This window comes from Flavobacterium sp. DSR3-2, from assembly GCF_049896525.1.
Taxonomy (GTDB): Bacteria; Bacteroidota; Bacteroidia; order Flavobacteriales; family Flavobacteriaceae; genus Flavobacterium.
On record NZ_JAFCUM010000002.1, the window covers coordinates 57,672 to 173,014 of the forward strand.

Sequence of the window (115,343 nt, forward strand, 5' to 3'; positions counted from 1 at the left end):
CCGTGAGATCCCATAACAATTAAGTCAATCTTGTTTTTCTTGTTGAACGATAAAATTCCGTCAAATGCTCTTTCAAATTGAATAGTAGTATTTATAGAGAGTCCGTTTAAAAAGGGTTGTTCGGTTATTTTTTGCAGGGTTTCATTCGCTTTTTTAATGAATAACATTACTTCAGGAATACTGCCGCCATTTTTCATGGCGTCACTCATTTGGTTTGGTAGTTCTAATAAATGTAGTAAAAAGATCTCGCATTTGTTCTTTTTTGCGATTATGGCAGCTGCTTTTAGAGCGTTTTCAGCATGTTCGGAAAAATCGATTGGGACTAAAATGCGTTTCATAATTAAGAAGTGTTAAATTATGTTAATAACTGCTATTTTGTTACGCTAATAAAGGTAAGAAATTATTTTACAGCAATCGATTATTTTAGTTTACAAAAAAAACACTATATTTGCACCATTATTTATTAAAATCTAGATAATGAGGGGACTAAATGTCCCCTCTTTTTATAAAAATATGACATTTAAAGAAAAAGTAAATTCGTTATTGGCGGAATGCCTTTTAGAAAAGCCATCAATTTTTTTGATAGACCTTATTATTACTGATGCTTTCAAGGTTATTGTGACTTTAGATGGGGATAATGGAGTATCACTTCAGGACTGTATCGATGTAAGCCGTTTTATAGATAATGAATTGGATCGCGAAGAGCAGGATTACTCTTTAGAAGTAGCGTCGGTAGGAGTAGGTTCACCATTGAAATTAATAAGACAATACAAGAAAAATATAGGACGCACATTGATTTTGAAGACTGGGGCAGAATTAATTGAAGCAGAATTAGTGGAAGCTAATGATGATTTTGTAGTTTTGTCATGGAAAGCAAGAGAGCCGAAAAAAATAGGTAAAGGAAAGGAAACAGTTCAAAAAGAACTACAACTTCATTACGGAGACATTAAAGAAGCAATTGTTACAGTAACATTTTAATTAAAGAATTCGCATGGAAAATTTAGCATTAATCGATTCATTCTCAGAGTTTAAAGATGATAAACTTATTGATCGTGTAACGCTTATGGCAATTTTAGAAGATGTATTTAGAAATGCATTGAAGAAAAAATACGGTTCAGATGATAATTTCGATATCATTATAAATCCTGATAAGGGAGATATGGAGATATGGCAGAGAAGAGTAATCGTTGCGGATGAAGACTTAGATTTTGACCATCTTGAGATTACTTTAACTGAAGCTAGAAAAATTGAGCCTGATTTTGAAATTGGTGAAGAAGTTTCCGAAGAAGTAAAATTAATTGATTTAGGGAGAAGAGCAATTTTAGCTTTACGTCAGAATTTGATTTCTAAAATTCATGAACATGATAATACAAATCTTTACAAACAATTTAAAGATTTAATAGGCGATATTTATACTGCTGAAGTGCACCACGTGCGCCCAAGAGTTGTGATTTTGGTTGATGATGAAGGAAATGAAATCATTTTACCTAAAGAAAAACAAATACCTTCTGACTTTTTCCGCAAAGGAGATAATGTTAGAGGAATAATAGAAAGCGTTGAATTAAAAGGAAATAAGCCTCAAATTATTATGTCTAGAACTTCTGAGAAGTTTTTGGAAAAATTGTTTGAACAAGAAATTCCTGAGGTATTTGACGGTTTAATTATGGTTAAAAAAGTGGTAAGGATACCTGGTGAGAAAGCAAAAGTAGCCGTAGATTCTTATGACGACAGAATTGATCCTGTTGGAGCTTGTGTAGGTATGAAAGGGTCTCGTATTCACGGAATTGTTCGGGAATTAGGAAACGAAAATATCGATGTTATCAATTATACCAGCAACATACAGTTGTTTATTACAAGGGCATTAAGTCCTGCAAAAGTGTCTTCTATTAAAATTAATGAAGATACAAAAAGAGCAGAAGTTTTCTTGAAACTGGAAGAGGTTTCAAAAGCTATTGGTCGTGGTGGGCATAACATTAAATTAGCAGGTTTATTAACTGGCTATGAGTTAGATGTTATTCGTGAAGGAGATGTTGCAGGTGCTACAGCTGATGAGGATGATGTTGAATTAACAGAGTTTTCGGATGAAATTGAAGACTGGGTTATTGAAGAGTTTGCAAAAATTGGTTTAGATACAGCAAAGAGTATCTTAAAACAAGATGTAGAAGATTTAGTAAGAAGAACAGATCTGGAAGAGGAAACAATTCTGGATGTAATGAGAATATTGAAAGAAGAATTTGACAGTTAGTCAATGCGTCTTCAACGATAAACATGCCACTTTACAATTAATTCTTGCTCGGTAGGTATCGAGTTGGGAGTAAAGTGAGGAATAACAAAAAAGGTAATAATAAAAAGGTTTTATGTCTGAAGAGAGAATTATTAGAATAAACAAAGTTTTAAGGGAATTGAATATTTCTTTAGAAAGAGCTGTGGATTATCTAAAAGATAAGGGGATTGCTATTGAAGCAAATCCAAACGCAAAAATTTCTGATGATGTATACAATGTCTTGTGCGGTCAGTTTGCTGGTGACAAGGGGAATAAAGAAGCTTCAAAAGAAGTTGGCGAAGAGAAAAGAAAAGAAAAAGAAGCTTTGCGTTTAGAACGAGAAAAAGAAATTGAAGACAAACGTAAGCTAGAGGAAGATCGTCTGAAGCAACAAGAGGTTATAAAAGCGAGAGCGGTAATAGCTGCTCCTGTTCAAGTTGGTAAGATTGATCTTAATCGTAAGAAACCTTCAATAGTACCGCCTGTAAAAGCTGTTGAAAAAGTGGAGGCTCCGGTTGTTAAGATCGCTGAGGTAAAAGCTGTTCAAAAAGAAGTTTCAGCTGAAAAACCTTCAGCAGAAAAACCTTTGGAAGAAAAAGTTGTTACAGACAAAAAAGAGGTGAAACCTGTTGTTGGAATTAAAGAGGTGAAAACAGAGGCCGTAAAAGAAGTCGCTGCGGAACCAAAAGTTGTTGCGAAAACCGAAGCAGTTAAAGTTGATGAAGCTCCTGTTGATGAAACCATCACAACGCAATATCAAAAACTATCGGGAACTACTTTAACTGGTCAAATAATTGATTTATCGCAATTCAATAAACCAAAAAAGAAAAAAGAAGAACCAAAAATCACTCCGAATAAACCGGGTGCTCTAGGTTCAGCTGCAGCCAATGCAAATAAAAACAAGCGTAAAAGGATTGCTCCCAAACCAGGTGCTCCAAGACCGCCTGCAGTACCAGGAGTTCCTGGTGCGCCAAATCCTAACAAGATTACACCCAATGTAGGTGGCGGTGGATTCAACGCAAACAGAAGTGCAAGACCTGGTTTTGTAAAAGGAAACAGACCTGCAATTGTTGCAAAAGTTGAGCCTACTGAGGAAGAAGTTAAAAATCAAATTAGAGAGACTTTAGAGAAACTACAAGGTAAAGGTGGTAAATCTAAAGCGGCTAAATATAGAAGAGACAAAAGAGATACGCACCGTCAGAAGTCTGATGATGAACAAAGAGCGATTGACGAAGGAAGTAAAACTATAAAGGTTACTGAATTTGTTACAGTTGGTGAAATTGCCATCATGATGGATGTGCCAATTACTAAAGTTATTGGTACGTGTATGTCACTTGGAATCATGGTTACCATGAACCAACGTCTTGATGCAGAAACCTTGACTATCGTTGCTGATGAATTTGGTTATGAAGTTGAATTTATCACTGTAGACATCGAAGAAGCAATTCAGGTTGTTGAAGACAGAGAAGAAGATTTAGTTTTCAGAGCTCCAATTGTAACCGTAATGGGTCACGTCGATCACGGTAAAACATCGTTACTGGATTACATTCGTAAAGAAAATGTCATTGCAGGTGAGTCTGGAGGAATCACACAGCATATTGGTGCCTACGGAGTAACTTTGGATAACGGACAAAAAATCGCATTCTTAGATACACCGGGTCACGAAGCGTTTACTGCGATGCGTGCGCGTGGTGCTCAAGTCACAGATATTGCTATTATTGTGATTGCTGCTGATGATGACATTATGCCGCAAACCAAAGAAGCAATTAGCCATGCTCAAGCTGCTGGAGTTCCAATCATTTTTGCTATCAATAAAATTGATAAGCCAAATGCTAATCCTGAAAAAGTAAAAGAAAGATTAGCAGGTATGAATTTACTTGTAGAAGATTGGGGTGGAAAAATTCAATCTCATGATATTTCTGCGAAAGTGGGAACAGGCGTGAAAGAATTATTAGAAAAAGTATTATTAGAAGCGGAACTTTTAGATTTGAAAGCAAATCCAAATAAAGCGGCTTCTGGAACTGTTGTTGAGGCTTTCCTTGACAAGGGAAAAGGATATGTTAGTACAATATTAGTTCAAAACGGAACATTGAAAATTGGAGATTATATGTTGGCGGGTAAGCATCATGGTAAAATTAAGGCCATGCATGATGAAAGAGGGAACATTGTAACTGTTGCGGGTCCTTCGACTCCGGTTTCAGTTCTTGGTCTTGATGGAGCAGCAACTGCGGGTGATAAGTTCAATATTTTTGAAGACGAAAAAGAAGCGAAACAAATTGCTTCAAAACGTTCTCAGTTGATGCGTGAACAATCCGTACGTACACAACGTCATATTACGTTAGATGAAATTGGACGTAGAATTGCATTGGGTCAATTTAAAGAATTAAACATTATCCTTAAAGGAGATGTGGATGGTTCTGTTGAAGCCTTATCTGATTCATTCTCTAAATTATCTACTGAAGAAATTCAAATTAATATTATCCACAAAGGTGTTGGAGCAATTACTGAAACTGACGTAATGTTAGCTTCTGCTTCAGATGCAATTATTATTGGATTTAATGTTCGTCCTGCTGGAAATGCAAGACAATTAGCAGACAAAGAGGAAATCGATATCCGTTACTACTCTATCATCTATGCTGCTATTGATGACTTGAAAGATGCCATGGAAGGAATGTTAGCTCCGGAAATGAAAGAAGAAATTCTGGGTACAGCTGAGATCAGAGAGATATTTAAAATCTCTAAAGTAGGTTCAATTGCCGGAAGTATGGTAATGGATGGTAAAATTGTTAAGAACGCCAAAATGAGAATCATCAGAGATGGTGTGGTAGTCTTTACCGGAGAGCTTTTAGCATTGAAGCGATTTAAAGATGACGTGCGAGAAGTTGCCAAAGGTTACGATTGTGGTATTCAAGTAAAAGGATATAATGACATCGAAGAAAGAGATGTTATTGAATCGTACCATGAAGTTGCTATCAAAAAGAAGTTGAAATAAAATTTCATTATAATAAAACTAAAATCCCGAGCAATCGGGATTTTTTTTATTTTTATAACTTACTTAAAAATTTAGCCATGAATAAATTACTTATATTATTTTTTATTGCAGTCTGCACTGTTGCGTTTTCTCAAAATAAAATGGAATATCATAAAATATCTTTAAAAGATAAAAATGATAAAGTTTCAGAATTTAATTTTTATGTCGAAAATGTTTACGATGGTAGACAGTTTAAAGAAAATATTGGAACCGTTCAAAAAGGAGGATTCAACAGAAAAGTTTTAGCGAATTTTGAAAATCCAATAATAGATGAATTTTCGGGTTACCTTGCTATTGTTTGTCCAAAAGAAAAAAATAAGTCTGAAATCTCTATTCGTATTAATGAATTATATGTTTCTGAACTTACTCGAGCAATGTCTGAAACAGGATATGCGACTTTAGTCGTCGATATTATTGAGCCTAAAGAAGGGATTGACTATATCGTAGGGACATATGCCGCTTCGGCAGAAAGTAGTGGTATGGATGTTACTAATAAACACGATGAAAGATTGAAAAAAGTTTTGCAGGAATGTTTAACTAATTATATGAAAACGAGCGATAATGATAAGACTTCTATAGTTTTTGATATTGATCAGAATATTAAAAGTAAAACACTTGATGCGGTTCCGTCTAAGGGTGTTTATTTGACCTACGTCGACGTTTTAAATAATAATCCGCTTAACGATAGTAATTTTGAAATGACGAGCAAAAATGAGCGATTTTATTTGCTTAATAAAACGACTAAATCGAAAGAGTTGAATTATTACGGATTCAGTGATGGAAACGTTTTTTATGTAAATGTATCAAAGTATGCAAACGCAAAATATTATGCGAAAACCGAAATAATTGGAAGTAGATATTACGTAGAAAATGTGGTTTATAATACCAATAATGTTGTTGCTATGGGCGCAATGTTCGGGCTAATTGGTGTAGTCATTGCTTCCGCGACAAGTAGCTCTTCAGTGCCAATGCTTATTGATTGTTATTCTGGTCAGCCTTCTTTTTTATCAAATAATGAAATGAAAGCAATGCTGGTGCCATATCCAGTACTCTTCAAAGATTTTAAAAACAGCAAGAAAAGCAGTTCGGATATAAAAACTATTCTTAAAAAATATTATCAAGAAACAATAGCTCATTAATAAAAAAGATACCTGATTTGAACTGCAGCAAAATTTTAAACAAATTCATGAATAATATGATTTTGATAAGCTCGATATTTTATCGGGCTCATTTTGTTAAAATTTAATATAATTGATATTGTTTTATATTAGATTGTACATTTATTTATCTCAATTATTAATTAATCTAACTCGGTTTATCTTTACAATAAAACACACCCATGTAAGTATTTTATAAAAGAAGTTTGAACTTATACAACATAAGTAATCTTTTTTACTATCCATACTTTGTGAAATCCCTAGCGAGGATATATCGTCAATCTTAAGTAATTTGTAAACGGTGTCAGTTGACAAATTCAAACAAAAAATGAATTTCCTTACTTTGCTTAATTTAAGGTGAAATGGTGCGTAATTATCTTTGGATTTTAGCTTAAAAGGATAGGCAAAAAGCAAAAAAAAGCAACTCTAGACGTGTTGCTTTTTTGCTTGCTGCTACCTTCCAATATCCATTGAAAATTGCAATTTATAAGAAATATAATTTTTAGCTTACAGGTTTTATCAAATGCACATTAGTGTATCTTTTTCTAATTTCGATTAGGTTTCTTTCAGCTTCAATTCGTGTTTTAAAATTTCCAATCCAAACTTTGTAAATGGGAGTGAAAAAGATAATGGTGCCATCTAAGTCGCTGAATTCTTGTCTAAATTGATTCAACGTGTTTTTAGCTTTATCACTTTCACCACTGAAAATTTGAATTTTATATCGGTCATTTTCTGCAGTAGAAATATTTGTTTTTCGCTTTTCGTTTAATAATTGTTCGAATTTGGAATCTTGTTTTATTGTAATATTTCCACCTTGTGCACTTGCGCTGAGGCTTGAAATACATATTGTAATAAAGATAAAAAAGGCTTTTTGAATGGCTAAAATTCTCATAATGTGATTGTTTTTGTGCAAAAGTAATATTTAAGGAATGATGCTAAACGTCAAATGTTATTTAGAATAGATATAAATTGAAATTAAGACTATTTTAAGGTTTTGAGAACAGTTCTTAAGTCGTATTTTTGTCCAAGTTTTAAAATAAAGGAGCAGTTTTTACAATTCATTTAGAAAAAACTGTGCCAAATTTTAGTAGATAATCTTTATACTATATGAAAAAGGTGGGTAACCATAATTCGATCACAAGGAAATTATTTCTGGGCTTAGCCTCATCGGTAATTTTCTCTTTAACTTCATTTGCTCAAGAAGCTGCTCCTGCGGTGACTGATGCAGCTGCGGCCCCTGCCGCGGTAACTGGTGGAGATGCTGTAAAAGGTAAAGAATTGTTCAATGCAAATTGTGCTGCATGCCATAAATTAGATGCTAAAGCTACAGGTCCTGCTCTAAGAGGTATAGCTGGTAAATATGATATGCCATGGCTTTACAAGTGGATTAAAAACAGTTCTGACTTGATTAAGTCTGGAGATGCTCAGGCTGTAAAGGTTTATGAAGAAAATAACAAGGCAGTGATGTCGGCTTTTCCTCAGTTATCTAATGCTGATATTGATAATATCATTGCATACACGTCAGAGCCAAAAGCAGAAGCACCTGCAGCAGTTGCTGGTGGGACTGAAGCGGTTCCTGGTGCTGCCGTAGCAGACAATGGAATGTCTAATAACATTATCTTAGGTGCTCTAGCTCTTGTTATGATTATTTTGGTCGTAATGCTGTTCTTGGTGAATCAAGTTTTAACAAAAGTTGCTAAAGCTAATGGGATCGTTGTAGCTCCAAAAACACCAACAACTCCGATTTGGAAAGCATTTGCCAGAAATCAATTTCTGGTCCTAGTCACTTCGGTATTTTTGCTGTTGGCTGGTGCTTATTTTATTTATGGGTATCTAATGCAAATTGGTGTAGATCAGAATTACGCTCCGATCCAGCCAATCCATTATTCACATAGAATACATGCTGGAGACAATGAAATTAACTGTAAGTATTGCCATTCTGCGGCAAGAGTAAGTAAAAATGGTGGAATACCATCTTTGAATGTGTGCATGAATTGCCATAAAAATATTGCTGAAGTTGCCGAATCGACAGCTACACCGGAGTATAGCAAAGCTTTTTATGATGAACAAATTCAAAAATTGTATACAGCTGTTGGCTGGGATCAAACAACACAGACTTACACCGGTAAAACGCAACCAGTTAAGTGGGTTCGTATCCATAATTTGCCTGACTTCGTTTACTTCAACCACTCTCAACACGTAACTGTTGCTGGAATAGAATGTCAAACATGTCACGGTCCTGTTCAGGAGTATGAAATCCAAAAACAATTTGCTCCACTTACAATGAGTTGGTGTATTAATTGTCACAGAAAAACAGAGGTTAAGATGGAAGGTAATGAATATTACACAAAAATTCATGATGAACTTTCTAAGAAATATGGCGTAGACAAGTTGACTGCGGCACAAATGGGAGGTTTGGAATGTGGTAAATGCCACTATTAATCAAATTATTAAGATTTTAATATTTATATATGTCATCAAACAAAAAATACTGGAAAAGTGTTGAAGAACTAGACAAAAATAGTTCTATTGTTGAGACGCTTAGAAATAACGAATTTGTTGAAGAAATTCCTACTGATGAATTTTTAGGAAATAATGACGCTTTGTCATCTTCGTCAACATCACGTCGTGATTTTTTAAAGTACGTTGGTTTTAGTACTGCGGCAGCGACGCTTGCAGCTTGCGAAGGTCCTGTGAACAAGTCTATACCTTACGTTCTTCAGCCGGAACAAATCATCCCTGGAATTGCGGATTATTATGCAACTTCTGTTTTTGATGGATTTGATTTTGCTAATCTTTTAGTGAAAACTCGTGAAGGGCGTCCTATTAAAATAGACAATAACACTATTGCGGGAGCTAAGTTTAGTGCTAACGCAAGAATTCATGCTTCAATTCTTTCTTTGTATGATAGCATGCGTTTGAAAGAACCTAAAATTGAAGGTAAAAATTCAACTTGGTCTGCTGTTGATTCTAAAATTAAATCAAGCATAGCTGATGCAACTGCAAAAGGTGGTCAAGTAGTGCTTTTGACGAATACATTAGCCAGTCCGTCAACTGAAAAATTGATAGCTGAATTTATCGGTAAAAATCCAAATGCTAAACATATTGTTTATGATGCTATATCTGAATCTGCAGCATTAGATGCTTTCGAAACAGTGTATGGAGAAAGAGCTTTGGTTGATTATGATTTTTCTAAAGCTTCATTTATTGTTTCTGTTGGAGCTGATTTTCTTGGAGATTGGCAAGGTGGAAGTTATGATTCGGGTTATGCTAAAGGAAGAATTCCTAAGGCAGGCAAAATGTCTCGTCATTTCCAATTAGAAGCAAATATGACTTTGTCTGGTGCTGCTGCTGATAAGCGTTTGCCAATGTCTACTGCGAATCAAAAACAAGCATTAGTTCATATTTATAATATTGTAACGGGTTCTGCTGTTGCTGTAAGTTTAGAAGATAAATTTAAAGCAGAAGTTACAAAAGCGGCTCAACAGTTGAAAGCTGCTGGTTCAAAAGGAGTTTTAGTCTCTGGTATTCAAGATAAAAATGCTCAATTGTTAGTTTTGGCAATCAACCAAGTGCTGGCAAGTGAAGCTTTCAGTACTTCTGGAGTACGACAAATCAGAAAAGGTTCTGATGCAAAAGTTACACAGTTAGTCAATGATATGAAAGCGGGTAGTGTTCATACTTTGTTAATGAGTGGTGTTAATCCGGTGTATACTTTAGCAGATAGTGTTTCTTTTGTTGAAGGACTTAAAAAAGTAAAAACATCAGTGGCGTTTTCATTAAAAGAAGATGAAACGGCTTTAATAAGTACTATTGCTGCCGCTGTTCCTCATTATTTAGAATCATGGAATGATGTAAGTATCACAAAAGGTACTTATGGAATTACTCAGCCTACAATTCGTCCACTTTTTAATACAAAACAATTTCAAGATATATTGTTGTCATTGAATGGATCAACAGGAGCGTTTTATGATTACATTAAAGCTAATGCATCAACAATAATAGCTGGTTCCTCTTGGAATAAAGTGTTGCATGATGGTATTTACGTAGGAGCTGTTACAGGTTCTGCTGGTGGTTCTGCCGATTTTGCTGCTGCTGCAAATGCTTTGGCACAATCAAAAGCTGCTCAAGGATTAGAGCTTGTTTTATACACAAAAACAGGTATGGGAGACGGACAACAAGCCAATAACCCTTGGTTGCAAGAGTTTCCTGATCCAATTACTAGAGTTTCTTGGGATAATTATGTTACTGTTTCGAATGCAGATGCAAAGAAATATGAACTATCTAATGAAATTGTAGCAAACGGTGGTTTGAACGGAAGTTATGCCACTATTACTACTGCTGATGGACTTAAATTAGAAAATGTTCCGGTAATTGTTCAGCCAGGTCAAGCGGTTGGGACTATTGGTTTAGCATTAGGTTATGGTCGTAAAGCGGCTTTGAAAGAAGAAATGATGGTAGGTTTAAACGCTTACTCTTTATATAAAGGTTTTAATAATGTACAGTCTGTAACTTTGGCGAAAGCCGGAGGAGAACATGAGTTTGCTTGTGTTCAAGGTCAGAAAACATTAATGGGAAGAGGAGATATCATTAAAGAAACTTCTCTAGAAATTTTCAATACAAAAGATGCTCACGTTTGGAATGAACAACCAATGGTTTCATTGGATCACAAAGAAGTTGAGGCAACAAAAGTAGATTTATGGAGTTCTTTTGATCGTTCTGTAGGTCACCATTTTAATCTTTCAATTGATTTGAATGCTTGTACCGGTTGTGGCGCTTGTGTAATTGCATGCCATGCAGAAAATAACGTTCCTGTTGTTGGAAAATCAGAAGTAAGAAGAAGTCGTGATATGCACTGGTTGCGTATTGACAGATATTATTCTTCTGAAAGCACTTTTGAAGGCGATAACGAAAGAAAAGAAAACATTGCAGGTCTATCAAGTTCATTGTCTACATTTAATGAAATGGAAAAAGCGGGTGATAACCCACAGGTTTCTTTTCAACCGGTAATGTGCCAACATTGTAATCATGCGCCTTGTGAAACGGTTTGTCCAGTTGCTGCGACTTCACACTCTCGTCAAGGTCAAAATCACATGGCTTACAACAGATGTGTTGGAACGCGTTATTGCGCTAACAACTGTCCTTATAAAGTGCGTCGTTTTAACTGGTTTCTGTACAACAAAAACAGCGAATTTGATTATCACATGAATGATGATTTAGGACGTATGGTATTAAATCCAGATGTTAATGTTCGTTCTCGTGGAGTTATGGAAAAATGTTCAATGTGTATTCAAATGACCCAGGCGACAATTTTGAAAGCTAAAAACGATGGAAGAGCTATTGTTGATGGTGAATTTCAAACGGCATGTTCAAATGCTTGTTCTAATGGGGCAATGAAATTTGGCGATATAAATGATAAAGAAGGCGTAGTATCTAAATTAGCTACTGACGAAAGGATGTATCATTTATTGGAGCATGTTGGAACAAAACCAAATGTGATTTATCACGTTAAAGTTAGAAATACCTAGTACAAAAATAATTAATTAAGAATCAATATTAAGGATTATGTCGTCTCACTACGAAGCAACTATTAGAAAACCCTTAGTTATAGGTGATAAAACTTATCACGATGTAACTGTAGATGTAGCCGCGCCTGTGGAAGGTAAAGCAAACAAACATTGGTGGATTGTGTTTTCAATTGCATTAATAGCCTTCCTTTGGGGACTTGGCTGTATAATTTACACCGTATCTACAGGTATTGGAACATGGGGTTTAAATAAAACTGTTGGATGGGCTTGGGATATCACGAACTTTGTTTGGTGGGTTGGTATCGGTCACGCGGGAACTCTTATTTCCGCTGTATTATTACTTTTTCGTCAGCGTTGGAGAATGGCGATTAATCGTTCTGCAGAAGCAATGACAATTTTCTCTGTTATCCAGGCAGGTTTATTTCCAATCATCCACATGGGACGTCCATGGTTAGCGTATTGGGTTTTGCCAATTCCGAATCAATTTGGTTCTCTTTGGGTAAACTTTAACTCGCCATTACTTTGGGACGTGTTTGCAATTTCAACGTATCTGTCGGTTTCATTAGTCTTCTGGTGGACTGGATTATTACCTGATTTTGCGATGTTACGTGATAGAGCTATTACACCTTTTAACAAAAGAGTGTATTCTATATTAAGTTTTGGATGGAGCGGTAGAGCAAAAGACTGGCAACGTTTTGAAGAAGTATCTTTGGTACTCGCAGGTTTAGCTACTCCACTTGTACTATCTGTGCATACTATAGTATCGATGGATTTTGCTACATCTGTTATTCCAGGTTGGCATACTACAATTTTTCCGCCGTATTTCGTTGCAGGAGCTGTTTTCTCAGGATTTGCAATGGTAAATACCTTGCTGATTATCATGAGAAAAGTATCTAATTTAGAAGCTTACATAACAGTTCAACATATTGAATTGATGAATATCGTTATTATGATTACGGGTTCAATTGTTGGGGTTGCCTATATAACTGAATTATTTGTTGCATGGTATTCTGGTGTAGAATACGAACAATATGCGTTCTTAAACAGAGCTACAGGACCTTACTGGTGGGCCTATTGGTCAATGATGACATGTAATGTTTTTTCTCCACAGTTTATGTGGTTCAAAAAATTAAGAACAAGTATCATGTTTTCGTTTATTATTTCGATCGTTGTAAATATTGGAATGTGGTTTGAGAGATTTGTGATTATTGTAACTTCTTTACATAGAGATTATTTACCATCTTCGTGGACAATGTTTTCACCTACATTTGTCGACATTGGTATTTTCATTGGAACAATAGGTTTCTTTTTTGTATTGTTTTTATTATATTCACGAACGTTCCCTGTAATTGCGCAGGCAGAGGTAAAAACAATATTGAAAGGGACTGGAGATAATTACAAAAGAGCAAGAGAAGCAAATAAAGATTTACATCATGAGTAATAAAGTAATATACGCCATTTATAATGACGATGATATTTTGATGGATGCGGTGAAGAAAACCAGAGCTGCTCATCATCATATTGAAGAGGTTTTTACTCCATTTCCGGTTCACGGTTTGGACAAAGCGATGGGAATTGCACCGACAAGATTAGCGGTTTGCGCTTTTCTGTATGGTTGTGTTGGACTGGCGGTGGCTACAGCTATGATGAATTATATCATGATTCAAGACTGGCCGCAGGATATTGGTGGTAAGCCTAGTTTCAGTTACATTGAAAATATGCCGGCGTTCGTGCCGATTATGTTTGAACTTACTGTATTTTTTGCTGCCCATCTTATGGTTATTACTTTTTATATGAGGAGTAAATTATGGCCTTTTAAAGATGCGGAGAATCCAGATGTAAGAACTACGGATGACCATTTTTTAATGGAAGTTGCTGTAAATGATAATGAAGAAGAATTGATTTCTTTTTTTAAAAGTACCGGAGCTGTAGAAGTTAAAGTAATAGATAAGCATTAATATAGATATGAAAAGCGTATATAAAATAACACTTTTATTTGGTTTTACTATTTTAGTTTCATCATGCCATAATAATGCGGCACCAAACTATCAGTATTTTCCAAATATGTATGAATCAGTAGGGTATGAAACTTATGCTGAGTCGGATGCATTTAAAAATGGTAAAGAAGGACAACTTCCTGCTGAAGGAAGTTTAGATAGAGGTACTGAGCCGTTTGAATACGAAAATTCTACGGCAGGATATGAGTTGGCGAAAGCGAATCTTAAATCTCCACTAGATTCTTTAAGTAGAGACGCTGAAAAAGGCGCAGCGCTTTTTGAAATATATTGTATCAGTTGTCATGGTGCTTCTGGAAATGGTAAAGGAAAGCTTGTTGAAAGAGAGAAATTTCTGGGTGTTCCTAGTTATAAAGATAGAGTTATTACTGAAGGAAGTATTTTTCACGTAATAACTTATGGTTTAAATTCAATGGGTTCCCATGCGAACCAACTGAGTGCCCATGAACGTTGGTTAGTTACTGACTATGTTCTAAAACTAAAAAGCGAATTATAATTGTTGAACAAACTGATCGTAATAGATATGTATACATTTTCAAGTAAATTAAAAACTCTTTCTTTCATCTTAATGGCCATAGGTATATTAGGAATTGGATATGGTTTTTTAACTGCACCAAAAGATATTCAAGACGTTGAAAAACTTCTTGCAGCCGAGAGTCATGGTGGACATGGCGAAGCAAAACACGAAAGGGCTACTTCAGTCGAATCGTCGCATGAAGTTGCTGTTGGCCATGGTGAAGCAACTGAAGACATTAAAGTGGTGGAATCTACAACAGTAGTTAATCCAACTGTTGATTCGATGGCGGTTGACACAGCTAAAGCTATTGAAGAAACTCAAATTGAGTCGGTTGTAAAAAAGGACGGTCATGAAGTTAGTGAAGAGACTGAACACAAAGAACATTTGAATCATGTTTTGCACCAATTACAAAATAAACCATGGTCTGCTTTGTATGTTGCTTGTATATTCTTTATGCTTGTTTCATTAGGTGTTTTAGTTTTTTATGCAATTCAACAAGTAGCGCAGGCCGGTTGGTCTCCGGTCTTGTTCAGAGTTATGCAAGGTATAACGGCATATTTACCAGTAGGTTCAGTTATCTTTTTCGTAATTTTAATATTGTGTGGATTACATTTGAATCACATTTTTATATGGTTAGATCCTGAAGTTGTTGCGAATGATAAATTAATTGCGAACAAATCAAGTTATTTGAATTTTCCTTTTTGGATTGTCAGAGCTGCTATATTTTTGACGGGTTGGAGTTTATACCAATATTTTTCAAGAAAAAATTGTTTGGCGCAAGATGAGGCAAATGATGATCTTAATTATAAAAAGAACTTCAAGCTTTCGGCAATGTTTCTTGTATTTTTTATAGTATCTGAATCCATTATGTCTTGGGATTGGATAATGTCAATTGATCCGCACTGGTTTAGTACATTGTTTGGTTGGTATGTTTTTTCTAGCTTTTTTGTGAGTGCTATAACTACTATTGCTTTAGTTACTTTGTACTTGAAATCAAGAGGGTTTTTAGAGTATGTTAATACAAGTCATATTCATGATTTAGCGAAATTCATGTTTGGTTTTAGTGTTTTTTGGACCTATTTATGGTTTTCACAGTACATGTTGATATGGTACGCAAATATTCCTGAAGAGGTGACGTATTTTATTACCAGAATTGAATTGTACAATCTTCCATTTTTTGGTGCTGTTGCAATGAATTTTTTATTCCCTTTATTGATATTAATCAATACAGATTTTAAAAGAATTACTTGGGTATTAGTTATGGCTGGAGTTGTTATATTAGCTGGTCATTATATTGATTTCTTTAATATGATAATGCCGGGAACTGTAGGAGACCGATGGTTCATAGGTATATCAGAAATAGCATCCGTTCTTTTCTTCTTAGGATTATTTATATATATTGTTTTCACGGCATTAACTAAATCACCTTTGTTGGCAAAAAGAAATCCTTTTATTGAGGAAAGTAAACATTTTCATTATTAATATTTAATAAAAAAAACAGATGACAAGTTTGTTGGTAATTATAGTTTTAGTTTTATTAGCTGTTGCTTTATGGCAATTGACTAAAATATTCGATCTGACGCAAGTTGGTTCCAATTCAGATAGTTCGGAAGTAGCTACAGATAACGACAATAACGTTCAAGGTTATTTGATGTTCGGGTTTTTAGCTTTCATTTATATTTTTTCAATTTATGGATTGTTTAAATGGGGTCCTTTAGTTCTTCACACACCTGCTTCTGCGCATGGTGGTGAAGTAGATAACTTAATGAATATTACATGGGTTCTCATCTTTATAGTACAGGCTGTTACTCAAGTTTTATTGCATTACTTTGCTTTCAAATACAGGGGTAAAAAAGATCAAAAAGCGCTTTATTTTGCTGATAATAATAAGTTAGAAGCGATCTGGAGTGTTATTCCGGCGGTTGTTTTAGCAGGTTTGATTCTTTATGGACTTTTCGCTTGGACAAATATTATGTTTGTTGATGAAGATGAAGATACTATTGTTATAGAATTGTATGCACAACAGTTTAACTGGAAAGCAAGATATTCAGGCAATGATAATGTATTAGGTAAGGCTAATGTTAGATTTATTGAAGGAGCAAACGCTGTCGGAGTTGATTTAGCTGACCCATATTCACAAGATGATATTGTGGTAACTGAATTGCATATCCCTAAAGGTAAAAAAATTCTGTTTAAAATGCGTTCTCAAGATGTTTTGCATTCAGCGTACATGCCTCACTTTAGAGCTCAGATGAATTGTGTTCCAGGTATGGTTACTCAATTTGCTTTTGAACCTATTTATACAACAACAGAATACAGAGAATTACCTTTTATGGTAGAAAAAGTAGCTAACATTAATGCTTTGAGAACGAAGAAAAGTATTGATTTAGTTGCGAAGGGTGAAACCGCTTTAGATCCTTATACTTTTGACTACTTATTGCTTTGTAATAAAATTTGTGGGGCATCACATTATAACATGCAAATGAAAATTATTGTAGATACACCTGAAGACTATAAAGCATGGTTAAAAGATAAAGCTACTATCGTAAGCGAAGTAAAAGCTGCTTTGGCTGAACCTGCTACAACAGATGCAGGAACTGTTACCGATTCTACAAAAGGAAAAGATACTGCAGCGGCTGTCGTAACGGCTATGAAATAATTAACAAGAAAATTTAAAGTAAACATATATGTCAGCAGAAGGTCACGATCACACGATAGATCACGAACACGAACATCACCATAAAGACACTTTTATTACTAAATATATCTTTAGTATCGATCATAAAATGATTGCCAAGCAATACTTAATTACGGGTATTTTCATGGGGATTATTGGAGTTGGAATGTCTATGCTATTTAGAATGCAATTGGCATGGCCAGAAGAATCATTTAAGATTTTTAATATTCTACTTGGTGATAAATGGGCTCCAAACGGGGTAATGACAAATGATATTTACCTTTCATTGGTTACTATACATGGAACAATAATGGTGTTTTTTGTTCTTACAGCGGCTTTAAGTGGAACATTTAGTAACTTATTAATTCCGCTTCAAATTGGAGCAAGAGATATGGCATCAGGATTCATGAATATGATTTCCTATTGGTTATTCTTTTTATCAAGTGTTATAATGATAAGTTCATTATTCATTGAGTCAGGACCAGCGAATTCCGGATGGACAATTTATCCTCCTTTAAGTGCATTACCACAAGCAATATCTGGTTCAGGTTTAGGTATGACTTTATGGTTGATTTCTATGGCAATATTTATCGCTTCATCATTAATGGGATCGTTAAATTATGTTGTGACGGTTATTAATCTTAGAACAAAAGGAATGTCAATGACAAGGTTGCCACTTACGATTTGGGCTTTCTTTGTCACTGCTATTATTGGTATAGTTTCTTTTCCCGTTCTTCTATCGGCAGCTTTGTTGTTGATTTTTGATAGAAGTTTTGGAACTTCATTCTTCTTATCGGATATTTATATTGCTGGAGAAGTTTTACATTATCAAGGTGGTTCGCCAGTACTGTTCGAACACTTATTTTGGTTTTTAGGGCATCCGGAAGTATACATTGTTTTATTGCCAGCTTTAGGTATTACATCTGAAGTGATTGCGACAAACTCGCGAAAACCAATTTTTGGTTATAGAGCGATGATTATGTCAATAATCGCAATTGCGTTTCTATCGACTATTGTTTGGGGACACCATATGTTTGTCTCTGGAATGAATCCATTTTTAGGTTCAGTATTTACCTTTACAACTTTATTAATTGCTATTCCATCGGCAGTAAAAGCGTTTAATTACATAACCACATTGTGGAAAGGAAATTTACAATTGAATCCTGCTATGCTGTTTTCTATTGGATTAGTTTCTACATTTATTACAGGTGGTTTAACAGGAATTATTCTTGGGGATAGTACCTTGGACATCAATGTGCATGATACTTACTTTGTAGTAGCGCACTTTCACTTAGTAATGGGTATTTCTGCTCTTTATGGTATGTTTGCCGGAATCTATCACTGGTTCCCAAGAATGTTTGGAAGAATGTTAAACAAAAATCTTGGTTATGTACACTTTTGGGTCACTGCAATCTGTGCTTATGGAGTTTTCTTCCCAATGCACTTTATCGGATTAGCCGGTTTACCAAGACGTTATTATACAAACACGAACTTTCCGTTATTTGATGATTTGCAAAACGTGAATGTTTTGATTACAACATTTGCTTTAATTGGTGGGTCTTTTCAATTGGTTTTCTTGTACAATTTTTTCGTTAGTATTTTTTACGGTAAAAAATCTGTAATGAATCCATGGAAATCGAATACACTTGAGTGGACTGCTCCAGTAGAACACATTCACGGTAACTGGCCAGGTGAAATTCCTCATGTTTACCGTTGGCCTTATGACTACAGTAATCCAGCACACGATGTAGATTTTGTACCTCAAAACGTGCCAATGAAAGAAGGTGAAGAAGTTTTACACCACTAAAACATTATGATAAGCCTCTGCGAAAGTAGAGGCTTTTTTATGCTTTTTATTGTGTTTGCCAAAGTGTTATCCTTCCACACATCTACTTTTTAATTTTTAGAGCATTTAAAATTTAAAATTTAAAATTCAAATTTGCTTTGTTATCTTTGTTAGATGAATGAAAATTTAGATCCAACATCAAACGGTTATAATTCGGAAGAAATCGATCTTGAAAAAAAATTAAGACCACTTTCTTTTGATGATTTTGCAGGACAAGATCAAATATTAGAAAATTTGAAAGTTTTTGTTCAAGCGGCAAATCAGCGAAATGAAGCACTTGATCATACACTTTTTCATGGTCCTCCCGGTTTAGGAAAAACTACGTTAGCTAATATTCTTGCTAATGAATTACAAGTGGGTATCAAAATTACTTCTGGTCCAGTTTTAGACAAACCCGGAGATTTGGCAGGTTTGTTGACTAATCTTGAGGAAAGAGATGTTCTATTTATTGATGAAATTCATCGTTTGAGTCCGATTGTAGAAGAATATTTGTATTCCGCTATGGAGGATTTCAAAATTGATATTATGATTGAATCAGGACCAAATGCAAGAACAGTGCAAATTAATTTAAATCCATTTACATTAATTGGAGCCACTACACGTTCCGGTTTATTGACTGCTCCCATGAGAGCTCGTTTTGGAATTTCCTCCCGTTTACAATATTATACCACAGAGTTATTAACCACAATCGTGGAAAGAAGTGCTACCATATTTAAAATGCCAATATCTATGGAAGCAGCTATAGAAATTGCAGGTAGAAGCAGAGGGACTCCACGTATCGCTAATGCATTGTTGCGTCGTGTACGCGATTTTGCCCAGATCAAAGGAAATGGAACAATTGATATAGAAATTGCCCGATACGCCTTAAAAGCGCTTAATGTAGATGCTCATGGTCTGGATGAAATGGACAATAAAATCCTAACTACAATTATCGATAAATTTAAGGGCGGACCGGTTGGCTTGACTACTTTGGCGACAGCGGTGTCCGAAAGTAGCGAAACAATTGAAGAAGTTTACGAACCGTTTTTGATTCAGGAAGGATTTATTATGAGAACTCCTCGAGGTCGTGAAGTTACTGACAAGGCCTATAAACATTTGGGAAAATTAAAATCAAACGTTCAAGGCGGTTTATTCTAATTTTTAAGAGCTATTTCCTGCTATTCGCTATATCCGCGCAGAAAAAGCGCGGGATGCCGCTGCTATCAGGGCTAGGGAGTTCCATTTATCAACTTCTATTTTTTTTATTATCAACCACAAGACTACATACACGCAATTTATTAAATCCGAAGCGCAACGCCTCGGTTTTCTATCTTGTGGAATTTCCAAAGCCGGTTTCTTGGAGCAGGAAGCGCCACGTTTAGAAAACTGGTTAAATAATAACAGAAACGGTCAAATGTCTTTTATGGAAAACCACTTTGACAAGCGTCTAAATCCAACTTTATTGGTCGATGATGCCAAAAGTATCGTTTCACTGTTGCTTAATTATTACCCTGAAGAAGTACAATCCCGGAGCGTGGGAACTGATTCTTATAAAATTTCAAAGTATGCATATGGACAGGATTACCATTTTGTAATAAAGGAAAAGTTAAAAGAGTTTTTAATTTCCATTCAATCAACAATTGGAGAAGTCTCTGGACGTGTTTTTGTAGATTCCGCACCAGTACTCGATAAGGCTTGGGCTGCCAAAAGTGGCTTAGGCTGGATAGGCAAAAACAGTAATTTACTGACTCAGAAAGTTGGTTCTTTTTACTTTATTGCGGAACTCATCATCGATTTAGATTTAGATTATGATAACCCCACAACGGACCATTGTGGAACTTGTACCGCTTGCATTGACGCTTGTCCAACGGAAGCAATAATTTCACCTTATGTGGTCGACGGCAGTAAATGCATTTCCTATTTTACTATTGAATTAAAAGAAAATATTCCACAGGAAATGAAAGGTAGGTTTGATGATTGGGCTTTTGGTTGTGATGTTTGTCAGGATGTTTGTCCTTGGAACAAGTTTTCAAAACCACATAATGAACCTCTTTTTAACCCAAATCCAGAATTACTTTCGATGTCTAAGAAAGACTGGATCGAATTAACCGAAGAAACATTTAAAGTAATTTTTAAAAATTCGCCATTAAAGAGGGCAAAGTTTCAAGGCATGAAAAGAAATATAGATTTTTTAAAATAACTGTATCTTAAATTTTAATTTTAGTTGAAGATTTTCTAACGATAACCTTAGTTTCCAGTTCTATAGTTCTTGGAGTAAAAGGAATTCCTTCCTTATGGCAATTCATTTCTTCTAATAATAAATTAAAAGATTCAATTCCCATTTGATGACTGGGTTGATCTACAGTGCTTAATTTGGGAGTTAGCACTTGTGACATAAACCAATTACTAAAGCCAATTACTGCTACTTGTTCTGGTACATTGATTTTATTTTCATTGAAATAAGCCAGCGCGCCCACCGCAACTAAGTCCGTAATGGCAAAAACACCATCTACGTCAGGATGTTCAGTAATAATTTGTTTTGCAAAATTTCTTCCTTCTTCAAAAGTTACGTGTTCACAAGTATAAACTAATTTAGTATCAAAAGTAATGTTGTTACTTTCCAACGCTTTTTTATAGCCAATGTAACGGTCTATCGCGTTTTGAGGATTCAATGGTCCACGAATATGAGCGATTTTTTTGCAGCCATTATCAATTAAGTGCTGGACAGCATTAAAGGCTGCTTTCTGGTCATCAATTACCACTTTTGAGCATTTAGAAAGTTTAGCAATCTTGTCGAACATCACAAAAGGAATATTTCTACTAATAATTTCCTTGATATGATCATCATTGTTAGATTCATTCGAAAGTGACATAATTATGCCATCAACTCTCTTGTTAATGAGTAATTCTACTTGTTTTTTTTCCAAAGCTAAAGTTTCATTGGATTGTAAAATAATGACAAGATATCCGTTTTTTTGTGCTTCGTTAATAATGGCATTTACGACATTCGAAAAAAAGTGATGCACCACTTCAGGAATTATTAAACCGATAGTTTTTGACTCTTTTGTTCTCAAATTTACGGCAAAACTATTAGGGGTGTAATTTAGTTTCTGAGCAAGTTCGATTACCGAATTTTTAGTTTTTTTACTAACATCGGGATAATTTTTTAGCGCTTTTGAAACAGTAGTTATCGAAATTCCTAGTTTTGTTGCAATTTCTTTAAGAGTAATATCTTTCATGAATCGAATTTCTACGTATTTAATTTTGGAAAATAATTTGAGAAATGACTTTTTAAGTTTTCTGATGTTTACTAGAAACGACTTTTACTTTAAATATTCGTTACCAAGATATTAATTTTTATCTTAATTGTACTTTTTTTGTCAAAATAAACAAATTAATATTGATTCGTTATATAAAATAAAGAAGAGCAAGATTATTACCAGCGGATTCGATTTTGTTATGTTGATTCTCTTTTAATGATGTTGGTTTCTAATTTAATTAACTGAAAAATCACTGGCAAATTTTTTCTTTTGATTAATTTTTTCAAATAGAATCGATGTTGTTCTTCTTCCAATTTGAAAACCCGTTTGGTCAATTGAGTATAGTTTTTGGGATATAACGCTTTACATAAAGCAATTGCTGAAACCTAAAACACCGATGCATTGTGGAATTGTAATCTCTGTTTCATTAAAGGATCTAATGATTCCTGAGGGACCTAAATTTGTAACGGCAAAAATAGCGTCGATTTTAGGGCGCTCGTCGATTGCTTCTGAGAAAAATAATGCAGGTAATAAGAATTCGTTTGGGCGTCATATTTCCAAGCGTTACTATTTACATCAAAAAAGCTCCATCTGTAAGGCGGTTTTCCCATTTCGGCTGGCCACCAATGGTAATAATCGCGGTACTTATTGTCTCTGGAACTTCTGGATTGTTGAAACCATTCATGCTCATCACTACTGTGATTTACCACTAAGTCCATGATGAGTTTAAGGTTTCTTTTCTGCATTTCTTTTAATAAAAGATCAAAATCTTCCATTGTTCCAAAATCTTTCATGATCTCACGATAATTACTAATATCATAACCGTTGTCATCATTTGGAGACGTGTAAATAGGATTGTTCCAAACCGCATCAATTCCTAAGCTTTTCACATAATCCAGTTTAGAAAAAATTCCTTTTATATCTCCAACGCCATCACCATTGCTATCTTTGAAACTTCTAGGATATATTTGATATACAGTGGCTTCTTTCCACCATTTTTTTTTAGTGCAGAAGCTGTTTTCTGCGCCATTAAAGAAGTACAGGATGAAAAACTCAAAAGTTGTAGTAGTGCCACTGCAGTAATTGTCGTAAATTTCAGCTTCATTGATTTAAAATGTAGGAGTGTTTGTTTTTTTTATCGGATTCATAAAAGCATTGATTTCTTGATTGGAGATTTTTGGATTTGCCCCTTCGTTTTTTGCTACAATCGCCCCTAACGCGCAAGCAAAATCAATTGCCTGTTGGGGAGTAGCATTATTTAATAGTTTAGAAAGTAGTCCTGCCAAAAAGGAATCTCCGGAACCTACCGTATCTACAACATTAATTTTGTAGCCACTATTGTAGTACATTTTTTCATTGTAATACAAAACCGCACCATGACTTCCTTTGGTTACACAAATGTGTTTTGTGTTAGTTAGCTCTGCAATAAAAAGTATGTTTTGTTCCAGTGAATGATAGGGGGAATTCATAGCAGCACTGATTTCATACAACTCATCATCATTGAATTTTATAAAATCAGACTGCATCATTAAATCAATCAGTATTGGTTGCGTGTAAAAAGGAGCACGTAAATTAACATCGAAAACAGCGTATTTTGCAAAATTTATCATTTCTAAAAGTGTCGCATGTGAAACGAAATCTCTACACACCAGGGTGCCAAAAACAAGCGCATCCGCTTTTTTGAGCTTGATTTTGTCTTCTGGAATACAAATAATTTTATCCCAGGCAACCGGATAATTTATGGTGTATGAAGCAGAACCTTTTTCGTTCAATTGAACAATAACTTGTCCGGTAGATAAGTTTTCGTCTATTTGAATCGAATCGGTATCAACTCCGTTTTTTTCAATAAAAGCTAGTATTTCTGTTCCGATTTCATTTTTTCCAATGCGGCTGATTATTTGAGCATTTACGCCAAGTGATGCGAGTCTTAATGCTACATTTAGTGGTGCACCGCCAATTTTTCTGTGTGTTGGGAAAACATCAAACAAAACTTCTCCGAAACAAATTATTTTTTTGGTCATGATTATTCTTTTTTTGATAAACTTTCAGATAGTTCTTCCAATGTTCTTCCTTTGGTTTCCGGCATTTTTGTAAATACCCAAATCAGTTGGAACACCATCATAATACAGAAGATGGAAAAAACGGTTGTAGTTCCAATTTCTTTAAACAAAAACGGAATAAATGATGGAATTAAAGCTGCTAAAATCCAGTGAACCGACGTGCCAAAAGAAGTTCCGGCGGCTCTTAATTTATTAGGGAATAATTCAGAAATAAAGACCCAAATTACGGCTCCCTGACCTACGGCATGACTAGCTATAAATAAGAAGAAAAATAATGGAACAGCCATTCCTTTCCATTCAAAATAAAAAGCGGTTGTTACTAATCCCAGAGAAATGATGTATCCTATAGAACCCAAATACATAAGAGTTTTTCTTCCGTATTTGTCAATTAGCGATATTCCAATCATGGTAAATATTAAATTAATCATTCCAATTCCAATACTGCTCAAAAAAGAAGCTGATTTCTCTAATCCGGCCAATTCAAAAATTCGGGGAGCATAATACAAGAAGGCATTAATACCGGACAATTGATTGAAAAATGCAATAAAAAACGCCAAGAGTAATGGTTTTCTGTATTTTGCCATGAAAATAGATTCGTTTTTTACTTCGTGAGATGTTTCTTTTTCAATAGCTGTAATTTCCGCTTCAACTGCTGCTTCACTATTGATTTGTTTCAAAATAGCGACTGCTTTTTCTCGGTCTTTTTTATATTCTAAAATCCAACGGGGACTTTCCGGAATTCCAAATACTAAAATAGTGTAAAGGAAAGAAGGGAACGCTTGTATTCCTAACATCCATCGCCATGCATTTTCGCCGATATCCTGTAAGTAATAGTTAGATGTAAAGGCAATCAAAATACCAAAAACAATATTAAATTGATATAAAGCCACCAGTTTTCCTCGGTCTTTAGCAGGAGCAATTTCAGAAACATAGGTTGGAGCAGCAATGGTTGAAGCGCCAATTCCTATTCCGCCAATAAATCTAAAAAGGGAAAAGAAAATGGGGTCATTGGCGAATGATGTACCTACTGAGGAAACAAAAAACAATAAGCCAATGATTATCAACGTCTTTTTTCGACCTAAAATATTCGTAGGGAAAGCACCAAAAACAGCTCCAATAACCGTTCCCCATAATGCCGATGACATCACTACTAATCCATGAAATAATTCTGAAGAACCCCACAATTGTTGCAGTTGTTTATCCGCTCCCGAAATTACTACGGTATCAAATCCAAATAAAAAACCTGCAAACGCAACAATAATGGACCAGTAGAGTATTTTTCTGTTATTCATTTTTTATAATTTATAGTTTTGGTTGAATCAATGATTTAGATTGTTACCAGATTCCTTTAATTCTATGAACAGTAAGGTTTTTTATTTCTTGTTTTTCATCTGATTGAATGCTCAGTTTTGTGTACGGCTTGTTCGGGAAAATTTGTTCCGTAAAACTATAAACGCCGCCGTTCAGAAAAATTTCTACAGAAGACCAATCCAAAATAATTTGGAAGTCCACATTTTCCGAAATGATCCATGGCGTTGCAGTTGTATGGATTTCTTTTCCAAAGTTTTCTTCGAAATTTACTATTCCGGAATGGCGTCGGTCTATTGAAAAAGTTTTCTGTGCAGCATCGTAATTCAAAACCAATGAATCGTTGACTTCATTAGAAAAAACCAGTTTTAAATTTTTTGAAGCTGCTTTAAATTTTATTTCAGATTGGTTGAAATTATCATAAGTAAATTTGATTTTTTGCATTGGTTTAATAATCAACAAATCCTCTGAGAATTCTAAAACCAGTTGTTTTTTGAATGGTTCAATAGGACTATTTTTTAGGACATAATTATTGTTTATTTTTACAAGAGAAAGCTCTCGAGGCAATGTCATGGCGCTTCTCCAATTTTTTGTGGGTGTATTTCTTGCATAAAGCCAATTGCTCATCCAGCCTATAAATATTCTCTTGTTGTCTGGCGTATTGTTATAAGTAACTCCTGCATAATTATCAGTGCCATTGTCAATCCATTTTATCTCTTTTTGGGTAATTCTAAAACTTTTCCCATCAAAATCACCCACGAAATATTGTGTTCCGGAACCGCCATGTGGTGCGCCAGGATTTATGCTGATGAGTAAAACCCATTTTTCTTCTTTTGAGCCAGCTACTTTCCATTTAAAAATATCGGGACATTCCCAAACACCGTCATGAGCACCGGTTATTTTGCCAAATTCACTTTCGAATTTCCACTTGATTAAATTTTCAGAGGTATAAAATTGAGCATGATCTCCGGCTACTAAAACCATATTCCAAAGATTAGTCTCTTTATTCCAAAAAACTTTAGGGTCTCTGAAGTCTTTTAAACCGGAATTTTTAACAATGGGATTTTTTTCGTACTTCAACCAAGTTCAACCCTCATCTAAACTATATGCCAACCCTTGCGTTTGATAATCCGTTCTGGCCGCTTTTTCGCCTGCCATATTATGATAGGTGAAAATTGCTATCATCGGTGGATTATCGGTTGTTCCCAAGCCGGAGGTGTTGTTTAGATCTACAACCGCGCTTCCTGAAAATATCATTCCTAATGTATCAGGAAATAAAACAATTTTTTTATGTGTCCAATGAATTAAATCGGTGCTGGTAGCGTGTCCCCAGTGCATTGGTCCCCAGACAATATCGTCCGGATAATATTGATAAAACAAATGATAAATCCCTCTGTAGAAAACCATACCGTTAGGGTCATTCATCCATTTTTTTTCTGGAGAAAAATGAAATTGAGGTCTAAACGGCTCTTTGTATTTCTGTGAGGAATCAATTTTTATTTTTTCAGATACCATAATCGCAATGGTTGTACGGCCTTCTTCTTTTTTACAAGAAAGCAGGAATAATGTACTTTCAAATAAAAAAAAAATTAACAGTGTGTTGGTTGCAAATTTCATCAAAAAAAATTTATTGTTATTTTATCTTTATAAAAATAGAGTTCTATTTTTTAATAATTTAAAATCGTTTCACTAAAAACGTTTTCGGTAAGTCGAAAACGTTTTCGAATTATATTCCATGTACTATATTCAACTATTCATTTTTTAAAGAAATAAATTATATAAGTTTGAAAATATTATTAAAAAAATACAACTATGATTTCAACATTTAAGAGTCTAGTCCTCCTGCTTTTAGTAAGTCCAACTGTTTTTGGTCAAGCTAAATCAGACGAATGGCATTTACAAGCAAATTCTAGGGAAAATTATTATGGTGTAGCCATGGCAAATGGTCAAATAGGAATTGTTACAGATGATACTCCTCTGAAAACAAAAGAAATTATTCTGAACGGAGTTTACGATGGCAGCCCCGAAAATGGCATTAGCAGGATTGTTCGCGGAATTGAGTTTTTGAATCTGCATTTGAACATAAACAATCAAGAAATTAAATCAGACAATATTGATAATTGGAGCCAAGTGGTTTCTATGAAAGAGGGGACAAGTACCACTTCATTTTCATTTAAAGATTTGGCAACTATTAATTATACAATTTTGGCTAATAGAGCTATTCCTTTTTCAGCAATGGCAATCGTTGAAATTACCCCTAATGAGGATGTAGAAATTACGGCTAATAATTACATGGTAGTTCCTGATGAATTGAAAGAGGCGAAAAGTCAATTTCGGGTTTTAAAAGACAATCAGTATTTAATGCCGGTTTTTGGAACAGTTGCTAAAACGCGAACTGGAAAATATACCGTTGCGGCTTCAACAACTTTTCTTTTCGACGGTCAGGGAGAAACTTTAAAGCAAACTAAAAATGAAGTTGGGTTTACTAAAAAATTGCAAAAAGGTAAAAAATACCGATTTGCAGTTGCAGGAGGAATCTGCACTTCGAAAGATGTTACGGATCCTTTGAACGAATCCGAAAGACAGCCAATATACGCTTTGCAGGAAGGAATTGATAAATTATTAAATCGTCATAAACAGGCTTGGGCCGAATTATGGAACACAGGTGATATTCAAATCGAAGGCGATTTAGATGCGCAACAACGCGTACGCTTTGCCTTGTTCAATTTGTATTCGTATATCCGTCCGGAAACCAGACAGAGTATTGCGCCAATGGGTTTGTCTTCACAGGGATATAACGGACATATTTTTTGGGACACGGAACTTTGGATGTACCCCACACTTTTAGCGTTGCAGCCAGATATGGCAAAATCGTGTTTGGATTACCGTTCAGACCGTTTGCAAAAAGCAAAGCAAAAAGCTTTTATTTATGGTTATAAAGGTGCGATGTATCCTTGGGAATCAGATGACACTGGAGAAGAAGCAACGCCAACTTGGGCATTGACCGGGATTTTTGAACAACATATTACGGCCGATGTTTCGATTGCTTTTTGGAATTATTACAGCTATACACAAGATAAAGTCTGGTTGAAAAAAGAATGGGCGGTTCTAAAAGAAACGGCTGATTTTTGGGTAAGTCGTGTAGTTAAAAATCAAGACGGGAGTTTCTCTATTTTGAATGTTGTTGGTGCCGATGAATATGCACAACACGTAGATGATAATGCCTTTACAAACGCATCAGCAATTGAGTCTTTGAAAAATACGATTAAAGCAGCCGTAATTTTAAACGAACCAATTAATCCGTTATGGAAAGAAGTTTCGGAGAAATTACTCATTCACAGGGAAAATGGGATTACTCAAAATTATAAAGGCTATCAGGGCCAAATGATAAAACAAGCCGATGTGAATTTGCTAGCATATCCTTTACACATAATTACAGACAAGGCTCAAATTGAAAAAGATTTGGAATACTACGCTGAGAAAATTGACAAAAAAGATGGTCCGGCGATGGCTTCTGGTGTTTTATCAGTTTTGTATGCACGATTAGGAAATAGAGAAAAAGCGTATCGTTATTTTGTAAAATCCTATTTGCCAAATAGTCGACCGCCGTTTGGTGTGTTTTCGGAATCAGCCAACAGTAACAACCCATATTTTGCAACAGGAGCGGGAGCGATGCTTCAGGCGGTTATTTATGGTTTTGGAGGAGTGGAACAAACAGATATGGGATTAAAATATAACAAAGGATTGCTGCCAAAACAATGGAAATCGTTAAAGATTATAGGAATTGGAGTTGACAATAAAACGATTGTTATAAAGTAATAAAATAAAGAAATCTTGCCACGAACGCATAATCATTCTATTTTGAGGATTGTTACTGTATTCGTGGCTTTTTTGTTTTTATCTTCCAATGGATTTTGACAGCACGCAAATTTTCAATAAAAAGCATTTGAAACAATATGTAAGAAACCAGACAATTACGTTTTTTACTATTTTGCTACTTATTATTTAAATTAAAAAAATAAAACGGAACAATAAAAGTATTTTTTTAAGTTATTTCTTCCAAATTTTATTTTTAAATTGTTAAATTTTTAACAATACGTTTTATAATTGTGATATTTTTAGCAACTTAAACTTAGATAAAAAAACGGATACGGTATGTCAGGAGTGCTATTTTGAAGTCTATAATGCATATTAAACTAAATTGTCAATTTATCGTAAAAAACTTCATTATGATGAATAATTCGCAATCTTATTTTCTAGCAGGATCGTTTATTGACTGATCCGTAATTAATTTCTAACTCACAAGCTATTTATTTGTTATAATAAGTTTTTTAATCTCTTTTTTTTGTGTTTTATATAATTTTAGTATTAAATTTTTAAGCTATTAATTTTAAAATCGAAAACGTTTTCGCTGCAACGAAAACGTTATAGTTTGTTAATATCTTAATATTATCATAAAATTATAATTATGTTTGATGTTAATATTTAAACAAACCATTTAAACAAATTATTAACCAACTTATTTATTACGTATGAAAAATAGTCTAATTAAAGGCTTGATGGTGTTTCTAACGGTACTTTGTACAAGTTTGACGTATTCGCAAGATGTGTCTGGTACAGTATCTGATGCTAGTGGTCCGCTTCCAGGGGCTTCTATCATAGTTAAAGGAACAACAAATGGAGCGCAAACTGATTTCGATGGAAAATTTACTATCAAAAACGTTGGCTCAAACGCAGTTTTAGTTTTTAGTTACATTGGTCTTAAATCTCAAGAGATAAATGTGGCTGGAAAAAGTACAATTAATGTAGAATTAAAAGAAGATTCGGCTCAACTGAATGAAGTAATTGTCATTGGTTATGGGACGGTTAGAAAGAAAGACGCAACTGGAGCGGTAGACATTATTACTTCAGAAGATTTTGATAATGTTGCTGCGACATCGCCTGCTGAATTATTGAGAGGTAAAGTGTCAGGAGTTCAGGTAACGCAATCCAGTGGTGAGCCAGGTGCAGGTGTTTCTATCAGAATTAGAGGGAATTCTTCTATACGATCAGGGAATGGACCATTAATCGTTATTGATGGAGTTCCACTTGACGGAGGAAATGTTTCTTCCGGAGGTTCTGAGATTGCTGATTTAGGGGCTTCTTCGGCTAAAAACCCATTAAATTTTGTGAATCAAAATGATATCGAGAGTATGAGTATCTTAAAAGATGCCTCTTCTACCGCTATTTATGGTTCTCGTGGTGCGAATGGAGTTATTGTAATTACGACTAAAAAGGGGAAGTCAAAAATTCCTCAGCTAACTTACAATACTTCTGTTAGTTTTAGTAAAATATCAGGTGATTTTAAGTTGCTTAACGGGGATGAATTTGTTGCTGCTGGTGGAGTTGATAAGGGATCAAGATCTTACAATTGGGAAGATGCTGTTTTGCGTGGAGGTTTCTCTAATAATCATGATATCGCATTCAGTAGTTCAACTGATAACTCAAATACTAGACTTTCATTTGGAGCTAATGTGACAGATGGAATTGTAAAAAATACGGGTATTGATAAATATACGGCGTCTTTTGCGAACACGAATGAATTTTTCAATAAAGCATTAAAAGTAGAATCAAGATTGCTTTATGCTGCAATAAAGGATGAAACAACTTTATTAAGTAATAATGCGGGCTACATAGGAAATTTAATTGGTAGTGCCCTTTACTGGAATCCGACTTTGCCAATTTATCAAGCCAATGGGGATTACACATTTGTGGGGACTGATTATTTAAATCCAGTACAGTTATTAAATGCCTATAAAGATTATACCAATACAAATAAGATATTAGGAAATATTAATGCTACGTTAAAGATTACGAATCATTTAAAATATCAAATTTTATTCGGTATTGAAACGTCAACATCAATAAGAAAAAGACAAATAGCTCCCACAATCCAAATTAATAGTCAAGATCTTGTAAAAAGTGATGCTGCTAATGGAGGTATTACCAAAAGAGGTTTTGCTGAAATTGCGGATTTAACTAAATTTAATAAAACATTAGAACATACACTTACATACACAAACGATTTTAGTGATAATTTATCTTTAAATGGATTAGTAGGCTATTCCTATTATTCCTATGATGTAGATGGTAGTAGTGCAAGAGGTCATGGATATGTTAAAGAACAAACAAATTTAATAGACAATATTCAAGGCGGTATTCAAGCAGAATTTAGAGCTTCGTCTTTTAGAAATAAAACAGAATTACAGTCCTATTTTGCAAGAGCTGAATTTGTTGTTTATAAAGATTTGATTCTTACAGGAACAGTACGTGCTGATGGATCCACTAAATTGGGTGCGGATAATAAATGGGGTTATTTCCCTTCTGTAGGTGCAGCTTACAAATTGATAAGCAGCAAAGACGGGGCGGTTAATGACTTTAAAATTAGAGGAAATTATGGGGTAACAGGAAATCAGGAATTTGCTGTAAATTCAGCGGTTTCTAAAGCTAATTATGGAAATGGTGGTTCGCCAAATACTATATCGGGAGCTAATAATTTATTGCGTTGGGAAACTACTAGATCCTATGGTGTGGGTAGTGACTTTACCTTCTTAAAAAATCGCTTAACAGGTTCATTGGATTATTTCAATAGAGATACAAAGGATTTAATTGCTCCTGTACCGCAAGCCACAGCTCAACCAGGGCCAGGATCAAACAGAAGTGTTAACTTACCGGGGAATCTGATTAACAAAGGTTTTGAGGTCGCTTTAAATTATAAAGTTATCGATACTGAGGACATGTCCTGGGACATTTCAGGGAATGTTGCTTTTTTAGACAACGTAATTAAAAATTTTGGTTCAGTATCGTTATTAGCAGGTGGAGTAAATGGTCAAGGTTTGTCCGGTGCTAATGCTGAAATTATCAAAGATGGTTACCCATTATATACTTATTTTTTATATGATTTCCGTGGGTATGACGCATCAGGTAATTCTATTTATGCTGCTGCTGATGGATCTGATACAGGTTTAGGTAATGCAGATAAAAAATTATTAGACAAACAACCGTTGCCAAAAATAAATTTAGGATTTTCCACTAATTTTTCTTACAAGAAATTTGATGTAGGAGCTTCGTTTTATGGTGCTTTTGGTCATTATTTGTACAATAACACGGCTAATGCTTATTTCTTTAAAGGAGCATTAATCGGAGGAAGAAACGTAACTCCAGAGGCAGCGGCTACTCCTCAGATTCAGTCTGATCCAAACTCACCGTCGACAAAATATTTAGAAAGTGGTGATTTCTTAAGAATGGGGAATTTAACTGTAGGATATACTCTTGAAGGGAATGTTTTAGAAAAATTAAAAATTAAATCAGCCCGTTTCTTTGTAAGTGGACAAAACTTATTCGTTATTACCGGATATTCTGGATTTGATCCAGAGGTGGATACCGATAAAGCTTTAAATGGAGTACCTTCTGCCGGTATGGATTATTTATCCTATCCTAGAGAAAAAAGTATCGCTGTTGGACTTAATGTAACATTTTAATTAACAAAAAATGAAAAGAATAAATATTATAAAAAGCATCTTTTTTATAGGTACAATTGCATGTAGTGTGAGTTGTACAAATTTAGAAGAAGAAGTGTTAGATGGCTATATCACTGCTGATGGCGCTGGTGGAAATGTAAATACGGGAAACTTTCTGCAATCAGCTTATGAAGGATTAAGAGGTTTTCAGGATCAAGACAAAATGTTTACAATGAACGAAATGTCTGGTGATGGATTGGTAGGCCCTACCAGAGGAGGCGACTGGGATGATAATGCTAAGTGGAGACAATTTCACGTTCATACTTGGGGATCAGATAATGTTGAAATTAGAAATGCATGGAACTCCTTGCTGACAAATGTTTATAATTGTAATTTAGTGATTAATAATACGGCAACTGCACAACAAAAAACGCAAGCTCGTTTTTTAAGAGCCTTTTATTATTATAACGTAATTGATTTATTTGGTCAAGCGCCTTACAGAGAAGTAGGGTCACTTATTACAGAAAATCCAAAATTCTGGTCTCGAAAAGAAGCTACTGCATTTGTTATTAGCGAGTTAGAAGCTGTTTTAGCTGATTTGCCAGCACGTGTTGCCAATGACGCAAGTATTGCAAATAAAGATGCAGGTAATTTTTTATTAGCGAAACTGTATTTAAATAAAGGAGTTTTTAATGCTGATAACGCTTCAGGTCCTTATACTTTTGATGCCGCTGACATGAATAAAGTAATCACTCACGTTAATGCGATTAATAGTTCATTAGCATCAGAATACTGGAGTAACTTTGCGCCAACCAACAATACATCTGGAGAAATATTATTTTCTTCTAAAAATGTACTTGGCACTGGTGGAGGTATTCAGTCCAGATGGAGAATGAGTATGCACTACAATCAAACTCCAGATGGTTGGAATGGTTTTGCAACGGTAGCAGAATATTACAACAGGTTTGCTGCGACGGATGACAGAAGACAACATACTTCTTCATCGATCATCGCTAATTTTGGTAATCCAATTGGTTTTCAAGCAGGACAAATGTTTGCTCCAGGAGGGGTAACTCCTTTGAAAGACAGAACTGGTAGACCATTGTTTTATACTTCAGCAGTTACCATGATTACAAGCGGAACTACTTTAGAAACAGCTGGTATACGTACTCAAAAATATGAGCCAGATAATGCTAATCTAGGGAATCCTGCTAATGATTATGTTTTAATGCGTTATTCTGATGCGTTGTTGATGAAAGCTGAAGCGGCCTTAAGAGGCGGTGCAGGTGGAGCAGCATCTGCTAAAATAATAATTGATCAAATAAATGTTAGAGCCAAATTGACGCCAAGTGCAAGCTTACCAACTTTAGATGCTGTTTATTTAGAAAGAGGTAAAGAATTATGGTATGAAGGCTGGAGAAGAAATGACATGATCCGTTTTGAGAAATTTTTAGCTCCAAGAGAGTTAAAACCAACTGCTTCAAATGGTAAATATGCATTGTATCCAATTCCGGCGGATGCATTGTTTAACCCTAATGTAGTACAAAACCCTGGTTACTAAAGATTTGTTTACTATTAATTGTTTTTTGAGTTAGTTTTAAAGAGGGTATTTATTACCCTCTTTATTTTATATCTATTTTATTCTTTTTTTATATCAATATTACATAAATTAGGCAATTCTAATCAAGCAATTACCTAACTAAAATGCTACAATATAATATGTCAAATCGTTTTGTCTTATTACTCCTAATTCTTCTATTTTTTTCCAATTGCTCCAAAGAAAATTTAGAAAACAAAGACGCTTTGTTTTCTAAACTAGATGCTTCCCAAACCGGAATTAATTTCATTAATGAAGTTAAAAACGGTGCAGATATGAATATATTTAAATACAGAAACTTTTACAATGGCGGTGGTGTAGCTATTGGCGATATTAATAATGATGGTCTTTCGGATATATATTTTACTTCAAATCTGGGAACCAATAAACTTTACTTAAATAAAGGAAATTTTAAATTCGAAGATATTTCTAAAACAGCGGGTGTCGAAGGATACAAGTCATGGTCGACAGGCGTTGTTATGGTTGATCTTAATGGAGATGGATTGCTTGATATTTATGTTTGTAACGCTGGGAATACTATAAACTCGGTACGAAAAAGCCAACTTTTTATTAATAACGGTAACTTGACATTTACAGATAAAGCCGAACAATACAATCTTGCAGATACAGGAATTACAACACATGCCGCTTTTTTTGATTATGATAAAGATGGCGATTTAGACGTTTATATTTTAAACAACAGTTTTATTCCGGTAAGTAGCCTTAATTACTCCAATAAAAGAGACTTACGAGATAAAGATTGGGATGTTGCTGAAATTTTAAAAGGAGGCGGTGATAAACTAATGCGTAATGACAATGGAAAATTTGTTGATGTAAGTGAAAAATCAGGTATTTATGGCAGTTTAATTGGCTTTGGCCTGGGCGTTACCGTAGGTGATGTAAATGGGGATTTATATCCGGATATTTATATTTCGAATGATTTTTATGAAAGAGATTATTTATACATAAATAACAAAAACGGAACCTTTACCGAACAAATTCAGGGATGGACAGCACACATCAGTCAATCTTCAATGGGTGCTGATATGGCCGATGTAAACAATGACGGGAAAGCCGATATTTTTGTAACGGATATGTTACCGGAACCGGACGAACGCTTAAAAACGACTACAAATTTTGAAAACTATGATTTATTTATCAGAAAAGTAAATCTTGGTTTTTATAATCAATATATGCAAAATACGCTGCAAATTAATAACGGCGACAATCAATTTCTTGAAATAGCTAATCACGCTGGCGTTGCCAAAACCGACTGGAGTTGGGGCGCATTATTATTTGATATGGACAATGATGGTTACAAAGACATTTACGTTTGTAACGGAATTTATAACGATTTAACCAATCAAGATTTTGTAGATTTTTTTGCCAATGAGTTCATGCAAAAAATGGTGGTAACCGGTAAAAAAGAAGAAATCCAGACTATTATCAGTAAAATGCCAAGCACACCGATTCCAAATTACGCTTTCAAGAACAATAAAAATTTAACGTTTACTAATGAAGCCAAAAAGTGGGGACTGGATACTCCTAGTTTTTCTAATGGAGCTGCTTATGCAGATTTAGATAATGATGGGGATTTAGATCTAGTTGTCAATAATGTTAATATGGAATCTTTTGTCTACAGAAACAACTCAGAGAAGAACAAAAAAAATCATTACGTCAAAGTAAAACTAAAAGGAGATAACCAGAATAAATTTGCTGTAGGAAGTATTGTTGAATTATTCTCGGGTAAGGAAATTCTCAGACAAGAATTAATTCCTTCCAGAGGTTTTCAGTCTTCAGTTGATTATGTAATGACTTTTGGAATTGGGACCAAAAAAATAGATTCACTACACGTAATTTGGCCTAATGATAAATTTCAAACGGTTAAAAATATTACTAATAATTCAACAATAAATTTGGATATTAAAAATGCTAAATTAAATTATACTCCGAATGCTGTTAATTTAAAATCCTTCTTTACGGAAAGTAAAACTATTTTTATCGCACATAAAGAAAATAATTACGTCGATTTTGATCATGAAGGGCTAATCTCTAAAATGCTTTCGCAAGAGGGGCCTTCACTTGCGGTGGCTGATATAAATGGCGATGGAAACGAAGATGTTTTTATTGGCGGAGCCAAAGGACAAGCCGGTAAAATATATCTAAATAAAGGGAATGGTAATTATTCAATTACGGATCAAAAAGATTTTGATGCAGATGCTAATTTTGAAGATACTGCCGCCAGCTTTTTTGATGCGGATAATGATGGCGATATGGATTTATTAGTTGGTTCCGGTGGTAACGAAAAAACGGATCAGGCTAATTATAAAAATCGTCTGTATTTGAATAATGCGAAAGGTATATTTATCAAAAGTAAAACCAATATCCCAACTACAAACAATAACGTTTCGGTAATTGCGCCAAATGATTTTGATAATGATGGCGATATCGATGTATTTATAGGAAGCCGAAGTGTACCGGGAGTTTATGGAATTGATCCTAAACATTTGTTATTGGAAAATGACGGAAAAGGAAATTTTACAAATGTAACGGATAAAAAAGCATTTAAAATTAACTCGGTTGGAATGATTACCGATGCAGTTTGGGAAGATATTGATAATGATTCCAAAAAAGATTTAATCTTAGTTGGGGATTGGACAGCGCCAATGATTTTCAAAAATAATGGACGAAGATTGGTAGAATTCAAATCGAATCTGACGAATTTTCATGGTTTTTGGAATGCAGTCAGCTGTGTAGATTTGAACAATGACGGTAAAAAAGATTTGATTCTGGGAAATAAAGGAACAAATACAAGCTATAAAGCGACCAATGCTAATCCGATGAAATTATTTATCAATGATTTTGATAATAACGGAACCATTGAACAAATTACAACTCGATCTATTGCTGGAAAGGATTTACCGGTAAGCCTAAAACAAGAATTAGCCAAACAAATTCCTTCGATTAAGAAGAAAAATTTGAACTATTCGGATTATTCCAAGAAAACATTTCAGGAATTATTTGCAAAGGAAGCAGTGGATAATTCAATTCAAAAGACTGTGAACATTCAGGAAAGTGTAATTGCAATCAACAAAGGAAATGGTACGTTTGAAATAAAAGCACTTCCAAAAGAAGTTCAGTTTTCCTGCGTGAACTCTATTAGTGCATTGGATGTGAATAAGGATGGGATTTTGGATTTAATCTTGGGCGGAAATCAATATGAGTTTAAACCGCAATTCTCCCGATTAGACGCTAATTATGGCAGCGTACTTTTAGGAAATAAAAATGAAACTTTTTCATGGGTACCTTATAATCAGTCCGGTTTCTTTATAAAAGGTGAAGTAAAACAGGTAAAAATAATAAAGGATAAGAATAAAAAGGTTTCAATTATAGCAGTTGTAAATGATAATACCCCTAAAATATTTAGACGCAATGAATAATTTTTTTAGAATAGGACTGGCTTCATTGCTGTTTATGGGTTGTTCCAAAAAAGAAGCGCAATTATTTGAAAAATTGTCTTCTGAGAAAAGTAATATTACCTTCAACAACCAATTATTAGAATCCAAGAATATTTCGATTTTAGATTATCTCTATTATTACAATGGGGGAGGCGTATCGCTGGGTGACATTAATAATGATGGTTTAGTGGATATTTATTTTACGTCAAATCAAGGAAAAAATAAATTATACTTAAATAAAGGCAATAATGAATTTGAAGATATTTCTGTAAAAGCAGGAGTGGAAAGCCAGAGTGATTGGAATACGGGGACGGTAATGGCAGATGTGAATGGAGATGGATATTTGGATATTTATGTTTGTGCTGTCGTAGGAATTAATGGTTTTGAAGGTCAAAACGAATTGTTCATAAATAACAAGGACAATACATTTACCGAAAGTGCTGCTAAATATGGATTGGATCTCGATAACTACAGTTCTTCAGCCGCTTTCTTTGATTATGATTTAGATGGAGATTTAGACATGTATTTATTGAATCATGCCGTACATTCTGAATTATCTTTTGGGAACGCCGATACCAGAAATAAACGAAGTTACGAGTGCGGGGATAAATTATTTCGCAATGATAATGGAAAATTTGTCGATGTAAGTGAACAGGCAGGAATTTTTGGTGGTGCCAATGGGTACGGTTTAGGATTGGCAGTTTCCGATTTTAATCTAGATGGGTATCCGGATATTTATGTAGGGAATGATTTTCATGAAGATGATTATTATTATTTGAATAATGGAGATGGAACTTTTACAGAAAGTTTGAAAAACTATTTTGGGCATACTAGCAGGTTCTCCATGGGAGTAGATGTGGCGGATGTTAATCATGATGGTTTTCCAGATATTCTCACCTTAGACATGCTTCCGGAAGATGAAAAAGTATTGAAATCTTCATTGGGCGATGACAATTCTCAAATGTTAAAAATAAGAACCGAAAAACTAGGCTATCATTATCAATACAGCAGAAACATGCTGCAATTGAACCAAGGAGGTAATCATTTCACGGAGACTGCTTTATTAAGTGGCGTGGCGGCTACTGATTGGAGTTGGAGTACGTTATTTGGGGATTATGATCAAGATGGCGAACAGGATCTATTTGTGTGTAACGGAATTCCAAAGCGTCCTAACGATTTGGATTACGTGAAATACTATTCAAATGATCAGATTAAAAGTAAAATCAGTACGACAAAATTATTAGACAAAGAAGCATTGAAGCGTATGCCAAAGGGAAATGTAACCAATTATGTTTTTCAAGGCGCAGCTGATTTGCAGTTTAAAAACCGATCGAAGGATTGGATAGAAAATGATTCATTAATTTCTAATGGAAGTGGATATGCTGATATTGATAACGATGGCGATCTTGATGTGATTACCAATAATACAAATGCGATTGCTTCCATTTACGTTAATACAACTGATAAAAAGGCAAACTATTTAAAATTAAAATTGCGTTTTACAGGGAAAAACACATTCGGAATTGGAGCTAAAGTGATTTCCTATTCCAAAGGGAAAAAACAATTTAAAGAATTACAAACTACCCGAGGATTTCAGTCATCATCAGAGTCAATACTTCATTTTGGTTATGGTAAAACGAGCAAGATAGATTCTATCGTAGTGATTTGGCCTGATAAAACCTTTCAGACTTTAAAAAATGTGAAGGCGAACCAGACCCTTACCATAAAAGCGAATAAGGATAGAAAATTTTTTGATTACAGAAAGTTACACCCAGCAGTATTACCAATTTTTAAAAAGGTAGAAACGGGATTGGGCATCGACTTTATACATCAGGAAAATGAATACATTGATTTCTTAGTTCAAAAACTGATTCCATATCAACGTTCTGATCGCGGCCCGGCTACTGCAGTAGGGGATTTAAATGGAGATGGAAAAGAGGATATCTTTTTTGGTGGTTCCAAAGATAAAAAAGCAGCAATTTACATTCAAAATTCAAATGGTTTTGCTAAAAAAAGAGTTGCTGAAATCGAACAGGATTCTATTTTTGAAGATGCCTCCGCTGTCATTGGGGATTTTAATAATGACAAACTAAATGATTTGTATGTTGCTTCTGGTGGAGGTGAAAATGCTTCTAATTTACAAAGCCGATTGTATGTAACCAAAGGCAATCAATTTGTAAAATCGACCATAACTAAGCTGGCCCAGAATGCATCAGTAGTTAAGGCGTTTGATTATGATAAAGATGGGGATCTCGATATTTTTGTTGGGAATAATTCAATAAATAATAGATTTGGTAGTATGCCGGATTGTTATTTGTTAAACAATAATAAAGGAGCGTTTACGATAGCCGACAGTAAAACTTTCGCAAAAATAGGAATGGTTACAGATGCCGTTTTTACGGATTTTAACAATGACGGAAAAACAGATTTAATTGTAATAGGAGAATGGATGAAGCCTACTTTTTTTGCCAATAAAAACGGTAAATTCAGTAATGTAACTGACGCTGTTTTTCCAGAAAAAAATAATGGATTGTGGCAATCAATAATTCCTTTTGATATTGATCAGGATGGCGATGAAGATTATTTGGTTGGGAACTGGGGCAAGAATTCTAAATTTAAAGCATCGCAAGAGTTTCCTATGAAAATGTATTATGATGACTTTGATGGAAATGGATATTTTGAAACGATAGTGGCAATTGAAAAAAACGGCAAATATTACACTACTTTGGGCCTCGATGAATTAGCCGAGCAATTTAGCGGGATGCTAAAAAAGAAATTCAATAGTTACAAATCCTTCGCAGGAAAAACACTGGAAGAAGTTTTTGACCCAAAAATGTTGGAGAAAGGAAAATTGTTTGAAATTCATAATTTGAAATCTGGTTATTTAAGAAATCATAAAGGGAAATTTACTTTTGTTCCTTTTTCGAATAAAATGCAAGTTGCTCCCATTACCAGTTTTCTGAAATCTAATTTTGATTCAGATGCGACAGAAGAAGTTTTTGTGGCAGGAAATTACTTTGGAGTTTCGCCGTATCACAGTAGATTTGATGGGTTTTCAGGCGCTTTAATTAAAAATTACAAAACCGTATTTTTAGGAAATCAAATAGGAATTGATTTAACCCAAAAAGCAGTTAGACATCTTGATATTGTAAATTTCAACGGTAAAAAATTCATGTTGGTCACCATCAACAATAAAAAAGCTGAGGTATATGAAATGCCTTCATCTAAAAAATAATACAAAGACATACAGAACAATTAAACCCAATACCATGAACTCTAAAATTTATCTTTTAGGACTTATAATGTTTTTTTTTACTTCATGTAAGAAAGAGACACCAATTAAGGTAACAACAGATGATTTCTGTGCGGCAATTGATACAGTAACTGGAATTATGGTTCATGATATATTTTCGCCTCCAGTTGCGAGTAGAATTTATGTTTATCCTAATGTTGCCGCTTATGAAATTATGGCTCAAAACAATACTAAATATGAAAGTTTACAAGGGCAGTTGAAAGGATTAGATTCAATTCCTAAACTAAATCCGAAAAGTGGCGTAAATAAAAATTTAGCAGCGATTATTGCCCACATTGAGGTAAGTAAACAATTGATTTTTTCGGAGGGAGCTTTAGAAAAATATAGAGATAGTTTGTATGAGAAATGGGGTTCTGAAAATCAAAAAGAATTTGATGTATCTAAAGAATACGCTTTAAAAGTGGTGGACAGAATTAAAATGTGGATGGGGAAAGATAATTATAAACAAACTCGGACTTCTTCTAAATTTTCAGTTTATGCAGATCAAGCTGGGAGATGGCAACCAACTCCTCCATCTTACATGGATGGTGTTGAACCTCATTGGGGCGAAATAAGAACTTTAGTTATGGATTCGGCGTCTCAATTTAAACCCATTAAACCTTATCCATTTTCCACCGATAAAAATTCTGCTTTTTATAAAGATGCAAAAGAAACCTATGATTTAGGAAATATGATTTCCGAAAAATTAATTGAAGTAGAGAAAAACCAAAGCAAATCAATTCCTGAAGAATCTGCAATCGCTTCATTTTGGGATTGTAATCCGTATGCTACAGTCATACAAGGGCATATGATGTTTGCAAAGAAGAAAAACACACCTGACGCGCATTGGATTAATGTTACTAAAATTGCTTTAAAAAAATCAAAATCAGATTTTGAAACTACTGTTTTTGCTTATACTATAACATCTATCGGAATTTTTGAGAGCTTCATTAGTTGTTGGGATGAAAAGTATAGGAGTAATGTTGTGCGTCCTGAAACGTATATCAATCAAAACATAGATGAAAACTGGAGACCACAATTACAAACACCTCCTTTTCCGGAATATGTAAGTGGACACTCTGTGGTTTCGTCGTGCTCGGCAATTATCCTAACCTCTATTTTTGGAGATAATTTTAGTTATATCGATGACTCAGAAGTTTCTTTTGGATTGCCTAAAAGACCTTTTAAATCATTTAAACAAGCAGCAGCAGAAGCTTCAATAAGTAGACTTTATGGAGGAATTCATTACAGAGCCGCTATTGAGAATGGTATTGTACAAGGCAATAATATTGGGAATTACATTAATAATACATTAAAGATGAGTAAAAAATAATGACAGTCAGAAAAAAAAGTATAGTAGTATTAAGTGTTGTGTTGTCCTCGTTTTTGGTTTGGTATCTTTTAATAAAGGAAACCGACTACTGTATTTCGTTTAAAGTAAATGCAGCTACAGGAACCGTATTTCAAGGTATTCAGGAGTGGTCAAATGCGCAAGGTTTAAAGGAGTCTGAAAGGTATGTGATTTTAGAAAAAAGAAATTTTGACTTTATCAAACACGAAATGACCAAAAAAGAGGTTCAAATGCACTACACTTGGGACATTACTCCTGTAAACGATTCAATGACAAAAGTGAGTATTGGCATCAAAGATTTAAATCACAGTTGGTACAATAAACTAACCGCACCTTTTTTTAATACTGAATTCAAGGAAGAACAAATCAAAAAAATAAGGGATTTTAAAAAAGGATTGAGCGAACATTTGAAGAATTTCAAAGTCAGAATTGATGGAGAAGGTACATCAGAAGAAACATTTGTTGCCTACATCAATTTGAAAAGTGTTTTACAGGAAAAAGCACAAAATATGATTGCAAATGACGCTACTATTACTGGTTTTCTTTTCGAGAATCAAATAAAAATAATAGGTACACCCTACTTGGAAATTGTAAAATGGGATCTTGATAAAGAAACAATCGATTTTAATTATTGTTTTCCAGTTGAAAAACCCAAAACAAATATTGTAAATAACGATGTAAAATTCAAAACCTTACCTGCCTTCAAAGGATTAAAAGCGACTTATTACGGAAATTTCAGAACTTCAGACAGAGCTTGGTTTGCGTTGCTTGATTATGCAAAAAAGCACAAACTTAAATTGGAAAATAAAGTATTGGAGCATTTCTTGTCAAATCCTTATAATGGTGGAACAGAGCTGGAATGGGAAACTAAAATAATTATTCCTTTTGCGTCCAAATAAAGAGCAGTTTATTTAGGTAATTTACATATATCGAAAACGATTTCGGTTCTTCCGAAAACGTTTTTGTTTTTATTCTGTTTTTAATTAGCGTTATTAAAATTAATTTTAGTAAAAATTAACAAATTAACCAATCAGAATGAATTTAAAAGTGAAATTGAGCTTTTGGCAGATAATCAATATGAATGTTGGTTTTTTTGGCATTCAGTACAGCTTTGGCTTGCAACAAAGTGCCGTCAATCCTATTTACGATTTTCTACATGCAAGCCCGGATCAAATCCCGATACTAAATCTTGCGGGACCTTTAACTGGTTTATTAATTCAACCTATTATTGGTGCGATGAGCGATAAAACGTGGCATCCAAGATGGGGAAGACGGAAACCTTACTTTTTTATTGGAGCCATAATTTGTAGTATCGCTTTATTTCTATTCCCATTCAGCAGTTCCTTGTGGATGGCTGCGGGTTTACTTTGGATCCTAGATGTCGGTAACAATACCGCTATGGAACCGTATCGCGCTTTTATTGCGGATACGCTGGACGAAGAACAACAACCAATAGGTTTTCAGGCGCAAAGTTTTTTTACTGGTTTCGGACAGTTTCTGGCCTATATTTCTCTGTTTCTATTTCCAATTGTTTTTGTTGGATATACCGGATCATTACCCACCTGGATATATGCCTCCTTCTTTTTGGGAGCGATCCTTTCTGTAACTTCCATTTGGTGGAGTATGGGTAAAACAAAAGAAATCCCGCCTACAGCGGAAGAAATAGCAATTTTAAAAGCGGAACCATTACATATTTTTTCACCTTTCATCGATATATATAAAGCAGTTTTAGAAATGCCAACTGTAATGTGGCAACTATTTCTTGTTTATTTGTTTCAATGGTATGCGATGATGTGTTATTGGCAAAACAATTCAAAAAGTATTGCTTTATCCGTATGGAATGTAACCCCAATGAATGCAATGGGCTACGAAAAAGCGGTAGAATGGAACGGGTTAATCGGTGCTTTTGGATTTATAGTTACGTTTTCAATTGCTTTTTATTTGGCAAAATTAGCCAAAAAGCACGGTGCAAAAATGATTCATTTTGTCTGTCTGTTATTTGGAGCCGTTTCTTTTTTATGGTTTCCAATGGTACAAAATCAATATGTGTTTTTTGCGGTAATTATTGGCTACGGAATTGCTTGGGCAAGTATGATGGGAATACCATATTTAATGGTCGTTGCTGTTATTCCAAAAGAGCGTTATGGAGTGTACATGGGTATTATTAATATGATGATTGTTATTCCAATGATTATCCAAAATCTCTCTTTTGGTTATATTTTAAAGAACTTCTTAGACAATGATGCTCGCCAAGCCATTACTTTTGCTGGTGTTCTGATGCTAATCGGTGCTTTTTGTACCCTTTTGATTAAAAGTAAAAAAGTTTCAATAGCAAAGTATGAATAGTGATTTGAATTATAGTAAAGCAATTGAGTTGCTTGAGAAAGTTTCCTCATCCGAAGGATTTTTGGCGAGTGCACAAAACATTTCCAACTACAAAAGAGTTTGGGCGCGAGATGGAGTGATTTGTGGATTGGCGGCTTTGGCTTCAGGAGATGAAAAATTAATTGAAACATTTCGTAAAACATTAGAAACATTAGCCAATAATCAACATCAAAGCGGAACTATTCCATCAAATGTGATGACAAATGGCGATCAAGTTGAGGTTAGTTATGGCGGATTGGCAGGAAGAGTTGATGCGGTGACTTGGTTTGTAATTGGGATTTGCCAATATGCCTATTATACAAAAGACATTACCTTCGTGGCAAAATACGACACTGAAATTGAAAAGTGTTTTGCGCTTCTGGATGCTTGGGAATTTAACAATAAAGGACTTTTATATGTGCCATTATCAGGAAACTGGGCAGATGAATACATTACAGACGGTTATGTTTTGTACGATCAATTGCTCCGAATTTGGGCTCTGAAGAGCTACAATCATTTTGCACATGACGAGGTTATTACCGTAAAGATTGCCACAATTACAAAGCAACTGGAAATTAATTTCACACCAAACTCTACAGGTGAAAAATACCACGAACGAGCTTACAATGAGATAAATATTCAAAAATACATGCCATGTTCCTTTTCGCCTGCAGGATACAAAACACAGTTTGATGCTTTTGCAAATTCGCTGGCTTTGTATTTGAACATTGGTTCAGAAGATTTTCAATATTCAATTTTAGAATATTCAATTGCGCTCATAAACGAAATGAAATTGCAGTTGTTGCCTGCTTTTTGGCCACCAATAAAAGAAACTGATTTAGACTGGAATTTGCTTAAAAACAATTGCAAATACGAGTTTAGAAATTACCCTAATGAGTTTCATAATGGAGGAAGCTGGTCAATGGTCAATGGCTTTTATGGTCTGGCCTTGCTTTCAAAAGGGAAGAAGAAGGAAGCTGATGCACTTTTAACAGCTATAAATAGCGCTAATGCTACTGAAAATTTCAGTTTTTACGAAAACTTCAATAGTGAAACCAAAGAGCCCAACGGTGTTCCTTTTTGCGCTTGGAGTGGTGCGGCAACGGTGCTTTTACACCAAAGTTTACATACAAATTTTAAATTTTTAGTTTAATTGGAAAAGACAATAGACATAATATGTGCAGGCGAAGTTTTGATTGATTTTATTGGTCACGAAATGAATACGTCTATAAACAGGACCAAAGATTACCATCGTTTTTTGGGAGGTTCACCTACAAATGTTGCTGTAAATGCAACGCGCTTGGGTTTGAAATCAGTATTAGTAGCTACTTGTGGAGAAGATGGATTAGGCGAATATATTGTTAGGAAGTTAAAAGCGAATCATGTTATTACATCACATGTTAGAAAATCAGAAAGTCATCCCACTTCTGTAATATTTGTTTCAAAATCGACCAGTACGCCAGATTTTATTCCGTACCGAGAAGCTGATTGTCAAATTCAGCAAAGTCAAATACCGAATGACTTACTGGAAAATGCTAAAATTTTCCATACGACTTGCTTTGCTTTAAGCAAAAATCCAGCTCGAACAACTATTGTCGAAAGTGCTAAACGAGCAAAAGCGTTAGGATTACAAACAAGCATTGATATTAATTTTTCGGAAAGGATTTGGCCGAATCGTGAAGAAGCAAAACAGGTTTTGAGAGAATATTTGTCAACTGATCCGTTAGTAAAATTAAGCGAAGACGACTGTTACCGTCTTTTTGCGGAAGCAAAAACCGAAGATTTTATTTTTGATTATTTTCATAGTTTAGGCGCTTCAACCATTTGTTTGACAAAAGGGAAGGATGGTGTTGTTTTATCGAATGTTGATTCCGGAATGTTTCATCAAAAAGCTTTACCGGTTGAAGATATCAAAGACACAACAGGCGCAGGAGATGCTTTTTGGACGGGTTTTTTATACGCTCAATTACGCAATAAAAACTTTGAAGAAACCATTACAATTGCTCAAAAACTGGCAGTATTGAAACTTCAGAATGTAGGCAGATTGCCGGAAGGAATAGACATTCAGGAATATTTAAATATAAATGTATAGTCCAAATTTAAATGCTAATTCAACTCAAAATATTAGGTAAAAGATGAAAAAAAGTACGGTTAAAATTGCCATGTATCTCAATTACTTTGTATTTGCTATTCTGCTGAACAGCGTGGGAATTGTGATATTAAAGGCACAAAAAAATTATGGGGTAGATGAGTTGCAAGCCAGTGTTTTAGAAGCTTTCAAGGATTTACCTATTGCCATTGTTTCGTTTTTAATCGCTTCGTTTTTACCCAGAATTGGATATAAGAGAGCTATGCTTATTGGTTTGGCTTTGGTTTCAGCAGCTTGCGTCAGTATGTATTTCGGAAATTCTTTTGGAACGGCAAAATTGCTTTTTGCTACCGTTGGCGTTTCTTTTGCACTGATAAAAGTATCGGTGTATTCGCTTATTGGAACCATAACAGAGAATCAGCAGGAGCACAATAGTTTGATGAGTAGCATTGAAGGCGTGTTTATGATAGGAATTGCGTTGGCGTATTTCTTATTTCCTGCTTTTAATTCTGATGCGAATCCAGATGCTTGGTTGAACGTGTATTGGCTATTGGCGGGAATTTCAGCTGTGTCTTTTGGCTTTTTATTTTTTACCAAATTCGAAAGTCAAACGGACATTCCGGGTGTTGATTTAGTTGATGATTTTAAACAAATGTTCAAATTGTTCGCGAAACTATTAACCATCGTTTTTGTAATCAGTGCGTTCCTTTTTGTAATGATCGAGCAAGGAATCATGTCTTGGCTGCCAACTTTCAACAGCAAGGTATTGCATCTTCCAGAGAATATCAGTATTATGATGGCAAGTATTTTGGCTATTTCATTAGCTGTTGGACGACTTTTGGCCGGCGTTATTACAAAAAGAGTCAATTGGTTTTGGGTACTTAGTTTTAGTATTGTAGCTGCAATGCTTATTGTGGTTTTTGTACTTCCAAAAGCAGTTGGATTAAATGTTAAAGACATTAATTCGCTTGGGGATATTCCTTTGATAGGGTTCGCCTTTCCATTAGTGGGACTTTTTATTGCGCCAATTTATCCGCTTTTAAATTCCGTAGTTCTAAGCGCCCTGCCCAAAAAATTACATAGCTCAATGACAGGTTTAATTGTAGTATTTTCTGCACTTGGCGGTACTTTAGGTTCCAGAGTAATTGGTTATTTGTTTAAAAACGAAGGTCCGGAAAATGCATTTTATTACACCTTAATTCCAATGGGGCTTTTACTTGTGTCTTTCTTTATTCTAAAAAAACTTACCGCTAAACAATGAAATTCGTACTAAACATAGACAAAGTATTCCAAGAACTATTGCTTCAAGAGGATACAGATCAGGATAAAAAAATTACTAAAGACGATAATGGGCCTAAAAAATTTATTTTAGTAGACGAAAATACGAAACAAGAAGCGGTTATCACAGGGACTTATCATTTGTCAAATTTATTGCAAGAATTAGCTCAGCTTAAGGAGGAGAATTTATCTTTGGGGGAAGTTGATTTAAGTCGCATTCAAGAGAATCCTGTACACCGTATTTCAAGAAAAATTAAGGATGATTATTGGGAGGAGCTCACTCGAACCATTGATAAAAAAGGATTGACGCAAATTATTGAAGACGAAAAAACCTCCACTGATGTGGCAAGGCTTTATGTTGCTGCCAAAGACAAACAGGGAGTTGCTTATTTTCAGGCATTAGAAAAAGAATTGCCAAATTTTAAAGTTGAAATTCTGCCTGAAAATTATTCGATGGAATATGTGGAAACTTTAAATGAGAAACCGGGAATTCTAGCTTTGGCTTTGGAACAAAAAACATACAGTCTGCAAGGCGTTCCTTTTGTGGTTCCCGGCGGAAGATTCAACGAAATGTATGGTTGGGACAGCTATTTTATTGGTGTTGGTTTATTGATAGACGGTCAAGTAAATAAAGCAATGGCGATTGCTGAGAATTTTAAATACCAAATTATTCATTACGGAAAAATTTTGAATGCAAATAGAAGTTATTATTTGACAAGAACGCAACCACCGTTATATTCTTCTTTGCTAATTAAAATTGCAAAAAAGAAGATGCCAAGTTTAGACTGGTTAAGAAGTCATTTGGAAACGGTCATTTTAGAATACAATACGGTTTGGATGGTGCAAGGAAATCGATTGACGCCAACAAGTTTAAACCGATACAAAGCCGACGGAATTGGTATGCCATTTGAAGTGGAACCGGGACATTTTGATGATATTTTAGAACCTTTTGCTAAAAAATACAAACTTCCTATTCGAAAATTTGAAAAGCAATATTTACAAAGAACGGTTGTAGATGCGGAATTGGATGAGTACTTTGTTCACGACAGAAGCATGAGAGAAAGTGGACACGACACCACAAACCGACTCATTAATAGGTGTGCCAATTTGAATTCAGTAGACGTAAACAGTTTTCTTTATAAATATGAAAAAGATGTCGCTTATTTAATAAAAGAGCATTTCGATACTGCTTTCCAGGTTGGTGATGTGGTTTATACTTCGGAAGAATGGGAACAAAAGGCACTTTCCAGAAAAACTAAAATAAATGAATTGTGTTGGAACGAAGCTTCAAGCATGTATTTTGATTATGATTTTGTGAATCATGAGCAATTTCCGTTTGAAGCAGCAACAACATTTTTTCCTTTGTGGGCTGGGTTGTGTGATGAAAATCAGGCTAAAAAATTAGTGGAAGTTGCCTTACCGCAATTTATAAAAACAGGAGGAATTACGGGAAGTACCAAAGCAAGTGTTGCAAATGCTCCACAAGACGCTCCGCAGCGACAATGGGATTATCCTTTTGGTTGGGCACCGCACCAAATGTTGCTATGGGAAGGATTGATTAACTATAATTATTTGGATAAAGCACAAGAAATGGTGTACCGATGGTTGTGGTTAATTACAAAAAATGCAGTGGATTATAATGGAACAATTCCAGAAAAATTTGATTTGGAAATCAATTCGCATAAAGTTTTTGCCGAATATGGAAATGTGGGAACCGAATTTGATTACATAGCCAAAGAAGGTTTTGGGTGGGTAAATGCGTCTTATCAATATGGATTGCAAATTTTAAGCGAAGAATTAAAAGAGAAATTAGGAGAATTGATTTCTCCCGATACTGTTTTTTAGCACTGAAAAATATTTTTTGTTGTTTGAATGTATATTTTTTTTAACTTTATAATTCACTAAATGAATCAATTATGACTGTTAATCAAATTTTAAGTACCAAAGGAAAGGATGTTTATTCCATACTTTCTACAAACACTGTATACGAAGCATTGACAGTGATGAGCGAAAAAAATATCGGAGCTATTCTTATCATTGAAGATACAGTTTTAAAAGGGGTTTTATCTGAAAGAGATTATGCTCGAAAAATTGTTTTGAAAGCAAAATCTTCAAAGAAAGCTTTTGTTTATGAAATTATGGAAACTGATGTAGTTACGGTAAATCCATCGGATAATTTAGAGTACTGCATGGAACTAATGAGTACAAAAAGAGTTCGACATTTGCCAGTTTTGGAAAATGAGATTGTAATTGGGATTATCTCAATAAGTGACGTAGTAAAAGCCATAATCGAAATGCAAAAAGATACTATTCAACATTTAAACTCTTATATTACGCAATAAAAACAATCTAAAAAGATATAATTACAAAAAGCTACAGTTGATGTAGCTTTTTTTTTTGGAATCAAAAAGGGGTTTTTCGCAAAAGAATAGGATAAAAGTAAACTTTTTAAAGCAAGTCTTCTATCTTTGTAAACTAGAATAAAATCTAAAAACAATGGACAAAAATAGCAAAAGAAGAGAAGCATTATTATACCACGCAAAGCCAACTCCTGGTAAAATTCAAGTAGTTCCTACTAAGAAATATGCAACACAAAGAGATTTATCTTTGGCATATTCTCCTGGTGTAGCTGAGCCGTGTTTAGAAATAGCCAAAGACGTAAACAACGTTTATAAATATACCGCAAAAGGAAATTTAGTTGCAGTAATCACCAATGGAACTGCAGTTTTAGGATTGGGTGACATTGGGCCGGAAGCATCAAAACCAGTAATGGAAGGGAAAGGATTACTGTTCAAAATCTTTGCTGATATTGATGTATTTGACATTGAAATTGGAACAAAGGATATTGAAGAATTTATCCAGACCGTAAAAAATATAGCCCCCACTTTTGGTGGAATTAATTTAGAAGACATTAAAGCACCGGAATCTTTTGAAATTGAAAGACGACTGGTTGAAGAGCTGAATATTCCTGTAATGCACGATGATCAGCACGGTACTGCCATCATATCATCTGCGGCACTGTTGAATGCATTAGAATTGGCAGGTAAAAAATCAGAAGATGTAAAAATGGTTGTTTCTGGAGCCGGCTCTGCTGCCTTAGCTTGTGCTAATATGTACGTTTTATTAGGTGTAAAAATTGAGAATATATTAATGTTTAACAGTAAAGGAGTTTTGACAAAAGACAATCCTTCTTTATCTATTTTGCAACAAAAATATGCGCAAGACATAAGACCGATAAGTCTTGAAGAAGCATTAGTGGGCGCAGATCTTTTTTTAGGATTGTCATCAGGTAATATCATGACTCCAAAAATGTTGCTGGGGATGGCCGAAAATCCAATTGTTTTTGCGATGGCAAATCCAGATCCGGAAATTGATTATAATCTTGCGATTGCAACTCGTAAAGATATTATAATGGCAACAGGACGTTCTGATTTTCCTAATCAAGTAAATAATGTTCTAGGATTCCCCTATATTTTTAGAGGCGCATTAGATGTTCGTGCAACCAAAATAAATGAGGCTATGAAAATGGCAGCAGTAAGAGCCTTAGCTGCATTAGCGAAAGAATCGGTTCCGGAACAAGTAAATATAGCTTACGGAGCTACTAAATTGGTTTTTGGAAAAGAATATATTATTCCTTCTCCATTCGATCCTAGATTGATAACTGTTGTTGCGCCAGCTGTTGCAAAAGCAGCGATGGATTCTGGTGTAGCGTTAAATCATATTACAGATTGGAAAAAATACGAAGAAGAATTATTAGACCGTTTAGGGAATGATAATAAAATGGTTCGTTTGATTACCAATAGAGCTAAGATGGATCCTAAAAAAATTGTTTTTGCTGAAGCAGATCATTTAGATGTTCTTAAAGCAGCGCAAATTGTATGGGAAGAAGGTATCGGTTTCCCAATTTTATTAGGGAACAAAGAAATTATTTTAGAATTAAAAGCAGAAATCGGTTTTGATGCCGATGTTCAGATTATAGATCCTAAAATTAACGAAGAAGAAGCACGAAGAAATAAATTTGCAAATACGTATTGGTCCACTCGACAAAGACGTGGAATTTCTTTTTTAGATGCTCAAAAATTAATGCGTGAAAGAAACTATTTTGCCGCAATGATGGTCAATGAAGGAGAAGCAGATGCATTGGTAACAGGACATTCAAGAAGTTATCCTTCAGTTGTTAAACCCATGTTGCAACTCATCGAAAAAGCGCCAGGAGCTTCTATCATAGCTACTACTAACATGATGATGACGGCTCGTGGGCCCATGTTTTTATCCGATACTGCAATAAACATTAATCCATCAGCAGATGATTTAGCTAAAATTGCCATAATGACAGCTAAAACAGCCAAAATGTTTGGGGTAGAACCGGTAATTGCAATGATATCATTCTCTAATTTCGGATCGTCTACGAGTGAAAGCGCAGCCAAAGTAAGAGAGGCGGTAACTTATTTGCATAAAAATCATCCGGAGATGATCATTGATGGTGAGCTTCAGGCAGATTTTGCTTTAAACCCAGAAATGCTGAAAGCAAAATTTCCTTTTTCAAAATTAGCAGGTAAAAAAGTAAACACTTTGATTTTTCCAAATTTAGAATCAGCAAACATTACCTATAAACTTTTAAAAGAATTAAATAAAGTAGATTCAATAGGACCTATCATGCTGGGAATGGGAAAACCAGTCCATATATTTCAATTGGGTGCAAGTGTTGAGGAAATGGTCAATATGGCTGCAATTGCGGTGATTGATGCACAGGAAAAAGAAATGAAAAAAGCCAAACAAATATAATTTAATACGCATAAGAGAACAAACATCGTTAAAATTATAAATTTAATTTAACCCGATGCTAATTTTGTTATATTTGGAAATATATTAACACTTCATGATAGCACATTTACAAGGCAAATTGGTAGAGAAATCGCCGACACAAATAATCATTGATTGTGGCGGTGTTGGCTACCATGTAAACATTTCTTTACATACGTATTCCTTATTACCAAACACAGATTTAATAAAAGTCTATACGCATCTTCAGATAAAAGAAGATGCGCATACGCTTTTTGGTTTTATGGAAAAGTCAGAAAGAGAAATTTTTAGGCTTTTATTATCTGTTTCCGGCATAGGAGCGAGTATTGCCCGAACCATGCTTTCCTCATTAGATCCAAAACAAATTACAAATGCCATTGCATCTGCGGATGTAATAACTATTCAATCAATAAAAGGAATAGGCAGTAAAACTGCTCAGAGGGTAATATTGGATTTAAAGGAAAAAGTATTAAAATTATATGATTTAGATGAAGTTTCTATGTCGCAAAGCAATACTAATCGAGATGAAGCGTTATCAGCTTTGGAAGTTCTTGGGTTTGTACGAAAAACTTCAGAAAAAATTATTGAAAAAATAGTCAAAGAAGATCCAGATGCTTCTGTAGAATCAATTATCAAAAAAGCTTTAAAAAACCTGTAAAAGGTATTCAAGAAAAACGAGTTGTATGCATAAAATTTGTATTTTTTTACTTGTTTTATTTTGTGGAGTAGTGTCGCAGGCACAAGTAGAACAAGCAGCTCAGGATACCGTCAAAACTGGTTTTTCTATTGGGAAACTTCAACTAAAAAACCCTCAAAGCATTCTTTCTGCTTACACGTATGATCCTGTTACGGATCGTTATGTTTACACTAATTCTGTTGATGGATTTTCTATAAATTATCCTATTATTTTAACACCAAAAGAGTACGAAAGCCTTGTTTTGAAAGAATCGATGCGTGATTATTTTAAGAAAAAGGTAGACGCAATTGATGGGAAAAAAGAAGGAAGCGAACTTGCAAAAAGAGATTTGTTACCCAGATATTACATAAAATCAGGACTGTTTGAATCTATTTTTGGAAGTAACACAATTGATGTAAAACCTACCGGATCTGTAGAAATGGATTTGGGAATGCGCTACACCAAACAAGATAATCCATCTTTTTCTCCAAGAAACAGATCCAATCTTTCTTTCGATTTTGATCAAAGAATAAGTATGAGCTTGATGGGGAAAGTAGGAACACGACTTAATGTGAATGCCAATTATGATACGCAGTCTACATTTGCTTTTCAAAATTTAATCAAGTTAGATTACGCTCCTACTGAGGATGATATCATTCAAAAAATTGAAGTGGGAAATGTCAGCATGCCGCTAAATAGTTCTTTAATTCGAGGCGCGCAAAGTTTGTTTGGTGTAAAAACGCAACTGCAATTTGGAAAAACAACAATAACAGGCGTTTTTTCGGAACAAAAATCACAAACAAAGAGTTTAATTGCTCAAGGAGGAGGAACAATTGAGAATTTTGAAATGTTTGCTTTGGATTATGATAGCGACAGGCACTTTTTCTTATCCCAATATTTTAGAAATAGATATGATAAATCGCTGACAAATTATCCCTTCATTGATAGTAGAGTCCAAATTTCCAGAATTGAAATTTGGGTAACCAACAAACAAAACCGAGTTACTGCGACCAATAATAATCTAAGAAATATTATTGCGCTTCAGGATTTAGGAGAAGGGCAATTATCTGGTTTGCCTGATAATGAAGTAGTTGTTTTAGATCCTTCAACAGGGATTTTCAACAATCCTTTAGATTCTCCTACGGACAATTCCAATAATGATTATGATCCGGCCCAGATTCTCACGGGAACTGGTTTGCTGAACCCTAATATTCGCGAAATAGTAACTTCGAATTCCGGTTTTAATACAACAGTAAGCGAAGGTCAGGATTACTCTAAATTGGAAAATGCCAGGAAACTGAATCCAAATGAATATGCATTCAATCCACAATTAGGATATATTTCATTGCAACAACGATTGGCGAATGATGAGGTTTTAGCAGTGGCGTACCAGTATACGATTGGTGATAAAGTTTACCAGGTGGGAGAATTTGGTAATGATGGCGTAGATGCAACTGTGGTTACAGGAAACAGTCCGTCAAACCAAGCTATTATTTCGCAAAGTCTGGTATTGAAAATGTTGAAAAGTAATTTGACCAATGTTAAAAATCCAGTTTGGAATTTGATGATGAAAAATATCTATCAAATTCAAGGCGGCTATCAATTGAAACAAGAAGATTTTAGATTTAATATTCTTTACACAGATCCTTCGCCATTAAATTATATTACCGAAGTTGCGGGAAGTCCTTTTCCAGCAAATCCTACAAAAGAAAATGAAGTTTCCGAAACGCCGTTGTTGAAAGTATTCAATTTGGATAAATTAAATTACAACAATGATCCGCAAACTGGTGGAGATGGTTTTTTTGATTTTATGCCAGGCTTGACTATTGATGCGCAAAACGGAAGAATAATATTCACCACCAAAGAGCCTTTTGGAGAATTATTATTTTCTAAATTATCTAATACAGGTTCCGCAGAAAATTATAATAACAGTAGTACTTATAATGAAAATCAAAAGAAATATGTGTTCCGCAGTATGTACCGAAATACACAATCTGGCGCTTTGCAGGACAGTGATAAAAATAAATTTTTATTGAGAGGAAAATATAAATCGACCGGTAGTGACGGAATCCCAATTGGCGCATTCAATGTTCCTCAGGGTTCAGTTGTGGTTAACGCAGCGGGAAGAGTTTTGGTTGAAGGAATTGATTACAGCGTCAACTATCAGTTAGGCCGTGTTCAAATTTTGGACCCCTCGTTGCAAGCATCAAACACACCTATTGAAGTGTCATTGGAAAACAACTCTGTTTTTGGTCAGCAAACCAGGAGATTCATGGGACTGAATGTCGAGCATAAAATTTCCGATAACTTTGTGGTTGGGGGTACATTCTTAAAAATGTCTGAACGACCGTTTACACAAAAATCAAGCTTTGGTCAGGAATCCGTTAACAATACTATTTTTGGATTCAACACGAATTTCTCCACTGAAGTTCCTTTTTTAACCCGTTTGGTAAATAAATTACCAAATATTGATACCGATGTTCCTTCTAACCTTTCGGTTAGGGGCGAAATAGCTTTTTTGAAACCGGACTCGCCAAAAGCGGATCAATTTCAGGGAGAATCGACCATCTATGTTGATGATTTTGAGGGCTCGCAATCTACCATTGACATGCGTTCCCCGTATTCTTGGAGCTTAGCATCCACACCGGAGCGAAACCCATCAAGCACGTATGATTTCAATGCAAGTGCCAATGATTTGAGTTATGGATTCAAAAGAGCGAAATTAGCGTGGTATTCTATTGATCCTGTTTTTTATACGCAAAAGCCCGTTGGAATCTCAAATGAAGATTTATCTTTCAATAAAACCCGAAGAATTTTCAGTGAGGAACTGTATCCTTTAACAGATATTGCACAAGGACAATCACAACTTGTAAACACATTGGATCTAAGTTATTATCCATCGGAGCGAGGACCGTATAACAATAATCCAAATAAAGCTTCAAATCCAGCAGATAACTTTGGTGGAATTATGCGATCGTTAAATTCAACAAATTTCGAACAAGGAAATGTGGAGTACATTCAGTTTTGGGTGTTAGATCCGTACGTTGGAAATGGTCAGGCTCCTCAATCGAATACTGGAAAAATATATTTCAATTTAGGGGAAATAGCAGAAGATGTTTTGAAAGACGGAAGGAAACAATATGAAAATGGACTTGGGCCAGACCAGATTTTGGTTAATCCAAGACCGTTGTGGGGAGATGTTCCTGCTTCCCAATCCTTAATTTATGCTTTTGATACTAATGCTGATAACAGAAAAAATCAGGATATTGGTCTGGACGGTCTGGCTAATGCCAATGAAGGAGCGGTTTATACGAATTTCGCCTCGGAGCTGGATCCTGCAGCAGATGATTACACCTTTTATCTGAATGCTTCAGGAGGAATTTTGGATCGGTATAAAAGGTATAATGGTACAGATGGGAATTCAGCGGTAGACATAACTGATCCCAATAGAGGATCATCAACGGTACCCGATGTCGAAGATATAAACAGAGACAATACCATGAACACCATCAATGCGTATTATGAGTATAGTGTTGATGTGCAACCTGGAATGAATGTTGGACAAAATTACATCACCGATATAAGAAACACACAAGTGACACTGCCAGATGGTTCTACTACAGAGGCCAGATGGTTGCAATTTAAAATTCCGGTTTCTCAACCTCAAAATACGATTGGAAATATTTCTGATTTTAGATCCATCCGTTTCATGAGAATGTTTATGACTGGGTTTAATGAGGAAGTAACGATTCGTTTTGGTGCCCTTGATTTAGTTCGTGGCGAATGGAGAAGGTATACCAATACCCTTGATTTTAATGATACGAATGTTTTGAATGACGACACTAATTTAGATGTTTTGGCAGTTAACGTTCAGGAAAATAACGAAAGATGTCCGGTAAATTATGTTACACCGCCGGGAGTACAAAGGGAACAATTATTCAATAATAATACGATAATCAATCAAAATGAGCAATCGTTAGCATTGAGAGTTTCCGGCGATGGATTAGAGCCGGAAGATTCCAGAGCAGTCTTTAAAAATGTGAGTATTGATATGCGTCAATTCAAGAAATTGAAAATGTTTTTGCACGCAGAATCTTTAACGGGCGAAATTGCACTTCAAGACAATCAAATGGTTGGATTTATCCGTTTTGGAAATGACTTTACTCAAAATTTCTATCAAATTGAAATTCCATTAAAAGTAACTGTTGCTGATCAAGTTTTTATTCCGGATCCCAATAATCCAATTCCCAAAAATCCAAGTATTAAGGATTGTTCTGCATTAAGCGCAGAAGCGGTTTGGCCAGAAGAGAACGAAATTGATTTGTCTTTGGCATTATTGACTAAATTGAAGATTTTAGCCATGAGTGTTGACCCAAACACGTTGCCATTAGACGGGATTTATTATCCAGATTCGGATCTTAGTAAACCAGACGGAGACGGAAGCAGTTCGTTGAAGTTAGGGATAAAAGGAAATCCAAATTTTGGTTTGGTTCGCACACTTATGGTCGGTGTAAAAAACACTGATCTTCTTAACGATATCAAAGGAGAAGTTTGGTTCAATGAACTTCGTTTGGCTGATATGGACAATCAAGGAGGAATGGCGGCAGTATTGAATGTCGATTCAAATTTAGCTGATTTTGCCACCGTTTCTGCATCAGGTAGAAAAAGCACTATTGGTTTTGGCGCATTAGAACAAGGGCCAAACGAGAGAAACCGTGAGGATACAGAGCAATATAGTATTGTGACCAATGTAAATCTTGGGAAATTATTGCCGCAAAAATGGGGTGTCAATTTACCGTTCAACTACGCTATTGGTGAAGAAACAATAACTCCGGAATACGATCCTTTTAATCAAGATATCAAATTAAAACAGTTGCTTGATAATACAACCGATCAAAATAAAAAAGATAATATTACCAGTAGAGCAGTTGATTATACAAAACGCAAGAGCATTAACTTTATCGGAGTGAGAAAAGAGCGCCAGCCAGAACAGAAGCAACATGTTTATGATCCTGAAAACTTCACGTTCTCTCAGTCTTTTAACGAAGTGGAACGTCATGATTTTGAAATAGAAGATTACGCAGATCAGCAAGCAAATTCATCGGTGGATTATGCGTACACTTTTCAGTCTAAACCAGTGGAGCCGTTCAAGAAGACTAAATTCATGAAGAAAAGTAATTATTGGAAGCTGTTAAGCGATTTCAATTTTAACTATTTGCCTTCCAATATTTCATTTAATACAAATATCAACAGACAATACAACCGCCAACAATTCAGACAAGTTGAGGTGGAAGGAATTGGAATTGACCCGCTTTACCGCAGAAATTTTGCGTTCAATTATCAATACGGGTTCAATTATAATTTGACAAAATCGTTGAAATTAAATTACACGGCATCTTCAAGCAATATCGTGAAAAACTATTTGAATGAGGATAACGAGCCTATTGACAGTTTTACTATTTGGGACAGTTATTGGGATATTGGAGATCCAAACCAGCACATGCAACAATTGGTTTTAAATTATGAAATTCCTATTAGTAAGATTCCATTATTCAGTTTTGTCAAAGCAAATTACTCCTACACGGGTGATTACAGCTGGCAACGAACTTCTAATGCATTATCGCAAATTAAAATTGACGGGCAAGATTATAATTTAGGAAATACAATTCAGAATGCGAGCTCCAATAATTTGAATGCATCATTCAATATGGACATGTTGTACAAGTATTTAGGAGTGACAAAAAACAATAATAAAGCGCTTCCAAAACCAAAAGCGGCGGCGCCGAAACCAGGCGAAAAAATAGTGAATACAAGTGCCAGTCAAATTCCCAAAAACAATGTATTTGTTGATGGTTTAATTGGAGTCTTGACCAGCGTAAAGAATATTCAAATGAATTATACCCACAACAGCGGTACAATTTTACCAGGATATACCCCGGGTGTTGGGTTTTTGGGATCTTCAAGACCGTCGTTAGGATTTATATTTGGAAGTCAGGATGATGTTCGTTATGAGGCGGCCAAAAATGGTTGGTTGACGAATTATGCGGACTTTAACCAAAATTTCTCCCAAGTCACTAATAAATTATTTAAGGCTACAGCCAATGTAGATTTGTTTCCCGATTTAAAAATTGATTTGACATTAGACAGGGCTTATTCTAAAAATTCGTCAGAACAATACGATGTTACCGATGGAATTTACAATCCGAGATCGCCTTATAGTACAGGTATTTTCTCTATATCGGCAGTATTAATAAAGACCTCATTTTCTACCAGTGATGAAATTTCGTCAATAGCGTTTGATGATTTCAGAATGAATCGACTAACGGTAGCAAACCGTTTAGCAACAGAAAGAGGAATTGACATTAATAATCCTGTCAATATTGATGCGGAAGGATTTCCATTAGGATATGGAAAAAATAATCAAGCCGTATTGTTGCCGGCCTTTTTAGCGGCTTATTCCGGAGGTGACGCCTCAAATGTTTCCCTTGGAATTTTCAGAAGTTTTCCAATACCGAACTGGGCAGTAAAATACAATGGATTGATGCGTTATGATATTTTCAAGAAGAATTTCAAACGCTTCTCTTTGCAACACAATTATCGCGCGTCGTACACTATAAATGCATTCAGATCGAATTTTGAATATGATAATGCGCCAGATGGTGTAGATGCCAGCGGTAACTTTTTCAATCAGACAATTATGTCTAATATCAACTTAGTAGAACAATTTAGTCCGTTGTTGAGAATGGATTTTGAATTAAAAAGTTCTTTAAAAGTATTGACTGAAATTAAAAAAGACAGAGCATTATCAATGAGTTTCGATAATAATTTATTGACGGAAGTAAAAGGAATTGAATATGTGGTAGGATTGGGGTATCGATTCAAAGATGTGATTTTCTCTTCTCGATTGGCGGATAATCCAACTGGAATAATAAAAAGCGACATCAATTTGAAAGGAGATTTATCGTATCGAAACAATCAGACAATCGTTCGTTATTTAGATTATGATAACAATCAATTGGCAGGCGGACAAAATATATGGTCTATAAAATTGACGGCGGATTACGCATTCAGCAAAAACCTGACGGCTATTTTCTATTATGATCATTCTTTTTCGAAAGCAGTAATCTCTACTTCTTTTCCGCTGACGAATGTTCGTTCCGGTTTTACGCTTCGTTATAATTTTGGAAATTAATTTTTCAAAATCTAAACCAGATTTGGATAGAAGATTGTTACATTTGTCAAAGAAAATTTCAATTATCAATTAATAATTATCAATTACAATTTAGATGAACATACCAGCAAATTTAAAGTACACAAAAGATCACGAATGGGTTAGTATTGAAGGCGATATCGCAACAGTAGGAATTACTGATTTTGCTCAAAAAGAATTAGGAGATATCGTTTATGTTGAGGTAGAGACTTTAGATCAATCCTTAGAAAAAGATGAAGTATTTGGAACAGTGGAAGCGGTAAAAACGGTTTCCGATTTGTTTCTTCCAGTAGCAGGTGAAATCATTGCTTTCAACGACGCTTTAGAAAGTAATCCGGAAAGTGTAAATTCTGATCCTTACGGTGCTGGATGGATGATCAAAGTAAAAATAGCTAATATGGTTGAAGTTGATGGATTGCTTTCTAGTGAATCATACAAAGAATTAATAGGTGCGTAAACAGCTTTATTTTTGGGTCGCTTTACTTTGGACTGGAATAATTGCTTTTTTTTGTTTGGTACAATTGAATAATGTCCCAATGGGAAATGTTTCAAATTTGGATAAATTGGTGCATGCCTTTTTTCATTTTGTGCTTACATCGTTTTGTTTTTTGTTTTTTAAAAGCCGGGCAATTGATGCCAATAGTTTTAATCCCTTGATTGCTTCGTTTCTGTTTTCTGTTTTTTTTGGAATAGGAATCGAAATAGCACAAGAATTACTAACGACAACCAGACATGCAGATATACTTGATGTTTTAGCAAATGTATCTGGAGCGACTTTAGCAGTAGTGCTTGTTCTTTTATTTGGGTTAAATACTAAGCTCAGATAATTTTAAAATAAATAAAGTCCCACTTCGGTGGGATTTTTTGTTTTTGCAGGTTTTAGGAAAGGGATGAATAATGTTTTCAACGATGTTATTTAAAGTCTTGTTTTATATATATGGCAGGGAGCTTTGGTTTACGTTTAAAAAAAAGAAATAGTAGCGTGTTATATGAAACTTATGTGCAGATATAATGTATTTTTGTGAGTCAGAATTCGTTATTACAAAGAAATCAAAAACGCCATGAATATCAAGCAATATTTAGATTCAACCTATTTAAAAACGGCTGAACAGGTGGGAATCAGTGAAGAAAAAAATATTCTTATCGTTAAGGAATTTATTCAGGAAGCTATTGAAGAGCATTTTAAACTTATCATGATTCGGCCAAATATGGTTTCGTTAGCAAAAAAAATGATTACGGAATCGAATTCGATTGTCCAAATAGGTACTGTAATTGATTTTCCAGAAGGGAAATCTTCATTAGAAGATAAACTCAAAGAAGCTGCTCAGGCTATTCAGGATGGCGCAGATGATTTGGATTTTGTATGCAATTACGAAGCTTTCAAGAATGGTGAAATTGATGTCGTTAAAGAAGAAATTCTAAAATGTACCCAATTCGGTTTGGCTCACAAGAAAGTTGTAAAATGGATTATTGAAGTGGCAGCACTAACCGAAAAAGAAATTATTCAATTATCAAGCTTGATAAAAAATGTTGTTGTTTCTAATTTTGAACAAGAGCTGTTTCCTCAAGTTTTTGTGAAGTCTTCCACCGGATTTTATAAAACTGAAAATGATTTACCAAATGGCGCCACTATTCCTGCCATAACGATGATGCTTGAAAATGCCTCGCCTCTTCCGGTAAAAGCTGCTGGCGGAGTCAGAACCTATGATGAAGCGGTTGCAATGATTCAGTTAGGGGTGAAAAGAATAGGAACTTCAGGTGCGAAAATGATAGCTAATGGTCAAAATTCAAATGATGAATATTAAATTCAAAAAGAAAATAAGCATGAACAAAGGATTTTTAGTTTTACTGATACTTTTGAATTCTTTTTTAATTTCTGCGCAAGAAATTACAAGTGTTACTGTTCAATCAGGGAGTACTGCGGAACGTTTTCCTGTTTTTTCGGATTGCGCCAACTTACAATCAAATGCATTAGAGACGTGTTTTTACAATCAGGTTCAGGATTTTGTTTTTGCAAATTTTGAAGTTCCGGAGGATTTGAAACAAAACAATTTTCAAGGCAATATAAAAGTACTTTTTGAAGTAGACAGTAATGGATTTTTTAAAGTGATTTACGTTGATGCAACTGAGGAGAAATTGATTGCTGAAACGAAAAGAGTTTTTGGTAAATTCCCAAAAATCCAGTCATCAACATATAATGGAAAACCAACGTACGCTAAGTTTACCATGACAATTTCGATTCCTTTGAAAAGTAGGGAAGCAGTAGCCACTGAAACTTTGGCGCAAGCCAAAATCGTTCCCAACAACACAAAAAAGCTAACGGAACTGGATAGTATTATTTACAAGAAATTCAATAGTCCTGAGTTCGAGAGTCATTTGAACATCCCGTTTTCACATAGTTATTATGCGCAGTTTGATGCTTCGTTAAACCAAATGGGGAGTAACAATCATACTGCTTCAAAGCCGTACACATATGCAGAAGTTTCTAAATATTATGATCTCAAGGCAGTAAATGAGAAGCTAAGAAAGAAATCCTCAAGTTGGTGGGCGAGAAAATTATGGAATGAAAACATGGTCGAAATTCAAGGGGATGACTATTGGTTTACACTAAATCCAATATTTGATTTGCAAACTGGTAAAGCTTCTAAGAGTGATGTTTCGTATACCTATGTAAATACACGCGGAATCAATTTTCGTGGTGGTTTGGGCAAAATGCTGAATTTTACCACAACTGTTTTTGAAAGTCAGGGACGTTTTGCGGATTACTTTAACAATTACGCAAAATCAATTAGACCTGCAGGAGGAAATCCAGCTATTATTTCTGGAGTGGGAATTGCAAAAGATTTCAAAACGGATGCTTATGATTTCCCATCGGCGGAAGCCAATTTGACTTTTACGCCGAGTAAACATGTCGATTTACAGTTGGGTTACGGAAGAAATTTCATTGGGGATGGATACCGATCTTTATTAGAAAGTGATGGTGCCAGCCCGTATCCTTATTTTAAATTGAATACTAATTTTTGGAAAATAAAATATACCAATACGTACATGTGGCTCAAAGATGTTCGACCGGAAGTAACATTAGAGCGAACGTATGCCACCAAGTTTATGGCAAATCATTATTTGAGTTGGAATGTTTCTAATAAATTAAATCTTGGTTTCTTTGAATCTGTGATTTGGACTAATACGAATGACAGAGGATTTGACGTGAGTTTTGTGAATCCAATTATTTTTTATCGTTCGGTTGAATTTGCATCTTCGGCCAGAAGCGGAAATGCAATTTTAGGGTTGACATATAAATACAAATGGAGCAATCAAATTAATTTTTACGGACAGTTTATTCTGGATGAATTTTCTCTTGGAGACGTCAAAAAAGGCGATAATAGTTGGAAAAATAAATACGGTTATCAGCTGGGTGTTAAGTACTACAACGCTTTTAAAGTAGATAATTTACTGTTGCAATTAGAATACAATCATGTGCGTCCGTATGTATATTCTCATAGCATGCCAATTACAAATTATGGGCACAACAACCAAAGTATAGGCCACCAATGGGGAGGGAATTTCAAAGAATTAATCGCCATTGCCCGTTATCACAAAGGAAGGTATTTTGCTGATGCAAAAATTACTATGGGAACTCGAGGACTGGATTTTGATACCGCTACGGATAATTTCAATTACGGTGGAAATATCTATAAAGATTATGATGAAAAAAGACCGTTTGATAGCGGAGTAAAAGTGGGACAAGGAAATAAAACCGCTGTTTTTATTGCTGATTTTCAAGGAGGTTATTTAGTAAATCCGGCTACAAATTTAAAACTCTTCGGAAGTTATATTTATAGAAGTTTTGATCCAACAAAAAATACGGCAACTACTTTCAATCAGAGCACTAATTGGTTAACTTTGGGGCTAAGAGCTGATATTTTCAATTGGTATTTTGATTATTAATTTTTTGTGAATTGTTTTTTGTCAAATCCCTTTTGATGTACTACTTTTGCAAAAGTTTTTAAGAACAAATAAACGCTAGTATTGAACGCAACACAAAGTACATTTTCATTAAAATCCAATTATATTGATTTCCGAGAAATCACTAAAGCACGTTTAGCTATTAGTGTTGTATTTTCGTCTATCGCTGGATTTATGTTGGGTATTTATGATTTGCATTCATTAGATTGGACGGTTTTGTTAAAATTAGCAGTTGGTGGTTATTGTATGGTGGGAGCGTCAAATGCTTTTAATCAAGTGATCGAAAAAGATTTGGATGCCTTGATGGACAGAACTAAAAACCGTCCTGTTCCAGCCGGCAGAATGTCTCGGGTTACAGCTTTGATTATTGCAAGTCTTTTAACGATTGTTGGAATTGCTTTGCTGTATACTATCAATCCAAAAACCGCAATGTTTGGCGCAGTTTCGATATTTTTATATACGAGTGTTTATACTCCCTTGAAAACCGTAACGTCATTGTCTGTTTTTGTTGGAGCTTTTCCAGGAGCAATTCCTTTTATGTTGGGTTGGGTTGCGGCAACTGGAGAATTTGGAATAGAAGCGGGAACTTTGTTTTTAATTCAGTTTTTTTGGCAATTTCCGCATTTTTGGGCTATTGGTTGGTTTTTGTATGAAGATTATGAAAAAGCAGGTTTTTTTATGTTACCCACAGGTAAAAAAGATAAAGGCACCGCCTTGCAGATTATTTTATACACCATTTGGTTGATTTTAGCGTCACTTTTGCCTGTATTGGGTTATACAGGACGTCTTTACCTGACGCCAATTGCTGCAATTGTTGTGTTTTTACTTGGACTATGGATGCTTTTTTACGCTGTTCGATTATACAAATCGAGAACTCCAAAAGCAGCAAGAACATTAATGTTAGTTAGTGTTTCTTACATTACATTGTTACAATTGGTTTATATATTTGATAAATTTTTAAGATAGTTATGGAGATGATAATGACAACTGAGGAACAAAAATCCAGAACGGCAAGATCCTACAAATTGATTTTGTTGTTTGGAATGGTAAGTATGATCATGATGTTCGCTGGACTTACCAGTGCTTTTGTAGTGAGTAAATCCAGAGCTGACTGGTTGAAGGATTTTCAATTACCAACAGCTTTTTATTACAGTACTATTGTGATAATAGGATGTAGCATTACTTTTCATTTGGCTAAAAAAGCAATTCAAAAAAACAATCAAAGTAAAACGACAATTTTTCTTTTGACTACTTTAGTTCTAGGAATATTGTTTGTAGTTTTACAGTTCGTAGGTTTTGGACAAATAATTGATAATGGTCATTATTTCACCGGAAGCGGAAGCTCAATAACCACTACTTTTTTATACGTTGTTACCGTTGTGCACTTGATTCACCTTGCGGGTGGCGTGATTTCACTTCTAATTATAATTTATAATCATTTTAAACAAAAATACAATTCATCTCAAACCCTTGGAATTGAACTTGGTGCAATGTACTGGCACTTTCTTGACTTATTGTGGGTTTATTTGTTTTTGTTTTTATATTTCTTTAAATAAGAAAAAAACGTAAATTTGGGAACTTTTTAACGAATAACTTTTATGGAAGCGACAGTTACTACTGCAAATAGTGAAGGAAAAACTTGGGGAGGCGGCAATGAGCCAATGGGAGCAAGTTATGGCAAATTAATGATGTGGTTTTTTATCGTGTCAGATGCCTTAACATTCTCGGGATTTTTAGCCGCGTATGGTTTTTCTAGATTTAAATTTATTGAAACATGGCCTTTGGCTGATGAAGTGTTCACTCACTTCCCATTTATGCATGGAGTATCTGCTCCGATGTATTACGTGGCATTAATGACTTTTATTTTGATTTTCTCATCTGTAACAATGGTGCTAGCTGTTGATGCAGGGCATCAGATGAAAAAAAATAAAGTAGTTCTTTACATGTTTTTAACCATTATTGGTGGTTTGATTTTCGTAGGATCTCAAGCTTGGGAATGGAAAAATTTCATCAAAGGTGAATACGGAGCTGTTGAAACAAAAGGAGGAAGTTTACTTCAGTTTGTGGATAAAGACGGCAAGCGTGTAGCTTTGGCTGATTTCGCGGCCATTTTACCGGAAGAAAGAGAACAACTGACGAAAAATAAAGGGAAATGGTTCATGGATGAGCCAGTTTTACCATCGTACTCTGTTGCCGAAGTTCAAGCGGGATTTAAAGCGCATCCTGAACTTCTAATCAGAACTGAGGTAATAACCAAAGAGAAGCAAAAAACAATTCTATCAAGAGAAGAGTCTGAAGCAAGATTGAGTCAGGCACATTATGTGGTAGAAGGCGCCAATTTGGTCAGAAACGAATACGGAAGTAAATTATTTGCTGACTTCTTTTTCTTTATCACGGGATTCCACGGATTCCACGTTTTTTCTGGAGTAATCATAAACATCATCATATTTTTCAATGTATTAGTTGGAACATATGAAAAAAGAAGAAGCTATGAAATGGTAGAGAAAGTAGGTCTTTATTGGCACTTTGTCGATTTAGTTTGGGTTTTTGTATTTACAGTTTTCTATCTAGTTTAATTTCAAAAAGTAATTATCATGTCACACGAACACGTATCTAATATCGGTAGAATCTGGAAAGTTTTCGCAATATTATCCGCCGTTACAGTAGTAGAAGTTATTTTGGGTATTTTAAAACCTGATGTGCTTCATATGAACAATTTTATGGGTATGAATTTACTGAATTGGATATTTTACGCTCTTACAGTTTACAAAGCGTATTATATAGTTTATGCCTTCATGCACATGGAAGGAGAAAAAAGTACTTTAAGAAGTGCAGTTGTTTTTCCCCTAATTTTTCTGATATTATACATACTCTTTATTCTTTTGACAGAAGGGGATTATATTTATGAGGTTTTTAAAAATTCTACGATAAAATGGAATTTTTAATAAGATATTAATTCAAAAAGAGGGTACGCATTGCGTACCTTTTTTTATTTTTGTACTTTAATAACTTTCACTACAATGAAAAAAAATATTGTCCTTTTCGTTCTTTTTATTTTGCCTATTGTTGCGTATCTTTTTTTTGCTTCCGGTGTTAATGGTTTTACCAAATTACCGACCATAACTCCTAACACAGTTGATTTGGGTGACTGGCAATCTTTAGACGGTAAAAAAGTTAGTTTGAATGGCAAAGTAACGATTCTTGGTTTTATGGGTAATGAACTCTTAAAAAACAGAGGAAATCTTTTCAATTTAAATCAAAAAATTTATCAAAGGTATCATGAGTTCAAAGATGTTCAGTTTGTAATGATTTGTCCAACTGGTACTGAAAAAGATGCTAAAAAAGTGGTGGATGCGTTGGGAGCTTTCACTGATGTCAAGCAATGGCGATTTGTTTTCGCATCAACCGAAGCTATCAACAGATATTATGATCAATTAAAATTAGCTGAGAAATTAGATAAACATACCGGTACGCCAAAAGTTTACATCATTGATAAAAAACGTAATCTTCGTGGCAGAAAACTAGTGAAAAACGCCAAAGAGGGGTACAATACATTTCATCCAGCGGAGTTGAGTAATGAAATGCTTGATGATTTTAAAGTGATTCTGTATGAATATCGTGCAGCGCTAAAAAAGAACAATAACGCCACCAGAAAAATTTAATATTTTATGTTTAAAAATAAATCATACATCGGAATCTCCTTCATTATTTTGATTTTTGGAATTTATGCTATTCCAAAAATTGTTGATAGGATTAAGAATGACAAAGTAGTTCAAGGAGACCGTTTAGACAGCGTTAATCCTGTAACTGCAGAAGAAGGGCAATTACTTAAAATAGGTCCTGCGCCTAAATTTGAATTAATAAATCAAGACAATAAGAAGATCACAAATGAAACATATAAAGGGAAAGTCTATGTATTGGAGTTTTTCTTTACCACCTGTCCTACCATTTGTCCAAAAATGAATGAAAGTATGTTGGTTTTAGAAAAGAGTTTTTTTGGCAACCCTAATTTTGGAATTGTTTCAATTACAATTGATCCGGAACATGATACAGCAAAAGTATTAAAGGAGCACGCAAAGTTCTTAGGGGCAAAATCTTCCAACTGGAATTTTTTAACAGGCGACAAAGCGTATATTTTTAATTTAGCCAATAAAGGATTTAATCTATATGCGGGTGAAAACAAAAAAGTAGCCGGTGGTTTTGAACATTCAGGTTTGTTTGCTTTGATTGATAAAAATGGAAACATACGTTGTCGAAATGATGAATTTGGAAATCCAATTTTATATTATGATGGTTTGGATAAAAAAGGAGTTCGAAACATTCAACAGGATATTAATATTTTATTAAAAGAATAAAAATGGAAAATAATTCTTTGGAACAAAAATTCAATTCGTTAATCATAGCGGTATCAATCATAATACCAGTTGCGGTAGCTATTCTTTTTGGAGTTAAACTAAAAGATTTTGGTTATAATGTGGAACCTCTTTCTTTTTTACCGCCCATTTATGCCACTACAAACGGAATTACTGCAATCCTACTAGTTGCGGCTGTAATTGCGATAAAGAATGGTAAAAGAAAACTTCACGAAAGATTGATGACTGGTGCGATTGCATTATCTGTTGCTTTTTTAGTGATGTATGTTGCGTATCACATGACTTCTGATTCCACCAAGTTCGGAGGAGAAGGAGCTATCAAATACATTTATTTCTTTATTTTGATTACTCATATTATTTTATCTATTGCAATTATTCCTATGGTTTTAATTGCCTATGTGAGAGCATTATCAGGAAATTTTGAAAGGCATAAAAAAATTGCGAAAATCACTTTCCCAATCTGGTTGTATGTTGCCGTAACTGGAGTAGTTGTTTATTTAATGATTTCACCATACTATGTTTATTAAAGATAAGAATACAGAAATGACAATCAAAGACAATGTAGGCAAGGTTGTAATTTATACCTTTCTGCTGGTTTTTGGATTATTCAGCGGTACTATGAATGCGCAATGTGCCATGTGTCGCGCTGCATTAACCAGTGAAGGCAATGCAAAGCAAGCTGCAGCGGTGAATGACGGTATTGTTTACTTAATGGTAATTCCTTACATTCTGGTGGCGGGAATTGGCTACGCTATTTATCGAATGAAAAAGAAAAAAACAAGCTAATGATTACTGTTTTTTAGACAAGATATTTATTTCAATTTTAAAATCAATTTTAATAAAGCGTATTTTAGTTTAAAGTATCTTTCTATTTACGACTAAGTGCGAACAGTGCAAGCTATTTTAATCCGTTTACTGATACGTTCACTATTCCTTTCACATTTATAAAGGCAATGATAGCCTGATTGGTTAGTTGTATTTTTTGGAATTGAACCTCTTCTATTTTTCCATTAACAAAAACACCTTGCATAGGAGAATAGTTTTTTAAATACGTCATCATGCTCTTTTGACCTTCTTCAAGGTTTGGTTTTATAGAGTATCTGCAACTTTGTTCAATTTTTTTGAGCACTAATCCCTGTGCAAGCCAATTTGCAGTTCGCATCAATTTGTTTTTTGTATCTAAAACATAATCTAATTGGTCGAAAAATACTTCTTTGGTCTCGTCGTTATATTGTGGGAAACCAGTTAAATAAATAGTTCCATTTACAGATCCCAATACTTCTAAAGCAATAATCATTTTTCCTTTTTTGTGCCAAATTGCTACATTTTGAACTTGAATTTTCTGGGAACCCGAGCCAAATACCTGTCCCGCAAAATTCTTAGTCATGATTTTTGAAGCTTCTTGATAGGTCGAAATGGCAACTATATTAGCCGTAATATCTTCCGGAATTTTGGTAACGGATTTTAAGATAATTTTGGAGGCATTGAATTTTGATTCTGGTTGTTTTCCCATTAATGTTTCCATATTGCATTTCATTCCCATTTCCAGTACGAAAGTGTCATTTTTCAATTTCGCATTGGTCGAGTATATTTCAATAGGCACAATTCGTAGCCAGCTTTCATAAGTGTCATTCATCAGGAACGGAACGCAAATTTTTTCTAAAGCAGTCAAAACATTTGGTTTAAAATCCATAGCTTTTACAATGGCATCGTCAATTTTCTTTTCAATTTTTGATTTAAAAAGTTTTACGCCGGAATTAATTAGGTAAGTAACTGGAACATTTTTTCCAAAAACGGTAATCGTAGGACTTTCATTCCAATCTAAAGATTTTAGTTCCGTTTTTGTGTTTAGTTTCCAATTTATCAACGTCACGTCGCTTACTAAAGTCACAACACCATCAAGATTAAATTCACGTGTATCGTACATTTCGACTCCCATTTTTTTGGTGCCAATTCTATATTTTACAATCGCTTTTAAAGGTAAAACGGTTCTTATTTTTTCGCCTTTTCCGCCAGTTTCATTTTTGATTGTAATGGGAGCCAGCTTCCAAACCTTCATTTCAATATCATCGTCTTCAATGTTATTGTCTTCATAAATTAATCCGCTTAATACAACATTAGTTTGGTTCTCGATATCTTTTAGTTTGACACTTATAGGCATATTTATGTACGAAGCAATGTTTTCGTAAACTAATGGTGTTGCGTCGTCAGGTTCTGGTTTTAAAGCGTTTATTTTATTGGTTGTAGCACAACTTGAAACGAGTAAAATTGAACCTAATAAAAGTATAATTAAAGAGAATTTAAGCATTTTACGGGATTTAAAAAAAACAAAATTAACAAAAGAATTCTTTTTTTATCAATTTTTGTAACAAATGATAAGTTCCAAAGTCTAATTGTTTTATAACTGATTTATGATTAAAATATTTTATATTATTTCATAAGTTTTTATTAGAAAAAGTTAAATTTGTTTGCGGCTATGCTGCGCTTTTATTCAAAAATATATGGAAAAAAGAAGTTTTCTCAGTTTAATTGTCATGTTAGTTTGTTGCGTAGCAGTTCAGGCACAACCAAAAATTTGGACCTTAGAGGAATGTGTTAAATACGCCATACAAAATAACATTTCCATTAAGCAATCCGAGTTAGATATTAAAACGGCCGCCATTGATAAAAAAGGAGCGTTTGGAAATTTCCTTCCATCATTGAATGCCAATGCATCCCATTCTTGGAATATCGGTTTAAACCAGGATATTACAACAGGTTTACTTCAAAATCAAACGACACAATTTACCTCTGCCGGTGCTAATGTTGGTGTAGATATTTACAAGGGATTGCAAAATCAGAATACGCTTCGCAAAGCCAACCTTTCAATAGTGGCAGCCAAATATCAATTGCTGAAAATGCAGGAAGATATTGCCTTGAATGTGGCTAATGCTTTTTTGCAGGTGCTTTTCAATAAAGAAAACTTAAAAGTACAGAAAGAACAATTGGGGATAAATCAAAAGCAATATACTCGTTCAGAAGAATTAGTTAATGCAGGATCGATTCCTCGTGGCGATTTATTGGACATCAAAGCTACGGTAGCATCAAACAACCAAAATGTTATTGCCGCGGATAATGCATTATTAATCTCGAAATTAAGTTTAGCGCAATTATTACAGTTAAAAGATTTTGAAAATTTTGATGTTGTGGATGACACAAATATGAGAGATGGGAATAATATTTTGGCACAAACGCCAGTCGCTATTTATGACAAAGCGGTAGAAAGTAGAACAGAATTGAAAATTGCTAGAACTAATTTAGAAATTGCCCAAAAAGATGTTAAAATCGCAAGAGGTGCTTTTCAGCCTACTTTACAAGGGTTTTACAGTTTTAATTCCAGGGTTGCTTACAGTGACAGAGTTGTAAGTATTATTCCAAATACCTTAAATCCTACTTCGACCGTGGGATATGTACAGGGTACAAATCAAAATGTTTTGACTAATAACTTCTCTCCGGTGTTGGGGAACCCATCTCCGTTTTTTAATCAATTCGGTGACAATAAAGGGCAGTCTTTTGGAATCCAGCTTTCGGTGCCAATATTTAATGGGTTTTCAGTAAGGAACAATGTAGAGCGTTCCAAAGTGAGTTTAGAGCGATCAAAAATTGCTGTGGAGCAACAAGATTTGGATTTACAGAGAAATGTTTTTACAGCATTTACAGATGCAAAAGGAGCGTTGAATGCGTACGAATCGTCAGTTGTCGCATTAGAAGCCAGACAAGGAGCGTATAATTATGCTAAAGAAAGATACGATGTAGGTTTGATGAACTCTTTTGATTTTAACCAGTCGCAAACCTTACTGACCAATGCACAATCAGAAGTCATCAGAACCAAGTACGATTATATTTTCAAAATCAAAATTTTAGAATTCTATTTTGGAATTCCTCTTATCAAAAACTAATTTATTATGTCTAAGAAAACAATTTATATCCTAATAGGTGGAGCAGTAATAATCATTGCTGGTCTTGTAATACTTTCAAAAACGGGCGTTATCGGAAATAAAGATAAGGGAACCGAAGTTGAAATTACTCAAGTCATACCAACGACAATTGTCGAAACGGTTTCGGCGACAGGGAAAATTCAACCGGAAATTGAAGTAAAAATTTCGTCAGAAGTATCTGGAGAAATTATTTCCTTGAATGTAAAAGAAGGTCAAGTGGTAAAAAAAGGAGATTTGTTGGTAAAAATAAATCCGGATTTATATACTTCGGGGTACAATAGGTCGGTTTCAAACTTGTCAGGAACCAGAGCAAATTTAAGCCAGGCAGATGCCTCTTTCAAAGAATCAAAATCCAATTACGACAGAAATAAAACTTTGTTCGAAAAAGGAATTATTTCAAAAGCTGATTGGGATAAAGCAATTGCGTCTTATGAAGTAGGAAAAGCAGCCAAACAGAATGCTTATTTTAATGTTCAAAGTGCCTCCGCAACAGTAAACGAAGCCAAAGACAACTTAGGCCGAACTACAATTTATGCTCCCGCAGATGGAACTATTTCGATGTTAAACGTTGAATTAGGAGAACGCGTTTTAGGGACACAACAAATGACTGGAACAGAAATTTTGAGAGTGGCCAATTTGAATAATATGGAAGTTGAAGTCGATGTTAATGAAAATGATATCGTAAAAATAAAAGTGGGAGACGAAGCGAATGTGGAAGTGGATGCGTATTTGAAAAAACAATTCAAAGGTATTGTAACTAGTATTTCAAACTCCGCCAGTTCTGCTTTGACGGCAGATCAAGTAACTAATTTTAAAGTTAAAGTTAGAATTTTGAAAGAATCATACGAAGATTTATTGGAAGGAAAACCAGATACTTATTCTCCTTTTAGACCTGGAATGACAGCAACGGTGGACATTATTACTGAAACTAAAAGTAATGTGTTATCACTGCCAATTAGTGCTGTTGTTATAAAATCAGATACTGCCGCTGTAAAAGACATTGTTGTAGTTGATTCTAAGGAAGAGCAAAAGGGAGCTGCGCCTAAAAGCGATAAAAAATTCGAGTGTGTGTTTGTAAAAGTTGGGGATAAAGCTAAAATTAGAATTATTAAAACCGGCATTCAAGATGACACCAATATTGAAGTTATGACTGGGCTTAAAAAAGGAGACATAGTGATTACGGGACCTTATGCAACGGTAACTAAGGATTTAAATTCAGGCGACAGAGTAACGCTGAAAACGGATAAAGAAAAAGGAGAAAGTAAAAAGTAACCTATAACGTTAACAATTTTGAAATCACAATCATAAAATCTAATTTTGTGATTGTGATTTTTAATTTAAAACAAAATCTGAAATTGGGCTATATACTGAATATCGAAACTGCGACAAAAAATTGTTCTGTCGCTCTTGCAAAAGATGGAAAAACGATTTTTTGCAAAGAAATTGCACAGGAAGGGTATTCCCATGCGGAACGACTTCATGTTTTTATTGAAGAAATTATAAAAGAAGCCGGAATAGCGTTTAAAGATTTATCAGCTATTGCCGTAAGTCAAGGGCCTGGTTCATACACTGGATTGCGCATCGGGGTTTCGGCTGCAAAAGGACTCTGTTACGCATTAGATATTCCGTTGATCGCTGTGGATACTTTAAAGGCTTTAGCGTCACAGGTCACTATTTCAAGTGGTCTGATTATTCCAATGATTGATGCCCGAAGAATGGAAGTGTACAGTGCTATTTTTTCTTCAACTTTAGAAAAAAAACGAGAAGTTCTAGCCGAAATTATTGATGAAAATTCATTTGGAGATTTGAGGGAAACACTATACTTCGTGGGTGATTGTGCGGAAAAGTGCAAATCAGTATTAAATAAAGACAATTATGTTTTTTTAGAGGATATAAAATATCCTTCGGCGAAGGAGATGAGTGCTTTGAGTTATAAAAAATTTAAAATAAACGACAAGGTTGATGTCGCTTATTTTGAACCGTATTATCTTAAAGATTTTATGATTACTGCTCCAAAGAAATAAATTTTACAGTAGCGGATCAGTAGTTTTGTTATTGTTTTTAGAAGATTCTTTTACAAAAGGCTGAACCACAATTCCAGCTAAATCAAAAGCGTGTTTGCAATTCTCTAAAGTGTCTGCATAAACGCCCCCAAAATCTTCATTTGTTGCCCACGGTCTTACTGCTAATTGAATGGAACTATCGGTCAGGTTTTTCACGGAAACTTCAGCAGCAGGCGTTTGCAATACTTTTGGATTATTTTTTAAAACGGAAGTTATTATGTCTTTAACTTTTTTAATATCCGTATCATAAGAAATGGCAATGGTCAAATCAGCTCTTCTGATTTTTTGCAGGGAATAATTGATAATGTTTCCATTTGATAAAGATCCATTAGGCACAAAAATAGTTTGATTGTTCGCGTTAATTAATTTGGTTACAAATATTTGTATTTCGCTCACTGTTCCGGTTACTCCTTGCGCTTCGATGGTGTCATTTACTCTAAAAGGTTTGAAGAGAATGATTAGCATCCCGCCGGCAAAATTAGACAAGGAACCCTGAAGTGACAGACCAACAGCAAGTCCCATAGCACCAAGAATGGCAACAAATGAAGATGTTTCAATTCCAAGCTTGGAAATAAAAGATACAAATAATATTACTCTCAACACCCAAAGTAAAATATCGGCAAGAAATCGTGTCAGTGTAGGATCTAAATTCCTTCTTACCATTAATGTCCTGATAAATCTGTTGATAAGTCTGATGACATATATTCCAGCAAATAAAATAATAAATGCAGAAATTAATTTTGGGGAATAGTCAATTAATACGTTCAGAAAAGTATTAGCGTAAGTAGTAAGTTGGTCTGGATTCAAATTCATTTTTGTGAAATAAAAAACCTTCTCAAAGGAGAAGGTTAAGTTTAAAGTGCAAAAATACGAATAAATTATTTTTTAATAAATTAATCTGCGTCTTCTTCTATTTTATTTATAGTTTCTTTGGTAATTTGTTTTGTTTCTTCTTCGCGATCATTAGCAAGTTCACTTGCTTTTTCAGCAACATTTTCAGCCGCATCTGAAGCATTTGTTTTGGCTTCATTGGCAAAATTTGTAATTTTTTCAGCAGTTGTATCGGCCTTTTCTTCTAATGTTTCTGCAGTATGTGTAATAGTGGTTTTAGCTTCACCGGCTACTTCTTCTGTATTGTCTTTCAAAGTTTCTACTGTATCCGCAACGACAGTTTTGGCTTCACTAGTTGCATCTTCAATTTTATTAGAAGTTACATCCGCTTTTTCTTGTAATGTTTCTGCTGTATCTGACATGGAGATTTTTGCTTCGCTGGCTAAATCCTCGGCTTTATCAGTTGTGCTTTCAACTTTTTCTTTTGTGTGTTCTGCTACATTTTCCAGAGCGTCTGCAGTTTTCTCTGACTGTTCGCTTATTACTTCTTTAGTGTGTCCTGTAAAATTCTCTACTTTCTCAATAATTGGAGCAGCAGTTTCTTTTACTTTTTCAAAAGCATCTTCGGCAAAAACTTCTGCTTTTTCAAGATAAGGTGTTGCGGTTTCTTTAGCTTTTTCAAACGTTTCTTCTGCGAAAGTACCGGCTTTTTCAAGATAAGGAGCTGCACTTTCTTTTGCTTGTTCGAAAGTAGTTTCTGCTTTGTCCGCTAATTGATTGGCTGTTTCTTTGGCTGAGCCAAATAATTTTTTAAAAAATGAAGATAGTCCCATGGTATTATTATTTGATTAGTCTTACAATAGTAATCAATTTTTCTTAGGATTACTTCATTAAATCATTAATAATTTGTTGATAATCAGTATTTGGCATAAGACAGGTTTTATTTTTACACAGGTAAAACAGTGTTTCTTGGTCGTGGTAACGGGAATTTAAAAAAGGCAATGTGGATTCTTTTTGTGTCCCGGCCAAAATAACATTGGGAATATATTGGCTGTTTATTTTTGCACAATGCGCTAAAGCATCTTCACCGCAAACGGCTAGTTCTTTGTTTTGTTCCGAGTAATTTAAAGCCAAATCCATCCAATTTGAGAATGCGGACGGATGATCGATTCGTGGTAGTACGGCCATCAGCATTTGATGGCTGATTTTTTCATAATAGGAATTATTAAAATAGATACTCAATTGAAATAAGTTTTTTGCCATCACTGAATTAGATGCCGGAATCACGTTGTCTTCGATTTCGTAATGCGAGGTAATTAAGGCTTCGTCGAGATTTGACGTAAAAGCAAAATAGGATTTTTTATCGTCATAAAAATGTTTCAAACTATAATCTGCCAGTTGTTTGGAATCTTGAAGCCATTTTTCGTTTAAAGTTGCTTCATACAAAGAGATAAACGCGGCAATTACAAAACAATAATCTTCCATATAGCCATTGATGGTGGTTTTTCCGTTTTTATAATTGTGGAATAAATTACCTTCACTAGACCAGAGATTTTTTATTATGAAGCAGGCATTTTGTTGTGCAATATCTAAATATTTTTGGATTCCCAAAGCCTTATAAGCATCAACATTTCCTTTCAACATTATTGCATTCCAAGAAGTCAGACATTTGTCATCAAGTCTTGGTTTTGACCGTTTTTCTCTTTCGTTATAAAGTAAATTTTCCCAAAATATTTTTTTAGTTCGAAGCTCTGAAACGGGAATCTTATTTTGTGCTGCAATACTGTCTAAAGTTTGATTTTGGATTAAAACATATTTTTCGTCTTCCCATATGCCAAACGCATTGCAATTAAAAACCTGACAGAATAAATCAAAATCTTTTTTGAGAATTACCTTTAATTCTGGAATTTTCCAAGCATAAAATGCGCCTTCTTGGAGATCATTATCCGAGTTTAAACTGTCAGCATCCAAAGCCGAATAAAAACCTCCTTCCGAATTCATTAATTCTCTCTCTACAAAACGCAGCGTTTTTTCAATCACTTCTTTGTACAGGGGATTTTTTGTCAATTTGTAGGCTTCGCTGTACAAGGAAACCAACTGACCGTTATCGTACAACATTTTTTCAAAATGTGGAATATGCCATTTCATATCAACGGAATAACGTGAAAATCCACCATCAATGGTGTCAAAAAGACCGCCGTACGCCATTTTGGTCAAAGTAAGATTTACAAAATCCAATACTTTTTCATCTTGTTTTTGATAACCATAACGCAGTAAAAATTGGTAATTATTTGGCATCATAAACTTAGGTGCTCTGGCCATGCCGCCAAATTCCAAATCAAAACTTTTTTTCCATTTTTCGACTAGGAGTTTCAGTATGTTTTGGTTTACCTCAGTTTCTGGTTCCTCGTTTTGTATCAGTCCGGTGGCTTGAATTCCCTGATGTAATTTCTCAGCATAATCAATCATTTTTTCAGGGTGTGATTGATAGAATTCCTGCAATTGTTCCAGGGTTTGTATCCATTCCTCTTTTTTAAAATAGGTGCCACCCCAAACGGGTCTGCCGTCAGGAAGTGTCACTAGGTTTAATGGCCATCCGCCGCTACCGGTCATTATTTGGACTGCTTTCATGTAAACGGCATCAACATCCGGGCGTTCTTCCCGATCGACTTTGATTGCAATAAAATGCGCATTCATTATTTGTGCGACTGTTGCATCTTCAAAACTTTCGTGTTCCATAACATGACACCAATGACAAGCGGAATAACCAATGCTTATGATTATGAATTTGTTATTTTCCTTAGCTGCTGCCAATGATTTTGGGTTCCAAGCTTTCCAGTGTACAGGATTGTTGGCGTGTTGTAATAGATATGGACTGGTTTCTAAATTTAGTTCGTTCATGAGGTCGTTTTTAGCCCCGGTAGTAGTGGAAATCCTTTCCCGTCCTGAATTTTTTCAGGACGAGAAAGATTGCAACGGATAACGGGAAATAGCTCCTAAAAATAAAAAAAGCGTCTCAAATGAAACGCTTTAATTTTGTTTTTTAATTTCTTTATTCGAGTTCGAACGTCAATTTCAGGTTCACTCGAAATTCTGTAATACCACCATCACTAACCATTGCGCTTTGTTCGTGAACATAGACAGAACGGATGTGTTTTACTGATTTTGACGCCTTAGCAACACCTTTTCGGGCTGCATCTTCCCAACTTATTTCAGAGCTTGAAAGTATCTCAATTACTTTTAATATTGACATGATTTCTATTTGTTAAGTGAAATATAAATTTAACAATTTTTTTTAAATTGAACATTTAAAAAAGAAAAAATTTACCTTAACGATAAGATTGTCAATGTGATAGTACTTTGTGTTTACGCGTTTACAGCTTCAACTTTGATACTTTCATCATTCAGCATACTTTTCAACATGTTTTCGATACCGCTTTTTAAGGTAAAAGTAGAAGAGGGACAACCGCTGCAAGCACCTTGTAAGATGACTTTGACGGTTTTGTCACTTTCATTGTATGAATCAAAAGCTATATTTCCACCATCGGCTTGTACGGCAGGTTTAACATATTCCTCTAATATATTGATGATTTGTTGCGATGTCACATCCAGAGTGTCAAATTCTTTTGCCTTCGAAGTTTCTTCTGCGGTTACTGCAGCGACATAATTTTCGTCTAAAACAGTTCCGCCGTTTTCAATATACTGTTTGATGAAACTTCTTAATTCTAGGGTTATTTCCTGCCACTCATTGATTTCATATTTAGTTACAGAAATGTAATTTTCATCAATAAAAATTTCTTTTACATAAGGAAATTTGAAAAGCTCTTTAGCTAATGGTGAAGCAGTAGTTTGATCAATGTTTTTGAATTCTATTGCGTTTTTAGTCAGCATTTTGCTTACTACAAATTTTAAAGCAGCAGGATTTGGAGTGGATTCTCCATAAACGGTTACGGGCTGTTTTTTAGTTTTATTTTCATCAACAGTGATTATTGTCCCACCATCAGTCACAAATTTTTCAATTTGTTCTGCTACAGCATCTTTAACATCTTCCCATTCCACAATATTGTATTTTTCGATTGCGATAAAATTTCCAGATATATAAATCGTTTTTACAAAGGGTAGGTAAAACAATTGCTGTGCCAACGGAGATGTTTTTGCTTCATCAATGTTTTTAAATTCAAAACTTTCATTTTGAGTTATAAATTCTTGAAATTCAAACTTTAGTATGGTTGGGTTTTGTGTTTCTTTTATAGTAACTTTGTTCATGGCTTTTGAAATTTTCACAAATTTACTAAAGTTATTTTCTACGAATACCTATATTTGGTTTTTTAATGAATAAATTAACTTTAGTTTAATTTTAGAATTAGGCAAATCACTTTTTTAGTACAAAAATTTATATTGATTTGGAATTATTCATTTTACTAAAAGTATTTCGATGTATCATAAAATTAGAATATTAGCCGTCTTATTATTTATATCTCAATATTCTTTTTCTCAAGAAGGAATTCCTGTATATTCCGACTATCTATCGGATAATTATTACCTGATACATCCTTCCATGGCTGGTGCCGCAAACTGTGCTAAAATTAGGTTAACAGGACGCAAGCAGTGGTTTGATCAGGAAGATGCACCGGAATTACAAACACTTAGTTTTAATGGTAGAGTGGGAGAAAAAGCCGGAGCTGGAGTTATTCTTTTCAATGATAAAAACGGATACCATTCTCAAAAAGGAATCAAATTTACGTATGCCTATCATCTAATGTTTTCGCGAGATGAAATCGATTTAAATCAATTGTCTTTTGGTATGAGTGCGGGTTTAATTCAAAGCCAATTGGACGAAACAGAATTCAGGCAGTCGGGTGATTTTGATCCAATAATTGATGGAACTGTGGTGCAAAAGGATTCGTATTTTAATGTAGATATTGGAGCTTCATATAATTTCCTGGATTTTTATGCGCATGCAACCGTGAAAAACGTCATAGAGACTAGAAGAGATATTTACACGGAGTATGAAAGTGATAATTTACGGAAATATTTGTTGAGTGCCGGTTATGTTTTTGGAGATCGAGACAAAATATTATGGGAGCCTTCTGTTTTATTTCAAATGGTTGAAAAAACGAATGAAAAAGCGATTGACGTAAATTTGAAAGCGTACAAAAATTTAAATTTTGGAAGAGTTTGGGGCGGACTGTCCTATCGAAGAAGTTTTGATGGTGCTGAATATGTTGACGGTAACACGATTTCAAAACAAAAACTACAGTACATTACTCCAATTGTAGGTGTAAATTTTGATAAGTTTATGTTTGCTTATACCTATTCTCAATTGTCTGGAGCCGTAAAGTTTGATAATGGTGGCTACCACCAAATTACCTTAGGAGTTGATTTGTTTTGTAAACCAGTAAAATACGATTGCAATTGTCCGGCAATTAATTAATTCATTTTATCATGCTAATAAAATCCGTTAACGGCAAATCGCCTTCTATTCCAGAAGACTGTTATGTAGCCGAAAATGCCACTATTGTTGGCGATGTTACCTTTGGTGCAAAATGTAGTGTTTGGTTTAATGCCGTAATTCGTGGTGATGTCAATTTTATCAAAATCGGCGATAAGGTAAACATTCAAGATGGAGCAGTTATTCATTGTACGTACAAAAAACACCCAACTATTATAGGAAATAATGTTTCTATAGGCCACAACGCAATTGTACATGGTTGTACGGTTCACGATAATACGCTAATCGGTATGGGAGCAATTGTGATGGACAATTGCATCATCGAAAGTAATTCGATTGTGGCCGCTGGTGCTGTCATCACTCAAAATACAGTTGTTACTTCAGGTTCTATTTGGGCTGGAGTTCCGGCAAGAAAGGTGAAAGATATTGACCAATCTGATTTTGCAGGTGAAATTGAACGTATTTCTAATAATTATGTCATGTATTCCAGTTGGTTTAAAGAGGAATAGTAACAAATGTTCTTAGAATTTTTTTTCTTCAACCGTAAATCTATTTCCTAAAATTTCCCTCAAAACTTTTGGATTTGTATTAATATAAAAAATAGGCTGATTATCCTGAGCTGAGGAGAATCCTACTTTGTCACGTAATACATTTTGCGTTTGTTTCGCTACCGCTTCCCCCGAATCAATAATTTGAATGTGGTCCGGAAGTATTTTTTTTATTTGAGGAATAAGATAGGGATAGTGGCTGCAGCCTAAAACTAAACAATCAATATTGGCTTCAATCATTGGATTGAGGTAGGAGTGCAGTAAATGAGTCATCTCTGGGGAATTGATTGCTCCATTTTCAATAAGCTGTACTAATCCATGACCAACCTGTTCAATTATTTTGGTGTCTTGGTACTTCTCAGTAGTTTTATTAAAAAGAGCACTGTTCAGCGTGCCTTGTGTTGCCAGAATTCCTATGATTTGTGTTTTCGAATGTGTCACTGCCGGCTTTATGGCCGGCTCAATTCCTATGAAAGGAACGTTATATTTACCTCTTAATTCTTGAATTGCATTCGTGGTGGCTGTATTGCAGGCTACTACAATTAACTTACAATTCATTTCAAGCAGAAATTCGGTGTTTTTCATACTTAATGCAACAATCTCCTCTTTAGATTTTTGTCCATAAGGTGCATTTTTACTGTCTGCGAGATATATGGTTTTTTCGTTAGGCAGCAATTGATGGATCGCTTTCCAAATAGATGTTCCGCCAATTCCCGAGTCAAAAATTCCTATAGGTTGATTGTTACTATTCATAAAAACAAAGTTACAAGCTACAATTTAAATTTCCTATGATTTGTTTTAAACAAAAAAAACTGCTCAATCCTGTTTTAGGTTGAGCAGTTTTTATGCGATACATGATTTTTTTAGAAACCTAAATCTTTTTTTACATCCATAGTCAAGTTTGGACCATCAGCAAGTAAAAGAGAAGAACCGTCAAGAACATATTGGAATCCTTTTGCTTTACCTACTTTTTGGATAGAAGCTCTTACTTTTTCCATTAATGGTTTTACGATATCAGATTCTTTTTGTTGTAATTCTTTTTGAGCATTATCTCTAAAGTCAACAATTCTTTTTTGCATATCCTGCACTTCTTTCGAACGATCGCCGTTTACAGCTTCAGTAACTGTTGCAGCTTCGGTTTCGTATTTTTTTAATTTTGCTTGGTATTCTTCAACCATCTTTTTGTAATCAGCATCATAAGTAGTACTCAATTTGTCTAATTGTTTTTGAGCATCTAACATTGCTGGCATTTTTGTCATAATTTCACTCACGTCAACATGAGCTGTTTTCGCTTGTGCATTGATTGTTTGATTTGCTCCGAACATTAAAATTGCAGCAATTAATAGAGTTTTGATTTGTTTCATCGTTTTTAAAATATTAAGTAATTAATTATTGTTTGTATTTTCTTTTAATTTTTCTTCTTTCGCTTTTTTAATAGCCTCTCGGTCTTCGAGTATTTTTTTTCTTTTTTCTTCTAAAACTTTTTTGCGATCTTCTAAAACTTTTTTACGGTCTTCTAATACTTTTGCTCTCGAGTCAGCTTGCTTTTGTTTCGCCTCATCGGCAGTTGCTTTAGTCTCATTATTTCCAGTTAAATTATTGGGTGTATCCTCTTTTTTAACATTTGCAGAAACCGTGCCATTTTTTCTAGCTTCTCTGTCTTCCAGAAGTTGTTTTCTCTTATCGTCAAATTCTTTTTTCTTTTGCTCTTGCAGCAATTTTCGGTCTTCTAAAACTTTTTCTCTGGCAACTTTTTTATCGTCCAAGAGTTTTTGGCGTTCAGCCAAGGCTGGATTTGCATCTGATGCATCTTCTTTGCTTTCTCTTGCCTCTGCTTCTTTTTGCTGTTTTTTAGTCAGCTGTTCTCTTTTTTCGGTGCGATTTAAAACTCGTAAAACCTGATCACTGATGTCAAATCTTTTTGCTGCGAAAAGCATTGTCAAATCAGAAGTTTTATCAAATATGAAATCATATTTCAATCGTTCAGCAATATCCTGAACTGCTGTAAAAACTTGATCTTGAATTGGTTTAATCAAAACAGATTTTTGAATAATTAAATCTCCGTTGGCACCAAATCTTTTCTGTTGGTATTCTAAATTTTCGTTTTCAAGGAAACTAATTTCGGTTTCTCTTTCGTCTATCAATTCCTTAGTCAGTAACGCTTTTTCTGCTTTTAAAGCTTCTTTTAATTTATTGATTTCAATTTTTTTAGAATCAATCTCCGATTTCCATTTTTGAGCTTTTTGCTCTAATTGAACTTTTGCTTCAGTGTAATCGGGTACATTTTGTAAAATGTATTCCATATCTATGTAGCCCACTTTATTTCCTCTGGTCTGTGCGTCAATTGTTTGTATAACAAGTAAAACCAAAAATATATATAAAAATTGTTTTCTCATAACTGTTTCATATTAGAAAATCGTAAACCAATTTTTTTTAGAATTGTTGCCCAATGATAAAATGGGTTTCCCATCCATTAGCTTTTGCTTGTCCTGGTAATGCGTCAAATCCATGTCCGAAATCAATTCCCAATAAGCCAAATGCCGGCATAAACACACGTAATCCAACCCCAGCTGAACGACTTAAAGCAAATGGATTGTAGCTTTTGAAATCACTAAAGGAAGAACCTGCTTCCATAAAGGCTAATGCGTATATTGAGGCTGATTGTTTTAATGTTATTGGATAACGCAATTCCATCGAGAATTTATTGAAAACCGTCGCGCCAATTTGATCTCCTACGCTATTTGTGGGTGTCAAAGAGTTGTTAGGATAACCTCTTAATTGTATCGTTTCCCTTCCATCCATAGAGAAGTTAGCCAATCCATCTCCACCAAGATAGAATCTTTCAAATGGAACAGCACCTCTTTCTTGATTGTATGCGCCAAGGAAGCCAAATTCAGCCAATACTCTTAATACCAATTTACCATAAATTTTGGAATATGTGTCTGCTTTAAATTTAACTTTATAGTACTCCAACCAATTAAATCTTTTTTGATCGACTTTACTCGCGTCAGCTGCGGCTAAATTAAAGGTAGCTACTTTGTTTCCGTTAGTGTCAACATAATCCCCAATATTAACAATATTTCCATTGGCATCTGGAACATTTTGTCTGTCCACGGTATTTTTTAATTTGTATTGCTCTTGGTCTCCTAAAGTAGCATAATCTACCCCGTTGAAGAGAGAATAAGGAGGGGTCAATTTTGCTGAAACACTAAATTCAGAACCGTATGTTGGGAATATCGGATTTAATCCTTTGCTGTTTCTTGTAAGACCTATGGTGTACGCTAAGTTTCTTGAAGTTCCATTTCCAAAAGTAAATAACCCCGTGTTATAATTGTTCAAAGCATAATGCTGGTAACTTACAGACTGTGACAACACAAAGTAATCATCCGGTACTGTCAGTCTTTTTGCTAAACCAACAGATAACGTAAGGATATCAAAACTTTTAGTTCTGTCCGCTCTCTGTGTTATGAAATTGTTTAAAAACTGTTTGCTGTAAGATATTGAAGAACTGAATTGTACTGGTTTTTTACCGCCAAACCAAGGTTCTGAAAATGATACACTATAGGTTTGAAAGAACGTACTGGCTTGCAAACGTAACGATACCTTTTGACCATCTCCCATAGGTAGTGGTCTGTAAGCATCTTTGTTAAACATATTTCTTGCTGAAAAGTTATTAAACGATAGTCCAAGTGTACCAATGAAACCACCTCCACCGTAACCGCCTTGTAATTCAATTTGGCTAGAACCTTTCTCTGCAAGGTTGTATTCTATATCTACAGTTCCTGCTCCTGAATCTACATTCTTGAACTTGGGATCAATCGCTTCAGGATCAAAAAACCCTAATTGACCAATCTCACGAATCGTTCTTACTAATTCTTCTTTACTATATTTTTCTCCTGGTTTTGTTCTTAATTCACGATAAATTACACGGTCATTTGTCTTGTCATTTCCTACAACTGTAATTTTGTTGAAATAGGCAATTGGACCTTCTGTGATTCGTATTTCAAAATCAATAGTGTCGTTCGCAGTTTTTACCTCAACGGCATTTACATTCGAGAATAAATACCCGCTGTTTTGGTATAAATTCGTGATGTCTTCTGCATCTGGTTTAGACTTGTCTGCAATTCTTTTTTCAAGAAGAACACCATTGTAAGTGTCTCCTTTTTTAACACCTAAAATTCTGCTTAAAAACTGATCGGGATAAACGGTATTGCCTAAAAACTTAACATCTCCAAAATAATATTTGTTTCCTTCTTCGACGTTAATTTTGATATTTAATGCATTTTTATTCTTATCATAAGTTACAGAATCCGAAAGTATTCGCGCGTCTCTGTATCCTTTTTCCTTGTAAGTTGCAATTACTTTTTCTAAATCAGTTTTGTATTTGTCCTTTATAAATTTTGAAGCTTTTAAGATTCGAATTGGATTTTTTTGTTTAGTATCTTTCATTGCCTTACGCAACGTTTTATCTGATATTTTTGTGTTTCCTGCAAAGTCAATACTTTGAATTTTCACTTTGTCCCCTTTGTCAATAGTAACAAGCATATTGACCTGGTTTACTGTAGCGGTGTCTTTTACAGTATTGATATTTACTTTTGTATTGTAGTAGCCATCTTTTTTGTATTTGTTTTCAATGTAATTTTTGGTAGTAGTAATCAAGTTTTCATTAACTACTTTTCCTTTATTCAAGGAATTGTCTTTAATCAAAGCTTCGGTTTTTGTTTTCTTAACACCAACAAATTTCACCTCATTTAATTTAGGTAATTCAATAATGTTTAAGTCAAGATATATACTGTCATTCTGTATTTTATTTACATAAAAAGAGATTTCATCAAAGAGACCTAATTTTCCTAGTTTTTTTATAGCAGCACTGATTTCCTCACCTGGAATTGTAATTTCTTGTCCTTTTTGCAAACCTGAGAAAGTAACTACAGTTTGTGAATTGAAACTGATATCTCCCACTACGGCTACATCGGCTAAAATGTATTTTTTACCCTGATCAAAAGGAACTCTTTCTTGAGCTTTAATTTGTGTAAAACTTCCAAAAATCAAAACGGTAACGACTATTTTTATGCTTTTATTTAACACTAAAAAATTATTTAATTTGTTCACTTGTTTTTCCAAATCTACGTTCTCTTTTTTGATAACTAATGATAGCCTCATATAAATCTTGTTCTTTAAAGTCTGGCCACAATATATCAGTAAAATACAATTCTGCATAGGCTATTTGCCACAACAAAAAGTTACTTATCCTATGTTCTCCACTTGTTCGTATTAGTAAATCTACGTCAGGTAAATTTTGCGTGTAAAGATGCTCATTAATAATGGAATCGTCAATAGTGTCTATTGAAATTATATTATTTTTAACTTTACTGCAAATGTCTTTTATTGCACTGACAAGCTCTTCTCTGGATCCGTAGCTTAACGCCAAGGTCAGAGTCATTTGTGTGTTGTCTTTAGTTTTATCAATTACATCTAGAAGTTCTTTCTGCGCTGATTTTGGTAATTTTTCCAAGTTACCAATAGCATTGAGCTTGATGTTGTTTTTTTGTAAAGTGGTAAGTTCCTTTTTCAAGGAGTTGATGAGTACTTTCATCAAGGTCTCGACTTCTAATTTTGGTCTGTTCCAATTTTCAGTAGAGAAAGCGTATAACGTAAGGAATTCAATGCCTAGTTTAGCACTGGCTTCTATGATTAACTTAACTGATTTTGTCCCGCTTTCATGACCCAAAGCACGTAAAAGGCCTTGCTGTTTTGCCCAACGCCCATTTCCATCCATAATAATGGCGAGATGTTTGGGTAATTTTGTTGCGTCGATATTCTGTAGTAAATTCATTTTTTTATTCTGCACAATAGCAGGCTTTGTCGCCAAAAGTATATGTTAAAGTAACTCCTGAGAAAACGTACCAATCATTGTTATTTATATTTCCAAAATCTTGATTAAAACTTCCGTCTATATTATCCGTCAAAGTATATCTGGCTCCAGTTTCTAATGCCAGTACAAAACTAGGTGTTATTTTTGACTTAATTCCTACGATTATAGGTATCGCTATTGATTTTCTTCTTTCGGTTCTGCCTGCTACTGTTAGATCAGCTTTCGCGTTGGTTAACGTGTATTTTGCTAAAAAATAGTTTAAACCTGATGCTACATAAGGAGTGATTTTAGTGCTCGATTCATGTAGATTAAAATCAAAAAAGTTGAATTCAAGACCTAAAGATACTTCTTTTAAGTCGTTTTCAAATCGATAACCTCTTTGGTTTCTACTTGTTTCCTTTGAATTCAAATCATTAGATGTGATTTCAGATTGGGTGTAGGAAAATCGATAAGAGTGTCTCGGACTTTTGTTCCATTTGTACAACAAACCAAAAGCCGGTTCGTTTGGTGCAATATAGGTCGTCGGGCCTACATCTCCAATGTAGTTGCTCCCGCCAAGAAAAACACCAATCTCATGAATTTGAGCTTGGGTCACCATCAAAGGGAAAAAACAGAAAAATAAATAAAAAAGCTTCTTCATTAAATCAAAAATTGCGTGCAAATATAATAATTATCAATTCTATACAATACTCATTCAGTTAAATGTGTGTTTTTTTAATAATTAGCGAGCTAACTAACACCAAATAAGTATTTATTTGACTAAAACGGGAAAAATTGATAAAATAGTATAGCTGGAGAATAAATTGATTTAATTCCGCTTGTCTTGTCCCCAAAGTAATTTACTGCGAAGTGTTTTTACGAAGGTTTCTTCAGGAATTTCAACCATGTTTATCTGAAAAGGCGTTTTCTTTAAAATCAGAATTGATTCGTTTTTCACTGAAGTTACTCTGGAATCTAAGGAAACCAGATAGTTTTCCTCTCTTCCCGAAACTTTTAATTTGATTTCAGTTTCGTCCGGCACAACGAGTGGTCTTGCGGTGAGATTATGTGGCGCAATAGGAGTTATAAGTAAACTTTTTACTTCAGGTGTCAAAATAGGTCCGCCACAACTTAAGGAATACCCAGTTGATCCTGTTGGGGTCGAAATGATTAAACCGTCAGCCCAGTAGGAATTCAAAAATTCATCATTTAAATAGGTGTCAATCGTAATCATCGATGTCGTGTCTTTTCGACTGACCGTGATTTCATTCATTGCAAAATTGATTTCCTCAATCGACTCATTGGTTGGCGAGCAAGTTAAGCTTAATAAAGCCCTTTTAGAAATCGTGTATTTTTTATCGATAACAAATTGCATGAACTCAGCGATATTCTCTTTTTGAACGGTTGCCAAAAAACCAAGTCTGCCGGCATTAATACCTAATATAGGAATACCCGAATCTCTTACTAATGTTGCTGCTCTTAGTATTGTTCCGTCTCCGCCAATGCTTATCAGCATGTCAAAACTGGAGTCGAGTTCCGTGTGGGAAGTAAAAGTTTTGTACTTTTTTTCTACTATTTTTTTCTCATTAAGCATCAATAAAAAATGCGACTCAATGATCATCTCTACATTGTTTTTGTTGAAAAAAACAAAGATGTCGTTTATGATTGGTTCCGTACTGTTTTGATAATATTGACCGTAGATAGCTACTTTCATCTTTTTGTTTAATCGTTAATTTGATTATGTGGTTAATTGATATTGCGGTTGCGAATAACCGAATTAACAAATTTCCCAATAAGCGGTTAAATATTCAGGTATTTGTCTAAATAATCAGAACGTTCCTTTAAATTATTGATATAATTATCTTCTTGATGTTCTGAAATGATTTCATAATTGTATCTTCTAAAAGTCTGGATGATTTCGTTCATCGCGCCCAAAGTTATTTTCAAAGTAACTTCAACACTCTCAACATCTGCTTCAGAAATGAATAATCCCAAAAGTTTGCCATTATTGCTTTCTACAATTTGGGTAATTTGACTCATTGAATAATCTAAAATTGGCTTTCTCACTACGATAATTCCGCCTGGTTCTTTTAAAAAGGGTGTTTCATGAAAAAATTTCATGATGTCTTCAATTTCATAATATCCTACGTAAGTATTGTTTTCGTCCAAAACGGGAACTAAATTAGTGTGGTTTTTTGCAAAAACTTCCAAGACGTCCAGCCACATTGTGTTTGTCCTAGTAAAAAATCCTTCTAAAGTAAATCGATAATCAGACGCTTTTTTATCACTGTCAAAAGTCTCTATATCCTCGGATGCAATACTGCCAATGTAAACGCCCTCTTCAACAATTGGAAAATGTGAAAAGTGTAATTCGCTGAAAAAGTCTTGAATGGCCGCAATAGAATCGTGGCTATCAATCGCTTTGTAGTCATTGGCAATATATTCTGTTATTTCTGTCATAAATCAATCGGCAATATTTCATGCAAAATAATCAAAAATAAGCAAAATCTCCTAAGTTTTACTTTGTATTTTTGTTCCAAGTAAATACTTGTATCAAAATAAAAATATTTTTCAATGACAAAATTAAGTGTAAATATCAATAAAATAGCCACTTTACGTAATGCGCGTGGAGGAAATGTTCCTGATTTATTAAAAGTTGCTGCCGACATGCAAAAGTTCGGCGCCGAAGGAATTACCATTCATCCCCGTCCGGATGAGCGTCACATCCGGTATCAGGATGCCCGAGATTTAAAGTCGATTGTTTACACCGAATATAATATTGAAGGAAATCCAGAGAAAACTTTTATAGATCTTGTTCTCGAAATAAAACCTACTCAAGTGACTTTGGTGCCAGATGCAATTGATGCCATCACCTCTAATGCAGGTTGGGATACCAATAAACATGCTGCGTATTTAACCGAAATCGTTCAGGAATTGCAACGCAACGGAATCAGAACTTCTATTTTTGTGGATCCTGTTCTCGAGATGATTGAAGGCGCCAAGAAAATTGGAACCGATAGAATCGAATTGTACACTGAAGCATTTGCACATCAATATAGTCTTGGAAATCAAAACGGAATTTTGCCGTACACACAATCAGCGATATTGGCCAATGAACTTGGATTAGGAACCAATGCAGGACACGATTTAAGTTTGGATAACATTCAGTTTTTCAAACAAAATATTCCGGGATTACTCGAAGTCTCTATTGGTCACGCATTAATTTCCGAAGCCATTTATCTAGGATTGGATAATGTCGTGAACATGTACTTACAAAAATTAAAATAAGAAATAAATTAAAACAATTATAACCTGATGTAATTGGGTTGTAATTGTTTACTTTAGCATTTTTCTTATTAAAATTTAGTGTTGAAGCCAATTATTTTGTTTTGTTTATTATGTTGTTCTAATTTGCTTGCGCAATCCAAGGCTACCATAGCTGGGAATGTCAAATCTTTTGAAAATGAAAACTTAAAAGGAGTACGTATTTCTTTAGATACTAATAGTCAGCATTACAATTATGTAAGTGATACTTTGGGTAGCTTTACGGCTGAACTTCCATCGGGATTTGTTAAAATTGCAGTTAATCATTTTGGTTATCTTGAAAAAACTTTAAGTTTTGATTGTGAAAATGACACAATAATTTCTATTATTTTAGAAAAGGATGTTTCGTTTTTAAAAGAAGTTGTAATATCCAATAATAAAAGGAGCAGCATTACAAATCTATCAGGTGGTAAATTATCTTTTAATTTAAAAGAATTGGCTGCAGTTCCAACAGTTCTTGGAACAACAGATGTCATCAAAATTTTACAACTCACACCAGGAGTGCAAAACTCTGGGGATGCAAATGGTTATTTGTATGTAAGAGGAGGTGATCCCGGACATAACTCAATATTGTATGATGGAACACCAATTTATGGAATGTCACATCTGCTGGGTGTTTTTCCTTTTTATAATACGGATCATATACAAGAAGTTGAATTTGACAAATCAAGCTCAAATGCAAAATATGGAGGGCGTTTAAGTTCAACAACGGCATTAATTCCTAATAAAAAAATCCCTGCACATTTTGCAATTCAAGGGAATGTTGGTTTACTGGCCTCTCAGGCTACTTTAAGTATTCCAATTAGCGAAAAATCTGGGGTTACAATATCTGGAAGAAAAACATATATTGATGAGATTATTGCTCCAATATTGAAATCTGGATCAAAAGATAATGATGTTCAAGATATGAAATATGGATTCTTGGATGGGAATGTAACTTTTGTTACAGAAATTTCTAAAAACAGCCTGTTAAGTATTTCGGCTTTTTCAAGTGCTGATAAATTGCAAATAAAAGACTCTAATTTGGCCTTAAAAACCAGCTTGAAATGGAGTAATTTGAGTATCTCTCCTACTTTATTTACTAAATTGTCTTCTAAAATAAGTATGTTGAATGCTATTTATTATACGAGATATACTAATGAGTTGAATATGGAACAATCAACAGTTGGAATGGGTGTTTCTTCATTTGTTGAAGATTTCGGATTTACAAATTCGATTAATCATTTAGTTAAAGGAACTTCTTTCGAGTCAGGTCTGCAATATGTTTATCATAATTTGCAACCACAAAAAATCCACATTGAAAATTTAAACACTACCAATATTACAGAACAACACAATTTAATAAAAGCTAACGAATTTGCTATTTTTACAACTGGAAAACCAAAATTACTTGATAATTTAATTGCAGAAGTAGGTTTAAGGATTCACTATTACAGTTCAGGGGCAAAATCATATTTGAATTTTCAACCGCGTGTTGTTCTGAATTATTACAGGGATAGGAATCTTTCGTTTTATACTTCTTATAATAGACAAAATCAGTATTTAAATTTAATTACGACTTCAAGTGTAGGGATTCCCACTGATTTTTGGATTGCAAGCTCAGATGGTATTCCCGCGCAATCATCTAATGAGTTTGCTTTAGGCTCAAATCAAACGATCTCTAAAAGTATTACATCGTCATTTGGAGCATTTTATCGCTCAATGAATCATTTACTGGAGTATCCTTATGGAATAACACAGTTCAATGAAATTTCTACATTGAAAAATGATTTGTTGGAGGGGAAGGGAAAAGCATACGGATTAGAAATAATGCTGAAAAAAAATAATGGTAAGTTTAAAGGATGGTTAAGTTACACTTTGAGTTGGTCTGACAGAAATTTTGAAAAGCTCAATAATGGAAATACTTATTACGCTAAATACGATAGACGCCATAATTTAGCATTGGTTGGAACGTATGATTTAAATCCAAAATGGAATTTTGGTTTCACTCAGATTTTTAGTTCAGGAAATCGTTTTACAATCCCTACATCGTGGTATTTTATAAATAACAATCCGGTCAAAGAATATTCGGAGTATAATAATGCTCAAATGCCAAACTATATTCGAACTGATCTCTCTGTTAATTATTTTTTTGTAAAAAACGCTAAAAAAGAAAGCGCATTGAATTTTTCTATTTACAATACGTTCAATATCGAAAACCCTATTTATGTTGTTTTGAATGTAGTTGTCAATGAAAATAAAGATAGTGTAGTTGTCAAGCCTGAAAAAAAGGTTTTGTTCAGAATTCTGCCTTCCATAAGTTGGAGATTTAAATTTTAGATAATGAAAAAGTATAGTTTATTTCTTTTGATGATTATTGCCTGTAGTTGCAATAATGACAGTTTTAGTGATGGGATTAAGTTGGAATCAAAATTAGCGGTTGAAGGGTGGATTGAAGTGGGAGATGTCCCGCAGGTGATATTATCCAGTACAATACCAATAAATGATGTTGTTGATTCTACAAATGTTTTGGATCACGTAATACGTTCGGCAAAAATAACGGTTTCTGATGGAGAAACGGTAGAAGTTTTACGAGTTAAAAATGATGATGATAGAGTTCCGCCGTTTGTGTATTTTGGAAAAGAAATAATCGGGAAAGAGGGGAAGACTTATATCTTGAAAATTGAGTATTTAAATAGAATAGTAGTGGCTACTACAAGCATTCCTAAAACAGTTACGATTGCAACTGCAGAGTATGTAAAGAAGAATGCCACGGATACCACCGGATATGTTTTTATAAAATTCGATGATCCTGTGAACGAGAAGAATTATTATCAAATCGCTACAAGAATAGATCAGCAAGAACCTATTTTTGTTCCTGCTTTTTATGGTAATCTAAATGACGAAAAATTTTTATCTCACTCCATTTCAATGCAGGTAAATAGAGGTGTATTACTCTTTCCTAAATCTAAATTCAAGCCCTATTTTACCGACGGAGATTTAATTTTTGTAAAATTAAGGACTATGAAAAAAGAAGCATTTGATTTCTGGAATAGTTGGCAGAATGAAATTGTAAATAGTAGAAATCCGATTTATCCATCTAATACAAGTCTGAAATCAAATATTATTGGAGGGGTTGGTATTTGGGCTGGTTACGGTCAAAACACGATAGTAATTAAAACACCTCCAAAAAAATAAAGCCAATCTCGGGATATCCCAGATTGGCTTTAGATTTATTATTAAAAAATAGTTCTATCTTTCAAAAGCTTTCAAGAAATCCTCGAATTTAGTTTCAAGTTTATCAAATCCCTCAGAGAAATAAGTACTCATAGCAACTTCAGTACTGTCATTGAATTTTAGATAAAGTACTTCGTCGTAATATTGAATAGTAATTGCTGCACCATTACCAGTAGTTGTCCAATATCCTCCAGTAGGATAATATGAGTCTTTAATCCAAACTGGTAATTCATAATTATAACTTTCAGCTTTTTCTGAACGGTAAATAACGTCAGCTATCTTAGTTCCGTCTTTTTTAGATACTAAAATCAGTTTCAAGTTTTTATTTGAATTGACCACATTCCCTTCAGAATACTTTTTATAATTTGTGTTTTGAGCCGTGTAATATGCTTTGAAGTCAGCTTTAGGGTTATCGTAATAGGGATAAGAAGGATAAACCAAACTTTTCTCTAAAGCTTCTTCATCTTTAGTTTGCGTCGCGATATCCATTTCGGCTACAATGATAAAGTCATCCATGATTTGAACTAAACCATTTGCTTTGCCTTGGTATTGAGTAAGGTCTTCATCTTTTATTAAAGCATCAATATCAGCAGTGCTTCCGGCAGTAAATGAAACTAAATTTTTCCCGTTATAAGTAAATGAAGATTTAGCCGTGTTTTGAGTTGCTTTCTTACTCCCGCTAATTTCATAAGTATAGCCATCATTTAAAACCATTTTGAAGCTAGATTCATCTGGAGTTTCTATTGTACCAGTATATTTTGCATTTGTTGCAAAAGTTGCAGCTTGCGCATTATCAATAGTTAAAATTGCTTCAACTGAAGTTGGTAAATAAAATTCATCATTTATTGTAGTTCCAGATTGCCAATTATAACTGTCTTCAAGTTTTATTTTTATGTTTGAAGAGTTGCTTTTGGAAGATAGTGTGGCATTGTTAGAAGTTTGAGTTGCTTTTGCTGGGAAAACAAATTTTAATTCAGTAGCTGAAGCTGTTTTAGCCCAGATTTTTGTTGAATTATTCCAAGTGTAAATTCCATATACACCAGAAACATTTAGAATGTCTTCTATTTCATTATCGTTTTTTCCATTGAAAATGTCAACAGAATTGATACTTAATAAATTGCCTAAATTTTGAATGGCTTCAATGGCTCCAGATGTTTTAGATTTGCTCATTTGAACTAGCATTTCATTTGCTTCAGCCTCTAGTTTCACTTTCTGTTCTGCTGGAGTTAATTTTGAGTAAGGCTGTTTAACAATGTTTGCAATTTGTTCTGTTAGACTTCCTTCAGAAGTGCTGTCCGAGTCATCATTGCCAGAGCAAGAGACTGTAAGTTGTGAAATAATCACTGAAAACAAAAAAATCTTTTTAATCATGGGTAAAATTTAAAGTTAATAAAAAATATAATCAGCCTTTTGGTTGAGTTTCTTAATTGATGGTATAGGTTGTTTTATTGAAAAACAACCTTTGGTTTGTTGCGACTGCAAAATTATTATAATTTAATATTCTTACAATACCCACTTTTAGTGATATTCGCTTAAAACCTAATTAAATATATTATTGGTTAAAAATAGATTTTTATCTTTGGCGAAATGTTTCGATTAAAATACCACAAAATGTTATACTCAAAAATAGAAGGCTCAGGGAAGCCACTTTTAATTCTCCACGGATTTCTGGGAATGTCCGATAACTGGAAAACACTCGGAACGCAATTCGCGACTGATTTTCAGGTTCATATTCTCGATTTACGCAACCACGGACGAAGCTTACATTCAGAAGATTTTAGTTATAAAATTATGGCGCAGGATGTTTATGAGTACTGTCAAGCTCATAAATTAGAAAATATCAATATTTTAGGACACTCGATGGGCGGGAAAGTAGCGATGCTTCTGGCTGCGGCACATCCGGAATTAGTTGATAAATTAATTGTTGCTGATATTGGGCCAAAATTCTATCCTCAGCATCATCAGGATATTTTGGCGGGATTGAATGCTGTGGATTTTTCAAAAAAGCCAAGTAGAAGTGATGTTGAAGAAATTATGCAAAAGTATATACCCGATTTTGGAACCAGACAATTCCTGATGAAAAATTTATTTTGGCAAGAACCGGGACAACTTGCGTTCCGATTTAATTTGGCAATTTTTAATCATAAAATGGATGAAGTAGGAATTCCGTTACCTCAGAATGCAGTTTTCGAGAAACCAACATTGTTCATTCGAGGTGGAAATTCCAAGTATATTTTGGACAGCGATTTTGAAAACATAAAACAACATTTCCCGGATTCAAGTATTGAAACGATTCCTAATGTGGGGCATTGGCTTCATGCCGAAAACCCGGCTGAATTTTATCAAAAAGTCACTTCTTTCTTAAAATAAATTAATCAGATTTAAATTTTTCTTACATTTATTTAAATTTTAAAATAAAAAACATGAATTTATTACTCAGAATCCTTATTACGTCAGGTTTAGTATTACTTATTGCTCACTTTATGCCAGGGGTTCATGTCGCTAATTTTACTACCGCTTTGATAGTGGCTATAGTTCTTGGGTTACTTAATATTTTTATCAAACCAATATTGGTAATACTTACACTGCCAGTTACGATTATTACTTTAGGATTGTTTTTATTGGTTATTAATGCGCTGATGATTTTGTTGTGTACCAAAATTGTGGGCGGATTTAGCGTCGATACGTTTTGGACCGCCTTAATTTTTAGTATCATATTGTCAGTTTTACAATCCTTAATGAATGGAATATTAGGCGAAGGAAAGTAAGGAATCGTTTTTAACACGTATTTGTGAATGAATTAATTTACAGTATTTGTTAATTTGATACCTTTGTGTTTCTATATAAGATAAACAATGTCTAAAAAGTTTTACTTACTGTTATTAGTTATGCTTGGTTTCTTTATGATGCCAAGCGTAGCTTTCGCATGTGGAACGAAAACCGAGAAGGCATGTTGCAAAAAAGAATCTTCTTCAGAAACAGATCAAAAAGACTGTTGCAAGAAAGAAAAAAAATCAGATCAAAGTTCGCATGATGGCTGTAACGGCGCTTGTAAAAATATATCTTGTTCCAGTTCAGCAATCCACTTAAGTTTAACGTCTATATTTAATACAGAATTAAACAAGCAAATTTTTAGTTTTTCCACTGAAAAACAAAATTACTATTACTCGGAAATCTTTATTTCATCCCATTTCCGTTCTATCTGGCTTCCACCTAAAATAAGCTAAATTCCTTTTTTGACAGCCAAAAAACTGTCTTTTTCTAAAGCATTTTGTGCTTTTACAATCATTAAATTCTAGTCAAATAAAGTTTGAAAAGTAGCGAAATGTGCTATTATTTTCAATATCGTTTGTGACTTATTCACCTCAAAAATAATTATACAATGAACTCATTAAAAAAAATATTGATGGCAATAACCCTATTGCTTTCATTTACAATTGCAAGCGCGCAAATCAAAAACGCGAAAACAGAAATCGTTAAAATATACGGAAACTGCGACATGTGTAAAACGACTATAGAAACTGCCGGAAACTTAAAAAAAATGGCGAAAGTTGAGTGGAATAAAGATTCCAAAATGGCGACACTTACGTATGATTCCACAAAAACGAGCCAAGACGAAATTTTGAAAAGAATTGCTTTAGCGGGTTACGACAGTGATAAATTTCTTGCTCCGGATGCTACGTATGATGCATTACACGGATGTTGTCAATATGAAAGAGAAGCTAAAGTAGCTGTTTCAACAGAAATGAAAATGGAAACCAATACTACAGAAAATCATGCAAACCACGCCAATCATTCTGATACTGCAGTTGCAAAACAACAGGTTGATACTAAATTAAAAGTTGTTTTTGATAGCTATTTTCTTTTGAAAGATGCTTTGGTAAAAACTGATGGAAAAGCTGCTGCTACTTTAGCGAAAGACGTTTCAACAGCATTAAATGCAGTAAAAATGGATGAGCTTGCAATGGATGTTCACATGATTTGGATGAAAGAAATGAACAGTTTAATGGGTAGTGCCAAGAACATTTCAGAAACTCAAGACATCAAACGTCAAAGAGAGTTTTTCGTTCCTTTTTCAAAATCAATGTACGAAGTGATAAAAGTAGCTAAATACGAAACTCCGGTTTACCTTCAGTTTTGTCCAATGGCAAATGACGGTAAAGGTGCAAACTGGTTGAGCAAAGAAAACGCAGTTAAAAACCCATATTACGGTTCTCAAATGATGACTTGCGGTAAAACGGTTGAAACAATTAAATAAATATTTAAAAAAAGCGTTGGGTGTAACTCAAGTTTCTTTTTTTTAACGCATAGAAACATAGTTTTTATGTATTTCTATTAAGACGTTTCACTCTATTATGGTAAAACACAGCTTTGTTGCCCAAGAATTTGGCTATCCTGCTCTTTTTTTCTATTTATCTATGTGTTTATTTTTAAATTCTTTTCGGAGTTCTAAATTTTAAATAATTGCACCCAACGGGTTAAAAACTATAATAAATGAAAAAAATAATGCTGTTTTTCAGTTTACTAATCAGTATTTCAACTGCAACTGCCCAAATGAAAATTGGAGACAGTTTGCCTGATTTTGAACTCAAAAACAATAAAGAAACAACAATAAATTTGGCTTCTCTGAAAGGGAAGACGGTCTTAATTGACTTTTGGGCTTCCTGGTGCGCGCCTTGTAGACTGGCCAATAAAAAGCTAGCTCCTTTATACAATCAATATAAAATTAACAACTTGGAAATCGTTGGTATATCACTGGATACCGATAAAACGAAATGGATGAATGCCATTAAAAAAGATAAATTAGAGTATGAGCAATTAATTGATGCTAAAGGTTTTGATGCGAAATCAGCACTACTTTTTGGAGTAGAAGAATTACCCAATTCCTACTTATATGATGTATCAGGAAAATTAGTTGCCATCAATCCTACGGAGGAACAAATAATAATGCAAATAAAAAAATAAAACAAAATGAAAAATATAAAATTAAAATTCATTGGTATCGCTTGTTTACTTTTAATAACAAGTGTAAACTCCTATTCTCAAATCTCAAAAGCAGAAATAATTGCTACAGGTTTAACGTGTTCTATGTGTTCTAATGCTATAAATAAACAACTGAAAGCAACCGTTGGTGTGGATAGCGTGAGTACTGATTTGAATACGAATACTTTTACGGTTTATTTTAAAAAAGAAAGTAAAATAATGCCTAGAGTATTAAAAGCAGGAGTTGAAAAAGCTGGTTTCTTTATCGGCTCATTAATAATAACAATGCCTACAAACAGCTTAGAAATTGGAAGTGATAAAACGATTTCAGTCAATGGATCCACTTTCGTTTTATTGAATGAAGAACTTAAAAACAGTACCGGAGAAACTAAAGTAAAGATTTTTGACAAAGGATATGTCACTCAAAAAGAGCATAAAAAACTGCTTAAAACGTTTTCAAAAACTGCATCATATCCATTAGATAACGAAGATGATTACCACATCAAAACTGTAATTTAATGAGAAAATTTTTAATCGTATTTACGTTTTTTCTTGTTCAGGGAATATCGGGTCAGGAACTTTTCGTGGTTACTGATCCGGCAAGCAATGTTCCTGCGGGTTCACTAGGAATTCGTTTGGGGCAATCGATTTTTAAAGAACAAATGGAATCAGGATATAGTTACCATTTTATGCCTGAAGTTACTTGGGGTGTCAATAAAAATTTGATGGTTAGAACATCAATGTTTGTCAGCAGTAGAAGCAATAAATTGGTAACAGAAGGCGCTAGTTTTTACACTAAATATCGTTTCCTTTCCACGGATGACTTGCAGAGTCATTTTAGGATGGCAGCATTTGGAAGATACAGCTTTAACAATGCCGATATCCATCAGGAACAAATAGAAATTATGGGGCATAATACTGGATTTGAAACGGGAATAGTGGCTACGCAGCTTATAAAAAGGGTAGCCATCAGTGCTTCCGTTAGTTTTGAAAAAGCATTTGATAACAAGCCGAATTATAGATTTCCTGTTGCACAAAGCGATAACGCCACTAATTATACGTTGTCGTTTGGAAAATTGATGTATCCAAAAAAATACACTAGTTTTAAACAAACGAATATTAATACGATGCTAGAGCTTGTTGGTCAAACCGTAAACGAAAATGGAAAATCATATTTGGATATTGTGCCTTCCATTCAATTTATTATAAACAGCCAAGCGCGAATAGATGTTGCTTACAGGCACGAATTATACAGTTCAATGTTGCGTTCTGCGCCAAATGGATTTTATCTGAATTTAGAATATAATTTTTTCAATGTTTCAAAATGAAATAATTTATAATCATTACCAAATAAATTTAAAAAAAAGTTGTGAAACAACATCGCAATTTGCCACAACATTCATCAATAAATAATTTATTCAAATGAAAAATATAATCTTATCAATAATCTTATTAGCATTGGCGTCGGTTTCTTGTAACCAAAAAAATAAAGCATTGGAAACTGATTCATCAGTTGCAGTCAAAACAACTGCGGAATTGTATTCGTGTCCGATGCATCCGGAAATCACTGGCAAAAAAGGTGCAGAATGTTCTGAATGTGGTATGGAACTAACAGAAAAAGTGGTGCAAATGCCAAAAACAGAAAAAGATGATGCCAGTGCGACTGCTATTAAAACGGAAAACGCAGTCGCTGCAACTTCGTTTACTATTAATGAAATAGTAAGCAGTTATTTAACGCTAAAAAATGCATTGGTAAAAGATGATTCTAATGGAGCCGCCAAAGCTGGAAACACTTTGTATGCCACGTTTGAAAAAGTAAATTCTAATACCATTTTGAATGCAAAGCTGAAAAATAAGTACAATGAAATTGCTGTAAATGCAAAGAAACATGTCAAAGATATTGGTGAAAACGCCGGTAAAATAGCGCGTCAAAGAGAATATTTTGCTTTGTTGAGTAAAGAAGTACATGATTTGATAAAAACTTTTGGAACTGATCAAAAATTATATCAGGATTATTGTCCAATGTACAATCAAGGAAAAGATGGGTATTGGATAAGCGAAACCAAAGATGTTAAAAACCCTTATTACGGTTCTGAGATGTTAAGTTGTGGCAGAATGGTACAAGCGTTGCTCTAACTATTACATGTGAATTATGTAATTTAGAGTAATAAAAATACAACTTTTTAACCAATGTTTTTTGTAAATTTTAATGGTGGAAATTAATCTGCAATTAACAAATAGATTCGATGAAAAATATATTTTTTTTAGCCCTAATGACGGCTATTGTAATGGTTTCCTGTAACCAAAAGAATAAAGAAAATTCAACTATTGATTCGCCTATGATGGAAGATAGTTCAGCAATGAAGAATTCTGACGGTAACAAGATGATGAACGATTCCTTAATGATGAAAAATACTGTGACAATGTATGCTTGTCCGATGCATCCCGAAGTGCAAGGCAAACTGAATGATAAATGCCCAAAATGTGGTATGAAGTTGACAGAGCCAGTAATTGAAACCGCCACAAAAAGCAGCAAATAAATAAGGATCTTGCCTTATGTAAATCTAAACAACTTTACTACTCAAGAAACGGTAAGGTTGATTTAAAATAAACTAAAATGAAACATGATTACCATATAATGGGAATGACATGTAATGGCTGTCGTTCATCAGTTGAAAAGGCATTAAATAGCATTGCGGGAGTTGAAGCAACTGTTTCTTTAGATCCGCCAATTGCTACCTTAATAATGAAAGAGCATATCCCATTAGTTCAGTTACAAGAAACGCTTTCCAAAGCTGGCAAATATTCCATTTCTATGGAATCCCCAATCGATACTGTTTTAGAACTACCAAATAAACCTCCAATAAAAGCATGTTGCGGTTCGAATAAACTACCAGAGGAGTCAAAAGTTACTTCACCGAATAATGTATCGGGAACATATTATTGCCCGATGCATTGTGAGGGTGAAAAGGTGTATGATAAGCCGGGAGATTGTCCGGTTTGTGGAATGGATTTAGTTAAAGAAGCAGAATTGGCAAGTAGTAAAACAATGTATACTTGTCCCATGCATCCCGAAGTTATCAAAGAAGGTCCGGGTTCTTGTCCCATCTGCGGAATGGATTTAGTGCCAATGGAACCCACCGATTCTCAAGAAAATAAGGTTTATAATGACTTGGTGCGCAAAATGAAAATAGCGGTAGTTTGTACTGTTCCCATTTTCATAATTGCGATGTCAGATATGATTCCGAATAATCCAATAATGAAAATTATGGATTTAGAAAAGTGGAATTGGGTACAACTAATCTTGTCGCTTCCAGTCGTTTTTTATGCGTGTTGGATGTTTTTTGAGCGTGCATGGAAATCTATTGTTACTTGGAATCTCAATATGTTTACGTTGATTGGAATTGGGGCTGGAGTCGCTTTCTTATTTAGTTTATTTGGATTATTTTTCCCGGCTATGTTTCCCGACGAATTCAAAACACATAATGGAACGGTCTCGCTTTATTTCGAAGCAACTACAGTCATATTGACATTGGTTTTATTGGGACAATTACTTGAGGCCAGAGCGCACAGTCGAACCAGTGGTGCGATAAAAGAATTGTTGAAATTAGCGCCAACTGAAGCCACTTTAGTTAGCAATGGAGCTGATAAAGTAATTTCAATTCATGATATCAAAAAAGGAGATTTGTTGCGTGTAAAACCGGGAGATAAAATTCCGGTGGATGGCAAAATTACCGATGGAGAAAGTACTATTGATGAATCGATGATTTCAGGAGAACCTATTCCCGTTGATAAAAAAATAGAGGATTCCGTTATAGCGGGAACTATAAACGGAAATAAATCCTTTGTAATGATTGCCGAGAAAGTTGGTTCGGAAACCTTGCTTTCGCAAATCGTAAAGATGGTAAATGACGCGAGTCGTTCTAGAGCACCTATTCAAAAATTAGCGGATAAAATCGCTAAATATTTTGTACCAATTGTAGTTGGAGTTTCCATAATAACCTTTTTTGTTTGGTCACAATTTGGTCCTGAACCCGCAATGGTCTATGGATTTATCAACGCTATTGCGGTATTGATAATTGCGTGTCCTTGCGCTTTGGGTTTGGCTACGCCAATGTCAGTGATGGTTGGTGTTGGGAAAGGGGCACAATCGGGAGTTTTGATAAAAAACGCCGAAGCACTGGAAAACATGAACAAAGTAAATGTTTTAATTACCGATAAAACAGGAACAATTACCGAAGGGAAACCTTCTGTTGAAAAAGTATTTTCCATGCAAAATGACGAAAATGAGCTATTGCAAAGCATCGCATCTTTAAATCAGTACAGCGAACATCCTTTGGCGCAAGCCGTAGTCAATTTTGCGAAAGCGAAAGAAGTCACTTTAATAGAAGTAAAGGATTTTGAAGCAATTTCAGGCAAAGGCGTGATTGGAACAGTAGCTAATAAAAAAGTAGCGTTGGGAAATAAAAAATTGATGGAACAAGTGAATGCCACGATTTCTGCAGAGCTCGAAAATCAAATTATTGCTCAACAAAAACTAGGGAAAACCGTTTCTTACATTTCAGTTGATGCAATTGCAGTGGGATTTGTATCAATTACAGATGCGATAAAAGCAACAAGTGTTACAGCCATAAAAGAATTAATCCGTCAGGGTGTGGAAGTAATTATGCTTACAGGCGATAATGAAAATACGGCAAAGGCTGTGGCAGCGGAACTGAATTTAAGTTCTTACAAAGCGGGTTGTTTGCCGGAAGACAAACTGAAAGAAATAAAACGATTGCAATCTGAAGGAAAAATTGTAGCTATGGCAGGCGACGGAATCAACGATGCTCCTGCTTTGGCGCAAGCTGATGTCGGCATTGCCATGGGAACCGGAACTGATGTGGCGATAGAAAGTGCGAAAATAACATTGGTGAAAGGGGATTTACAAGGCATAGTAAAAGCCAAAAATTTAAGTCACGCGGTAATGCGAAATATAAAACAAAACTTATTTTTTGCTTTTTTTTACAATGTACTTGGAATTCCCATTGCGGCGGGTGTTTTGTATCCGTTTTTTGGAGTGCTCCTTTCGCCAATGATCGCGGCTTTGGCCATGAGTTTTAGCTCGGTTTCAGTAATTGCAAATGCATTAAGATTGCGTGGTCTAAAACTTTAAACGAAAATATTTAAAAGTTTATTTATAAATTAGAAAATATGAAAAATACGATCTTATTAATTTTATTTCTGATGCTTATTCCTCTTTTTGCAATAGCAGAAAATAAAAGTGGAAATGCCATTTCCAGAAAAGCATTGATTCTTCAGGCACAACCTGCAACGTACACTTGTGTAATGCACCCGGAAATTCATGCGAATAAACCTGGAAAATGTCCAAAGTGTGGCATGGATTTAATCAAGGAAAAAGCCAAATCGGTAAAAAAATCTGTTCCAAAAAAGCAGGTGGCAAAACCAGTTGTAAAACAAGGAGTACCTGTAAAAACAACCGTTATTGAAACTAAAGCAACAACTGATGATTCTCATCAAAATCACACAATTGTTCCCTCAGAAAAGGCTAAAGTTATAGAAGAACCGGTTAAAAGAACAGCGAAAAACGCACCGCCCAAAACGGTTCGGTATGATTTATATGTTCGAGACACCATTGTCACTTTTGGCGATGCACCCAAAAGAGCGATTGCCGTAAACGGACAGATTCCGATGCCAACGCTTACTTTTACTGAAGGAGATATTGCCGAAATTTATGTGCATAATGAGTTGGATGAGGAAACTTCGTTGCACTGGCACGGATTGTTTTTGCCTAATAAAGAAGATGGTGTGCCCAATTTGACCCAAATGCCAATTAAACCACATACGGTACATAAATATACATTCCCTATAATTCAACATGGAACGCATTGGTATCACAGTCACACGGGTTTGCAGGAGCAAATTGGTATGTATGGTTCTTTTATCATGAATAAAAGAAATGAAGACCCAACTTTTAGAACAGGAATTGATGATTTACCAACGGTACCAATCATTTTAAGTGAATGGACGGATTTGAATCCAAAAAATGTCCATCGGATGCTGCACAACGCAACCGATTGGTTTGCGATTCAAAAAGGAACTACACAAAGTTATGCAGAAGCCATTAGAGCGGGACATTTTAAGACCAAAGTTGCCAACGAATGGAAACGAATGAATGCGATGGATGTAAGCGATGTCTATTACAATAAGTTTTTGATTAACGGTAAAAATGAAACTCAACTTTCGCAGTTCAAAGCGGGCGATAAAGTGAGGTTGCGGATTGCCAATGGCGGTGCCTCGACCTATTTTTGGCTGAATTATGCGGGAGGAAAAATCACTGTTGTTGCCAGTGATGGAAATGATGTGGAGCCCGTTGAAGTGGATCGTTTGATTGTTGCGGTATCTGAAACCTATGATGTTGTCGTGACGATTCCTGCCGAAAAGACCGCTTTTGAATTTTTAGTCACTTCTGAAGATCGGACAAAATCCGCTTCGTTATATTTAGGGGACGGTGTAAAACAACTGATGTCGCCTTTGCCTAAATTAAAATATTTTGAAGGGATGAAAATGATGAACGGCATGATGAAAATGAATGGCGATTTAGATGATATGGGCATGAAAATGTCGCTGAACCAAATGGATATGAATGTAGTAATGTATCCAGAAATCACGGGGCCGATAGATGCTAAAGAAGGAACACAAAAAGAAGTTGAAATGGATCATTCGTCTCATGATATGGGAAAAATGAAAATGGAGGGGACCTCTCCGAAGATGGATGGCATGAAAATGACTGAGGAGGATTATAATAGTAATGCATTATCTGATATTACTACCTTGAATTATGCCATGCTGAAATCACCTACTAAAACAACCTTGCCAAAAGACGCGCCGGTAAAAGAACTGCGGTTTGAATTATCAGGAAACATGAATCGCTACGTGTGGAGTCTGGACAATAAAGTAGTTTCTGAAGCCGATAAAATTTTAATTAAAAAAGGAGAGAATGTTCGAGTTGTACTCTTCAATGGCTCCATGATGCGCCACCCGATGCATTTACACGGGCATGATTTTAGAGTCCTGAATGGTCAGGACGAGTTCGCTCCCATGAAAAACATCATTGACATTATGCCCATGGAAACCGATACGATTGAGTTTAATGCGAATGTAAAAGGCGATTGGTTTTTTCATTGTCACATTCTCTATCACATGATGGCGGGAATGGGTCGTGTTTTTAGCTATGAAAATCAAGAGCCCAATCCTTTGATTCCAAATCCAAAATTGGCGCAACGCAAATTATTCGCTGATGACAGAGCTTTTCGTGTGATGGCCGAAAATGATTTTGCCACCAACGGAAATGATGGAATGCTGATGATTCAAAACACGCGTTGGAGTATTGGTACCGAATGGCGTTTGGGATATACCGATGAACACGGTTATGAAACTGAAACACACATTGGACGATACATCGGGAAAATGCAATGGTTAATGCCGTTCATCGGTTTTGACTGGCGGTATCGAAAAATGGAAATGGGAGCAATGGAAGAAAATCTTTTTGGTCAAACCAATACCAAAGACAATCGGGCTGTTTTCAGTGCCGGAGTTGAATATACCTTACCCTTGCTGATCAAAGCACAAGCTGAAGTCTATACCGACGGAAATTTCAGATTGCAATTTGAACGGATGGATATTCCGGTTTCCAAAAGATTGCGCATGAATTTAATGTGGAATACCGATAAAGAATACATGGCGGGATTGCGTTATATTGTTAAGAGAAATTTTGGAATTACAACGCATTATGACAGTGATATGGGAATGGGTTTTGGAGTGAGTTTGAATTATTAATTAATTCTCAAAATAAGTTTGCATAAAAAAGCAAACTTATTTTGGTAAGTGTTAGTTCTGAATTGATTACAATTCACAAGTTCAATACAGGCTGTTTTTATTGGAAGGTTTTTGGTTTTGGCTTTGTGCATCTCAAAAATATTGTTATTTTTGCACCCGAAATAGAAAAACAGGGCCCGTTCGTCTATCGGTTAGGACGCATGGTTTTCATCCATGTAAGAGCGGTTCGATTCCGCTACGGGCTACATTCATAAACACAAGCTAAAAAAGCCTCGAAAATTATTTTTTGAGGCTTTTTTTATTGGTTTTGACTGTTCTTTTTGTGAATTTTATAAAATAATAAAATAGTTCAAATTTTAGAAATATAAGGTAGTATTAGGAAACAGGTTGCTCTATTTAAGGTTGCACCATGCTGTGTTTAGTTTCGGGGCTTTGTAACAAATAATATCTGCTGTTAAAACCTTGCATTTACGGTATCATTTATTTTTAATTTTTGGCGCAAAGTCAAAGACATTTGCGCAACTTATGCAACAAATTTGTTTTTTTAATGTATATTTTGTGGAGTTGGGTACGAAACCTCGACTACTGTAAATCTGCTTGTAGCGGTACTTAATTTTTTCATTCGCTACCTAACGTAACTTTCAATTGCATTACATACTTTTTTCCTTTTGATATTTAAATAAAAAATCTTTTACCGTTGTCCATTGTATTTCTGGGTAACGGTTAATATCGAGCTTTGCTATTTTTGAACGTTTATCTATCATATTGTGCATGTATTGCATTCCTTGCCATGCCGGGTAAAGTTCTTTTTTTCCTGGTGCCAATCTTCGTGCAATCTTTATAATTACAGCAAGAAGTTTTTGTCCGCCAGGTCTAAATAAGCGAAACTTCTGACCTGTGAGCTGACTAGTTATTACTTTTAATTCGCGCGGACTTATTAGATCACCTGCAATTCTAAGATATCGAGGAGTGTTTGATTCAAGGGCAACTTTAGCTGTAAATTCTGCGGTATTATCCATTGTGGTAAAGGCCAATTTGTAATCCTTATTTCCCCAATATAGAATTATTTTCTGCTTGAAAAGAATCATAGGCATTTCGTCTATTAGCAATTCAGTAAAAGCTCCGTTAAAAATTGAAGTTGCAGCAATAGGCATTTTGTCAAGATATTCGTGAAATTCACGTCTTAGATCTAAGTTTCGGTTTTCACCATATGAAAACTTAGTAAAATCTAAAGAGTAGTCTGACGGAATAAAGCGAGGAACGCCCGCTGCTATGGCTGCATCTAGCAAAACTTTTTGGGCATCTACAACCACTTCACGCAATCCGGCTAAAGCGGAAACTACGCAGGAAACACCAACGCAAGAAGTTTTTAATTCTTCCAAATTCCAACCACTCACCTTATAAATTTTAACACCTAAATTTTCAAGTACTTTTATTTTTTCAATATCACTGTTCGAACGAACAACCACAAGTATTTCGGTATCTTTGTTTACTAAAGCCTTTACTATTCTTAATCCTAAATTACCCGTCGCACCTGCTACTAAAATTATTTTTTTCATTTTCTTTTCTATTTTATTTTGTCCGCTATAAGATTTTCCAATAAATCAACGTCAGTTCGCCTAAAAACCGATAAACTGGGTTGCTCGGCTTTTAAATACAACGTAAATATAGATGATTTAGATTGTAATTAGTTTTTTATAAAAAAGAATGGATTGTAAATTTAAGCAATCGGCTGTAGCGTAACATATTCACAATCAATTAAATTAATCTTTTTTAAGCTGTTCCGTGTGATTTTGATTCCCGTTAATTGTATGATCGCGGTCGTTCATTCCGTTTGACATTCCGATCATAAATGCAGTAATAAGTAGCATGATTTTTCTTTTTACCCAAAGAACAGGGCATTTAGATTGCTCTAAACGTGCTTTGTTTTTCTGTTTATACATTTTGTAAATGATAAATGATTAGACATTTGGTATCATCTTTATGCAAGGAACTGCATAAATGCATAGAAAGAATTATCTAGGCTGTGTATAAACTTTTATAGGAGTTTCGGGAAGTGATCATCTCATTTATAAAAATGTATTGAGATGCAAATGAACTTACTTTTTGATAAAGCAACGTCTGTAATTTAAGTAGAACCGTAATTTGAAGACTATAACTATCTTGAAATTGGAGATAAACTAAGTGAAATAGGAATGATGTTTTTTCAGAGGGATTTGCTTTGTGGTACGCACATAATTTTGAACCCTTATAGTTTAATTCTTTTCTAAGAATTACGTTCGAGAATTGATAGTAATCTGCTGGATTTGATTGAGAGTCTAAAGCACCATCATTTGCAATCAGGCCAAAAGCCAGAAAGAGTGAAATGAGATATTTTAAATATTTTTTCAATCTATTTAATTTGAAAATTATTAATATGTGATATGACGTTCCTATGTTTTGTTAGGATCTTGGAGCTAAAATACCATTTCTTTTCGGATTATTAATATATAATTCTATACTGTCCAGTACTCTTAAACCTCCTTTATTTGAAAAACGTAAGTCGTTTATCTTTAACGGCATCCAAGCGAAGCATTTTATAATCCAGCACATAATTTTGATAAACACGCCAAGGTGCTTTGTTTCCCTGACTAGGAAGCATATTCGCTGCTCTGTTGATGTAGCTGGAATTCAAGTTTAGTAGTGGAACGGGTTTTAAATTTGTTTCGACTACTTTTGCCTGCACTGCTTTATAATGGTGTTTGTCCAAATATTTTAAAACCCGAGATATATATTCGCTGGTAAGATCACTTTTCAACGTCCACGAAGCATTGGTATAGCCAACAAAAATAAAGAAGTTGGGCAGGTCGCTTAACATGAGGCCTTTATAGACAAAAGATTTAGAAACATCAAAAGGTTGCGAATCCAGTTGAATTTTTACGCCTCCAAACGCCACTAAATTAAGTCCAGTTGCGGTAATTATAATGTCGGCGGCCATTGTCTTCCCCGATTTTAGTAAAATGCCATTTGTTAAAAAACAATCGATATGGTCAGTAACTACCGATGCGTTCCCTTTTCTTATGGCTCTAAAAAAATCTCCGTTTGGCGCAATGCAAAAACGTTGTTCCCATGGATTGTAATTGGGTATAAAATGAGGGTCCACGGGAAAGTTACCCAAAGCTTTTTTAGCCCCTTTAATGATGAATTTTTTCATTGCTTCCGGAAAGAACTTGCACAGATTAAAAAAGACGATAGCGTAAAAAATATTTTTATAACGAATCAATTTATAGGCTACTTTTTTTGGGAACAGGCTTTTGAGGCGAGCAGCAATTTTGTCTTTATTGGGCAAAGCAGCAATATAGGTTGGCGATCGTTGCAGCATGACAACTTGTGCTCCTTCGGCGGCAAGCTCCGGAAGGATGGTTACAGCAGTGGCGCCGCTGCCAATTATAACCACTTTTTTATTGGCAACATCTAATTTTTCAGGCCATTTTTGAGGGTGGACAATTTTGCCTTCAAAACGGGATTGATCCTTAAATTCAGGAGTGTATCCTTTGTTATAATTATAATAGCCGCTACAGCTAAAGATAAACTGGCACCTATAAACTGTTTCTTCTTCCGTAACGGTATTTACGGTAGTGACCGTCCATGATTTTTTTTCTGTATCGAAGTTATAAGAAAGAGCGCGTTGATTGTAGATGATATGCGCGCGCACTTTATATTCGTCTGCGGCTTCATTCAGATATTTTAAAATAGAAGGTCCGTCAGCGAAAGACTTTTGGTCTTCCCATGTTTTAAAGGAATAGCCAAAAGTATACATATCCGAATCAGAACGGATTCCGGGGTATTGAAACAAACTCCAGGTACCTCCAAGTTCCGCTCTAGCCTCTAAAATAACATATTTTTTGTCTGGATTTTTGCGTGACAAATGACACGCGGCGCCTATACCGGATAATCCTGCTCCTATTATAACAATATCTATACGATCGGTATTCATGTTTTTATTTTAGAATTAAATGCTGTTGCAAAATACAAAATTGTAGCAATAAAAAAACACCATTACATTTTCTTAAGTAACGGTGTTTGTAATTGATATGAAAACCTTTTAAAGTGGAAAAAAATGGGTTTTTATTAGGATTGAACGACAAATTTATTTTTGAATAAACACGCTGTAACGCCGGGGGTCATTCTTTTGTCAAGCTAATAATTTGGCTTTTAAAATTTCCCAACCTATCAGATATGTCGTCACTAAGAATAGCGCGGTTTTGCAAAACGTGCCCTCCAACGAGGGAAAATAAAGCAAGTCAGAAAAGCTATCCCCTTACAACGGCAAAGCTTTCTTACGTTATCACGTCAGATTTTTTCAATAGTTTTGTTAGATTTACTTCTTCTGTTCCCTGCCGATTAAGTTTTAATCACCAATTGGAAGTCACGTTTTACATAACCGCGCTGTAAGTTAACAAGAAAACTGAGTATATTTCCAAGCCATCGGATTACTTCCTTTTTTTCTTGAGAAAAAATGGGATTGCTTAAAACAATTAGTAAAATGAATAAAAATTTCGATTTCATATTTTCTATGTGGTTTCTTTGATTCTGCAAATTGACGGTTAACGGTCTCTCCCTAGGCTCTCGTTGCCGATTAAAGCGAGATGAGTTCTTTCGACAAGTTAGAAGTTTTTCTTGAAAAAGAAGTACCGGCGAGTGAAAAATCGGCAATGGAGCTTACCGTGTGTTAGCGGTTCGGGCATGTCCTGATTTCCGTTTTTTATAATGTCTTTGTATTTTTTTTTGAAGAGATTAAATATGAAGTTCTTGCTATGATGAAGAGTAGTCCTGGTTTAACTATCCGATATAAAATCGCTCCAATTAAACTAAGAATTGATATTATTCCAATGGAAAGCACGCCGCCAAAAGTAAATGTCATACCGATAACAAATCCTAGAAAATACTCAGCCTTATAAATAGGTAAAAAGAGTGTAAGAACTAGCAATGAGACAATCATATAAAATGGTATTTCTGAATATCCTAAAGTAAAAAAAACAGATAGTAATAAACTAAAAGATAATGCAGCAATGAAAGCATAAAGTATATTTACTGAGAACTTAAAAACAGTTAAATCATTTCCAATTCTCTTTTGTACTCTGTAAAATAGAAACCACGTAAGCAATGGAATTAAAATTCCTCCCAACCAATTTGAAAATTCAGGTAAGTCTTCATTTTGTAGCATGTGATGACTAGGTACACCACCATGGAAATGATCCCAAATTAAAAGCGACCAGATAGCAACTGTGATTATTGTAGTGAAATATAAACCGATCTTAAAAAATTCTTTTTCTGTCATTTTTTTACCTTTTTTTAGGTTTTCTAATCTCTAATAGTTTCCTAGTTGTGCATCGCCTGACCGCTAACGCTAGTTCGTCTAAAAAACATTAAACGAACTCATTTTAGCTAATCAGTTAGTAAATATATATGATTTAAACTACAATTAAAATTCTTTTTGGAAAATAGTATTCTTCGTTGTGGTAATAAAAAAGTTCGTAAAAAGCTTTAAAAATCACTCGTAAAGTCCCAAAATTCAAAGACAATACTTAGAGATATTGTCTCAATAGATTTTGATCAATCAGGTTGAAAATTCGGCGCGGATTGTAGGCGGAAAAAATCAATCTTACATCAGTTAATGTGGATTTGCAATTTGTGCCCGTCAAAATGATCAATGATTTTATATTTTACTTTACCTGTTTGAAATTTTCAAAATAGAGATTTTATTTGTCGCTGTACAATAGGTGAAAAAATTACTAATCTGCTATCATTGCTAAAAAAATGAAAAATGAGAGTTTGAGAGTTATTGCAAGGAACGAAGCAATCACATCTTGTATTTTCATTTGATTAAGCGCTTAACTTTGTGGACACAGATTGCAAATTCGCACTATCTGGTTTCATATTTTAATTGATTATTATGCTTTCACATTACAAGCATAATAATCAAATATTTCTGCACTTGGTGTAATTTCTCCTTCAGCCTGAACAACTAACTTGCCCATTTTAAGGGTGATTTATTTGGCAAGCTCTTGCTTTTTTTCTTTTAACAAATTAGCCATATTGTGTAACAATTCTGTTCTTTTTGAATAAGGCGTTTTTTTTAAGCCGCAAATTTTTATCCTGATTTTTCAATGGATTTTTCGATCGCATTTTCAGTTATTTCTTCAAATGTTTTAGCCACTTTGTTGGTAGCAGGATCGGTGCTTGAATTGCCATAATTTTAGTAATTAGAAGTTAATATTATATGTCTTACTGATGTTTAGGTGCTTTATCGGCTTCAATACACCAGAGTAATTCTTTTATAAAAATTGCTGCCAATTTATCGGAATTGGATTTGTCCAACGCTTTTCCATTTTCATCATAGGCATTATCTACTGTTGGAACAGAAAACATGGCAGGAATCGTCCAAGCCATCATTTTCCAAAGTGTAAACTGAAGTGATACGAGGGCTTGATTACCAGCAAAAGGTCCAGATGAAACGGTAACAATACCTACGGGTTTGTGTCTCCATTCTTCGTAAAGCAGGTCAATTGCATTTTTTAAACTTGCGGGATAGCCCCCGTTATATTCCGGTGTAACGATGATTATTCCATCTGATGATTTAATCTTATCTGCAAATTCAAGAACATTTTCAGCTGGATTAATCATTGTTTTTAAGGTGCCATCAAAGATGGGGAAGTTATACTTTTTTAAGTCAATGATCTCGCTTGTTGCCAGCTTGTTTTCAGTAAGATAATTTTGAAAATAAAGCGATACGTTATGGCTTTTTCGTCCTACTCTAACGCTGGAGGAAATGATTGAAATATGTCTCATAATTGTTATTTTTTGAAAATTTTATCTATTTCTTTTGAAAGTTTCACATCTTTTTCGGTAATGCTATCTTTAGCATCATGCGTAAATAGCAAAATTTCTACCTTGTTGTACACATTACTCCAATTGGGGTGATGACCCATTTTTTCAGCTGCAAAAGCAACCTTTGTCATAAAAGTAAAAGCTTCTACTAAATCTTTAAATTCAAAACTGCGTTTTAACTGATTGTTTTCTTCTTTCCACATATGGCTTGTTTTTTAACTTCACTTACTGCAATGGCAAATCATTTTTATCGGTGTTCGACATTACAAATCGTAACCGTCAAAAATTGAAAAAAAAGGATACGACAAATACTCCTTGGTCTTCAACTTTTACTCTTCTTTTAGGAATAAATGTTTATTTCTTAGGAACGCAGTTTGGCACTTTTTTTCCACTTTTTGTTTTCATTCCATCTTTTTTGTATCCATTCCAGCAAGGATCTTTCGACTGCTTGTCTTTGGGTTTTTGGATGTCTTTTTTCTTCTTTGCCATGATTATTATCTATTATTTGTTGAAATATTAGATTGTTGCTGTATCAATTACAAAACGGTAACGGGCCTCTTTGTTTACCACCTTTTTCCACGCGTCATTTATTTCTTCCGCTTTAATGATTTGTATTTGCGGATAGATTTTATTTTCTGCACAATAATTCATTACCTCTTGTGTTTCTGGAATGCCACCAATCAACGAACCATTGAAATTTACCCTATTAAAAATCATATTGGTATTGTTGATCATCAGCTCTCCATTAATAGGTTGTCCTACTTGAGTGAAAAAACCATACGGTTTAAC

90 protein-coding genes, 1 tRNA gene and 2 pseudogenes (2 of these 93 cut by a window edge) are annotated in these 115,343 nt (G+C 34.6%); 61 read left to right on the plus strand and 32 right to left on the minus strand.

Annotation, left to right across the window (positions count from 1 at the left end):
* On the minus strand, positions 1-338 hold the 5' portion of the coding sequence (locus tag ACP7AV_RS03885; protein WP_426090841.1) for a universal stress protein. The gene continues 487 nt to the left of window position 1, outside the view; only the first 338 of its 825 coding nucleotides appear in the window; the start codon lies at positions 336-338; its stop codon lies off the left edge, out of view.
* A gap of 175 nt (positions 339-513) precedes the next feature.
* On the opposite strand from ACP7AV_RS03885, the gene rimP reads away from it, so the two are divergent.
* The 4 genes from rimP to ACP7AV_RS03905 all read left to right on the plus strand — a co-directional run bounded on the left by rimP (position 514) and on the right by ACP7AV_RS03905 (position 6,433).
* Positions 514-978, plus strand: coding sequence for a ribosome assembly cofactor RimP (rimP, locus tag ACP7AV_RS03890; RefSeq protein ID WP_426090842.1), 465 nt, complete (start codon positions 514-516; stop codon positions 976-978).
* Between the two features lie 13 nt (positions 979-991).
* Positions 992-2,245, plus strand: coding sequence for a transcription termination factor NusA (gene nusA, locus ACP7AV_RS03895; RefSeq protein ID WP_282710868.1), 1,254 nt, complete (start codon positions 992-994; stop codon positions 2,243-2,245).
* A gap of 112 nt (positions 2,246-2,357) precedes the next feature.
* Positions 2,358-5,255 carry a translation initiation factor IF-2 gene (gene infB / locus ACP7AV_RS03900; protein WP_426090843.1) on the plus strand — a complete coding sequence of 966 codons (2,898 nt, stop codon included), beginning with the start codon at positions 2,358-2,360 and terminating at the stop codon, positions 5,253-5,255.
* A 77-nt stretch (positions 5,256-5,332) separates the two neighbouring features.
* Positions 5,333-6,433 (plus strand): DUF6563 family protein, encoded by a 1,101-nt coding sequence (locus tag ACP7AV_RS03905; protein ID WP_426090844.1) that lies wholly within the window; start codon positions 5,333-5,335, stop codon positions 6,431-6,433.
* Positions 6,434-6,953: 520 nt separating this feature from the next.
* Here ACP7AV_RS03905 and ACP7AV_RS03910 read toward each other — a convergent pair.
* Entirely contained in the window at positions 6,954-7,343 is a 390-nt protein-coding gene (locus ACP7AV_RS03910) for an SPOR domain-containing protein (RefSeq protein ID WP_426062938.1), read from the minus strand.
* A gap of 215 nt (positions 7,344-7,558) precedes the next feature.
* On the opposite strand from ACP7AV_RS03910, the gene ACP7AV_RS03915 reads away from it, so the two are divergent.
* The 10 genes from ACP7AV_RS03915 (at position 7,559) to queG (ending at position 21,213) form a co-directional block, all read left to right on the plus strand.
* On the plus strand, positions 7,559-8,893 hold the full coding sequence (locus ACP7AV_RS03915; RefSeq protein ID WP_426090845.1) for a c-type cytochrome: 1,335 nt from the start codon (positions 7,559-7,561) through the stop codon (positions 8,891-8,893).
* A 29-nt stretch (positions 8,894-8,922) separates the two neighbouring features.
* The gene (locus ACP7AV_RS03920; protein ID WP_426090846.1) at positions 8,923-11,979 is read left to right on the plus strand and encodes a TAT-variant-translocated molybdopterin oxidoreductase; all 3,057 of its coding nucleotides are present in this window, start codon (positions 8,923-8,925) and stop codon (positions 11,977-11,979) included.
* A gap of 37 nt (positions 11,980-12,016) precedes the next feature.
* Positions 12,017-13,420: an NrfD/PsrC family molybdoenzyme membrane anchor subunit gene (nrfD, locus tag ACP7AV_RS03925; RefSeq protein ID WP_426090847.1), complete on the plus strand. Its 1,404-nt coding sequence runs from the start codon at positions 12,017-12,019 to the stop codon at positions 13,418-13,420.
* A complete protein-coding gene (locus ACP7AV_RS03930) occupies positions 13,413-13,937 on the plus strand; it encodes a DUF3341 domain-containing protein (protein WP_426090848.1) in 525 nt (174 codons plus the stop codon). Before nrfD ends, ACP7AV_RS03930 begins: the two co-directional genes overlap by 8 nt.
* Positions 13,938-13,944: 7 nt before the next feature.
* Positions 13,945-14,490 carry a c-type cytochrome gene (locus ACP7AV_RS03935; protein WP_426062943.1) on the plus strand — a complete coding sequence of 182 codons (546 nt, stop codon included), beginning with the start codon at positions 13,945-13,947 and terminating at the stop codon, positions 14,488-14,490.
* Between the two features lie 27 nt (positions 14,491-14,517).
* Positions 14,518-15,993, plus strand: a complete 1,476-nt coding sequence (locus ACP7AV_RS03940; protein ID WP_426090849.1) for a quinol:cytochrome C oxidoreductase — start codon at positions 14,518-14,520, stop codon at positions 15,991-15,993.
* A gap of 19 nt (positions 15,994-16,012) precedes the next feature.
* Positions 16,013-17,170: a cytochrome c oxidase subunit II gene (locus tag ACP7AV_RS03945; protein ID WP_426062945.1), complete on the plus strand. Its 1,158-nt coding sequence runs from the start codon at positions 16,013-16,015 to the stop codon at positions 17,168-17,170.
* 28 nt (positions 17,171-17,198) lie between these two features.
* Positions 17,199-18,995 carry a cytochrome c oxidase subunit I gene (locus tag ACP7AV_RS03950; protein ID WP_426090850.1) on the plus strand — a complete coding sequence of 599 codons (1,797 nt, stop codon included), beginning with the start codon at positions 17,199-17,201 and terminating at the stop codon, positions 18,993-18,995.
* Positions 18,996-19,148: 153 nt separating this feature from the next.
* Positions 19,149-20,171, plus strand: a complete 1,023-nt coding sequence (gene ruvB, locus ACP7AV_RS03955; RefSeq protein ID WP_426090851.1) for a Holliday junction branch migration DNA helicase RuvB — start codon at positions 19,149-19,151, stop codon at positions 20,169-20,171.
* 106 nt (positions 20,172-20,277) lie between these two features.
* A complete protein-coding gene (gene queG / locus ACP7AV_RS03960) occupies positions 20,278-21,213 on the plus strand; it encodes a tRNA epoxyqueuosine(34) reductase QueG (RefSeq protein ID WP_426091103.1) in 936 nt (311 codons plus the stop codon).
* Positions 21,214-21,220: 7 nt separating this feature from the next.
* Here queG and ACP7AV_RS03965 read toward each other — a convergent pair whose 3' ends face one another.
* The 6 genes and pseudogenes from ACP7AV_RS03965 to ACP7AV_RS03990 form a co-directional block, all read right to left on the minus strand.
* A complete protein-coding gene (locus tag ACP7AV_RS03965) occupies positions 21,221-22,252 on the minus strand; it encodes a LacI family DNA-binding transcriptional regulator (protein WP_426062948.1) in 1,032 nt (343 codons plus the stop codon).
* 524 nt (positions 22,253-22,776) lie between these two features.
* Positions 22,777-23,316 (minus strand): annotated as a pseudogene (locus ACP7AV_RS03970) (alpha-amylase family glycosyl hydrolase); the annotation flags it as partial.
* 66 nt (positions 23,317-23,382) lie between these two features.
* A complete protein-coding gene (locus tag ACP7AV_RS03975) occupies positions 23,383-24,294 on the minus strand; it encodes a carbohydrate kinase family protein (RefSeq protein ID WP_426090852.1) in 912 nt (303 codons plus the stop codon).
* Positions 24,295-24,296: 2 nt separating this feature from the next.
* Positions 24,297-25,625: a sugar porter family MFS transporter gene (locus ACP7AV_RS03980; protein ID WP_426090853.1), complete on the minus strand. Its 1,329-nt coding sequence runs from the start codon at positions 25,623-25,625 to the stop codon at positions 24,297-24,299.
* Between the two features lie 43 nt (positions 25,626-25,668).
* Positions 25,669-26,214, minus strand: coding sequence for a GH32 C-terminal domain-containing protein (locus ACP7AV_RS03985; protein WP_426091104.1), 546 nt, complete (start codon positions 26,212-26,214; stop codon positions 25,669-25,671).
* A gap of 15 nt (positions 26,215-26,229) precedes the next feature.
* Positions 26,230-27,258 (minus strand): annotated as a pseudogene (locus ACP7AV_RS03990) (glycoside hydrolase family 32 protein); the annotation flags it as partial.
* A 195-nt stretch (positions 27,259-27,453) separates the two neighbouring features.
* Here ACP7AV_RS03990 and ACP7AV_RS03995 point away from each other — a divergent pair.
* The 28 genes from ACP7AV_RS03995 to ACP7AV_RS04130 all read left to right on the plus strand — a co-directional run bounded on the left by ACP7AV_RS03995 (position 27,454) and on the right by ACP7AV_RS04130 (position 70,383).
* A complete protein-coding gene (locus ACP7AV_RS03995; protein ID WP_426090854.1) occupies positions 27,454-29,460 on the plus strand; it encodes a glycosyl hydrolase family 95 catalytic domain-containing protein in 2,007 nt (668 codons plus the stop codon).
* A 713-nt stretch (positions 29,461-30,173) separates the two neighbouring features.
* Entirely contained in the window at positions 30,174-33,161 is a 2,988-nt protein-coding gene (locus tag ACP7AV_RS04000) for a SusC/RagA family TonB-linked outer membrane protein (protein WP_426090855.1), read from the plus strand.
* A gap of 10 nt (positions 33,162-33,171) precedes the next feature.
* Positions 33,172-34,701, plus strand: a complete 1,530-nt coding sequence (locus tag ACP7AV_RS04005) for a RagB/SusD family nutrient uptake outer membrane protein (protein ID WP_426062954.1) — start codon at positions 33,172-33,174, stop codon at positions 34,699-34,701.
* 143 nt (positions 34,702-34,844) lie between these two features.
* The gene (locus ACP7AV_RS04010; RefSeq protein WP_426090856.1) at positions 34,845-38,177 is read left to right on the plus strand and encodes a VCBS repeat-containing protein; all 3,333 of its coding nucleotides are present in this window, start codon (positions 34,845-34,847) and stop codon (positions 38,175-38,177) included.
* Positions 38,170-41,430, plus strand: coding sequence for a VCBS repeat-containing protein (locus tag ACP7AV_RS04015; protein WP_426090857.1), 3,261 nt, complete (start codon positions 38,170-38,172; stop codon positions 41,428-41,430). Before ACP7AV_RS04010 ends, ACP7AV_RS04015 begins: the two co-directional genes overlap by 8 nt.
* 34 nt (positions 41,431-41,464) lie before the next feature.
* On the plus strand, positions 41,465-42,820 hold the full coding sequence (locus tag ACP7AV_RS04020; RefSeq protein ID WP_426090858.1) for a vanadium-dependent haloperoxidase: 1,356 nt from the start codon (positions 41,465-41,467) through the stop codon (positions 42,818-42,820).
* The gene (locus tag ACP7AV_RS04025; protein ID WP_426090859.1) at positions 42,820-43,737 is read left to right on the plus strand and encodes a GyrI-like domain-containing protein; all 918 of its coding nucleotides are present in this window, start codon (positions 42,820-42,822) and stop codon (positions 43,735-43,737) included. The genes ACP7AV_RS04020 and ACP7AV_RS04025 overlap by 1 nt, the downstream gene beginning before the upstream one ends.
* Before the next feature lie 136 nt (positions 43,738-43,873).
* Positions 43,874-45,184, plus strand: a complete 1,311-nt coding sequence (locus ACP7AV_RS04030; RefSeq protein ID WP_426090860.1) for an MFS transporter — start codon at positions 43,874-43,876, stop codon at positions 45,182-45,184.
* On the plus strand, positions 45,177-46,355 hold the full coding sequence (locus ACP7AV_RS04035) for a fructofuranosidase/invertase (RefSeq protein WP_426090861.1): 1,179 nt from the start codon (positions 45,177-45,179) through the stop codon (positions 46,353-46,355). The genes ACP7AV_RS04030 and ACP7AV_RS04035 overlap by 8 nt, the downstream gene beginning before the upstream one ends.
* Complete coding sequence (locus ACP7AV_RS04040) at positions 46,356-47,294, plus strand: carbohydrate kinase family protein (RefSeq protein WP_426062961.1); 939 nt, start codon at positions 46,356-46,358, stop codon at positions 47,292-47,294.
* A 43-nt stretch (positions 47,295-47,337) separates the two neighbouring features.
* Positions 47,338-48,552 (plus strand): MFS transporter, encoded by a 1,215-nt coding sequence (locus tag ACP7AV_RS04045; RefSeq protein ID WP_426090862.1) that lies wholly within the window; start codon positions 47,338-47,340, stop codon positions 48,550-48,552.
* Complete coding sequence (locus ACP7AV_RS04050; protein WP_426090863.1) at positions 48,549-50,414, plus strand: trehalase family glycosidase; 1,866 nt, start codon at positions 48,549-48,551, stop codon at positions 50,412-50,414. Before ACP7AV_RS04045 ends, ACP7AV_RS04050 begins: the two co-directional genes overlap by 4 nt.
* Positions 50,415-50,485: 71 nt before the next feature.
* Positions 50,486-50,911 (plus strand): CBS domain-containing protein, encoded by a 426-nt coding sequence (locus ACP7AV_RS04055; protein WP_091202890.1) that lies wholly within the window; start codon positions 50,486-50,488, stop codon positions 50,909-50,911.
* 154 nt (positions 50,912-51,065) lie between these two features.
* Positions 51,066-53,354 (plus strand): NADP-dependent malic enzyme, encoded by a 2,289-nt coding sequence (locus ACP7AV_RS04060; RefSeq protein ID WP_426090864.1) that lies wholly within the window; start codon positions 51,066-51,068, stop codon positions 53,352-53,354.
* Between the two features lie 94 nt (positions 53,355-53,448).
* Positions 53,449-54,030: a Holliday junction branch migration protein RuvA gene (gene ruvA, locus ACP7AV_RS04065; RefSeq protein WP_426062966.1), complete on the plus strand. Its 582-nt coding sequence runs from the start codon at positions 53,449-53,451 to the stop codon at positions 54,028-54,030.
* Positions 54,031-54,055: 25 nt separating this feature from the next.
* Positions 54,056-61,240 carry a cell surface protein SprA gene (gene sprA, locus ACP7AV_RS04070; RefSeq protein WP_426090865.1) on the plus strand — a complete coding sequence of 2,395 codons (7,185 nt, stop codon included), beginning with the start codon at positions 54,056-54,058 and terminating at the stop codon, positions 61,238-61,240.
* Positions 61,241-61,334: 94 nt separating this feature from the next.
* Complete coding sequence (gene gcvH / locus ACP7AV_RS04075) at positions 61,335-61,715, plus strand: glycine cleavage system protein GcvH (RefSeq protein WP_426062968.1); 381 nt, start codon at positions 61,335-61,337, stop codon at positions 61,713-61,715.
* A 79-nt stretch (positions 61,716-61,794) separates the two neighbouring features.
* Positions 61,795-62,085: a VanZ family protein gene (locus tag ACP7AV_RS04080; protein ID WP_426090866.1), complete on the plus strand. Its 291-nt coding sequence runs from the start codon at positions 61,795-61,797 to the stop codon at positions 62,083-62,085.
* A gap of 234 nt (positions 62,086-62,319) precedes the next feature.
* Positions 62,320-63,063, plus strand: a complete 744-nt coding sequence (gene deoC, locus ACP7AV_RS04085; RefSeq protein WP_426090867.1) for a deoxyribose-phosphate aldolase — start codon at positions 62,320-62,322, stop codon at positions 63,061-63,063.
* A 19-nt stretch (positions 63,064-63,082) separates the two neighbouring features.
* Positions 63,083-65,206, plus strand: coding sequence for a gliding motility protein RemB (locus tag ACP7AV_RS04090; protein ID WP_426091105.1), 2,124 nt, complete (start codon positions 63,083-63,085; stop codon positions 65,204-65,206).
* An 81-nt stretch (positions 65,207-65,287) separates the two neighbouring features.
* Complete coding sequence (cyoE, locus tag ACP7AV_RS04095; RefSeq protein ID WP_426062972.1) at positions 65,288-66,190, plus strand: heme o synthase; 903 nt, start codon at positions 65,288-65,290, stop codon at positions 66,188-66,190.
* Positions 66,191-66,192: 2 nt separating this feature from the next.
* A complete protein-coding gene (locus ACP7AV_RS04100; RefSeq protein ID WP_426062973.1) occupies positions 66,193-66,780 on the plus strand; it encodes a cytochrome c oxidase subunit 3 in 588 nt (195 codons plus the stop codon).
* Between the two features lie 42 nt (positions 66,781-66,822).
* A complete protein-coding gene (locus ACP7AV_RS04105) occupies positions 66,823-67,800 on the plus strand; it encodes a cytochrome c oxidase subunit 3 (RefSeq protein ID WP_426090868.1) in 978 nt (325 codons plus the stop codon).
* Between the two features lie 18 nt (positions 67,801-67,818).
* A complete protein-coding gene (locus ACP7AV_RS04110; protein WP_426062975.1) occupies positions 67,819-68,169 on the plus strand; it encodes a cytochrome C oxidase subunit IV family protein in 351 nt (116 codons plus the stop codon).
* 75 nt (positions 68,170-68,244) lie between these two features.
* Positions 68,245-68,886 (plus strand): hypothetical protein, encoded by a 642-nt coding sequence (locus tag ACP7AV_RS04115; protein ID WP_426062976.1) that lies wholly within the window; start codon positions 68,245-68,247, stop codon positions 68,884-68,886.
* A 6-nt stretch (positions 68,887-68,892) separates the two neighbouring features.
* The gene (locus ACP7AV_RS04120) at positions 68,893-69,579 is read left to right on the plus strand and encodes an SCO family protein (RefSeq protein WP_426090869.1); all 687 of its coding nucleotides are present in this window, start codon (positions 68,893-68,895) and stop codon (positions 69,577-69,579) included.
* Positions 69,580-69,581: 2 nt separating this feature from the next.
* The gene (locus ACP7AV_RS04125) at positions 69,582-70,124 is read left to right on the plus strand and encodes a DUF420 domain-containing protein (RefSeq protein ID WP_426062978.1); all 543 of its coding nucleotides are present in this window, start codon (positions 69,582-69,584) and stop codon (positions 70,122-70,124) included.
* A gap of 16 nt (positions 70,125-70,140) precedes the next feature.
* Positions 70,141-70,383 carry a hypothetical protein gene (locus tag ACP7AV_RS04130; protein WP_426090870.1) on the plus strand — a complete coding sequence of 81 codons (243 nt, stop codon included), beginning with the start codon at positions 70,141-70,143 and terminating at the stop codon, positions 70,381-70,383.
* 112 nt (positions 70,384-70,495) lie between these two features.
* Here the strand turns inward: ACP7AV_RS04130 and ACP7AV_RS04135 are convergent, their stop codons facing one another.
* Positions 70,496-71,905 carry a DUF4403 family protein gene (locus ACP7AV_RS04135; protein WP_426090871.1) on the minus strand — a complete coding sequence of 470 codons (1,410 nt, stop codon included), beginning with the start codon at positions 71,903-71,905 and terminating at the stop codon, positions 70,496-70,498.
* 193 nt (positions 71,906-72,098) lie between these two features.
* Here ACP7AV_RS04135 and ACP7AV_RS04140 point away from each other — a divergent pair, with 193 nt between their 5' ends.
* From ACP7AV_RS04140 to tsaB, 3 genes are all read left to right on the plus strand, one after another.
* Complete coding sequence (locus ACP7AV_RS04140; RefSeq protein WP_426062981.1) at positions 72,099-73,535, plus strand: TolC family protein; 1,437 nt, start codon at positions 72,099-72,101, stop codon at positions 73,533-73,535.
* A 6-nt stretch (positions 73,536-73,541) separates the two neighbouring features.
* Positions 73,542-74,846, plus strand: a complete 1,305-nt coding sequence (locus ACP7AV_RS04145) for an efflux RND transporter periplasmic adaptor subunit (protein ID WP_426090872.1) — start codon at positions 73,542-73,544, stop codon at positions 74,844-74,846.
* Between the two features lie 83 nt (positions 74,847-74,929).
* Positions 74,930-75,598 (plus strand): tRNA (adenosine(37)-N6)-threonylcarbamoyltransferase complex dimerization subunit type 1 TsaB, encoded by a 669-nt coding sequence (gene tsaB / locus ACP7AV_RS04150; RefSeq protein ID WP_426091106.1) that lies wholly within the window; start codon positions 74,930-74,932, stop codon positions 75,596-75,598.
* A 3-nt stretch (positions 75,599-75,601) separates the two neighbouring features.
* Here tsaB and ACP7AV_RS04155 read toward each other — a convergent pair whose 3' ends face one another.
* From ACP7AV_RS04155 to ACP7AV_RS04175, 5 genes are all read right to left on the minus strand, one after another.
* Positions 75,602-76,450: a mechanosensitive ion channel family protein gene (locus ACP7AV_RS04155; RefSeq protein WP_426062984.1), complete on the minus strand. Its 849-nt coding sequence runs from the start codon at positions 76,448-76,450 to the stop codon at positions 75,602-75,604.
* Positions 76,451-76,530: 80 nt separating this feature from the next.
* Entirely contained in the window at positions 76,531-77,301 is a 771-nt protein-coding gene (locus ACP7AV_RS04160) for a hypothetical protein (RefSeq protein WP_426090873.1), read from the minus strand.
* A gap of 49 nt (positions 77,302-77,350) precedes the next feature.
* Positions 77,351-79,369 (minus strand): thioredoxin domain-containing protein, encoded by a 2,019-nt coding sequence (locus ACP7AV_RS04165; protein WP_426090874.1) that lies wholly within the window; start codon positions 79,367-79,369, stop codon positions 77,351-77,353.
* Between the two features lie 151 nt (positions 79,370-79,520).
* Positions 79,521-79,721 carry a dodecin family protein gene (locus ACP7AV_RS04170; protein ID WP_426062987.1) on the minus strand — a complete coding sequence of 67 codons (201 nt, stop codon included), beginning with the start codon at positions 79,719-79,721 and terminating at the stop codon, positions 79,521-79,523.
* A 113-nt stretch (positions 79,722-79,834) separates the two neighbouring features.
* Positions 79,835-80,734: a NifU family protein gene (locus ACP7AV_RS04175; protein ID WP_426062988.1), complete on the minus strand. Its 900-nt coding sequence runs from the start codon at positions 80,732-80,734 to the stop codon at positions 79,835-79,837.
* Between the two features lie 169 nt (positions 80,735-80,903).
* Between ACP7AV_RS04175 and ACP7AV_RS04180 the strand changes: the two genes are divergently transcribed.
* Together ACP7AV_RS04180 and ACP7AV_RS04185 are read left to right on the plus strand one after the other, a co-directional pair.
* On the plus strand, positions 80,904-81,902 hold the full coding sequence (locus ACP7AV_RS04180; RefSeq protein ID WP_426062989.1) for a PorP/SprF family type IX secretion system membrane protein: 999 nt from the start codon (positions 80,904-80,906) through the stop codon (positions 81,900-81,902).
* Positions 81,903-81,913: 11 nt separating this feature from the next.
* On the plus strand, positions 81,914-82,429 hold the full coding sequence (locus tag ACP7AV_RS04185) for a gamma carbonic anhydrase family protein (RefSeq protein ID WP_426090875.1): 516 nt from the start codon (positions 81,914-81,916) through the stop codon (positions 82,427-82,429).
* Between the two features lie 12 nt (positions 82,430-82,441).
* Here ACP7AV_RS04185 and murI read toward each other — a convergent pair whose 3' ends face one another.
* From murI to ACP7AV_RS04225, 8 genes are all read right to left on the minus strand, one after another.
* Positions 82,442-83,221 carry a glutamate racemase gene (gene murI, locus ACP7AV_RS04190; RefSeq protein WP_426090876.1) on the minus strand — a complete coding sequence of 260 codons (780 nt, stop codon included), beginning with the start codon at positions 83,219-83,221 and terminating at the stop codon, positions 82,442-82,444.
* Between the two features lie 110 nt (positions 83,222-83,331).
* Positions 83,332-83,832 carry an OmpH family outer membrane protein gene (locus ACP7AV_RS04195; RefSeq protein WP_426062991.1) on the minus strand — a complete coding sequence of 167 codons (501 nt, stop codon included), beginning with the start codon at positions 83,830-83,832 and terminating at the stop codon, positions 83,332-83,334.
* Between the two features lie 21 nt (positions 83,833-83,853).
* Positions 83,854-84,864 carry an OmpH family outer membrane protein gene (locus ACP7AV_RS04200; RefSeq protein ID WP_426090877.1) on the minus strand — a complete coding sequence of 337 codons (1,011 nt, stop codon included), beginning with the start codon at positions 84,862-84,864 and terminating at the stop codon, positions 83,854-83,856.
* Between the two features lie 37 nt (positions 84,865-84,901).
* Positions 84,902-87,631: an outer membrane protein assembly factor BamA gene (gene bamA / locus ACP7AV_RS04205; RefSeq protein WP_426090878.1), complete on the minus strand. Its 2,730-nt coding sequence runs from the start codon at positions 87,629-87,631 to the stop codon at positions 84,902-84,904.
* Positions 87,564-88,304 (minus strand): isoprenyl transferase, encoded by a 741-nt coding sequence (locus ACP7AV_RS04210; RefSeq protein WP_426062994.1) that lies wholly within the window; start codon positions 88,302-88,304, stop codon positions 87,564-87,566. Before ACP7AV_RS04210 ends, bamA begins: the two co-directional genes overlap by 68 nt.
* 4 nt (positions 88,305-88,308) lie before the next feature.
* A complete protein-coding gene (locus tag ACP7AV_RS04215; RefSeq protein WP_426090879.1) occupies positions 88,309-88,983 on the minus strand; it encodes a DUF6089 family protein in 675 nt (224 codons plus the stop codon).
* Positions 88,984-89,151: 168 nt separating this feature from the next.
* On the minus strand, positions 89,152-90,036 hold the full coding sequence (locus tag ACP7AV_RS04220) for an NAD kinase (protein WP_426090880.1): 885 nt from the start codon (positions 90,034-90,036) through the stop codon (positions 89,152-89,154).
* Positions 90,037-90,122: 86 nt separating this feature from the next.
* Positions 90,123-90,782: a CBS domain-containing protein gene (locus ACP7AV_RS04225; RefSeq protein WP_426090881.1), complete on the minus strand. Its 660-nt coding sequence runs from the start codon at positions 90,780-90,782 to the stop codon at positions 90,123-90,125.
* A gap of 114 nt (positions 90,783-90,896) precedes the next feature.
* Between ACP7AV_RS04225 and ACP7AV_RS04230 the strand changes: the two genes are divergently transcribed.
* From ACP7AV_RS04230 to ACP7AV_RS04240, 3 genes are all read left to right on the plus strand, one after another.
* Positions 90,897-91,610 carry a pyridoxine 5'-phosphate synthase gene (locus ACP7AV_RS04230; protein ID WP_426090882.1) on the plus strand — a complete coding sequence of 238 codons (714 nt, stop codon included), beginning with the start codon at positions 90,897-90,899 and terminating at the stop codon, positions 91,608-91,610.
* Between the two features lie 123 nt (positions 91,611-91,733).
* Complete coding sequence (locus ACP7AV_RS04235; protein ID WP_426090883.1) at positions 91,734-93,965, plus strand: TonB-dependent receptor plug domain-containing protein; 2,232 nt, start codon at positions 91,734-91,736, stop codon at positions 93,963-93,965.
* A 3-nt stretch (positions 93,966-93,968) separates the two neighbouring features.
* Positions 93,969-94,823 (plus strand): DUF4249 domain-containing protein, encoded by an 855-nt coding sequence (locus tag ACP7AV_RS04240; protein ID WP_426090884.1) that lies wholly within the window; start codon positions 93,969-93,971, stop codon positions 94,821-94,823.
* Between the two features lie 54 nt (positions 94,824-94,877).
* On the opposite strand, the gene ACP7AV_RS04245 is transcribed toward ACP7AV_RS04240, so the two are convergent.
* Complete coding sequence (locus tag ACP7AV_RS04245; protein ID WP_426090885.1) at positions 94,878-96,233, minus strand: hypothetical protein; 1,356 nt, start codon at positions 96,231-96,233, stop codon at positions 94,878-94,880.
* Positions 96,234-96,473: 240 nt separating this feature from the next.
* Here ACP7AV_RS04245 and ACP7AV_RS04250 point away from each other — a divergent pair, with 240 nt between their 5' ends.
* The 11 genes from ACP7AV_RS04250 to ACP7AV_RS04300 all read left to right on the plus strand — a co-directional run bounded on the left by ACP7AV_RS04250 (position 96,474) and on the right by ACP7AV_RS04300 (position 107,929).
* Positions 96,474-97,232 carry an alpha/beta fold hydrolase gene (locus ACP7AV_RS04250; protein ID WP_426090886.1) on the plus strand — a complete coding sequence of 253 codons (759 nt, stop codon included), beginning with the start codon at positions 96,474-96,476 and terminating at the stop codon, positions 97,230-97,232.
* Positions 97,233-97,285: 53 nt separating this feature from the next.
* The gene (locus ACP7AV_RS04255) at positions 97,286-97,630 is read left to right on the plus strand and encodes a phage holin family protein (protein ID WP_426063000.1); all 345 of its coding nucleotides are present in this window, start codon (positions 97,286-97,288) and stop codon (positions 97,628-97,630) included.
* Between the two features lie 614 nt (positions 97,631-98,244).
* Positions 98,245-99,120, plus strand: coding sequence for a DUF3347 domain-containing protein (locus tag ACP7AV_RS04260; RefSeq protein WP_426090887.1), 876 nt, complete (start codon positions 98,245-98,247; stop codon positions 99,118-99,120).
* Positions 99,121-99,356: 236 nt separating this feature from the next.
* Positions 99,357-99,827, plus strand: coding sequence for a TlpA family protein disulfide reductase (locus tag ACP7AV_RS04265; protein ID WP_426090888.1), 471 nt, complete (start codon positions 99,357-99,359; stop codon positions 99,825-99,827).
* A gap of 6 nt (positions 99,828-99,833) precedes the next feature.
* Positions 99,834-100,364 (plus strand): heavy-metal-associated domain-containing protein, encoded by a 531-nt coding sequence (locus ACP7AV_RS04270; RefSeq protein WP_426090889.1) that lies wholly within the window; start codon positions 99,834-99,836, stop codon positions 100,362-100,364.
* Positions 100,364-101,173, plus strand: a complete 810-nt coding sequence (locus ACP7AV_RS04275) for a hypothetical protein (protein WP_426090890.1) — start codon at positions 100,364-100,366, stop codon at positions 101,171-101,173. Before ACP7AV_RS04270 ends, ACP7AV_RS04275 begins: the two co-directional genes overlap by 1 nt.
* A 94-nt stretch (positions 101,174-101,267) precedes the next feature.
* On the plus strand, positions 101,268-101,981 hold the full coding sequence (locus ACP7AV_RS04280) for a DUF3347 domain-containing protein (protein WP_426090892.1): 714 nt from the start codon (positions 101,268-101,270) through the stop codon (positions 101,979-101,981).
* A gap of 110 nt (positions 101,982-102,091) precedes the next feature.
* Positions 102,092-102,385 carry a heavy metal-binding domain-containing protein gene (locus ACP7AV_RS04285; RefSeq protein ID WP_426090893.1) on the plus strand — a complete coding sequence of 98 codons (294 nt, stop codon included), beginning with the start codon at positions 102,092-102,094 and terminating at the stop codon, positions 102,383-102,385.
* A 77-nt stretch (positions 102,386-102,462) separates the two neighbouring features.
* The gene (locus tag ACP7AV_RS04290) at positions 102,463-105,000 is read left to right on the plus strand and encodes a heavy metal translocating P-type ATPase (RefSeq protein ID WP_426090894.1); all 2,538 of its coding nucleotides are present in this window, start codon (positions 102,463-102,465) and stop codon (positions 104,998-105,000) included.
* 38 nt (positions 105,001-105,038) lie between these two features.
* Positions 105,039-107,684, plus strand: coding sequence for a multicopper oxidase domain-containing protein (locus ACP7AV_RS04295; RefSeq protein WP_426090895.1), 2,646 nt, complete (start codon positions 105,039-105,041; stop codon positions 107,682-107,684).
* Between the two features lie 173 nt (positions 107,685-107,857).
* Positions 107,858-107,929, plus strand: a tRNA-Glu gene (locus ACP7AV_RS04300).
* 405 nt (positions 107,930-108,334) lie between these two features.
* Here ACP7AV_RS04300 and ACP7AV_RS04305 read toward each other — a convergent pair.
* From ACP7AV_RS04305 to ACP7AV_RS04345, 9 genes are all read right to left on the minus strand, one after another.
* Positions 108,335-109,243 (minus strand): NmrA family NAD(P)-binding protein, encoded by a 909-nt coding sequence (locus tag ACP7AV_RS04305; protein WP_426090896.1) that lies wholly within the window; start codon positions 109,241-109,243, stop codon positions 108,335-108,337.
* Between the two features lie 204 nt (positions 109,244-109,447).
* Positions 109,448-109,627, minus strand: a complete 180-nt coding sequence (locus ACP7AV_RS04310; protein WP_426090897.1) for a hypothetical protein — start codon at positions 109,625-109,627, stop codon at positions 109,448-109,450.
* Between the two features lie 76 nt (positions 109,628-109,703).
* The gene (locus ACP7AV_RS04315; RefSeq protein WP_426090898.1) at positions 109,704-110,075 is read right to left on the minus strand and encodes a hypothetical protein; all 372 of its coding nucleotides are present in this window, start codon (positions 110,073-110,075) and stop codon (positions 109,704-109,706) included.
* 133 nt (positions 110,076-110,208) lie between these two features.
* Positions 110,209-111,660, minus strand: coding sequence for a flavin-containing monooxygenase (locus tag ACP7AV_RS04320; protein ID WP_426090899.1), 1,452 nt, complete (start codon positions 111,658-111,660; stop codon positions 110,209-110,211).
* 768 nt (positions 111,661-112,428) lie between these two features.
* The gene (locus tag ACP7AV_RS04325; RefSeq protein WP_426090900.1) at positions 112,429-113,004 is read right to left on the minus strand and encodes a hypothetical protein; all 576 of its coding nucleotides are present in this window, start codon (positions 113,002-113,004) and stop codon (positions 112,429-112,431) included.
* Between the two features lie 947 nt (positions 113,005-113,951).
* Positions 113,952-114,515 carry an NADPH-dependent FMN reductase gene (locus ACP7AV_RS04330; RefSeq protein WP_426090901.1) on the minus strand — a complete coding sequence of 188 codons (564 nt, stop codon included), beginning with the start codon at positions 114,513-114,515 and terminating at the stop codon, positions 113,952-113,954.
* Between the two features lie 5 nt (positions 114,516-114,520).
* Entirely contained in the window at positions 114,521-114,757 is a 237-nt protein-coding gene (locus tag ACP7AV_RS04335; protein WP_426090902.1) for a 4a-hydroxytetrahydrobiopterin dehydratase, read from the minus strand.
* 151 nt (positions 114,758-114,908) lie between these two features.
* Positions 114,909-115,043 (minus strand): hypothetical protein, encoded by a 135-nt coding sequence (locus ACP7AV_RS04340; RefSeq protein WP_426090903.1) that lies wholly within the window; start codon positions 115,041-115,043, stop codon positions 114,909-114,911.
* Positions 115,044-115,070: 27 nt separating this feature from the next.
* Positions 115,071-115,343: the 3' portion of an NAD(P)-dependent alcohol dehydrogenase gene (locus tag ACP7AV_RS04345; RefSeq protein WP_426090904.1), read on the minus strand. Its footprint extends 909 nt past the window's final position; only the last 273 of its 1,182 coding nucleotides appear in the window; its start codon lies off the right edge, out of view; the stop codon is at positions 115,071-115,073.

What these genes read in the sequence shown, in the direction of transcription:
- rimP (WP_426090842.1), top strand. Translation starts at nt 514, where the DNA reads ATGACATTTAAAGAAAAAGTAAATTCGTTATTGGCGGAATGCCTTTTA.
- nusA (WP_282710868.1), top strand. Translation starts at nt 992, where the DNA reads ATGGAAAATTTAGCATTAATCGATTCATTCTCAGAGTTTAAAGATGAT.
- infB (WP_426090843.1), top strand. Translation starts at nt 2,358, where the DNA reads ATGTCTGAAGAGAGAATTATTAGAATAAACAAAGTTTTAAGGGAATTG.
- ACP7AV_RS03905 (WP_426090844.1), top strand. Translation starts at nt 5,333, where the DNA reads ATGAATAAATTACTTATATTATTTTTTATTGCAGTCTGCACTGTTGCG.
- ACP7AV_RS03910 (WP_426062938.1), bottom strand. Translation starts at nt 7,343, where the DNA reads ATGAGAATTTTAGCCATTCAAAAAGCCTTTTTTATCTTTATTACAATA.
- ACP7AV_RS03915 (WP_426090845.1), top strand. Translation starts at nt 7,559, where the DNA reads ATGAAAAAGGTGGGTAACCATAATTCGATCACAAGGAAATTATTTCTG.
- ACP7AV_RS03920 (WP_426090846.1), top strand. Translation starts at nt 8,923, where the DNA reads ATGTCATCAAACAAAAAATACTGGAAAAGTGTTGAAGAACTAGACAAA.
- nrfD (WP_426090847.1), top strand. Translation starts at nt 12,017, where the DNA reads ATGTCGTCTCACTACGAAGCAACTATTAGAAAACCCTTAGTTATAGGT.
- ACP7AV_RS03930 (WP_426090848.1), top strand. Translation starts at nt 13,413, where the DNA reads ATGAGTAATAAAGTAATATACGCCATTTATAATGACGATGATATTTTG.
- ACP7AV_RS03935 (WP_426062943.1), top strand. Translation starts at nt 13,945, where the DNA reads ATGAAAAGCGTATATAAAATAACACTTTTATTTGGTTTTACTATTTTA.
- ACP7AV_RS03940 (WP_426090849.1), top strand. Translation starts at nt 14,518, where the DNA reads ATGTATACATTTTCAAGTAAATTAAAAACTCTTTCTTTCATCTTAATG.
- ACP7AV_RS03945 (WP_426062945.1), top strand. Translation starts at nt 16,013, where the DNA reads ATGACAAGTTTGTTGGTAATTATAGTTTTAGTTTTATTAGCTGTTGCT.
- ACP7AV_RS03950 (WP_426090850.1), top strand. Translation starts at nt 17,199, where the DNA reads ATGTCAGCAGAAGGTCACGATCACACGATAGATCACGAACACGAACAT.
- ruvB (WP_426090851.1), top strand. Translation starts at nt 19,149, where the DNA reads ATGAATGAAAATTTAGATCCAACATCAAACGGTTATAATTCGGAAGAA.
- ACP7AV_RS03965 (WP_426062948.1), bottom strand. Translation starts at nt 22,252, where the DNA reads ATGAAAGATATTACTCTTAAAGAAATTGCAACAAAACTAGGAATTTCG.
- ACP7AV_RS03975 (WP_426090852.1), bottom strand. Translation starts at nt 24,294, where the DNA reads ATGACCAAAAAAATAATTTGTTTCGGAGAAGTTTTGTTTGATGTTTTC.
- ACP7AV_RS03980 (WP_426090853.1), bottom strand. Translation starts at nt 25,625, where the DNA reads ATGAATAACAGAAAAATACTCTACTGGTCCATTATTGTTGCGTTTGCA.
- ACP7AV_RS03985 (WP_426091104.1), bottom strand. Translation starts at nt 26,214, where the DNA reads ATGACATTGCCTCGAGAGCTTTCTCTTGTAAAAATAAACAATAATTAT.
- ACP7AV_RS03995 (WP_426090854.1), top strand. Translation starts at nt 27,454, where the DNA reads ATGATTTCAACATTTAAGAGTCTAGTCCTCCTGCTTTTAGTAAGTCCA.
- ACP7AV_RS04000 (WP_426090855.1), top strand. Translation starts at nt 30,174, where the DNA reads ATGAAAAATAGTCTAATTAAAGGCTTGATGGTGTTTCTAACGGTACTT.
- ACP7AV_RS04005 (WP_426062954.1), top strand. Translation starts at nt 33,172, where the DNA reads ATGAAAAGAATAAATATTATAAAAAGCATCTTTTTTATAGGTACAATT.
- ACP7AV_RS04010 (WP_426090856.1), top strand. Translation starts at nt 34,845, where the DNA reads ATGCTACAATATAATATGTCAAATCGTTTTGTCTTATTACTCCTAATT.
- ACP7AV_RS04015 (WP_426090857.1), top strand. Translation starts at nt 38,170, where the DNA reads ATGAATAATTTTTTTAGAATAGGACTGGCTTCATTGCTGTTTATGGGT.
- ACP7AV_RS04020 (WP_426090858.1), top strand. Translation starts at nt 41,465, where the DNA reads ATGAACTCTAAAATTTATCTTTTAGGACTTATAATGTTTTTTTTTACT.
- ACP7AV_RS04025 (WP_426090859.1), top strand. Translation starts at nt 42,820, where the DNA reads ATGACAGTCAGAAAAAAAAGTATAGTAGTATTAAGTGTTGTGTTGTCC.
- ACP7AV_RS04030 (WP_426090860.1), top strand. Translation starts at nt 43,874, where the DNA reads ATGAATTTAAAAGTGAAATTGAGCTTTTGGCAGATAATCAATATGAAT.
- ACP7AV_RS04035 (WP_426090861.1), top strand. Translation starts at nt 45,177, where the DNA reads ATGAATAGTGATTTGAATTATAGTAAAGCAATTGAGTTGCTTGAGAAA.
- ACP7AV_RS04045 (WP_426090862.1), top strand. Translation starts at nt 47,338, where the DNA reads ATGAAAAAAAGTACGGTTAAAATTGCCATGTATCTCAATTACTTTGTA.
- ACP7AV_RS04050 (WP_426090863.1), top strand. Translation starts at nt 48,549, where the DNA reads ATGAAATTCGTACTAAACATAGACAAAGTATTCCAAGAACTATTGCTT.
- ACP7AV_RS04055 (WP_091202890.1), top strand. Translation starts at nt 50,486, where the DNA reads ATGACTGTTAATCAAATTTTAAGTACCAAAGGAAAGGATGTTTATTCC.
- ACP7AV_RS04060 (WP_426090864.1), top strand. Translation starts at nt 51,066, where the DNA reads ATGGACAAAAATAGCAAAAGAAGAGAAGCATTATTATACCACGCAAAG.
- ruvA (WP_426062966.1), top strand. Translation starts at nt 53,449, where the DNA reads ATGATAGCACATTTACAAGGCAAATTGGTAGAGAAATCGCCGACACAA.
- sprA (WP_426090865.1), top strand. Translation starts at nt 54,056, where the DNA reads ATGCATAAAATTTGTATTTTTTTACTTGTTTTATTTTGTGGAGTAGTG.
- gcvH (WP_426062968.1), top strand. Translation starts at nt 61,335, where the DNA reads ATGAACATACCAGCAAATTTAAAGTACACAAAAGATCACGAATGGGTT.
- ACP7AV_RS04080 (WP_426090866.1), top strand. Translation starts at nt 61,795, where the DNA reads ATGGGAAATGTTTCAAATTTGGATAAATTGGTGCATGCCTTTTTTCAT.
- deoC (WP_426090867.1), top strand. Translation starts at nt 62,320, where the DNA reads ATGAATATCAAGCAATATTTAGATTCAACCTATTTAAAAACGGCTGAA.
- ACP7AV_RS04090 (WP_426091105.1), top strand. Translation starts at nt 63,083, where the DNA reads ATGAACAAAGGATTTTTAGTTTTACTGATACTTTTGAATTCTTTTTTA.
- ACP7AV_RS04100 (WP_426062973.1), top strand. Translation starts at nt 66,193, where the DNA reads ATGGAGATGATAATGACAACTGAGGAACAAAAATCCAGAACGGCAAGA.
- ACP7AV_RS04105 (WP_426090868.1), top strand. Translation starts at nt 66,823, where the DNA reads ATGGAAGCGACAGTTACTACTGCAAATAGTGAAGGAAAAACTTGGGGA.
- ACP7AV_RS04110 (WP_426062975.1), top strand. Translation starts at nt 67,819, where the DNA reads ATGTCACACGAACACGTATCTAATATCGGTAGAATCTGGAAAGTTTTC.
- ACP7AV_RS04115 (WP_426062976.1), top strand. Translation starts at nt 68,245, where the DNA reads ATGAAAAAAAATATTGTCCTTTTCGTTCTTTTTATTTTGCCTATTGTT.
- ACP7AV_RS04120 (WP_426090869.1), top strand. Translation starts at nt 68,893, where the DNA reads ATGTTTAAAAATAAATCATACATCGGAATCTCCTTCATTATTTTGATT.
- ACP7AV_RS04125 (WP_426062978.1), top strand. Translation starts at nt 69,582, where the DNA reads ATGGAAAATAATTCTTTGGAACAAAAATTCAATTCGTTAATCATAGCG.
- ACP7AV_RS04130 (WP_426090870.1), top strand. Translation starts at nt 70,141, where the DNA reads ATGACAATCAAAGACAATGTAGGCAAGGTTGTAATTTATACCTTTCTG.
- ACP7AV_RS04135 (WP_426090871.1), bottom strand. Translation starts at nt 71,905, where the DNA reads ATGCTTAAATTCTCTTTAATTATACTTTTATTAGGTTCAATTTTACTC.
- ACP7AV_RS04140 (WP_426062981.1), top strand. Translation starts at nt 72,099, where the DNA reads ATGGAAAAAAGAAGTTTTCTCAGTTTAATTGTCATGTTAGTTTGTTGC.
- ACP7AV_RS04145 (WP_426090872.1), top strand. Translation starts at nt 73,542, where the DNA reads ATGTCTAAGAAAACAATTTATATCCTAATAGGTGGAGCAGTAATAATC.
- ACP7AV_RS04155 (WP_426062984.1), bottom strand. Translation starts at nt 76,450, where the DNA reads ATGAATTTGAATCCAGACCAACTTACTACTTACGCTAATACTTTTCTG.
- ACP7AV_RS04160 (WP_426090873.1), bottom strand. Translation starts at nt 77,301, where the DNA reads ATGGGACTATCTTCATTTTTTAAAAAATTATTTGGCTCAGCCAAAGAA.
- ACP7AV_RS04165 (WP_426090874.1), bottom strand. Translation starts at nt 79,369, where the DNA reads ATGAACGAACTAAATTTAGAAACCAGTCCATATCTATTACAACACGCC.
- ACP7AV_RS04170 (WP_426062987.1), bottom strand. Translation starts at nt 79,721, where the DNA reads ATGTCAATATTAAAAGTAATTGAGATACTTTCAAGCTCTGAAATAAGT.
- ACP7AV_RS04175 (WP_426062988.1), bottom strand. Translation starts at nt 80,734, where the DNA reads ATGAACAAAGTTACTATAAAAGAAACACAAAACCCAACCATACTAAAG.
- ACP7AV_RS04180 (WP_426062989.1), top strand. Translation starts at nt 80,904, where the DNA reads ATGTATCATAAAATTAGAATATTAGCCGTCTTATTATTTATATCTCAA.
- ACP7AV_RS04185 (WP_426090875.1), top strand. Translation starts at nt 81,914, where the DNA reads ATGCTAATAAAATCCGTTAACGGCAAATCGCCTTCTATTCCAGAAGAC.
- murI (WP_426090876.1), bottom strand. Translation starts at nt 83,221, where the DNA reads ATGAATAGTAACAATCAACCTATAGGAATTTTTGACTCGGGAATTGGC.
- ACP7AV_RS04195 (WP_426062991.1), bottom strand. Translation starts at nt 83,832, where the DNA reads ATGAAACAAATCAAAACTCTATTAATTGCTGCAATTTTAATGTTCGGA.
- ACP7AV_RS04200 (WP_426090877.1), bottom strand. Translation starts at nt 84,864, where the DNA reads ATGAGAAAACAATTTTTATATATATTTTTGGTTTTACTTGTTATACAA.
- bamA (WP_426090878.1), bottom strand. Translation starts at nt 87,631, where the DNA reads ATGAGGCTATCATTAGTTATCAAAAAAGAGAACGTAGATTTGGAAAAA.
- ACP7AV_RS04210 (WP_426062994.1), bottom strand. Translation starts at nt 88,304, where the DNA reads ATGAATTTACTACAGAATATCGACGCAACAAAATTACCCAAACATCTC.
- ACP7AV_RS04215 (WP_426090879.1), bottom strand. Translation starts at nt 88,983, where the DNA reads ATGAAGAAGCTTTTTTATTTATTTTTCTGTTTTTTCCCTTTGATGGTG.
- ACP7AV_RS04220 (WP_426090880.1), bottom strand. Translation starts at nt 90,036, where the DNA reads ATGAAAGTAGCTATCTACGGTCAATATTATCAAAACAGTACGGAACCA.
- ACP7AV_RS04225 (WP_426090881.1), bottom strand. Translation starts at nt 90,782, where the DNA reads ATGACAGAAATAACAGAATATATTGCCAATGACTACAAAGCGATTGAT.
- ACP7AV_RS04230 (WP_426090882.1), top strand. Translation starts at nt 90,897, where the DNA reads ATGACAAAATTAAGTGTAAATATCAATAAAATAGCCACTTTACGTAAT.
- ACP7AV_RS04240 (WP_426090884.1), top strand. Translation starts at nt 93,969, where the DNA reads ATGAAAAAGTATAGTTTATTTCTTTTGATGATTATTGCCTGTAGTTGC.
- ACP7AV_RS04245 (WP_426090885.1), bottom strand. Translation starts at nt 96,233, where the DNA reads ATGATTAAAAAGATTTTTTTGTTTTCAGTGATTATTTCACAACTTACA.
- ACP7AV_RS04250 (WP_426090886.1), top strand. Translation starts at nt 96,474, where the DNA reads ATGTTATACTCAAAAATAGAAGGCTCAGGGAAGCCACTTTTAATTCTC.
- ACP7AV_RS04255 (WP_426063000.1), top strand. Translation starts at nt 97,286, where the DNA reads ATGAATTTATTACTCAGAATCCTTATTACGTCAGGTTTAGTATTACTT.
- ACP7AV_RS04260 (WP_426090887.1), top strand. Translation starts at nt 98,245, where the DNA reads ATGAACTCATTAAAAAAAATATTGATGGCAATAACCCTATTGCTTTCA.
- ACP7AV_RS04265 (WP_426090888.1), top strand. Translation starts at nt 99,357, where the DNA reads ATGAAAAAAATAATGCTGTTTTTCAGTTTACTAATCAGTATTTCAACT.
- ACP7AV_RS04270 (WP_426090889.1), top strand. Translation starts at nt 99,834, where the DNA reads ATGAAAAATATAAAATTAAAATTCATTGGTATCGCTTGTTTACTTTTA.
- ACP7AV_RS04275 (WP_426090890.1), top strand. Translation starts at nt 100,364, where the DNA reads ATGAGAAAATTTTTAATCGTATTTACGTTTTTTCTTGTTCAGGGAATA.
- ACP7AV_RS04280 (WP_426090892.1), top strand. Translation starts at nt 101,268, where the DNA reads ATGAAAAATATAATCTTATCAATAATCTTATTAGCATTGGCGTCGGTT.
- ACP7AV_RS04285 (WP_426090893.1), top strand. Translation starts at nt 102,092, where the DNA reads ATGAAAAATATATTTTTTTTAGCCCTAATGACGGCTATTGTAATGGTT.
- ACP7AV_RS04290 (WP_426090894.1), top strand. Translation starts at nt 102,463, where the DNA reads ATGAAACATGATTACCATATAATGGGAATGACATGTAATGGCTGTCGT.
- ACP7AV_RS04295 (WP_426090895.1), top strand. Translation starts at nt 105,039, where the DNA reads ATGAAAAATACGATCTTATTAATTTTATTTCTGATGCTTATTCCTCTT.
- ACP7AV_RS04305 (WP_426090896.1), bottom strand. Translation starts at nt 109,243, where the DNA reads ATGAAAAAAATAATTTTAGTAGCAGGTGCGACGGGTAATTTAGGATTA.
- ACP7AV_RS04310 (WP_426090897.1), bottom strand. Translation starts at nt 109,627, where the DNA reads ATGTATAAACAGAAAAACAAAGCACGTTTAGAGCAATCTAAATGCCCT.
- ACP7AV_RS04320 (WP_426090899.1), bottom strand. Translation starts at nt 111,660, where the DNA reads ATGAATACCGATCGTATAGATATTGTTATAATAGGAGCAGGATTATCC.
- ACP7AV_RS04325 (WP_426090900.1), bottom strand. Translation starts at nt 113,004, where the DNA reads ATGACAGAAAAAGAATTTTTTAAGATCGGTTTATATTTCACTACAATA.
- ACP7AV_RS04330 (WP_426090901.1), bottom strand. Translation starts at nt 114,515, where the DNA reads ATGAGACATATTTCAATCATTTCCTCCAGCGTTAGAGTAGGACGAAAA.
- ACP7AV_RS04335 (WP_426090902.1), bottom strand. Translation starts at nt 114,757, where the DNA reads ATGTGGAAAGAAGAAAACAATCAGTTAAAACGCAGTTTTGAATTTAAA.
- ACP7AV_RS04340 (WP_426090903.1), bottom strand. Translation starts at nt 115,043, where the DNA reads ATGGCAAAGAAGAAAAAAGACATCCAAAAACCCAAAGACAAGCAGTCG.